At 43.7% G+C, this 87,530-nt stretch carries 69 protein-coding genes, 2 tRNA genes and 1 pseudogene; 25 read left to right on the forward strand and 47 right to left on the reverse strand.

Annotated elements, in window-relative coordinates; genetic code table 11:
• Positions 1-72 precede the first annotated feature (72 nt).
• Both ACY0JR_RS18075 and ACY0JR_RS18080 read right to left on the reverse strand, forming a co-directional pair.
• The gene (locus ACY0JR_RS18075; RefSeq protein ID WP_462635566.1) at positions 73-360 is read right to left on the reverse strand and encodes a hypothetical protein; all 288 of its coding nucleotides are present in this window, start codon (positions 358-360) and stop codon (positions 73-75) included.
• Between the two features lie 192 nt (positions 361-552).
• A complete protein-coding gene (locus ACY0JR_RS18080) occupies positions 553-849 on the reverse strand; it encodes a hypothetical protein (RefSeq protein WP_462635567.1) in 297 nt (98 codons plus the stop codon).
• 207 nt (positions 850-1,056) lie between these two features.
• Between ACY0JR_RS18080 and ACY0JR_RS18085 the strand changes: the two genes are divergently transcribed.
• Positions 1,057-1,653: an LURP-one-related/scramblase family protein gene (locus tag ACY0JR_RS18085; RefSeq protein ID WP_462635568.1), complete on the forward strand. Its 597-nt coding sequence runs from the start codon at positions 1,057-1,059 to the stop codon at positions 1,651-1,653.
• Between the two features lie 183 nt (positions 1,654-1,836).
• On the opposite strand, the gene ACY0JR_RS18090 is transcribed toward ACY0JR_RS18085, so the two are convergent.
• The 10 genes from ACY0JR_RS18090 to ACY0JR_RS18135 form a co-directional block, all read right to left on the reverse strand.
• A tRNA-Ala gene (locus ACY0JR_RS18090) sits at positions 1,837-1,910 on the reverse strand.
• Between the two features lie 192 nt (positions 1,911-2,102).
• On the reverse strand, positions 2,103-5,258 hold the full coding sequence (locus tag ACY0JR_RS18095) for a TonB-dependent receptor (protein ID WP_462635569.1): 3,156 nt from the start codon (positions 5,256-5,258) through the stop codon (positions 2,103-2,105).
• Between the two features lie 377 nt (positions 5,259-5,635).
• A complete protein-coding gene (locus ACY0JR_RS18100; RefSeq protein ID WP_462635570.1) occupies positions 5,636-6,319 on the reverse strand; it encodes a C40 family peptidase in 684 nt (227 codons plus the stop codon).
• Positions 6,320-6,624: 305 nt separating this feature from the next.
• Positions 6,625-7,587, reverse strand: a complete 963-nt coding sequence (locus ACY0JR_RS18105) for a YheT family hydrolase (RefSeq protein ID WP_462635571.1) — start codon at positions 7,585-7,587, stop codon at positions 6,625-6,627.
• 1,195 nt (positions 7,588-8,782) lie between these two features.
• Positions 8,783-9,466, reverse strand: coding sequence for a phosphate signaling complex protein PhoU (gene phoU / locus ACY0JR_RS18110; RefSeq protein WP_462635572.1), 684 nt, complete (start codon positions 9,464-9,466; stop codon positions 8,783-8,785).
• Between the two features lie 141 nt (positions 9,467-9,607).
• Positions 9,608-10,360, reverse strand: a complete 753-nt coding sequence (pstB, locus tag ACY0JR_RS18115; RefSeq protein WP_462635573.1) for a phosphate ABC transporter ATP-binding protein PstB — start codon at positions 10,358-10,360, stop codon at positions 9,608-9,610.
• Positions 10,361-10,439: 79 nt separating this feature from the next.
• Positions 10,440-11,324, reverse strand: coding sequence for a phosphate ABC transporter permease PstA (pstA, locus tag ACY0JR_RS18120; protein WP_462635574.1), 885 nt, complete (start codon positions 11,322-11,324; stop codon positions 10,440-10,442).
• A gap of 3 nt (positions 11,325-11,327) precedes the next feature.
• The gene (pstC, locus tag ACY0JR_RS18125) at positions 11,328-12,533 is read right to left on the reverse strand and encodes a phosphate ABC transporter permease subunit PstC (protein ID WP_462635575.1); all 1,206 of its coding nucleotides are present in this window, start codon (positions 12,531-12,533) and stop codon (positions 11,328-11,330) included.
• Positions 12,534-12,648: 115 nt separating this feature from the next.
• The gene (locus tag ACY0JR_RS18130) at positions 12,649-13,548 is read right to left on the reverse strand and encodes a phosphate ABC transporter substrate-binding protein (RefSeq protein ID WP_462635576.1); all 900 of its coding nucleotides are present in this window, start codon (positions 13,546-13,548) and stop codon (positions 12,649-12,651) included.
• Positions 13,549-13,570: 22 nt separating this feature from the next.
• The gene (locus ACY0JR_RS18135) at positions 13,571-14,854 is read right to left on the reverse strand and encodes a porin (protein WP_462635577.1); all 1,284 of its coding nucleotides are present in this window, start codon (positions 14,852-14,854) and stop codon (positions 13,571-13,573) included.
• Between the two features lie 1,317 nt (positions 14,855-16,171).
• Between ACY0JR_RS18135 and ACY0JR_RS18140 the strand changes: the two genes are divergently transcribed.
• Positions 16,172-16,606: a hypothetical protein gene (locus ACY0JR_RS18140; RefSeq protein WP_462635578.1), complete on the forward strand. Its 435-nt coding sequence runs from the start codon at positions 16,172-16,174 to the stop codon at positions 16,604-16,606.
• 617 nt (positions 16,607-17,223) lie between these two features.
• Here the strand turns inward: ACY0JR_RS18140 and ACY0JR_RS18145 are convergent.
• A complete protein-coding gene (locus ACY0JR_RS18145; RefSeq protein WP_462635579.1) occupies positions 17,224-18,606 on the reverse strand; it encodes an undecaprenyl-phosphate glucose phosphotransferase in 1,383 nt (460 codons plus the stop codon).
• Between the two features lie 648 nt (positions 18,607-19,254).
• Between ACY0JR_RS18145 and gmd the strand changes: the two genes are divergently transcribed.
• The 3 genes and pseudogenes from gmd (at position 19,255) to ACY0JR_RS18160 (ending at position 22,247) form a co-directional block, all read left to right on the forward strand.
• Positions 19,255-20,367, forward strand: a complete 1,113-nt coding sequence (gene gmd / locus ACY0JR_RS18150) for a GDP-mannose 4,6-dehydratase (protein ID WP_462635580.1) — start codon at positions 19,255-19,257, stop codon at positions 20,365-20,367.
• Positions 20,368-21,302 (forward strand): annotated as a pseudogene (gene fcl / locus ACY0JR_RS18155) (GDP-L-fucose synthase).
• Positions 21,303-21,530: 228 nt separating this feature from the next.
• Complete coding sequence (locus tag ACY0JR_RS18160; RefSeq protein WP_462635581.1) at positions 21,531-22,247, forward strand: IS1 family transposase; 717 nt, start codon at positions 21,531-21,533, stop codon at positions 22,245-22,247.
• A gap of 23 nt (positions 22,248-22,270) precedes the next feature.
• Here ACY0JR_RS18160 and ACY0JR_RS18165 read toward each other — a convergent pair whose 3' ends face one another.
• The 23 genes from ACY0JR_RS18165 to ACY0JR_RS18275 form a co-directional block, all read right to left on the reverse strand.
• Positions 22,271-23,008 (reverse strand): porin family protein, encoded by a 738-nt coding sequence (locus ACY0JR_RS18165; RefSeq protein ID WP_462635582.1) that lies wholly within the window; start codon positions 23,006-23,008, stop codon positions 22,271-22,273.
• A gap of 17 nt (positions 23,009-23,025) precedes the next feature.
• Complete coding sequence (locus ACY0JR_RS18170) at positions 23,026-24,276, reverse strand: WcaI family glycosyltransferase (protein WP_462635583.1); 1,251 nt, start codon at positions 24,274-24,276, stop codon at positions 23,026-23,028.
• Positions 24,277-24,399: 123 nt separating this feature from the next.
• The gene (locus ACY0JR_RS18175; RefSeq protein ID WP_462635584.1) at positions 24,400-25,368 is read right to left on the reverse strand and encodes an NAD-dependent epimerase/dehydratase family protein; all 969 of its coding nucleotides are present in this window, start codon (positions 25,366-25,368) and stop codon (positions 24,400-24,402) included.
• 86 nt (positions 25,369-25,454) lie between these two features.
• Positions 25,455-26,042 carry a WcaF family extracellular polysaccharide biosynthesis acetyltransferase gene (locus tag ACY0JR_RS18180; RefSeq protein ID WP_462635585.1) on the reverse strand — a complete coding sequence of 196 codons (588 nt, stop codon included), beginning with the start codon at positions 26,040-26,042 and terminating at the stop codon, positions 25,455-25,457.
• Entirely contained in the window at positions 26,039-27,262 is a 1,224-nt protein-coding gene (locus ACY0JR_RS18185; RefSeq protein WP_462635586.1) for a glycosyltransferase, read from the reverse strand. The genes ACY0JR_RS18180 and ACY0JR_RS18185 overlap by 4 nt, the downstream gene beginning before the upstream one ends.
• Before the next feature lie 7 nt (positions 27,263-27,269).
• Positions 27,270-28,298, reverse strand: a complete 1,029-nt coding sequence (locus ACY0JR_RS18190) for an acyltransferase family protein (protein WP_462635587.1) — start codon at positions 28,296-28,298, stop codon at positions 27,270-27,272.
• Positions 28,299-28,743: 445 nt separating this feature from the next.
• Complete coding sequence (locus ACY0JR_RS18195; RefSeq protein WP_462635588.1) at positions 28,744-29,754, reverse strand: acyltransferase family protein; 1,011 nt, start codon at positions 29,752-29,754, stop codon at positions 28,744-28,746.
• Between the two features lie 24 nt (positions 29,755-29,778).
• On the reverse strand, positions 29,779-30,951 hold the full coding sequence (locus ACY0JR_RS18200) for a glycosyltransferase (protein ID WP_462635589.1): 1,173 nt from the start codon (positions 30,949-30,951) through the stop codon (positions 29,779-29,781).
• A gap of 472 nt (positions 30,952-31,423) precedes the next feature.
• Positions 31,424-32,290, reverse strand: coding sequence for an FkbM family methyltransferase (locus tag ACY0JR_RS18205; protein ID WP_462635590.1), 867 nt, complete (start codon positions 32,288-32,290; stop codon positions 31,424-31,426).
• 109 nt (positions 32,291-32,399) lie between these two features.
• On the reverse strand, positions 32,400-33,761 hold the full coding sequence (locus ACY0JR_RS18210) for a hypothetical protein (RefSeq protein WP_462635591.1): 1,362 nt from the start codon (positions 33,759-33,761) through the stop codon (positions 32,400-32,402).
• Positions 33,762-33,799: 38 nt separating this feature from the next.
• Entirely contained in the window at positions 33,800-35,056 is a 1,257-nt protein-coding gene (locus ACY0JR_RS18215) for a glycosyltransferase family 4 protein (RefSeq protein ID WP_462635592.1), read from the reverse strand.
• A gap of 40 nt (positions 35,057-35,096) precedes the next feature.
• Positions 35,097-36,206 (reverse strand): acyltransferase family protein, encoded by a 1,110-nt coding sequence (locus tag ACY0JR_RS18220; protein ID WP_462635593.1) that lies wholly within the window; start codon positions 36,204-36,206, stop codon positions 35,097-35,099.
• A 137-nt stretch (positions 36,207-36,343) separates the two neighbouring features.
• A complete protein-coding gene (locus ACY0JR_RS18225) occupies positions 36,344-37,390 on the reverse strand; it encodes a glycosyltransferase (RefSeq protein ID WP_462635594.1) in 1,047 nt (348 codons plus the stop codon).
• A 12-nt stretch (positions 37,391-37,402) separates the two neighbouring features.
• Positions 37,403-38,548 (reverse strand): glycosyltransferase family protein, encoded by a 1,146-nt coding sequence (locus ACY0JR_RS18230; protein ID WP_462635595.1) that lies wholly within the window; start codon positions 38,546-38,548, stop codon positions 37,403-37,405.
• A gap of 156 nt (positions 38,549-38,704) precedes the next feature.
• Positions 38,705-39,616, reverse strand: coding sequence for a glycosyltransferase family 2 protein (locus ACY0JR_RS18235; RefSeq protein WP_462635596.1), 912 nt, complete (start codon positions 39,614-39,616; stop codon positions 38,705-38,707).
• A gap of 10 nt (positions 39,617-39,626) precedes the next feature.
• Entirely contained in the window at positions 39,627-40,505 is an 879-nt protein-coding gene (locus tag ACY0JR_RS18240) for a glycosyltransferase family 8 protein (protein ID WP_462635597.1), read from the reverse strand.
• A 367-nt stretch (positions 40,506-40,872) separates the two neighbouring features.
• Entirely contained in the window at positions 40,873-42,051 is a 1,179-nt protein-coding gene (locus ACY0JR_RS18245; RefSeq protein WP_462635598.1) for a glycosyltransferase family 4 protein, read from the reverse strand.
• A gap of 238 nt (positions 42,052-42,289) precedes the next feature.
• A complete protein-coding gene (locus tag ACY0JR_RS18250) occupies positions 42,290-43,384 on the reverse strand; it encodes a glycosyltransferase family 4 protein (protein WP_462635599.1) in 1,095 nt (364 codons plus the stop codon).
• Between the two features lie 46 nt (positions 43,385-43,430).
• Entirely contained in the window at positions 43,431-44,723 is a 1,293-nt protein-coding gene (locus ACY0JR_RS18255) for an MATE family efflux transporter (RefSeq protein WP_462635600.1), read from the reverse strand.
• Between the two features lie 44 nt (positions 44,724-44,767).
• Positions 44,768-47,083 (reverse strand): GumC family protein, encoded by a 2,316-nt coding sequence (locus ACY0JR_RS18260; RefSeq protein ID WP_462635601.1) that lies wholly within the window; start codon positions 47,081-47,083, stop codon positions 44,768-44,770.
• A gap of 49 nt (positions 47,084-47,132) precedes the next feature.
• A complete protein-coding gene (locus ACY0JR_RS18265; protein WP_462635602.1) occupies positions 47,133-47,909 on the reverse strand; it encodes a polysaccharide biosynthesis/export family protein in 777 nt (258 codons plus the stop codon).
• Positions 47,910-48,456: 547 nt separating this feature from the next.
• A tRNA-Arg gene (locus ACY0JR_RS18270) sits at positions 48,457-48,530 on the reverse strand.
• 77 nt (positions 48,531-48,607) lie between these two features.
• Complete coding sequence (locus tag ACY0JR_RS18275) at positions 48,608-49,303, reverse strand: TVP38/TMEM64 family protein (protein ID WP_462635603.1); 696 nt, start codon at positions 49,301-49,303, stop codon at positions 48,608-48,610.
• Positions 49,304-49,628: 325 nt separating this feature from the next.
• Here ACY0JR_RS18275 and ACY0JR_RS18280 point away from each other — a divergent pair, with 325 nt between their 5' ends.
• On the forward strand, positions 49,629-50,768 hold the full coding sequence (locus tag ACY0JR_RS18280) for a cystathionine gamma-synthase (RefSeq protein ID WP_462635604.1): 1,140 nt from the start codon (positions 49,629-49,631) through the stop codon (positions 50,766-50,768).
• A 436-nt stretch (positions 50,769-51,204) separates the two neighbouring features.
• Positions 51,205-51,891: a hypothetical protein gene (locus ACY0JR_RS18285; RefSeq protein ID WP_462635605.1), complete on the forward strand. Its 687-nt coding sequence runs from the start codon at positions 51,205-51,207 to the stop codon at positions 51,889-51,891.
• A 7-nt stretch (positions 51,892-51,898) separates the two neighbouring features.
• Here ACY0JR_RS18285 and ACY0JR_RS18290 read toward each other — a convergent pair whose 3' ends face one another.
• On the reverse strand, positions 51,899-52,645 hold the full coding sequence (locus tag ACY0JR_RS18290) for an SIMPL domain-containing protein (protein WP_462635606.1): 747 nt from the start codon (positions 52,643-52,645) through the stop codon (positions 51,899-51,901).
• A 363-nt stretch (positions 52,646-53,008) separates the two neighbouring features.
• Between ACY0JR_RS18290 and ACY0JR_RS18295 the strand changes: the two genes are divergently transcribed.
• Positions 53,009-53,440, forward strand: coding sequence for a nuclear transport factor 2 family protein (locus ACY0JR_RS18295; RefSeq protein ID WP_462635607.1), 432 nt, complete (start codon positions 53,009-53,011; stop codon positions 53,438-53,440).
• 469 nt (positions 53,441-53,909) lie between these two features.
• Here ACY0JR_RS18295 and bglX read toward each other — a convergent pair whose 3' ends face one another.
• Complete coding sequence (gene bglX, locus ACY0JR_RS18300; protein WP_462635608.1) at positions 53,910-56,171, reverse strand: beta-glucosidase BglX; 2,262 nt, start codon at positions 56,169-56,171, stop codon at positions 53,910-53,912.
• A 573-nt stretch (positions 56,172-56,744) separates the two neighbouring features.
• Here bglX and ACY0JR_RS18305 point away from each other — a divergent pair.
• The gene (locus ACY0JR_RS18305) at positions 56,745-59,642 is read left to right on the forward strand and encodes a triple tyrosine motif-containing protein (RefSeq protein ID WP_462635609.1); all 2,898 of its coding nucleotides are present in this window, start codon (positions 56,745-56,747) and stop codon (positions 59,640-59,642) included.
• 419 nt (positions 59,643-60,061) lie between these two features.
• On the opposite strand, the gene namA is transcribed toward ACY0JR_RS18305, so the two are convergent.
• From namA to ACY0JR_RS18325, 4 genes are all read right to left on the reverse strand, one after another.
• Complete coding sequence (gene namA, locus ACY0JR_RS18310; RefSeq protein ID WP_462635610.1) at positions 60,062-61,129, reverse strand: NADPH dehydrogenase NamA; 1,068 nt, start codon at positions 61,127-61,129, stop codon at positions 60,062-60,064.
• A 434-nt stretch (positions 61,130-61,563) separates the two neighbouring features.
• Entirely contained in the window at positions 61,564-62,028 is a 465-nt protein-coding gene (locus ACY0JR_RS18315; protein WP_462635611.1) for a MaoC family dehydratase, read from the reverse strand.
• 398 nt (positions 62,029-62,426) lie between these two features.
• On the reverse strand, positions 62,427-63,422 hold the full coding sequence (locus tag ACY0JR_RS18320; RefSeq protein WP_462635612.1) for an OmpA family protein: 996 nt from the start codon (positions 63,420-63,422) through the stop codon (positions 62,427-62,429).
• A gap of 283 nt (positions 63,423-63,705) precedes the next feature.
• Complete coding sequence (locus ACY0JR_RS18325; RefSeq protein ID WP_462635613.1) at positions 63,706-64,416, reverse strand: OmpA/MotB family protein; 711 nt, start codon at positions 64,414-64,416, stop codon at positions 63,706-63,708.
• Positions 64,417-65,232: 816 nt separating this feature from the next.
• Between ACY0JR_RS18325 and accD the strand changes: the two genes are divergently transcribed.
• The 3 genes from accD to ACY0JR_RS18340 all read left to right on the forward strand — a co-directional run bounded on the left by accD (position 65,233) and on the right by ACY0JR_RS18340 (position 68,026).
• Complete coding sequence (accD, locus tag ACY0JR_RS18330; RefSeq protein ID WP_462635614.1) at positions 65,233-66,129, forward strand: acetyl-CoA carboxylase, carboxyltransferase subunit beta; 897 nt, start codon at positions 65,233-65,235, stop codon at positions 66,127-66,129.
• Between the two features lie 193 nt (positions 66,130-66,322).
• Complete coding sequence (locus tag ACY0JR_RS18335) at positions 66,323-67,036, forward strand: OmpA family protein (protein ID WP_462635615.1); 714 nt, start codon at positions 66,323-66,325, stop codon at positions 67,034-67,036.
• Positions 67,037-67,408: 372 nt separating this feature from the next.
• A complete protein-coding gene (locus ACY0JR_RS18340) occupies positions 67,409-68,026 on the forward strand; it encodes a hypothetical protein (RefSeq protein ID WP_462635616.1) in 618 nt (205 codons plus the stop codon).
• A gap of 83 nt (positions 68,027-68,109) precedes the next feature.
• Here the strand turns inward: ACY0JR_RS18340 and ACY0JR_RS18345 are convergent, their stop codons facing one another.
• Together ACY0JR_RS18345 and ACY0JR_RS18350 are read right to left on the reverse strand one after the other, a co-directional pair.
• On the reverse strand, positions 68,110-68,748 hold the full coding sequence (locus tag ACY0JR_RS18345; protein WP_462635617.1) for a DUF2238 domain-containing protein: 639 nt from the start codon (positions 68,746-68,748) through the stop codon (positions 68,110-68,112).
• A 147-nt stretch (positions 68,749-68,895) separates the two neighbouring features.
• The gene (locus ACY0JR_RS18350) at positions 68,896-69,615 is read right to left on the reverse strand and encodes an MBL fold metallo-hydrolase (protein WP_462635618.1); all 720 of its coding nucleotides are present in this window, start codon (positions 69,613-69,615) and stop codon (positions 68,896-68,898) included.
• Between the two features lie 210 nt (positions 69,616-69,825).
• Between ACY0JR_RS18350 and ACY0JR_RS18355 the strand changes: the two genes are divergently transcribed.
• From ACY0JR_RS18355 to ACY0JR_RS18385, 7 genes are all read left to right on the forward strand, one after another.
• A complete protein-coding gene (locus ACY0JR_RS18355; protein WP_462635619.1) occupies positions 69,826-70,425 on the forward strand; it encodes an endonuclease III domain-containing protein in 600 nt (199 codons plus the stop codon).
• 128 nt (positions 70,426-70,553) lie between these two features.
• Positions 70,554-71,534: a radical SAM protein gene (locus tag ACY0JR_RS18360; protein ID WP_462635620.1), complete on the forward strand. Its 981-nt coding sequence runs from the start codon at positions 70,554-70,556 to the stop codon at positions 71,532-71,534.
• 134 nt (positions 71,535-71,668) lie between these two features.
• Positions 71,669-74,371 (forward strand): TonB-dependent receptor, encoded by a 2,703-nt coding sequence (locus ACY0JR_RS18365; RefSeq protein ID WP_462635621.1) that lies wholly within the window; start codon positions 71,669-71,671, stop codon positions 74,369-74,371.
• Positions 74,372-74,411: 40 nt separating this feature from the next.
• On the forward strand, positions 74,412-75,446 hold the full coding sequence (locus ACY0JR_RS18370; protein ID WP_462635622.1) for a DUF4249 domain-containing protein: 1,035 nt from the start codon (positions 74,412-74,414) through the stop codon (positions 75,444-75,446).
• Positions 75,447-75,450: 4 nt separating this feature from the next.
• A complete protein-coding gene (locus ACY0JR_RS18375; RefSeq protein WP_462635623.1) occupies positions 75,451-77,871 on the forward strand; it encodes a hypothetical protein in 2,421 nt (806 codons plus the stop codon).
• A gap of 102 nt (positions 77,872-77,973) precedes the next feature.
• The gene (locus tag ACY0JR_RS18380) at positions 77,974-78,504 is read left to right on the forward strand and encodes a gamma carbonic anhydrase family protein (RefSeq protein ID WP_462635624.1); all 531 of its coding nucleotides are present in this window, start codon (positions 77,974-77,976) and stop codon (positions 78,502-78,504) included.
• 267 nt (positions 78,505-78,771) lie between these two features.
• Positions 78,772-79,209: a VOC family protein gene (locus ACY0JR_RS18385; RefSeq protein ID WP_462635625.1), complete on the forward strand. Its 438-nt coding sequence runs from the start codon at positions 78,772-78,774 to the stop codon at positions 79,207-79,209.
• Positions 79,210-79,278: 69 nt separating this feature from the next.
• Here ACY0JR_RS18385 and ACY0JR_RS18390 read toward each other — a convergent pair whose 3' ends face one another.
• The gene (locus ACY0JR_RS18390) at positions 79,279-79,422 is read right to left on the reverse strand and encodes a hypothetical protein (RefSeq protein ID WP_462635626.1); all 144 of its coding nucleotides are present in this window, start codon (positions 79,420-79,422) and stop codon (positions 79,279-79,281) included.
• Between the two features lie 194 nt (positions 79,423-79,616).
• Between ACY0JR_RS18390 and ACY0JR_RS18395 the strand changes: the two genes are divergently transcribed.
• From ACY0JR_RS18395 to ACY0JR_RS18410, 4 genes are all read left to right on the forward strand, one after another.
• Positions 79,617-80,216 carry a hypothetical protein gene (locus ACY0JR_RS18395; protein WP_462635627.1) on the forward strand — a complete coding sequence of 200 codons (600 nt, stop codon included), beginning with the start codon at positions 79,617-79,619 and terminating at the stop codon, positions 80,214-80,216.
• Between the two features lie 93 nt (positions 80,217-80,309).
• Entirely contained in the window at positions 80,310-81,107 is a 798-nt protein-coding gene (locus ACY0JR_RS18400; RefSeq protein WP_462635628.1) for an alpha/beta hydrolase, read from the forward strand.
• A 232-nt stretch (positions 81,108-81,339) separates the two neighbouring features.
• On the forward strand, positions 81,340-82,224 hold the full coding sequence (locus tag ACY0JR_RS18405) for a hypothetical protein (protein WP_462635629.1): 885 nt from the start codon (positions 81,340-81,342) through the stop codon (positions 82,222-82,224).
• 277 nt (positions 82,225-82,501) lie between these two features.
• Positions 82,502-83,446: a glycosyltransferase family 9 protein gene (locus tag ACY0JR_RS18410; protein WP_462635630.1), complete on the forward strand. Its 945-nt coding sequence runs from the start codon at positions 82,502-82,504 to the stop codon at positions 83,444-83,446.
• Positions 83,447-83,740: 294 nt separating this feature from the next.
• Here ACY0JR_RS18410 and ACY0JR_RS18415 read toward each other — a convergent pair whose 3' ends face one another.
• Both ACY0JR_RS18415 and ACY0JR_RS18420 read right to left on the reverse strand, forming a co-directional pair.
• On the reverse strand, positions 83,741-85,126 hold the full coding sequence (locus ACY0JR_RS18415) for a Coenzyme F420 hydrogenase/dehydrogenase, beta subunit C-terminal domain (protein WP_462635631.1): 1,386 nt from the start codon (positions 85,124-85,126) through the stop codon (positions 83,741-83,743).
• Positions 85,123-86,235, reverse strand: coding sequence for a polysaccharide pyruvyl transferase family protein (locus ACY0JR_RS18420; RefSeq protein WP_462635632.1), 1,113 nt, complete (start codon positions 86,233-86,235; stop codon positions 85,123-85,125). The genes ACY0JR_RS18415 and ACY0JR_RS18420 overlap by 4 nt, the downstream gene beginning before the upstream one ends.
• 330 nt (positions 86,236-86,565) lie before the next feature.
• On the opposite strand from ACY0JR_RS18420, the gene ACY0JR_RS18425 reads away from it, so the two are divergent.
• Both ACY0JR_RS18425 and ACY0JR_RS18430 read left to right on the forward strand, forming a co-directional pair.
• The gene (locus ACY0JR_RS18425; RefSeq protein ID WP_462635633.1) at positions 86,566-87,168 is read left to right on the forward strand and encodes a histidine phosphatase family protein; all 603 of its coding nucleotides are present in this window, start codon (positions 86,566-86,568) and stop codon (positions 87,166-87,168) included.
• An 82-nt stretch (positions 87,169-87,250) separates the two neighbouring features.
• Positions 87,251-87,530: hypothetical protein (locus ACY0JR_RS18430; protein ID WP_462635634.1), on the forward strand; the 280-nt coding region annotated here is incomplete at its 3' end.

Consider the following 87,530-nt stretch of genomic DNA (forward strand, 5'->3'; position numbering starts at 1 on the left):
AGACCAGAAAAGATTTCTTTGTAACGAAATCAGCGTGTAACAGAAACTGCACGCTGCCGTTCTCTGCGAGTTTTATTGAGCGTTAGAAGCGTTATTGCTAGAAGATGCCTTGGATTTATCACCTCCAAAGGAACTGCCCAATCCTTTCACTGAGCTGGTAACGGTATCTGTCAGAGAGCGGCGTCTATCTTTGCCTATGGCCGCTATGGCTATTCCAGCACCCGCTGCGCCCAGAAGCGAATACAACACCTTCTTATTTCCGGTTAGGGATTTTACTTTGTTAAGGAGAGATACACCAGTGCTGTTGTTCGCCCCTTGGTTCCCTTTGTTCTTCTTGCCTTTGTTTTTATTCTTTGCCATTGCTTTGTTTTTTTAAGGTCGTGAAATCTAGTTGTTTCGGTTAATACGAGGGTGCCATGTGGTTTACCTCTTCCTGAAAACGTACGCCGCTCCTGTCTTTAAGTTGGCTTTGCAGGCAAGTTTTGTCTAAAAAGAAGATTAGCGCGCTGCCATTGCGGTATTTGTATAGGCATCTTCGGGCCCAAAAAACGGCTATGTATTTTCTATTGCCACTGGTTTGGCGGGCTTTTCTTCCTTCGGGGCTTTGTGCTTGGGCGAAGGCTTCGGCTTTTCTTCCGCGTCCTCATGGTGATGGGCCAGATGTTTAACTGCCGCTGTAATTCCATCCACTAAGTTCCCGGCTTTGTCTGGCCCTATGGCTTTGGCCAGCGCAATCCCCGCTCCGAAAGCGCCAAGTAGACCCAGCAATACGCGGTTGTCTTTGATGAACGGTTTCACCACTTTGTAAAAGGATTGGTGCTTCTTCCCTTTTTTCTTTTTCTTAGCCATTGCCTTTTTCTGATAAGAGAGGACCTGTAAAGTAGCTTCGCAGTTCTCTACGTGTACATGCTGCCTTGGTTATTTCCATCTCCTAAAGGGATCCCGAACATTTCTTCGGCAGATTCCTTAAATCCTGCAATCAATAGGAAAGAAGGTTGTACTTTAGCTTAATCCCAAAGCACCGTTCGTTCTAAAAACCCCTTTTGAGATAACCACATGCAAGACATTGTATTTCCGCTAGACTTTGAATTTAAGATTACCACCTTCTCCAATGATTTTATAGTGACGGATGCCAACGGCGAAACCATTAGCTATGTAAAACAGAAGCTGTTTAAGTTTGTGGAGGAAGTCAGTGTTTTCCAAGACCAGTCTCAAACTGAACTGCTGTACACCATCAAGGCCAATAAATGGATTGACTTCTCAGCGGCTTATGTCTTTACAGACAGCACCGGGCGGGAAATTGGGCGGGTAGCCCGTAAAGGTTGGGCCTCTCTCTGGAAAGCACACTACGAGGTGTATGACCAAAACCAGCAGCAGGACTTCACCATTAGAGAAGCAAATGCCTGGATCAAAGTTGGCGATGCCTTGCTGAGCGAAATACCATTAGTAGGAATTCTTAGCGGCTATTTCTTCAATCCATCTTACAACGTCCTTCGGCCCGACGGCACCCACATAGCCACCCTTCAAAAGCAAAGATCCTTCTTCGGACGGCGTTTTACCGTAACCCAGGAAAGCGCCTTTGAAAGGGGAGAAGGCGAGCGTATTATCCTTAGCTTGATGATGATGATCTTACTGGAAAGACGCCGGGGGTAAGCAACTAGATTCCAAACCGGTAACACAAAAGAGGCTCAGCAATCAATTGCTGGGGCTCTTTTGTTTCTTGCAGCTTAATACAAAAGCGATGATGAAATGGAAGTTCAATTTTCTATTTGCAATGGTTGTGACCCAAAACAAAAAGGCCTTTACAAGTAACTTGTAAAGGCTTTTTTGTTATTGTGGAGAATATCGGAGTCGAACCGATGACCTCTTGCATGCCATGCAAGCGCTCTAGCCAGCTGAGCTAATCCCCCGTTTTGATGTTACAAAAGTAAGGCGCATTTCAGAAACTACCAAATCTGCTGCAAAGAAATTCTGTTGTTAATTCTCTCTTTTAAAAGTAACGTGAGAGAAAGACAGTGAATGAGAGAGTTGAAAATGGAAAAGAGGAAATAAAAAAGGCGAACCAATGGTTCGCCTTTTTCTATAAGAGGGTAAGTTCTAGCTTATTGGAAGATGTAACGCAGACCAACTTGTCCTTGCCATCTAGACCCAAAGGAAGTAGACCAAACGTCTGTAGTTGGTTTGTTGAAAGTGAAAGTAGGCACGTTGTTCGCATCACGGGATACAAATCTTACCAACTCTACTGCAGCGTTGTTTACAAAGTAGCTACGGCCCCAATCTTTGTTGATGGCATTACCTACGTTGAATACATCCAGGGTCAATTGCAACGTGTGTTTCTTAGCACCTAAGTTAGCGAAAATATCCTGGGCGATACGCAGATCCAGACGGTGCGTCCAAGGAGTGCGGGCGCCGTTACGCTCTGTGTATTGACCTCTGCGTGAACGTAAGTAATCATCGTTCTCAATGAAAGCGTTCAGGTCAGTCCACTGTTGTGCCGGAGTGATCGTCACGGCATTCGCGCCGCTACCAACTACTAGGTTTGTGAAACGGATCTCATCAGCGGTACGCGGTACGTAAAGAAGGTCATTACCAGTGTTACCGTCAGAGTTCAAGTCTTGTGAGTACAGGTACGTGAACGGAGTGCCTGATTGTCCTTCATAGAACAAAGAGATAGAAGTGCTAAAGTTGTTCAACCAGTTCACAGTATAACCACCAGAAGCAATCACGCGGTGACGGATGTCAAAGCGGGAGTAAGACAACTCAGGATTGTTAGGATCTGTTACAATCTGGTTAAACTGCCAGTTAGATCTGGCGGTGCTGCTAGCGCCACTGTTCACATCTTTAGACTCACCGTAGGTATAGGCTACCATGGTGTTGATGCCGTTGTTGAAGTTCTTCTGTAACTGACCAGTCAAGGTGTAAGTATAGCCTCTGCTAGTGTTGTCAAGTAAGATCACGTTGGTAAACGCGTTGTTTACTCTTCTGCTAGCCGAAGCTGGGTACACTGGTCTGTTATCAGGTCCACCAAGGGTGCCTACCGGCGCTTTCAGGTTGATGTCTTTGTAAACAACGTCATTGAGCGTTTTAGAGTAGATACCTTCAACGGTAGCAATGATTCCCAATGGCAACACATAGTCAGCGGCCAGGTTGGTACGGAACGTTTGTGGGATTTTGAAATCGTCGGTTACCAAGTTGATCTCAGAAGTTGTACCCGCTTCACCTAAATCACGAATTTGGTCAATATCAGTAACGAATCTTCCGGTTCTGGTTTGGTTTTGTAAAAGCAGAGAGCTGAATGTAACACCGTTGTTGGTGAACTGGTTTGACAGCCACACAAATGGAACACGGCCAGTGAAGATACCGGTACCACCGCGTACTTGCAGGGTTTTGTCACCAAATACATCCCAGTTGAAACCAGCTCTAGGAGCCCATAGTAACTGACCGCTAGGAGTAGCATCGGTACGAAGGTCTGTATATTCAGGGAATGTCTCAAACGCTTGCTCTACGCTCAGGTTACGAACTGGTTTGTCTGGCATTACAGGCATATCTACCCGTAAACCTAAGGTAACGCGCAGGTTGTCTGTTACAGAGATCTCATCCTGGGCGTACAAGCCTAACTGCATGGCGTTGAATTTAGCGGCAGGATTTGGGTTGTTTTTGTCGGCAGAGTAAGTCTGCTCAATCTGGAAAGGTCTCTCGGCTAAGAAATCTGCCAGGCTGTTGAATTGGTAGTAACCGTTACCGTTGTTGATGAACAAGTTCCGGAATTTGAAGAACTCATTGTGCGTTCCGAAAGTGAAGGTGTGGTTTCCTTTGAAGAAGGTCAGGTTGTCTGTGAATTCGAAGATGTCCTGATCTAACTCATTGTAAGCCGAGCTACGCTCTGTACCAGCAGTGATAGTGTTGCTACCGCTGTTGTTGAAACGGATAGTTACTTGTGGGAACAGATCGCCTGGAGTACCGCGGGTGTCTCTGATTCTGGAATAGCCTACAATTAAGCTGTTTGAAAGATTCTCAGAGAAACGGCTTCTAAGTTCAGCTACGGTACTGTTGGTAGTGTTGTCGAACTGATACGCGTTGTTAGCGAAACGGAAGGTGCTGTTGGTACGGGTGATGTTGTCATCAAAAGCGGTCACATAGTTGTGGCGCAAGGTCAATTGGTGACGATCTGTAATGTTCCAGTCTAAACGGGCGAAGAATTTATCGCTTTCAGTACGACGATCCAAAGGACCGAAGCTGCCTGGGTCATAACCGTATTTGTTAATCAGGGTTTGGGAGATAGTTCTTACATCGGCTTCTGGCACAATAGAACCGGCTTCGCCCAGGTTATTCAAAAGAGGCTCTGAACGACGGGTGATCTCCCCGTTCAGGAAGAAGAACAGTTTGTCTTTCAAGATAGGACCACCAATTCTGAAACCAGTCTGGTAGTCTGAGAAATCAGCTGTCTTGGCATCAGTAATAGGGTCTTTGCCTACGGTTTTCTCGTTACGGCCGAATGCGTACACAGAACCCTCAAAGTTGTTTGTTCCGGAACGGGTTACGGCGTTGATTCCACCACCGGTGAAGTTACCGAATTTCACGTCGTAAGGAGCCAATACCACCTGGATCTGGTCAATCGCGTCCAGAGAGATAGGCTGGGTACCGGCTTGTCCGCCGGGAGTACCGCTACCGGCCAAACCGAACACGTCATTGTTCACCGCACCGTCAATGGTGATGTTGTTATAACGGTTGTTGGCACCACCAAGGGAGTTACCAGAGGCCTGAGGCGTTAGGCGGGTGAAGTCCTGTAAAGAACGGTTAAGTGTAGGAAGGCGCTCAATCTGCTCGCGAGACACGTTGGTGGCTGCACCAGTACGGTCAGCGTTGATAACCGCGTTACGGTCTGCTACTACCTGTACTTCAGAAAGACCTACCGCACTTTGAGAAAGGTTGAAGTCTAATCTAAGCGTCTGGCCAAGAGCCAGGGTCACATTCTCTCTTCTTTGTTCCTGATAACCTACGTACGTGGCCGTAATGGTGTAAGGACCACCTACACGCATGTTCTGTAGATTGTAACGGCCGTTGGCGTCTGCACTGGCGGCATACTGGGTGTTGGAAGGTGTGTGTACTGCCACAATGGTAGCACCAGCCAGGCCAGCCCCACTTGCGTCAGAAAGGACACCAGTCATAGAGGCGGTTGTTGTGCCCTGGCCCCAACTTAGGTGCATAGGCAAACACATCACCACGATGAGCATCAATCGGGTAATTAGGTTTTTCATAAAGGGTTTTTTTTGTGCAAAAGTAAAAAGGGTGAAAAGAAAAGCAGGTAAGGCTATTGTTAAGTTAACATTAAGCTTGTTAACAGAACTGCTGAGGAAGGAAATTGCAGAATCCCTATAGGATGTGAGCATTTTACGTGTGGTCAGTGGATTGACAGCACAAAGATAGAGAGTATATTTTATTTGTTCGGCATGCCGATATCAAACTTAATTTCAACACTGTACTTAAGTTACGTCTGTTCTGCTAAGGTATTGCTAACAGTTTTTGGAACTTCTTAATCAGTACTTATAACAATGCCCATATCATTACCTGTTTAGTAATGATATGGGCACGTTATAGAAATTTTCTAAAAATTAACTAGGCCGAAAGGCCCGGTTTAAATGTAGGGACGAACCGCCTTTACGAATATTTTTTGGTAATAAGGCGAGTAGAGGTTGTCTTCCTTTACGCCCAAAGAGGTAGAGGCATGAATAAACCAGATCTCATTCTGGTTCTTTACTTCGGTGACCATGCCTACGTGCGTAATATTATAGGCGCTCTTGGAGGAGCTGAAGAAGACCAGATCACCGGCCTGTAATTCATTGGGGGAAACAGAAGCCCCAAACTGACTTTGCTCACCCGAGGTGCGCGGCAGTTGTACATCTATGGCTTGAAAAGAAGTACACAGCAGCCCAGAGCAGTCCATGCCTACCCGGGTGGTGCCCCCTAATTGGTACGGCGTACCGGTATAGGAGCGGGCTTCCTGAATTACCGTCTCAATGTCACGGCGCATGACGCCTTTTCTATTCCCGGAGATATGGATGGACTTGGTTGGTTTCTTCCCTCTGCTGGAGATATGGATTTCTTTGACCGGTGCTCTGTAAGAACCGGAACGGCGGCGTTCCATGCGCTCCTTTTTCTTCAGCTCGGCAATTTCCCGGGCAGAGCGGTATTTCTCGTTTGGTTTACTGAAGGTGGAGTGGGAAGACCTTCCGCAGGAGGCGATGAGCAAGGCAAGGCTCAAAAGCAGGAGAGAGGATGTTTTTGCTACGTTGTTCAAAGCGGTCTGGTGTCTGCGCATTTTCAATATGAATCAAAGATAAAGCATTCCACTTTTTTGTGAAATAAGTTTGGCTTCGGCTTTCGTTTTAACCTTGTTTTTCAAAAAGTATTCAGAAGACACTTCAGGCAGGAAGAACCCCTATGGTAACGGCTGTCATTATGATACAGTATCTGAAAAGTTAGAACCTTTGCCAGAGAGTAGCTTAATCTAGTGACCATCAATCACTTTACTTTAAGTGCTTTTGTGTTTCTGAATTTGGAAGGTTTCTGTGGGACAACCTCTGTTTTTAAGTTGATTTCTACAAAATAGCTTAAAAACGAAACTTAAACTTTTCCCTGCAAGAACGCCACGGCCCGCCGTTCTGAGTAGTAAAGACCTTTCAGGAAGTTCTCTGAGAAGCCCACGTGGCCGCCGTCTTTAGGCATCTCCAGGTAGAAATTAGGGTTTTGTTGCGCCTGTTCCACGGGGAAACATTCCGGGGAAAGGAAGGGATCGTTCAAGGCGTTCACCAGCAGGGTAGGGATTTTAATGCGATGCAAGTGAGAAACCGAACTGCATCGCTCATAATAATCGGCGGCACTTTTAAAGCCGTGCAAAGGGGCGGTGTACCGGTCATCAAATTCTTCAAACGTGGAAATCTTCTCGTAGTGGGTCAAGTCCAGGTCAAAGCGTTGGGCTTTTTCCTTCAGTTTTTCGTGGAGTGATCTCAGAAACCGCTTCATGTAAATGCGGTTCGCGGGCTTGGCCAATTGCAGGCAGGCGCTTTTCATGTGGCACGGCACTGAGAAAACCGCGGCCCTGGTTACTTGTTCTGGAACTTGCGCAGACCATTGTCCTAGGTAATTAAGGGTGAGATTGCCGCCCATGCTAAATCCCACTAAATAGACGGTTTGGTAGCTGCCGGTTTTCAAGGCGTGGCGCACTACCAGATCCAGGTCCTCTACCGCCCCCATGTGGTAAGAACGCAACAAATGATTGGGCTCGCCGCTACAGCTTCTGAAATTCCAGGCCAGGGCATCCCAGCCGGCGTTGTTCATGGCTTGCACCATCCCTTTCATGTACGGTCGGTTCGTATCACCCTCCAGCCCATGCGATAAAACCACCAACGTGCCCGAATTTACTGTAGACCAGTCCAGGTCCAGGAAGTCTTGATCTGGGGTAATGATCCTTTCCCGCCGGTACGTGACGGGCGGCAAGCGCCGAAGCGTGCTGGGCAGAATGGTCTGCAAATGTCCGTTGAACAGATAGCGGGGACTTTTAAGAAAGTTGGAGGGGAGCAGCGGCATACGGTTTACTAGCTATTCTACAGCGACGTACGCAAAAGTACAGCTTTTAAGGAGGGGTCGCAACTAAGTTGTTGGTAATTGTAATATATCTATTCGTCGAACTTTTGGCAATGTTCACCGAGAACGGGAGTAGATAGAACTAAATTATATGAATAGTGAAAAGATGACCCTTATATTTGAACTATTAATAGCAAATAAAGATTTTATACTGCTCTTCTATCTATAATATGTATAGCAATAACGTTAGAGAAAATATAACTAATTGTAGTAAGGCATCAGAAGAATCAATCAGTGAGTTTATGTCTCCGGACCAGTTAATTCAGTTAGCCTATGCTAAATTGGAGTACCTGAAGGCGCTGTACCGGAACCAGTTAGGTTATGAATATGTGTCCGTGGCTCCGGTTGCGGTACGTGCTTAACCGAGTGCATTTTCTGCCTTTCAGCGTTCTAGCGCTGTTTTAGGAAAACACCTCTGAAACGAAAGACTTTCTTTTGCTTGAGAGGTGTTTCCTAACTGGGTAGGTTCAGCTTCTGTTCTTAGTTGTGGCTGATGTTTTAAGGATAGGGGAATGCCCTACGCTGTTTCCTTGGCTTGGCCGCTTTTTGCGTGGGTGCAAATGCGGCTCTTTGCATAGTTGCCGGTAAGCGCTCACGGCCGCGAGGCCCCGTCTTCCCCTCGCGCACTGCCCTTTCGGCCTGAGGTGTCGTTTGTGCTTAGTTTTGCCATTCCAGGGCCAAAAGCGAGGCGCGCTCGGGAAAGACTGGAATTGGGAAAGTAGCAGAATGGACTTCTACCCTCTAAAACAGATACTCCCCCTTTGAAGGGAAGGGCCTTTAAGTTCTAAAAATTGATATGGTTCAAATTTCAACTTGGACCTAAAATGAGCTGAAGTTTGCAAATCAGTGAGGCGTTAGCCTCAAACTCTGCAAGAAAGGCAATGGACTTTACCGCAGTTTAAGCCTCCAATGTAGAACTTAACGGCCCTATCCTTTGAAGGGGGCGAAGGGGGGAGGTTTACATCTGCCGGTCACACGCATTGCTTTCTTCTGCAGAACGCATTACCATTAGTAAAAATGGTTCAAGTCTGTGACTTGGACCTACCATGTCCGGAAGTTTGCAAATCCGTGAGACAGAAAATGGCTTTCAATGTCTTTCCTGTTCTAGGGCTGCCTGCTCCTGGACTTGGCTTTTGACCTACTCCTGATCCTTGTTCCGCTTCTTTTTCTGTTTGTGTTTGACCACTTTGGCGTCTACGTAGAAGACGATTTCTTCGGCAATGTTGGTGGTGTGGTCGCCAATGCGTTCCAGTTTTCGGATGATGCCGGAGACTTTCAGGCTTTGGTAGATGTTGTCGGGGTGTGATTGGAAGTACTTCAGCAAGACCTTGTCGGTTTGGGTGTGTATCTTGTTGAGGCGCTTGTCTTGCTTGATGACCTGCCGTGCTAGTTCGGTGTTTTCTTCCAAAAAGGCTTGCCGCACGTTTTGGAGCATGGCTTCTGTGGCCTCGTACATTTCTACCAGGCGGCTCTCTGCCAGCAGCGTGGGTTCAATGGGGGGGGTGGCTTCCTTGAGCATGTGGGCAATGCTTTCGGCGTAATCACCAATGCGTTCCAGGTTGGAGTTGATCTTGAGAATGGCCAGCACCCAGCGCAAATCTACCGCCACCGGATTGAACAAGGCGAAGATGTTTTCGCACATGCGGTCAATCTTGATGTCATAGGCGTTCACTTTCTTCCCGCTCTTGATCACCTTTCTGGCCAGTTCTTCATTAGAGGTAAGGATGGCCTCTTTGCCAGAGGTGAGCTGGAAGTCTACCAAATCCCACATCGCCTCCACTTTGGTTTTGATCCGGAGGAGTTCTTTGTCTAACTGATTCATAGTTTACCTGGTTCTGCTAAAGGAAGTAAGGGGAAGGAGGGAGCTCTTCCGGGGCACTCGTCTCAAAATGATTTCCAACGGTCTTTTCTGTTTCAGGTGCCCTTTTTCAGAAAAGGCAATAAACCACAACGTAGGTCCTGATCAACCAAAACGGCCAGTGATGTAATTCTGAGTACGTTGGTCTTTAGGGTTCGTGAAAATAGTTTTGGTTTTGGCATATTCCACCAACTCACCCAGATAAAAGAAGGCGGTAGCGTCGCTCACCCGGCCGGCCTGCTGCATGTTGTGCGTCACAATCACAATGGTGTAGTTCTCTTTGAGCTGATGAATGAGCTCTTCGGTTTTGGCGGTAGAAAGCGGATCCAGGGCCGAAGTGGGTTCATCCATTAACAGTACTGAGGGCTCAATGGCCAAGGCGCGCGCAATGCAAAGGCGCTGCTGCTGCCCGCCAGATAATTCAAATGCACTTTTCTTGAGTTTGTCTTTGACTTCGTCCCACAGGGCGGCTTGTTGCAAAGAGCGTTCTACCCGTTCTTCAATGAATTTCTTGTCTTTGGTGCCGTTCACCCGCAGGCCATAAGCCACATTCTCAAAAATGGATTTCGGGAAGGGGTTGGGTTTCTGGAACACCATGCCCACGTGTTTGCGCAGATCGTCTACTTGTATGTTGGTTTTGTAGATGTCTACCCCGTCAATGAGAATATCGCCCTCAATCTTGACACCATCAATGAGATCATTCATGCGGTTAAAGCAGCGCAGGTACGTAGATTTGCCGCAGCCCGAGGGACCAATGAAAGCCGTTACCTGGTTCTTTTTCATGGACATGGTAATGCCTTTGAGGGCATGGAAATCGCCGTAGTAAAGGTGAACGTCTTTGGTTTCTACACTATTCATGGTATTCTAAAAAGGCAGCGCTATGCGGTATAACAGATGGTTTTCAGGTCTTTTTATGAAAATAGGGCCGAAAACAGGGTTAGTTCATTTTTACTTTTCTGCCGAAATATCGGCGCAGCCAGTTGGCTAAGAGGTTCACCAGCAGGACAATCATGATGAGCACAAACGCCGTCCCGTAGGCCATGGCGCGGGAAGCTTCAATGTTAGTGCCGCTGGTGGAGATCACATACAAGTGGTACGGCAAGGCCATGACCTGGTCAAAAATGCTGTTGGGTAACTTTGGCAGAAAGTACGCGGCCACCGTGAACAGAATGGGAGCGGTTTCGCCAGACACCCGGCCAATGGAAAGAATTAACCCGGTGATGATGTTTGGGAAGGCCATGGGCAATACCACGCGGCTGGTGGTTTGCCATTTGGTAGCTCCCAACGCCAGAGAACCAATCCGGAAAGAGTTGTCAATGGACTTCAAGGCCTCTTCGGTGGTTCTGATGACGACCGGTAGCGCCAGCAAACCTAAGGTAAGCGAACCCGCCAGAATGGAATCTCCGAACCCGAATTGGTTCACGAACAATGTCATCCCGAACAAGCCGAACACAATGGACGGCACCCCGGCCAGGTTGTTGGTCATCAGTTTCACAAACCGCTTAAACCAACTGTCTTTGGCGTACTCATTGATGTAAATACCAGAGAGAATGCCAATAGGGAAGGCGAACAGCATGCTGCCCGCTACCAGGTACAACGTGCCCACAATAGCCGGGAGAATTCCGCCTTGGGTCATTCCCTCGCGGGGCATCTGGGTGAGAAATTCCCAACTGATGACGGAAATTCCCCGAATCAGGATAAAGCCCAATATCACAACCAAGATGGCCACCACCGAGAAACTCAGCAGTTTAAAGACCAGGAAAGCAATGCTCTGTGAGAGATTCTTGCTTTTAGGCGCGGAAGAGGTAGTACCAAAAGCCATGTTCTATCTATTTTCTTTCTTTTTAGCCGAAACAAAATCTACCGTGAGGTTAATGACCAGCGTCATTAAAAACAGGATGCAGCCCAGCGCGAAGAGTGCCTGGTAATGGATACCGCCCTGCGGAGCCTCGCCCAGTTCAGCGGCAATGGTGGCCGGAATGGTGCGTACCGGTTCCAGAAAGGTATGCGGTATCACGGAGGCGTTTCCAGTTACCATCAAGACCGCCATGGTCTCGCCAATGGCCCGACCAATGCCCAGAATGGCAGCCGTAGAAATACCGGATACAGAGTACGGGATAATGACTTTGTAGATAGTCTGCCATTTGTTCGCGCCCAAGGCTAGACTCGCTTCTTTCATGGCGCGGGGCGTAGTGCGCATGGCATCTTCAGACACCGAGATAATGGTAGGCAAGGCCATAATACCCAGCACAATGCTCCCCGCCAGCGCGGTCTCGCCCACCGGCAACCCAAACACGTCCTGAATCAGTGGCACAATAACCACCAACCCGAAGAACCCATAGACCACTGACGGAATACCGGCCAGCAACTCAATTACGGGTTTCAGAAGATTCCGGACTTTGGGATCTGCAATTTCGGCCAGGTAAATGGCGGTGGCCAAACCCAGCGGTAAGGCAATGAGAATAGCTCCCAAACTAACCCACAGGGTGCCCAGAATCAGAGAAAGCACGCCCAGTTGCACCGCCGGCTGAATGGTAGGGTACCACTGCCGCCCCGCCAGGAAATCACCTACGGTTATGGTGGCGAGCTCAATCTTCTTGCCTTTGAAATCTGGGGCGAGGTATTCTGTGGGGAAAAAGGCCAGAATGTTGGGTTCTTTGGCCACCAGTTCGTTCAGGCGTTGGGGCAGGTATTCAAAGTTGGCTCCAATCTGTTCCTCGGTATAATAATCCGTGATATCCTCAATCTCGAACAGCTTGATGGGAGCATCCTGACCGCCCACCTCTTTCCAGTTGGTGATGTTCTGGTCAAAGATTTCCTTTACCTCACCTGATGATAATTGACTTACCTGATTCTGCTGGTGCACCGCAATCATAGAGCCTTCGGCCACCGGCGTCTGACTAAAAATGCCCAATCCTTCTTTGAAAAGGTAGAACACAATCAGGAGCACCGTGATACTAGTCACGGTGCCGCTGATGGTAATTATCCCTTCTATGAGTTTTTCGCCCAGGTTGTGGAAGTGCCGTTTCAAGGAATTGGAAGTAAGTAATGAAGGTGTTTTTGGAAAAGTAAGGCTAAACTAACTTAAAGTTCCCCGGAATATGAGAGAGTGAAAACATTACTGGAGAAGAAGTAAGCAGCGGGAATTACCCTAGCGGAATGTACCCAATCTCTTGCACCGTTTTCTGGCCTTCTTCAGAAAGCACGTAGTCAATGAACGGTTTTACCTTGCTTTCTGCGGTTGCGTCATAAAAGAAGAAAAGCGGGCGGGAAATAGGGTAGGTTTTGTCTTTGGCAGCTTCCAGGCTGGGGGCCACAAAGGTTTTGCCCTGGTCATAAGACACTTTCAAAGATTTCACTTCCTCGGTTTCATAGGCCAAACCAATGTAGCCAATTGCTCCCGGGGTTTGGCTCACCGATTGTACAATGGAACCAGTAGCGGGCATCATGAGAATGCCGTTGGCGTAGTTCTTTTTGTCCATTACGTGTTCTTTGAAGAACTCATACGTACCAGAGCTGGTCTCCCGCGAGTAGGCCACAATCTTTTCATCGGCCCCGCCCACTTCTTTCCAGTTGGTGATTTTGCCGGTGAAAATGCCTTCCAGTTGCTCACGGGTCAGTTGACTTACTTTGTTGCTGGGGTGCACAATCACAGAAAGGGCGTCATACGCAATCAATGCTTCTTTCACATCTTTCTTGGCGCTTTTCAATTTCAGTTTCTCCTCGGTTTTCAGTCCGCGCGAAGCCATGGCAATGTCAGTGGTGCCTTCCTGCATGGCTGCCAGACCAACGCCGGTTCCGCCGCCCACTACCGTAATGGAAGCACCGGCATTTTTACCCATGTACCGTTCGGCTTCCTGCTGGGCCAGTGGAAGAACGGTATCGCTGCCCTTAACGGTGATAGAAGTAGAAGCTGCTTCGTTTTGGGCGCTGGTACCAGTTTCCTGTTGCGTCTCGCCACCTTTGCTGCAGGCACCCAGTAATAGGCTGGCTAAAAGTAAGCCGCTCAGCTGGGTTTTGATGGAGGTGAAAGTCTTGGTTTTCATGGTGTCTGTCTTTATGTAAAATCTAAAAGTTGAATTGAGCCTGAAGCCGAAGAAGCTGGCCATGTTGGCGATTGTCCAGGGCTTTGCCGTCTCTGGTGGTGCGGTCAGAAATGGTGTATTGGGTGGCTAGTTCGAAGTTGGGAATGGGTTGCCACTCCAGGCCAATTTCCGTTTCATACACTTTGCTGAACCGCGCATCGGTTTCGGTTTTTTTGCCGCCTTCATAGAATTGGGCCTTCACGAAAGGGATGAAGTGCTGGTTGCCTAGTTTCACCAGGTACATGGCCTGCGCGTAGCCTCCGTGCAGTGATTTTGTTTTAATGGTGCTGGTGGCTGGGTCAAACTCAGGACCTTCCCCTACGTTGTATTCGGCCTGAAACCCGAAGGGCTGCGGATACACCACCAAGCTAGCCGCTACCCTACGATCCGTAAAATCCCCGCCTTTGATGCTGGTGCTGCTTAGTTGGTCGGCGGTCACCGTGTACAGCCCGGAATAGGCTTGCAGACCAGGTTCAATGATCTGGCCGTTCTTCAATGCGAAAGGGTAGGAGACCCGCGCTACCACATGCTGGTTGTTGTTAGCCTCTGGCCGATTGGCCGTCTGGCCGTTATAGATCCCTAAGCCGAACACGCCATAGTCGCCGGAGCCTTTCAGACGGCTGTTCGCCAGTTCACTAAAGCGTTTTCTGATATGGGCCGGAGCCCAGTAAAACATGACACCTAGATCGCGCTCATTGGGCAACGCGCTGTTCAACGCATCATTCCGATCCTGGGTAAGACGGTTCTGGCTGGATTGCATGTTCTCAAACCCGTACGGTATCTTGCTTTGGCCTACCCGCAACCGGAATTCTTTTTCCTTATCCAGAGCCAGGTCAAAATACGCATCTCGTAGCTGCACAAAATGAATGGTGGAACTGCCGGAAGGGGTGGAGGCAAAATCGGGCTGAAGGTAGATATAGACCCGGTCATGCACATTTCCGCTGAAAACCAGACGGGCTCTTCTGATCAGAAAACCACCTTTATCTCCCACTGATCTGTCATACTCTGTTCTTAGCGCCGGATTTGTTTCCAGCAGCCTGTTGTACCGGATCTGCACATAACCTCTCAACGAGATTTTGTCATACCAATGAGAAGTGGTAGGTGCTGGGGCAGGAGATGCGCCATTGGCAGAAGCGGTCACCACAGAGTCTTTGACTGGAGTAGTTTGAGCTTTGGCTTCCCTATGCGAAAGTGTCAAGGCAGTAAAAAGAATAAAACCTAACGCATACAGGTGCTCAGGTATTCTTTTGTTTATGGGTGAGAACATAAGCAAAATGAATGGTTAATGTTTGCCAATTCGCTGGCAGGATAGTCTTTCTCCAAAACAGCGTTGGCGTGTAATAGTCCAGAATGGAGGAAATGAAGTCTAAACGTTTTTCAGGCTTCGGCTTACCGCTATTTCTAGACCTGTAGTCAGCAGGTATAGAACTTCCATGAACATGCCACAAAAGTAGAGGTGTAGTATTGCCTGAGTATTACTGGTATGTTATGTAATTGTTAAGAAGAGGAGGTGGAGGACAGGTTTGGTTCAATCGTCTAAAGCATGGTTCAAGTTTTCAATTTGGATTTGCCATGTCTGGAGGTTTGTAAATCAACGTGGTGAAAGACTGAAAGCGACTTTTGATGATTTATTAGTTTTAAGTAACCATTTTGGAATGGAGTAGTCCTGTTGTAGGAGGTTTGGGTATCTATAAGATTGCGATATTATTAAGTGCATGCAGTTTGCTGTTCCCTTGGGTTTTCTGCTTTTCGCGTGGGTGCAAGTGCCGGGTTGTTTCATCTTTTCTGGTAAGCGCTCACGGCCGCGAGGCCCCGTCTTCCCCTCGCGCACTGCCCTTTCGGCCTGCACAGTCCTTTGCGCTTAGCTAAAGCCTTTCCAGGGCCAAAAGCGAGGCGCGCTCGGGGAAGACTGGAAAGGGGGAAAGTAGGTTTGGTATAAAATACAAAGTATCATGGTTCAAGTCTGTGACTTGGACCTACCATAACCGGAAGTTTGCAACTTCCGTGAGGGGAAGGCCTCTAAAGCAGATACTTCCCCTTTGAAGGGGCGAAGGGGGATGTTTACACCTGTCGGTCACACGCATTGTTATCTTCTTCAAAGGCTATTACCCAAAAACATGGTTCAAGTCTAGACTTGGATCTACCATGGCCGGAAGTTTGCAAATCCGTGCGGCGAAATCCTCAAAAACTATTTCCCCAAGCTTTCCCTGCTCGGCCTACTTAGTAGTGGCTGTTTTCCGATTTACCATTTTGGTCTGTTGATGGTAAGCCATGGGAGAGTGTTTAAGCATGAATTATCCCTCGGAGAAGTAGGGTTGGGTTTTGCTCTCTACCATCTCCTTCAAACGTGTAGGTAGAAGGACAGGTTTGGGTTAAGCGATCCTAGCTCAGGTAGGAATAGGAGAGAAGGATATGTTTTAGGTTTGTTTTTAGAAAGAGAGGCCTAAAACGATTACTCGAAAAAAGGCTAACTAAAATTAGTTTACAAGATGCTGAAACTGGTAAATACGTTTTGAGGTATGCTTTTAATTCACTTATATTTAATAAGATAAAAGAAGAAGCGCCACGTAAGTCATTTGCAGCTATGGGTAAGACAGTATTGATCATCGAGCCGTATGTTACCATCAGTGTAGATCCTGAAACGAAGATTCTATACGTTGACTGGTGGGGAGACATCACAAAGCAGAATGTGTTAGATGGATGCGAGCTTCTCTTAGGCATGTTGGAAAGGGAGAATTGTAACATGATCCTCAACAATAACGCCAACGTAACTACCCACTGGAAAGCCACCGCTATCTGGGCAGCCACCATCGGCTTCCTGCAACTAGACAAAACTACCTGTACGTACTTCGCGTGGGTAAAGCCTCCTAAAAGCAATCTTTCCTCAGATTACGTCTTACGCCTGGATGTACGGCATGTACAAGTTCAAATTTTTGACAGCCAACTAGCCGCTGAACGTTGGCTCCTTCTAGTGCAAGAAAAAATAGCTCTTAAAAAGCAGCCTGTGGAGATGGAGTAAGTAGCAGACCGCCAAGAACTTTTGTTAGCCTTTGAGACTACATTGTGGGGTATCCCGTAGCGGCGTTACACTGTAACGCCGCTACCCATTCCTCCTCAACCGGACCGGCTATGGTGATCACACCAATAAAATCGAATATTTAAGAGGTAACCGTGTGGACAAAGTAATGTACCCCTCTGGTTTTAACTACTGAGTTCATGTCACTTAGCCTTTGCAAACAGAGCTATGACTTTGCAACGGGTTTGGGCGTAACGGAGGAGTACAATCTTTTCTTCGTTTTTAAGGAGAGATTTGTAACTATTCTGCTGCATATAAGTATCTCTACTTGAGAGATACTTATATGCAGCAGTTGTAGTATGGAGGTAGCGTTATTGTGTTTGTACGGAGTGATAGGCGCTGCTTTGGGTATATCTATAGCTGTGCTAGTAAGGAGAACCGTTATCGCTCTTCTAGGTAAAAGCGCTATCAGTATAGGAATAAGTTATAGCATCTTCCTATTAGGAACCATCTTGCTGTTGAGTGCTAACCACCGCAAGGTCGAAAGTTTGGTGTCCTCCATCTTGCTAGAGAAGCAGGTATCTCCCTCTGACGCCCAGCAGGACGTCTAGCAAGTTACACTAGAAAGCGTTCTGATCTCCTCTAATAGCCTTCCAAACTGTTAAGAAAACAATCTTAATATCCAGGAATAAAGACCAGTTCTCCAGATACCAGATATCAGCGGTCACCCTTTTCTGCATGCTTTCTGTATCCTTTGTCTCGCCTCTAAAGCCGTTTACCTGGGCCCAGCCTGAAATACCCGGCGTCAAATAATGACGCACCATGTACTCATCTATTAAAGCAGAATAATCCTGGGTGTGCTTGATCATGTGCGGACGTGGCCCGATCACCGACATATCGCCCAGGAATACATTTACAAACTGCGGTAACTCATCAATACTGGTCTTCCGGATAAATGCGCCTACTCTAGTGATTCTGGCATCTCCTTTAGAGGCTTGTTTCTGATCAGAATCATGGTTGACCGTCATGCTCCTGAACTTATAGCAATAGAAAGGCTTATTGTAAGTACCCGAACGTATTTGCCTAAAGAAGACCGGCCCTCTGGACTCCAGTTTAATGATAATCGCCATCAAAGGAATCAGCCAGCTCAAGATGAATACCATTACAAACAGGGAAACCGTAATATCAAACGCCCGCTTCACCAATCTATTCGCCCGGTTTTCCAGAGGCTCTTGTCTATGCGTGATGATAGGAATATGGCCGTAGACATCTACAAGCACATTTTTGTCAAAGAAATACTTCACATCTGGTACTAACCTGAACCGGATCATGTGCTTATCTGACTCATGCAATAGCATCTTCACCTTCTCTGCCTGAGAATCTGGAAGGGCACAGAAGATCTCAGAAATGCCATGGGTTTGGGCATAGGCAAAGCAATCCTCAATGGAACCTAAAACGTCTGTTCCAAGTGGCGCATCATCAAAAAAGCCTTCCACCTTATAACCCAGGTGAGGAGTTCTGTCTATATGGGTCCGCAGTTGCCTGCCCGCCTCTCCGCTCCCAATGATCACAATTTTCTTGTAATCAATGAGAAGATGGCGTTTCAGCTTCCGGAAGACCAAAAAGCTGAATTTAGTAACTAGAATAACAGAGACGAATAAGAAGGAGCTTATCCAGATAAAATCAAAGGAGAAGGTTAAATGGGGAAGAGCGGCTTTTAAGATAAAGGTGCCTATGAAATAAAGGGCAGAGGCTATTCCGGCAGCTTTCAGCGTAGGTATGGCTTCTCTGCTGATGACGTTCTCATACAACTCCAACAGGCTAGCGCAAAAGAACCAGAGAAGATTGCATAACAAGAAGTTTAATTTGAACTGGTCTGGTAGCCCTGCCTCCAAATGGTGAGGGTTCGTTATAGCTAGTCCAGCAAGTAAACAAAAATTAAGTAGAAGGTAATCAATGGATAAGCTTATCCATTTAAAGAAGGTCCCGTACTTATATGACATAATGAAATATTGAATATATAAAATATGATGTTCTTCTTTTAATAGCCGGGGGAGCTTCTTAGAGATGCGAATATGCAAAGTTAAAAATTGAAATGAAAGTATATTTTGTTGATTTTAATTAATATTTCAAAAGCCAAAGATTCGTGATAATGAAAAATATAGGATTTTGTAAATAAAAATTAGAGGTGGCTATGTTCCATGTATGGAGAGTGAATAATGAGAAAAGTTAGGATTACTTTGTGAAACATTGTATCATAATAGTCTTGCTACAGGATGATTATAGGTTTATTTAAACGAAACAATTATAAATAATATTAATTTTATTATATGTCTAAGAAGCGTGACTTTTTTGAGGAAGCGTTAATAATTAAGATGGAAGCATATCCTTAAATCCTGGAAGTAGCTTGAAGAACTTAAAAATCCTGCTGCCTAGCTAATTTGTCCTTTTTTTTATAGATATTTACCACCCAAAATAATATGATGATAATAAAGCCTTAATGTACTTCCCCTCACTAGTATACGGCACTCAGCATTGAATTTATACATAAAGTGAACCCATCTTCTAAAGGAAGTCTAACTGTTTAGTTCTTTAAATGCGTAGCAGATAGATTAAATCATAAAATACTTCAATAAAACATACAATAATAAATGAAGAAAGCACTAGTAACAGGAATCACAGGACAAGACGGAGCCTACTTAGCAGAACTGTTGTTGAGCAAAGGCTATGAAGTGCATGGCATCAAAAGAAGAAGTTCTCTTTTTAACACAGATAGAATAGACCATCTGTACCAAGACCCACACGAAGAGAACGTGAATTTCAAACTGCACTACGGTGATCTAAGTGACTCTACCAATATCATCCGCATCATCCAACAGGTGCAGCCAGACGAAATCTACAATCTGGGCGCTATGAGCCACGTGCAGGTAAGCTTTGAGACGCCGGAATACACGGCCAATGCCGATGGAATTGGAACACTTCGTATTTTAGAGGCAGTAAGACTACTAGGCTTAACAGAGAAGACCCGTATCTACCAGGCTTCTACGTCAGAACTGTACGGCTTGGTGCAGGCGGTGCCCCAGTCTGAAACTACTCCTTTTTATCCCCGTTCCCCGTATGCGGTAGCCAAACTGTATGGGTATTGGATCACGGTAAATTACAGAGAGGCGTACAACATGTATGCCTGCAATGGTATTCTGTTTAACCATGAAAGCCCCTTAAGAGGCGAAACGTTTGTAACCCGTAAAATCACCCGCGGGGCCGCAAAGATAGCTTTGGGCTTACAGAGCAAACTGTACCTAGGTAACCTGGATGCCCGCCGCGACTGGGGTCACGCTAAAGATTACGTAGAAGCCATGTACCTCATCCTGCAGCAGGATAACCCACAGGATTACGTGATTGCTACTGGTGTTACTACTACAGTCCGTGATTTTGTGAAGATGGCCTTCGCTGAAGCAGGTATTGAACTGGAATTCGTAGGCGAAGGAGTAGAAGAGAAAGGAATTGTGGTTTCTTGCTCAAATCCTGATTATTTGGTAGAAATTGGCACCGAAGTAGTAGCCGTAGATCCCCGGTATTTCCGTCCAACAGAAGTAGAGCTATTGATTGGCGATCCCACGAAAGCGAAAACATTACTAGGATGGGAGCCTAAATATGATTTACCGGCCTTGGTGAAGGAAATGATGGAGTCAGATATAGAAAATTTTCTGAGAGAGAAAACCTTGCAGGAGGCGGGCTATAAAGTAAAAAACCAATACGAATAGATGCAGCCTCAGGATAAAATCTATGTAGCTGGCCATAGAGGGATGGTGGGTTCAGCTATCATCAAGAGATTAGAAAAAGACGGCCTTACGAACATTGTGGTGCGTACCTCCAAAGAGTTGGATTTGCGTGACCAACATCAGGTAAATGAGTTTTTTCGGTAGAAAAACCAGACTATGTTTTTCTGGCAGCAGCAAAAGTGGGGGGAATAGTGGCCAATAATACCTATCGGGCAGAGTTCCTGTATGATAACCTCATGATCCAGAGCAACACCATTCATGCTTCTTATTTAAATGGCGTGAAAAAGCTGATGTTTCTGGGTTCATCCTGTATCTATCCTAAATTAGCGCCTCAACCCCTTAAAGAAAAATACTTATTAACGGGGGAGTTGGAACATACCAATGAGCCCTATGCCATAGCCAAAATAGCAGGAATTAAACTTTGTGACGCTTACCGGAGACAATATGGTTGTAATTTCATTTCGGTGATGCCTACCAATTTGTATGGGCCTAATGATAATTATGATCTGCAGAACTCCCATGTGTTACCAGCCTTGATGCGGAAGTTTATCACAGCAAGAGATATTAATTTGGATGAGGTAGAAATTTGGGGAAGTGGTTCCCCAAGAAGAGAGTTTCTGCATGTAGATGATTTGGCAGATGCCTGTTTTTACCTCATGCAAAACTATCATGAACCCGGTTTGGTAAATGTAGGCATAGGAAAAGATATCTCCATCTTAGAACTTGCCCGGTTGATTAAAGAAGTAGTTGGGTTTGAGGGGCAAATCAGAACAGATCTCAGCAAACCTGATGGCACTCCTAGAAAACTCATGGATGTTTCTAAACTTAAGTCCCTTGGCTGGGAAGCAAAAATTTCTTTAGAAGAAGGTATTCGGAAGGTATTTTCTGAGTTAACAGCCAAAGATATGTTTCAATGAAAAAGGAGGGTGCTTTGGAAATAAACTTGTAAAATTTTGTTGATGCTATTAATGGATAAAAGTTGAGTTTCGTTTAAAAGCAGCAACAGCTCCTTAGGTACCTAAGGAGCTGTTGCTGCTTTTAAACGATTCAAATTTATATAAGCAGTATGTTTAGATTTAATTTTGGTAGTGGTCTACAAAGTATGATGGGATAAAAGCTGTCAGCGGAGTGTTTAGGATGATGGAATGTTCGAAGTCCTCATCAAGGTAAGCTGTCCCCACTGCCAGAGCATTCAGGTAGTAAAAAACGGAAAGAAAAAGCACGGCGCGCAGAACCTGCTGTGCCGATCCTGTAAAAAGCAGTTCCAGGCTTCTTACAGCTACAAAGGTGCTAACCCTGCCACAAAGCAGATGATATTGCGGCTTTTGGAGCGCAACAACGGCATACGCGACATCGAGGCGCTTCTCGGGGTAAGTAGGAAATGTATCCTGGACAACTTATCCAGACAGGCGGGCAGGCTCGGAATCAGCCCTAGGCTCAAGGTTTACAGATCGGTGCAGATCGATGAGCTATGGAGCTTCGTGGGCAGACGCAAGAAGGGCAAATATTGGCTGCTGTATGCCTATTGCCCTGAGACGGATGAGGTATTGGCCTACAGTTGCGGTAGCAGGGGCGCCAAAACGATAAGGGAACTGCTGAAAAAGCTGGTGGGAGTGCAAATCGGGGAGTACTGCACTGACCATTGGAAAGCTTTTGCCCAAGTGATACCGCAAGAAAAGCACAGGTTTGGCAAAGCTTACACAAAGAATATAGAAGGCGTGAATACCTGCTTAAGGGCAAGGAACAGAAGGCTAGTGAGGAAAACTACCTGCTTTTCTAAAAAGAAAGAAAACCACCTGGCCAGTATAGATATAATGTTCAACTACCGAAACAACAAGAAAGTTAAGCATCATACTTTGTAAACCACAGCTGCAATTTCATGCAATTATTTACCAGAAGAGATTATAATATAATCCATAGAAATTTGCACTACCTCATACTTAAATTCTTTCAAACTAGACTGCTGCCTAACTCCGATATGATTAATTCCATGCATAAAACGAGAATTGAGTTTTAAATTTTTTTTTATTTGAAACTCTAGACCAGCAGTAAGTCCTAAACTCCGTTCTTCTGTGTCATGAGTTGTGATAGTAAAAGTTTGATTGTTTGATTGCTTAGCCTCAATCAATAACTCAACTTGAGGACCTGCTACAAGTGATAGGTATGGTAATACTTTATACTTTAAGAGAAGGGGTAATGAAAGATATGATTGTTTGTAATTGATTCCTGTGCTTTTTACTTCTCCTGTAATTAATGTGTACACGTACTCCTGTTGTAAAGATAGTCTTTTAACAAAGGGTACTGCTAAGAAGAATCCAGCCAAGAACCCAGGTTTCCAAGCTGATTCAATCGGGATGGAGGGTTTAGGAAACCCTTTATTAAAATTCATGTGAGCATAGGTAATTCCCGCTTTGATTCCAAAGCCAATACTCTTAGTAGAGCTTGTTATAATATTATTAGAACAAGGAAGTTGATTGATGTCTTGTTTCTCTGAAGAGTTTAATGCCCCAATTTTAGATTGTGGCATAATACTTTGTGCATTGGCTGCAAATAGGTCAAAAAATAAAAGAAAGCCCAAGAGTCTCTTTTTGGCAATAGCTTTAAAAACAGAATCTAGAAACATAGAAAGCAATTATTGAATTATCTACTTAGGAGAGTTTTTTGTTCAAAAGAACTCATTATACTATCAATGGAAAGATGAGCCTCTGCATAAGAACGTGCATTGAAAGATATAATGTCTTTATCAATTTCGAATAGAGCTTTTCGAATACCTTCATTCAGTGCTTCTTGGTTTTCAGCCTCTACAAGTATCCCCATGTTGTAGTGAGAAACTAAAGAGTGCAATCCAGATTCATTGGTTGCAGTTATTAGGGCCATACCACCAATAGCTAAAATAGTATTCAATTTAGAAGGCATCACTAAATCACTTGCATTAGCTTTTTGGATTACTAAATGCACATCTGCTAAGTTTAAGAATCTATTGAATTTTTCAACAGGTTGTAAAGGATAGAAGATGACATTATTTAAATTCAATGAAAAGGCTAGGCTCTCTAACCTATCTTTATATGGGCCTGAGCCGCAAATCAAGAATTTTATCTCTTTGTATTGCTGGAACTGCTGGGCAGCATATAAGATTGATTCAATGCCTTGCTTTTCTCCTATAGCCCCAGAGTACAATAATATTTTGTCACTTGTATCAAACCCAAACTCTACCTTTATCTCTTCTCTGTTTTCTATTGGGTAGAATTGTGTCAGGTCAGTTGAATTCAAGAATAGTGTTACTTTTTTATTCGCTTTCTCCTCTATTTTTGTAACCATGCCTGCTCCAACACTGGTGATTACATCACTTTTATCAAAAATATATTTTTCTAGCATGAACATTGAGTCAATGACACTCTTTGATTTAATCATGTTTAAATCTCGAGCGGCCTCGATTTGCATATCATGGATATGATAGATTAGCTTTGCTTTTCTAGCTTTTTTATAGAAAATGCCAATTAATCCGATTAAAAAGGAAGGTACAACAGTAATAACGGAATCAAATCTCTTACCAGGGAGTAGTTGTACTAACTTCATGCCAGCAGATAATAAGAATGAAAGGTCAAGTAAAATTCGTTTTATACCCGTGGGCTTAGCCGGAACATAGATGGGGCAACGGTATACTTTTACTTTTCCACCTGATTCAAAAGTAGCGCTTTCTGTCTTATACCAATACTTATCGCTTTCATAAGGAGGTTGTACTTTCCAAAAAGGGTAATATGGATAAGTAGTAATAACGGTGCAATCATACCCTCTCTTGGCTAACCAGTTAATCATTTCTCCACTATATTTACCTATTCCAGTAGGTTCTGGGGAGAAGTTATAACCAATTAACAGTAAACGTTTTTTCATTGATGGGTAATTCAAGATTGAATTTATTGATAAGGAGCAAGAATAAATTTTATACTGTGCCTAATTGAGGTATTACAAAGTATACTGTCTTGACAAGCACTAGAAATTACTCTAAAAATCTAGTTATAATTTATATTCCTTATATTCTATCAGCCATTTGATTGTGATTCTAACTCCATTTAATCTACTTAAAGGAGTAGGGCCTGTTACTTTGTGAAGCTCCTCTAAAGGTAGAACATTATTTGTTGTCATGTTTTTTAGCCTAAAACTAGTAATAGGAAATTTAATATTGAACTTAGATAAAGTGTCTCCAAGAAATGCAGCTGTTTTCATAACAAAAAAAGGAATCTTTTTGATCTTTCCTTTTCCCATTTCAATAGAAATCTCATTCGCCCATTCAGAAATTTGAATCGGAGGATAATCGCCTAAATAGAATGTCTTAGCATGTACATCATCTGCTGCCATAAGCTTTTGAATTTGATAAACTGCATTTTCTACGTAACCGTAAGTTTTGGTGCAGGTATGGCCAAAATCAAAATACTTTCCTTGGTAAACTACGTTGAAAAAGTCAATGTAAGGTATGTTAAACCACGGCCCCCATATTGAAGTAGGTCTTACAATAGTCCAGCTGTAATTTGGATTTTTAATTTCCTTAACTAATTTCTCACCTACCATCTTACTTTCTCCATAAAGAGTATGTGGTTTGTATTCTTCATAATCTTTTGGGATATATCCTGGCTGGCAAACATACATTGAAGAAGTGAAAATGATTTTTTTCAAAGAATGAACCTTGTTTGCTATGTCAATGATATTTTTAGTGCCAGTCGTATTAGTTCTATAGTATTCCAAAGTCTTGCCGTTAAGATCTGTAACAGCGGCTAGGTGAATTATAATTTCTGGTGCAAATTTTATTACTTCTGCTTTAAGACTGTTCAAATCAAGTATATCTATTTGCCTCCAAAACCTTAGATGTTTCTCCTTTAACGGCTGCGCTTTGTCTATATTTAGAACTTCAAATTCTGATTTGATTAGTGCATCAATTAAGTTAGTTCCAATAAAGCCTGAGCCTCCGGTCACAAGTAATCTGGTCATTGTAATTGTTATAATACTTTAGAGAAGATAATAGTTGGGGTTAATAATAAAACTGAATAAAAAAAGCCATATACACCTTTTTTATTTCACTGTTTTAGAACAACACGGTCTTTAATAGGTTTAGCTGGAGTGCCTATGCAAACCTTGCCTGGTGGTAAATTTTTTAAAACAGTACTCCTAGCGCTTACAATAGTTCCTTTTCCAATAGTGACTCCAGGAGCAACATATACATCATTCGTTATCCAACATTCGTCCTCGATAATTAAGGGTTTGCTAAAAATATCAAATGTGATTTTGTCGTATACATGGCCACCTGTATTGAAGTAAACTTTATGAGCTATTGCTACATGATTACCAATACTGACATTGCCTAAATTATATATAACACAATCATCGCCGATCCAGCAATAATCTCCAATTTTCAAGTTCCATGGGTAGGTTACTGTAACAGAAGACCTAATTTTGACATTAGTACCTATTTCAGCTCCGAATAATCTGAGCAAGAAAGCTCTCCACCCATAAAGAAATTGTGGTGACCAGGTAAAAATAGTAGACTGAACAATCCACCAGACTTGTACTAAAAATTTTGACTTTCCTCTAAAGGAATCAGGAACAACAAACAAACTAAGATCCTGATATTCATTAATCAATTTTGATTTATATATTGAATTCATTGCTTACTACTTAATTGTAAGGCTTGCGACAATTTCTTTGCTGCAGAGCTTACAGCAAAATCTTTTTCATAGGAACAACGAGCAAGTCTTCCTATAGTTAATTTTTGCTCTTTAGAAAGTTTCTCCCAATTTGTTAAAATTTTGTAAAAGCCCAGTAAGGTATCTTCTGCAACTTCTCCACCCCCAGAATCCTTAATTTCTCGCCATATATTTACTTGATTTGATATCAGTACAGGTTTACTGCAAGCCATTGCCTCTACAACAGCAATTCCAAAATTTTCTTGGTGACTTGGTAATATAAAAGCTTCACAACCATAGAATGCCCCCCACTTAGCATCTCCGAAAAGCATACCTGGAAAAAAAACATTATCACTAAGATCTTTAGATGCAGATACTAACTGTTCCATCTTTTGTCCATAAGAAGTCTCTATTCCGGGGCCAGCAATAACAAGTTTTGGTAGCTCATTTTGCTTGGCTGCTGCTGTATTTGTTCTAGCTAATAGAAGCTTAGCATAAGCCTTTATTAATATATCCACTCCTTTTTTTTCATGAATCCTACTTAAGAAAAGAATATAAGAGCTTCCCCTAAGTTCAGGACATTTTAAATAAAATGCTTCATTCATAATTTGGGTATAAACAGGAGGTTCTTCCACTCCTAAGCCTACTACCATTTCACTTTTAGGATGATATTTGTAAAACGGTTCTCTTGCTAACCTGCGCTCCTCCTTACAAGTAAAAAGAATACCATCAGCATCATTAACAACTTCTTTCTCTAATAGATGCCAATAGATAGTGTTTCTTAACGCTTTAAATTTTCTACCAGCCGCTCTTTGAAAATAAGGATCAAGCATGCCATGGGGCATGATGAAGATCTTGGGATTGATTCGGTTAAGATTTTTTTTCTTCAAAGAATGGTACGCCTTATTTATTGCATATCCATGATATAGCCAAAGCCCATGAACAATGATAATGTCAAAATTAGATATATGACTATTTAGCCAAGAGCTCAATTTAGAACTATAAGACCATGGACCCTTTCCCGGACCTAAAGCATGGATTGTAAATGAGTCTAATTTCATATAAGCAGCTTTTTCCGAATCTAGACTAACTACTTCATTATGAGTTTCCATACCTACCAATCCCATGATCATTGTTCGTATTGCCTGGCAAACACCACCTGTGCTGGGGTCCATTGTATTAGTAACATGAAGTATGTTCATCACAGAGTTATTTTTCTCCCAATAGCACTCTCCGTCCTATATGAAATTTTCTAATTATAAAAGTAAAGATTACAGAGCTACAAAATATTAGAATTACAACCAATAGCTTATTGATTAAATTATAATAAATTCCATTTGGCCAAATTTTAGCTGTGAAGAATTCGAAGGCTTCTAAAAATAAAACGTGACTAAGGAATACTCCATAAGAAGTACTAGCTATATCAAGAATCCATTTAGGTTGTTTTTTTCTAGGAATTCCATAAGTTACGAATAGCATACCCACCCCTCCAAGAGGATACAAAACAGGATAATCTAATATTTTAATAGGTGTTAGTAGATAATCGGGAAGTTTAGCTACTATAATAAGGCACACGCCTACTACGATATTATAAGTATTTGGATCAGACCTAATCAATTTCTTGGACAAAATAAAAGCAAACGCTACGAAAATTATTATTCCAATTATCTGTCCAGTTGGAATTAACTTACTATATACACCCCATAAAATATATGTAGACGCGAGAAGTGTACCAATTGTACCGAATACAATCTTTTGTTTTTTCTTTTGAATAATTAGGAAAATGGAAAGAGCTAACAACTGTAAGTTCAATAACATAGGTATAAAGTAGAGTTGTACAGCACTTTTGCCATATAGTAAAGATTTCCAAATATCTACATCGTTTTTATTTGAATTAAGATATCCTCGAAGGATCAACAATGCTGTGTAGATTGTGGTCCAAGCAATATAAGGTATAACAAGTCTTTGAAAAGTCTTATTGGAAACTTTACTAGTAGGATATTTATACAAATTGGAAGTGAAAAATGTTAATGATAGTATCAAATAGAAAGAAACGCGAGGCATATATAAAAAATTATTCAATGCTTCTGCTTCAGGTGTATTAAAAGGTACGTGGTTTGCAATAACACCAATTGAAGCAATAATTTTTATTATATCTATATTTTCGTTGTGCTCTTTAGCCTTTAATTCAGGATTTGTTAATACTGAACTATCTTTTCTTGAAATTTGAGTAAGCAAGGTAAAAATTGAATTAAATTATAAATTTTTTAACCTTCTTAATGGATTGTAAGTAATTCCAGTGCAGAGTTTCGGTTTTATTTATAATCAGGTAAAATGATTCGTTTAACTTTATTTACTTAAAGGAAGCAATTAACTAAAAAATTTTGAAACTTAAAATGCTTCTATTGTTTTCTCGTTACCATTATCATTTTATAGCACTTGTAAATAAATTTGCTTCATCAATTAGAATCATGAGTGGTGCTTATAAAATTATTGGTGTTTGATCTACTTGCCCCATGTTTTACAGAAGGTTCATCCTTTATGGAGGATTGGCTTCTTTGAAATAGAATTTATTTACTTCTGTTCAACCCTTTAAATTAGATTATTTTTTCATAAAGTAAAGGGGAATTTGACATATACCCTATAAGAATAATCATTTTTCTATTGTAATTTATTATAATTTTCATTTTTCACCTAGTAAAAATTTCTTACTAATTGTTGAGTTTCTTATTGCAAGTGTAAATATAACTGACGCAGCGAAAATTAAGAACACCACTAATAATTTAGTTTTAATATCATAAAATATATTTCCAGTGATTGTCTTCTCTATTGTAAATTCAAATGCCTCTAAAAATAACACATGGCTAAGATATATTCCATAAGAGGTGCTAGATATTGTTGATATCCAACTTGGTAAGTTTAGTCCCTTAATTCCAAAAGCTAGTAAAAGTATCCCAAAGCCACCTAAGGGGAATAATAGTGGATATTCTAAAAATATAATTGGAGTTCCTAGCCAGCTTGGGAAAGCTGCAATTGCAATTAAGGCAGTGCCTATTATAAAAAAACTTTTTCGTGTAGGTGAGTTTAAAACTTTTATATAAAAAAAATATGATAATAAAATAAAAATGCAGGTGCCTATAAGTTGCCCTGCTGGAAGATAATCTAACTTGATGCCAAGTATAAGGTGGCAACTTCCTGCTATTAAAAATATTGTTCCAATTAGCCTTTTATTTGATTTTTTATTAAATATTAGGAATAAGGAAAATATGATTACCTGCATGGATAATAAAGTAGGTATAAAGTATAAGTGTAAGGCGCTATCGCCGTATAATATTATTTTCCAAATATTAAATGAACGTTGTCCTTGACTTAGTATATCTTTGATTGCTAATAAACTTGAATATATAACTGTCCATAATAAATATGGAAGTAAGATCCTTAGCCACGTATTTCTTAAAAATTCATGAACGGAAACTTTGTTTAAATTTGAGGTAAAATATGTAAGTGATACTGCATAAAAAAAAGGGACACATAGAGGCCAAAAGAAAGTATTTAGGCTTTTAGCTGCGGGTGTGTCAAAAGCAACATGAATGACAATAACACCAAAAGAAGCAATTAGTTTGATTAAGTCAACTAAGGTGTTACGTGAATTGATTTTTTTTACTTCTTTTTTTAAGAAAATTGCTTCTGTCATATTTTCTAATCTGTGTGAAAATGGTTAATATTTATTTTCAATGATATTTAAATAAATTTCTTCTATCTGATTTAATGCATTTTCAGGCAAAAATCTTCGAGCGTTTACTATTCCTGTTTCTTTAACTTCAATCAGTTTTGAAGTAGGGAAACTTAATATATTCTGAATAACCTTAGCTCCTGCATTTGCCCATTTTAAAACTTCAATATTGTTATTGGGTCTCCGAGGAATAAGAAACCCTGCCTTACCAGCAACTTCCGTCATTGGTGCTTCGGACGTTGTAATAACTGGGCAGCCGGAAGCCATTGCTTCTGCTATAGGCCAGCCAAATCCTTCAGCTAGGGAAGGAAAAAGAAAAACAGAAGCGCCTGAATAGGCTAAGCGTACATCTCCATCAGAAACATTACTAAGGAAATGTATATCAGCTTTGAAATTTGAATTGGATTGAGCGTCGAGTAATAGCGTGGTTGGTTTCTCGCCAATCATTAAAAGAGGCAATTTCAGATTACTCAAATTACGCCAAGCATCATAAAGCTCAATCACTCCTATACGATTTTTGTAAAAGTGATTACCTCCTACATGCAACAAGTATCCGGATTCCAAATTTAGGTTTATTCTTTTTCCAAGTAATTTCCTGGGCTTAATAGAGTCTAAACTTGGAATGAACGCTTGATTCATGCCGTTGTAAACAACTTTAGAGCTTAAAGGAGGGGAGAACAAAAAGCGGTGTAAATCTTCTCTTGTTTTCTCTGAAACAGATATAAAATGTTTACCTCTTGAATAACCCCGATGTATTAAGTTTTGATATTGACGACCCAGCCACTTTACTGGATTTTCAGATATTTCACCTAAAGCTGAACGTTGGGCTAAAAAGTCATGGCAGTGAATTACATGTGGCTTATTTTCTACCATAGGTACCCAAGGGCCTAAAGCTTGGTCAGTAAAAACGAAGAGTGTATCTGGAGTACAATTTTTTATTTTTTTACGAACACTTGATGGAAATATAATGTATTGGTCTATATAGCCCATCCATTTTTTAAAGTTCATAGGGAATGGTAATTTGGATAATTGAGGCTGTGGAAGCCATATTTCCACTTTGTGTCCACGCTTACTCATTCCATCAGCTAGCAGTTGTACAAAACGAGGCATGCTTTGATGTGGTAGAAACAAAGGATGTGAAAAGAAAATGATATTCATCTAAAAAATAAATGCTTCTTATTGTTTGATATTGTTTCACTATGCCAGACAAATACTTCCATTTTCTGGTGCTTAGTTTGAATGTATAAAGTTATAGCTAGGCTTAATACTGATTTAAATATAATTAACTGAATTTTCTTTAAATTAACACAATAGTTGGAGTTTGTTTAATTTAAATACTTATAGAGTCTTCAAATCTTTTTAACCTCATTTAAATGTAAAATAGTTTAATCTTCATCGTCTGAGGGTTCAAGTATCTTTATTAGTTAATATTTTTTAACTACTTTTAAAGCTTCACTTTATTAGATATAAATAATATATGGTAGAATTACATTTGTATTTGTTCTGAAATAAATAAGTTAGATTGCAGAATGAAGCTTTTTTAAACTTCAATTTAACTTATTTGTACTATTATAGTTTGTATATATTGAGTCGAGTAACAATAGTGTAAGATTCTTTCAGTCTTTCAAATTCATAAAGAAAGACACCTATAAAAAACTCCATCCATTTTTTTGCTTACAAAATCTTTGTCAAGCGTTGCTAAATAATTGTTGGGCTCCCAAAAGCAAATCTTGGAAATTGAATTAGGTTTTTTTAATTTTATATTTAACCAACCCTTTTCTATTCTAAAGATTGTATATCCTTGTTTCAATAAGAAGCTTGCTACCTTTGATGGATATTCATTATGATCCTCAAAAATTATATTTGTAATTAAGCCTTTATTGATAGTGTTTTTTGCTCCATTTAGTACTTCTAGCTCATGGCCTTCAACATCTATTTTCATTACATTTATATTTTTACCTTCAGGTAAAATATCGTCTAACCGCTTAAGGTTTACTTTTATTGTTTTTTCACTTTCTTCTGATCCTATAAAAGCAACCCCTTGATTATCTCCATAATCTCCTGGTAACACTAAGAATCCTTCTTTATCTGTATCAGATAAAGCTATCGGGAATAAGGTGACATTTTGTTGATGGTTAAAACTAATATTTTTTAAGACTCTTGATTGTAATAAAGGGTTAGGTTCAAATATCCATACTTCACCTTCTTCGCCTGCTTTATAAGAGCATATTTGAGCAGTGTAACCTATATTAGCACCAATATCTAAAACAAAGTTTCCTGGATCTACTAAACGCCATAAAGTTTCACTAACTGCTAAATCGTAAATACCAGTATTGAATATTGCTTTTCCAATTGTCTCTTTAGGATCTACTTCAATTTTACTTTTCCATGGGGTTTTACGTATAACTACTTCTTTTTTATTGCCTATGAGCCTGTTTATGGTAGAGAAAGGTCTGAAATAAAATTCAGGTTTTTTTAGATAATCATATAAGGCCATAATATTGAGTATTTAAAAATTAAAAATATTATTATATAATTAAATTAATAACAAAAATTTTTTTATATGAAAATATTATAGCTACTAAATATTAGATGTAATTAAAATGCTACATCTTATATTTATTTTTTGGAGTTGTTGATCTCAAAGATGCTAAGATGAAACCTGCAATAAGGATACTGAATCCTAAAGCTGTTGGTTGTGCCCATTGCCCTTGTATCACATTAATCAATCCAAAACTAACCAACAACCAAGGCAGCAAATCGCCAGATGCTAACTTACGATACGATGCTAATGTTATTATAAACATGAAATTAATACGAAGAAATATTTGTGGTATACCCAAAAGTGGACCTAGTTCACCTACCACCCGTCCCCATTCACCTTCATTGATTAAAAAAGCTTTTTCTCCAGTTAGCAACATACTACCCACATTTGTTCCCATTCCCAATCCATAACCCCAAATTGGTAAATCGCTTGATCCTATTATTGATTCTAACATGGAACCAAGAAAACGATCGATTAAAGTTCCTTCCAAGCCTCCCTCAAATTCACTGGCGTTATCGAATCTTGTGGTAAATGCCTCAGTTGCTGTTTGGAAAAAGCTAGCCTGGCTTAGTGCTGCCAAAGCAATAACAGCTAAAATTGTTGCCAAAATCAATTTACCTGCATACTCAGGTTTTCTTGAAACAGCAAATGCCGTAAAACCCAATGACAGTATAACTTGAAATAATAGACTACGGCTTATTGAAAGTGGGATAGAAATAAATAGTGCTGTTGTTGCGCCTAGTAATACCAGTTTATTAATCTTCTTTAAATCTAACCAGAAATAAAACACGAAGCAAGAGAGAAAGCTAAAAAATAAAGCATTTCCATTAGTAAATGAAAAAGTGCCAGGTGGCCTAAAAAAGCCAAGAGCTCCGCCATTAAACCCAGCTCCTTCCATATCACCTCCTACACCCCTATTTACCCATGCTGATTGAGGGCTGTAAAATTGTAGTGCAGTTAAAATGGCCATTGGAATAGCAATGTACAGCGTCACTTTACCAATTTTCTGTACATCCTCTGACGTGAAAATATTTCCTATAGCAAAAATCATTGGAAAATGTATCAACAGAATTCGTGCGCCATAAATAGTTACTGGAAGGTTTCCATGGCCTAATAAAAGGGCAGTAAAAGTTCCGATGATTCCAATTATTATCATTCCTGCCAAGTAGACATTAGCGGGTAACAGACCTTGCTGCCACGCCCTTACCACTACCCATAGGGCTACAGGGTCTCGTACAATAAGCAATGGGGTAGCCAGCCCCGGTAAGAACCATTTTCTTAAAGCTCCTTCAAAAATTAATAAAATAAAATATAGCCAGATGCCATATTTTAAAAGATCATCCTTGTTTAAATGACTTATTAGGTCAGAGTTTGGTTTCTGATTTTTTAATCCTTCTATAGACTTGTTTTCAATATCAATCATATCCTCAAATGCCTGCTGATATATAAATCAAGGCTATATTATATATTGAATGTTGTATTATGATTTATTACAGCATTTGCTAACTCTATGCCATATACCTCCCAAGGTCTTTGACGAGCGGTTTCTGTTGCTGCTCTTCCTGCTTGCGTTATTGTTGTAGGTTTTAGTAGAAGCTTTTCTAAGGTCTCCTGAATGGCACTTGTTGAACCTGCCTGCACTAACCATCCATTTTCTCCATTATTAATAATATCAGGTCCAGCAGTTCGGTCTGTTGTTATTACAGGAGTTCCTTGAGACATTGCTTCAGTGATCACTAATCCAAAGCCTTCAAATAGGGAAGGGAATACAAGAACATCATGCACTCGCATGAGTTTCAGAATATCATTATGTGACAAGCTAGGGATATAACAATGTTTTGCTAATTCTTTTTCTAAAGCAATACAATTTGTACTAGCTCTTAATCCAACCACTGTCAATTCTATATGACTTTTGATTGCTTCTACTGCAGCGAAAAGATTTGCGATCCCTTTCCGTTGAGAAAGGCCTCCAACAAATAGAACTTTTAGTTTTCTCCCATTCTTTAGGGATGAATAAGTACGATGCTCAATAGCAGGTGGAAACCCATAGGGAATTACTTCAACTGGAGCTAATTTACCTGGATATGATTGCAATGTTTTGGCTGTAAACTTGCTTGCTACAAATATACGGTCTGCTAAGAGTAATTCTTTATCTTTACGATTTAGTTTGACATCAGAATCAATTAAGCCCGTCAGAGTAGGGGCCCAATCAGGCCAACGATCTAATTCTATTTGTAGTAACCTCTTTGCTTCCCGCCAGTAACCAATAGGAAGATCATACAAACATTGAATTCCAAATCTTTTTGCTTCTTCAAAGGAGAGTGCAGCTCCATCCTCATAGGCATAAACATTTCTAACTCCTTTATCAAAAGCATGTTTCATATAAGATGCAATCCTTTTATCCTGATTTTTATAAACTGCATCAATACAAAATAACCCTTTCTCATGACGGATAAGATTATGAAAGCCTGTCTTTGAAGCTAATAACCTTCCCATTTCAAGCCAAGGCCAAGTATGGGTAACTGACTTAAGTTGTGGATCGAATTTCCTTCGATTTAACTCTGATAATGGCTTGTATTTACTTAGGTTATGAAATATATCATTGGGAAATGTTGCTATGGAAGTATGAAAAGCAGCTAAGTTGCCACTCCTTTGGAGACCAGCTATGACAGCTCTTACATTAGCATTCCCAGTTGGATGATAAACAAGTGTATTCATGTATAATTGAAAGAACAAATTCTAGTATGAATGAAATAGCTTAATTTAACTTCAAACGTGGCGACGTTTTAATCAATAATTTTTTTATGAAGATTAAAAGCCGATTGAATAAGATAAACCATCTAGATCTTTGTCTTTCTAATAATAAACCAATCCCTCCAGAAATAAATAGAACAGTGGTGATTGCTAGCCACATCTGTGTGGTATTATTCAAATTAAAGCCAAATGTTGCTCTCCATAAAATCAATAATGGGTGATGTAATACATAAATAGGGAAAGTTAAGTCAGCTATACTTCTAAATGTAGCAACCCACTTTAATTTATATGATAAAGGTGAATCTGTGGGTAAAATCCAGAGAACAGCTGCAAATAAAACACCAATAATCCAGTCTGTTATAAACTGATTAGCATAAAAAAAGGGTGGTACTCCCAATGCAAAAGGAAAAGGGGGAAGTAGAGCTACTGCTAGGCCAGCTATAGCTATCATAGCAAAAACGAATATCCACGATATTTTAGCAGATATTACAGGTCTTGGTAGCCAATATGCGATACAGCCTAATAGCCATATTGGCATCATTAATAATATTTTTGGCCCAGCAATAAGGCAAGATATAACAATCAAGAGTATTGATTTCCAACCCTTCTCTCTAAAGAACCAAAAACCAAAAATAGTATAATACCAGAATTCGTAACTTAATGACCATAGTGGGCGGTTTATTGGTGGAGCTGCAGAAATAAAGCCTACTTCGTTAAGAAACAAACTTGACAGCAAATATCGAGGCCATGATAAACCTCTAGTGTATTCTTGAATTAAAAGGGGATTAAGATAGCCTACCAGAATCTCAATTATAGCTGTTATTAATAAGGCGGGTACTACTACAGAGCAAAGGCGGGTTAAACGTGAATGAGCATATTGCAATTTTCCGCGGTTGTTATTAGTTGTAGTATGAGCAATCACAAAGCCTGAAAGTACAAAAAAAATTATAACTGCTGCGTGTGCAATATCTCCACCGCCGCGAGTAGGTGTATGTGCTTCATCAGGAAACCACTGATCATTGGCATGAACATATAAAACAATTAAAGCAGCCAACAAACGAAGAGAATCAAGAAATACGCTATTATAACCGCTAATTTTACGGGCTTTATACATATTTAAATTTGTTAATTAAATTTTCTTAAATTCTTTATTGTATTATATTATTTAGCTTAAAAGATCAGAATTTCATGACTTTATAAAAATTTACCTATCAAGCAACATATTTGAGGTATTCCTTATGTCTTTATGAATTAAGAACTAATGTAAGCTTGTCTGTAGAATTCTATTGGCCTTAAAAACTCAGATAAAGTGCTCTGAGCTAATACACCTCTCATAGCATATTCTTTTTCAGTCATTTTGTAAGCTTCTTTCATACATCTAACTAGATCTTCCACGCTTCCAGGTTCTGCCACTAATGCTGCCTTACCACCTGCTTCAGGCAATCCACCATCATTAGTAACAATTGAAGGAACCCCTACACTACGAGCTTCAATAGGAGTTAAGCCTAAGTCTTCTTTAGTTTTCGCTGGAGCTAATAACCACTTCGTCGATGCTAAATAAGATTCTTTGCTTTTAGCATCAACAAACCCTGGCATATTGACGTGCGTTAGTTTAAGCTCTTTTACTAGTTGAAGAATGGTTGGTTTAAGTGGCCCATCTCCTAAAATAGTAAGAGGCCATTCATTGGGATTAAATTTACATACTGCATATGCTTTAAGTATTTCTTCAATCCCTTTGTTCTCTATCCATCTGCCTATGAATAAGAAACCTTTTCTTGTTTCAGGCGCGTTCCACGTTTTTGGTAATTTAGAAACGGTTGGGAATGAATCACTTCTAATCGATTTCTTTTTAGGCTCCCAAGTGTTCCATACAAAATTAGAATTGAACCATCTGCGATGAGCAAGCTTTACAGAAACACGCCAAAGTAATGTATGAGCTGATAAAGTAGATCTTCTCCAGTTATGTACTGTTAGAAATACTTTCTTAGATAAAAGACGAGCTGTAAATACTACATCGGGTGGAGTGTTTTGTACGTGTAAAATATCAGACCAAGCAACAAGCTTAGCCAACTGAATTGAATTGCTTTGAACAAAATGAACTTGGGAGCATACCTTTTCAGCTGATCTTACCAAAGCTTCTTCTTGCTTACAACCCTTTACTAATTTAAAACACAATTTTATTTCGAATTCAGGCCAATGAGAAGCAGCTTCAGCTAGAGTTATCATGTAAGCTTCCATACCTCCGTAGCATCCTAATGTTGATCCAATAATAAGAAGCTTATGAATTTTTTCTTTCATTATAATAATTTCTTATAAATTACTTAGAGTAGAATATGCATGAACAACTTTAGTTATTCTACTTCCAATTATTAATCTATCTTTAGACGAATAGCTATTTTGAACATCTGAAGCATTTCTTATTTGAAAGACACCTTCAGGTTCCATATCATCTTTTATATAAGTTTCATCTGCAGCAGAAATGAGAAGTGGTATGCCTCGCTCCAGGAATGCCAGTCCTGTACCGCTTTTGTATAAACGATTAGCAGGACTTGTAAGCACACCAAAGTGGGCTAAACTCAATACTCTGTTGATCATCCCAACTGAAAGCGGACCCGTGTTCCAAAAAGTTATATTTGGTATATTCTGTGCTAAATCTTCAATCTTCTCTAGTCTGTTGTGCCCAATGGATATGATTCCTATTTTTTTGTTAGATTTACAAGCAAACTCACTTACACACAGAAGAAGTTCTGCTAACCCTGGGCAAGGATAAATAGTTCCAAAAAAACATATAGTTAGCCAATCGTCTGAACCATTGAGCAATATTGATAAATCTTTGTCTTTAAGCAAGTTAAGCCATTCTTTTTTATTTCCATAATTATCAAGATTAATATTACCAAAAATTGGAACCACATGTGCATTAATTCCAATTTGTTGTAAGCAAATGAAATAATAATTAATGCTTGTGAAAACTTGAGTTGGTTTAGAAATCCTATATAATGTTTTTAGAAAAAGCTTTTGAGCAGTTCCTAGCATTTTTTCTTTTTTGCTTGAAAAAGGATTCATGCCGCACCAAAGTTCATGTAGCATAAAATGAACTTTGGTTTGCCTTACTATTTTTCGTATGAAAAATAGTAAGGCTATGGGAAGGCCATACTTTTGGAATGCAAATCCAACAAATTGCAAACTCACCAAATCAGGTTTAAAACTATCTATCCATGTGTATGCTAATTTGTATCGTTCTTTTGAATTCAAATTAGTAGGTAATCTTAGTACATGGTACGTTAAGCTATCTTGAATTGTGCTTACATCTTCTTTTTCATGTATATAATAGTCATTTAATGCAACTATTCCTATTTTGTTACCTGCTCTAATTAAATCTTTAGTTAATTCACGTACATAATCTCCTACACCATCTCTACCAGGCTCAAAGGCGCCGCATATAAAAACCATTCTCATGTTTTATTTTCTTTCATAAATTATAGGTGAATGGAAAGTTTAATTCAATTCAGAGGATTTATGTATTAAGAATTAGTGATATATACAATTTATATAATTTGTTTGTTTATACATTGATTACGATGAATTAAGAAGAATATATATTTTGATGTGCTATTATGAAGTAATAATGGTGAAGAAGCGTTTAACTCCTCTTGCAGTGAAAATTTTGTTTCTATGCCATTTGCTAAAAAAAATTTCAAATGCTTTCTTTTTATTTTTTAACCTAGCGGCTTGAACAAGTGCAATTGGAGCCTTATCTTTCAACCATCTAGACTTGTATTCTTCAGATTTAGAAGGTACTTCAAGTTTTTCGATTAATTGGAATGAAACCAAACCTGAATCATATTCAGGATTTTGAGTCACAGCTTCATTAGAAATACGATACTTTGCAGTGTATTCATTTATGAAGTAAGATTTGTAATTGCCCATCCCAACTTGTAGCCCAAAATAAAAATCACAAGCATCTCCTGCAGCCTGGTCATATTTAATCTTTTTTGCTATTTCAGATTTAATAAGATAACAGTCATTAGGAAATTGTTGTAAAAAGCCAGATTCTAGAGAAGATAATTTAGTGCCAGCATAACTTGAAGTTCTATAGAAAGAGTGGTTTAGCTTTTCAGAAGCACTAATGTCGGTCTTTCCATCATCTGATATAATGTATTGTTTCCCAAATACAATGTCTATATCTGGATTGTTTACAAAACAGTTTTTAAGAGTTTCCAGAGCATTAGGTAGAAGAAGATCATCATCGTGTAATAAGAGTATTAAATCTCCTTGGGCCATATCAAACAATCTATTGACATTTTTGGCCTGCTTCAATGCAGGTCTATTGTGACTATACCTGATTTTTACTGGGGAGTTTTGGGCTAAACTTTCTACAAGTTCTTCAGTTTCATTATTAGATGAGTCATCACCTATTATAATTTCAAACGGCAGATAAGACTGAATTAAACATGACTGTAAAGCTTCTTTTAAAAAGTTTGATCTGTTATAAGTAGGTATACAAATAGATATATTAGAATACATATATGCCTTGCTATGCTAATTGAGAAGAAATTTTCTTAGTAAGTGAATTTAAAATTCTTTGATGTTTTAGATTGTTCTTTTTATAAAATTTCTTGTGTTCCAAGCTTGATTTATAATATTCTACCACTTGGGTTAGATCTTCAACTTTGCTTTTGTTGCCTTTAAACTTGTGATAAATCAAGTTTAATGAATGCCATGATTTTAAAGTAGGCATTAAATACTCTCTAATATTTCCTTTTAAAACAGATTTTTTAAATTTTTTTGAATTAATGTCAATGCTCAGGGTTTTCGCAAATGTATAATACATTGAATATTCTATACTTTTTGAAAATACATTCCAAGGCTTTGGGCCATTGCTAAAATGAATATTTAACTCTAGATTATTTATAAGATGATAATCTTCAATTGGTCGTAGGTTGTCATAATGGTTCTGCATATTCCAACTATGATCTAAAAGTATGCAGTCATTATGTAAGATTGCATTTAATGCACTTTGGTCATGCCTTAAACAAGCCTGAGGATAACTTTTTAAATATTCAATGACTTTGTTAGAGATATTTTCTCTTCTAAATTTATTTAAGTTCAAAACTAATAATCCAGAATTGCAATATACTGCTTCAGGATTGAAGCCTAAAGTTTCCCATATAGGACAGTCTTCTTTAAGAAAACTATCAAACCTTCTGTTGGGTACTGCAGCTATCGCTTTATCTTTTAAATCTATATTCCATAAATGTGTAATGTTCTTCAAAAATAATATATCAATATCTACATAAATAAGTTTTTCTACTTCAAGCGGAATAAGTTGAGCTAAAAGTAATCTTGCATACGTAACAAGGCTATTATTCGTGAATGAAGGAGCAGATTCAAAAGTTGATAAATTTGGGGTCAATTAGATTAATTCGAAGCTTCGATTTATTGTTTTACATTTATTTAGCAAAATCTGCTTGTAACCTTCCGAAATACCACCATCAATAATATAAATATAATAGTTGTAATTAGTCGAGCTGCTTACTAATAAGCTGCAAATGAGTGTTAATAAGCCAGTAAAATAATTTTCATCGCTTGCACAGGCTATATGGATATTATTGTTTTTCATACAATGAAATATTTCCTTTAATATTTATAATCGTTTTATTACAACTAATTTTCTTTTATTTAGTATATGCTTTTGTTTGTTTAAACATAACCTTAAATTTTATCTAAGTATTAGTTTATAATTGCTGGTGATTTTTTATATAAGATAACATAATAGATAACTAAATATGTTTTTGTCCTTTTGACAATTTTAAAGACTTTAATTTTGTGTGTTCACAATATAGTTCAACTGTTTTTTGAGCAATCAACTTCCATTGATATTTTTGTGAATCAATGATTACTTGCATTATAGCAGCTTTTCTTGCTTTGTTATCTTTTAATAAACTTATAGTTTTTATTGCTAAAGCTAACCAATCACCTGGATCTACTAAATAATTTTCTTTTAATAAACTTGAAGCGCCAGGTGATCTATATGCAATAACTGGGATTCCAGCAGCCATGTTCTCAATTGTAGAAAATCCAAAGCCTTCTAAATATGATGGGAAAATAGCTATTTTAATGTTTTCTAGTAATTTGGGTAGTTCATGCTCTTTGTATTCAGGTACTATGGTTATACTTGAATGTAGCTCTTTAGGGAAAAAATTTAAAATTTCTTTATTGCTTTGAAATAGCCCTTTTACACCTATTAATATCAATTTTGCATCAATAACTTGTTCTTTGATAGTTGAAAAAATTTTGGGTATATCAAGGCATCCTTTTCTGTAGTCAAAGGTTCCAATAAATCCAATATTATTCTGTTTTTTATCTAATTTGGATAATTTACTGAGGCTTTCTTTCTTTATTTCAGTTAATCCAAAAGGAAGATTTATGATTTTGTTTATTGAGTAACCGTTTTGAATTAAAAAGTTTACATCTTCATGATTGCTTACATTTATTAAATCAGCTTTGGTTAAAGATAGTAGAAATCTTTTTATCTTATAATCTATAATATTTCCGAACCGCAGCTTTGATACAATTTTTTTAGCTCTTGCTATTACACTGTTATTCTCAGGCCATTTAATTTGTTTTAGGTGCGGTATAAATAAGACAGATCGAACAACTATTAATGGTGACAAACTAAATGTACTCTTTACTTGATGAAGTTGGTTTGCATCGATGTCAATTACATCGTAATGATGAGCATTATATTCTAAATATGAGCAAACATTATGCGGGTAATTCTTATGGACTTCAATAGAATTCTTTAGTAAATATTCTTTAATTTCTTCAGGGCCAACTACAGTAGCAGAATGCCCAATTTGGTTAATAGCTTCTGCAAGTTCAATAACTACTTTTGGTCCACCCAGCTCTTTCTTTAGAGTTGCTTGTGAAATAAGTAGTATTTTCAATTTGTTACTCATGAATTATATATGATTGTTTATATAATATTTCTACTATGTACAAGTCTTATTTATGCCTATTTTATATTTCTTATTGTATGTATTCTGATATTTGTTTTTATCTACTAATTACTTTCTGTTAATAGGGACTAAGGTTGAATGTTATTGGTTCTGTAATTTTGCATTTTCAACTAAATTTAGTATTTATTTTTATAATATAAAATTAGAGGTATAACAATTAATCATTTTGCAGCTTTCCTTACTTTATACTTTTATAATTTTGCAATGTTTGTAAAGTCACAGCATTCCAATTAAATTGTTGTACCCATTCTAAGCAACAATTTTGCATATTTGTATATTCAGATTGATCTTTTATTAAAATATTTCTTATTGCTTTTTCTAAATCTTCAGAGGAATTCTGTCCCACCACGAGTCCAGTTTCACCATCCTTAACAAATTCATTCATTGCTCCTGCATTTGTGCAAATTACTGGTGTTCCACAAGCTTGGGCTTCTAATAAAGTTAATCCCATTAGTTCAGGTATTGCAGTATATGTTTTATACATATCAGTATGCACCGAAGCTAAAATATTTAATTTTGCACTACGGTAATGATTTATTAATTCATCATCATTGGAGTTGTGAATAAATTTGATTGATGATCCGCTTGATATTTGTCTTAAATATTCATAATACTCTTTATGATATATCTTTCCAATTATTATCAACTCAAAGTTTGGAAGATTTAATTTTTTGAAAGCCTCAATCACATAGTTAATTCCTTTGTGAGGGAGAATGCGACCAACACATAAAACCTTGTTTTCTTTTGGTGTATTTGGTGTTCCTGGATTAAATTTATCTAAGCTTACACCTCCTTTTACTGCTGTAGCTTTACTCTTTAATAAACTGGGCAAGGGTATTATAGCGAAATTTGATTGTGCAAAAACTTTGTTGTAACTTTTAAATATTGGAAGTTTGTTACTTAGTACTATTTCGCCTCCGCCACCATGATCGGTAACAAATATCTTTTTGCCTAATAGTTTCCCTGCTATGCAGGATAGATCTGATACAAACGTATATATTTGGTGAACATGTATAATGTCAGCTTTGATCAATTCTTTTATAAATGTAAATGCTAATGGATTGACTTTGTTTCCATTTAAAAGCTTTATTATTGGAAATATTTCTATAGTTAAGTTATCTTTTTTATAACTTTCTCTCTTTTTCGAAAAGCTAATCAATGTGGTGTCTACATGTGTTGACATGTTGTAGGCAAGTTCAAAAGGGTATCTTTCTCCACCACCAACAATAGAATTATTGTCAAAATACGTTGGACTAATGTGAATAACTTTCATTTATGTTATTGATTTAATGTATAAACTAATATATTTAAATATACAATTAGCGGTGCTTAGTAATTTTATAAATTCCATATACAAAGTTCATTAGCACTTGAACAGTAGATGTGAAGACGTTGAAGATTAGAGCTCCTTGTATATTAGATACATCTATAATGGACACTCCTACTGCAATTAACAAGATGTTTGTTGAAATACTAATTACTGGGTTTAAGATCCAGCCTCTACTGGATTCTAAATTCAATATTACCCCATTTACTAATATTATACCCGCACCAATGATGTATAAAATCAATTCAGTTCTCAATTCACTGTATTCACCTCCTAAAATCCAAAGTATCTGTTTAGAGAATATATATGTAAAACCTATCATGCCTACGCATATAGCTGTCAATATTAATAATGATATTATAAAACGTTTTAATAAGACACTGCGTAGCTGTGGTAATATTGCAAATCTTGGTATGATAAGAGTGCTAAATACACTTGTGAATAATCCCAATGCTATTCCTAAACGTCCTAAAGCTCCTAATTGAGCTACACCATTAGTTGATCCAAAAAATGTGATTATCCATAATGTAATTTGCCCAGAAAACGAATAATAAATAGCGCCAGGTAATGTGCGTTTAACAATAGATAGTATTTTGGTTTTTATAGTGTCGTTAGGTTTTTGATTTAAGTTTATATCATGTATTAATAACTGTTTCAATTTTCTATTTCCCCATAATTGGGGCAGTCCTGCAGCTAACACTCCAATAAAGGCAAATGGAAATATTGTTACGGTTAATGCTGTGCTTAATAACTTAATTGTATTTACTCCAATTTGTATTTTTTGTAAATTGACTATATCCTGTTTTAATTTTATTACGGTCTCTAGTAAACTGCTAGAAATTGAAATATAAAATGAGGGTATAATTGAAAGTATGATTAGTATAGTTAATAGCCAGCTAGCATTATGATGCGTTAGTACATATATAGAGATTGGTATCCCGAAAGTTAAGGTAACTATAGCAAATTTTTTTCTTAAATATAATCCTGTAGAAAGTACTTCTCCTAATTTGTTTTTGTCTTGCCAAACTTGTCCTCCTTGTGACATTACACCAGTAGAGATGCCGCCACCATCAGCAAGTAAGTTCATTGTTCCTAATAAAGTATTTGCCAAAGTATATAATGCATACTCATGTGTTGGTAATAACCTTATTATGAGAATTCCACTTATAAAACCAATTGCTTGTACTATTATTTGAGCTGTACTTGTTATTGATATTAGTCTTCCCCATTCGAAAAACTTTAAATATTTTGGATTTGTGTAGATGCTTTGGGCAAGTACTTTCATGAATATACTATTGTTTATCTTGTATCAAGATTGCTCTCTTTATTTTATCTTTTATTGAAAATATTAAATCTAAATTTTTCTTTTTCTGCATAATTGTATGCATACCCATAACTGTTTTCTTGTTTAGTTCCGTTTAAAACTATCATTAATTGTTTTAACTTATGAGTTGTATAAATATCTGTTGCAATTTTAATTTGATCTGTAGTAGTGTAGTTGTATCTGACTACATATATTGATGAATCTATATGAGGAGCTAAAGTGAAAGCATCTGCTACCTGGCCTACTGGCGCTGTATCCACAATAATAAAATCAAAGTTGGCTCTTAATACAGAGAATAAGTTTTCAACTTTTGATTTTCCCATTGTTTCATAAGGGTCCGTTGGTATAGCGCCTGAATCTATTACGAATAAGTTTTCAACTGAAGGCGATGCTTGTATAATATCGTCAACTAATAACTCTTCTGACGTTAGATAATCTGTTATACCTTGTGACTTGATTAAATGTAAATTTGTAACCAGGCCAGGTTTTCTTAAGTCGAAATTTAAAATTACTACCTTCTTGCCAGTGGAAGCTAACGTTGCTCCTAGGTTTATGCTGAAAAATGTTTTTCCTTCTCCACTAACGCTTGATGTTACCAAGATTACTTTATTTTCCTTATTTAGAATTGTATATCTTAAGTTTGTTATCAATAAACGAAACATTTCGTTCATAGGTGTTCTACTTTTTTCTTTCACAGCCAATCCACCTGTTTTACTGTAACCTATTTCCCCCAGCGTTGGTGTGTTAGTTAGATTTTTGATCTCATCCAAACTCTGTATCTTATTGTTTATTGTTCTTTTTAGGTATATAAATGCCATAGGTAAAAATAATCCTAATAATATATTGTATAGGTATATATTCGAACTATTAGGAGATACTTGCCCAAAATTTGATGCTGGGTCTACAGTTCTACTGTTTGAAACTGTCGCTGCTAATGATAGTGCTGATTCTTCTCTCTTTTGTAATAAGTAAGTATATATTTGTTGTTTTATTTCTTGTTCTCTTGTTATTTCTATTAATTCTCTTTCTACTACTGGTACTTGGTTTATTTTTGAACCGAACACTCCTGAGTTTAGTTCTAAATTTTGTTTAGAAATTTTTAATGACTTTTTTATATTATTCAAATTCTCTAAAATATTTGATCTAATATTGTTTAATTGATCATTAATGTTGTGTATTAAAGGATTATCTAAATTGTTTATTCCTAATAATTGCTCTCGTTCTAATTGTAGTTGATTGAAACGGTTAATTAAAACTATTAAGGTTGGATCAGATATGCTTAGTGAGCTTGGGACTACGCTATATCTGTTACCTTTTTTCTTTAAATAGTTTTCAATTGATTCTAGTATGTCCTGTTGAATAGCTAGTTCAGCTAATTTCTTATTGTAGTCACTTGCTTCTGATACGTACTGTTTTGCTTGTGTACTTACATCTGTTAATTTATTTTGCCGTTTGTATGTTTCCACATTTTTTTCAACCGTATTTAGTTCAGTTGTTAAGTACACTAAACGATCATCAATAAATTGTAAGGTTTTTTTAGCTATTTGATTTTTGTCATTTACAGCCTCTTTATTATAAACTTCAATTAATTTATTTATTATATCTATTCCTTTTTGTGGTACAGCATCTGTCAAACTTAATACTAAAGCGCTAGTTTTTGCATTATATGGTGTAACGTTTAGCTTTCCAGAGTAGTAGCCAGCTGTTGAAGGGATGTCCTTTATTTGAGCTATTATAGGTTGGCCTTCCGAGGTTGGGGAAATTGATGAAGTTGTTATTATTGTAAAATCTCCATAAGGTCTTTTTATTAGTTGACCAAATTTGTGAGCTGTTTTTTTGTTGCCGTCTTCGTCTTCAGCTAAATCATAGGTGTTATTATCTCTTATATAGATATAAAGAGACTTATTATATCCGGTTTTCTTTATATTGTTTGAAATTATCTTAATGGGTACTTGGCTTGCATAAATTTCCTGATCGTGCACCTTTCCTTTTATGTAGTAATTAGTTTTTAAATCTAACTCACTAAGTGCTTGTTGCATCAAACTGTTAGATTTTAATATTAATATTTCATTGTCAATACTTTTTGAAGAGTTCAATAGGTCTATGTCACTAAATGCAGCTGATTCCGTTAGGCCTGTTCCACCATTCGCGTTTTTTATTAATAGTGTCGTACTAATAAGGTATTGTGGTGTAGTGTACCTTAAATACATGTGCGCAATTGAAATTCCTGCTATTGTTCCTATAATATATAAGTACCAGAACTTTAGATAGCTCCGTACTATTTTCATTATGTCTTTGGGGGCTGTTTGTTCTTGATACATAGATTCTTTTTTTTTAATATAATTCTTTTAAGCTATTTAGTTATTACAACTACAGGTTTGCAATAATTAAGGCTAATATCGATATAATAGATGTTCCAATTGATACGCCAAACTGTATGTTGCTTCTTGATGTGCTTGTTTGTGCAGCTTTAGACTTCTCAGGTTCTACATACACAATATCATTTTGTTGTAAGTAGTAGAATGGGGAATTGAGTACCTCTTTATTAGTTAAGTCTATTCTTATTACTTGTCTTTCCCCTTTGTTTTCCCTTATTAGAGCTATGCTTTCTCTTCTTCCATAAGGTGTTAAGTCTCCAGCTAATGCGATTGCTTGTAGTATATTTAGGTTTTCTGTAGGTATAGTGTAAGTTGAAGGTGAGTTTACCTCGCCTAAAATCGTTACCTTAAAATTTGTAAACCGGATGTTTACTATTGGTTTTTTTACATACTTGTTTATCTCTGTCGTCAACTTTTCTGTTGCTTCTTCTCTTGTTAATCCCAACAGCTGTACTTTTCCTACAATAGGAAAATTTATGTTTCCATTTTCATCTACTAAGTATCCTCCTTTGTTTGTGTCTCCAATTCCACTTTCGCCCCCAGAGGATTTTAAAGTTCCGCCATTAAAAAGTGTATTAGATTCTAAACTCAGTGTGCTCACTGTTATGTCTAGTAAGTCATCTACCTGAATTTTAGGTTTAATTTTGTTCTGTATTTCAATTTTGTAATCTGCTTCTTTAATTTCACTTAAATAAGTGAGGTTTCTTTTTGAGCAAGATGCTAAAATAATTAAAGTTGTTATGAATAATATGTTTAACAGTGGCTTCATTTTAATTTATTTTATACTTTTATGGTATTTGCTCTTGTGAGCTATGTTTGTTTTATTCTTATTATAATAATTATTTTTGGTTGTTATTATTTATCAATAGTACTTTTTTTACAAGTGATAATATTAATTTTTCTATATACTTCATAGTTTTTCCTTTTGCAAGATACTTCCTTTTTTTTGTAATATATAAATTACTTCAAAGTTTGTGCCAATTATATATAACATTTATTTAGTTTATACGTATAGTGCGGCTGAGAATTGAGGGTAGATATTCCCAAATTTGGAAACATTTCCAAGTTTGGATCGTTTTTCAAAAACTTATTTACTTTTGTAAAATTTTATAATTTTTTAATTAAAAATTATAAGTTGATATCTTCTCCTTAATAGATTTATATTTTTAGAATTAATTTAATCTATGTCCAGTCATTGTTTTTTTTAGCTTTGATTGCAAATATTTGTTATTTTAATTTATTGTATTCTAGATTTTAACTTTTCATTTTTTATATAAATGAAGAAGCCCTTTAGAATTTTCTAAAGGGCTTTCAAGTGGTCGCGTAGGGAGTCGAACCCCAAACCTTCTGATTCGTAGTCAGATGCTCTATCCAGTTGAGCTACGTGACCAGTTATTTAGTGATGCAAATGTAGAAGCTTTTTGGGTTATGCGCAAGTACTAGCGTGAAATTTTCTGTAAAAAGTTTCTAACTGCTTCTCTGTAATGCTTTTTTGATGGCGCGGTTCAGTAAAAAATATATTCCTCCTAAAGAAATCACCACCAAAGCGCCTAAGAGTAGCTTCCCCGAGGTGCCGGCATTGGGGTCTTGTAAGAGGGCGAGCAGGTCTTGGGCTTGGGTGCCTACCCAGAAGAAGAAGAGCGTGCGGGGCAACATGCCCAGCATACTGGCCAATAAGAATCTGCCTCGGGGTACCTGTACCAGGGATAAGACGAAGGTCATAAACGCAAAGGGTAGCACAGGGGAGATACGGGTCAGGATGATCAGGCTCCAGCTGTGTTCCCGTAATTCGACCATCACCCCTTCGGCTTTGGGGAATTGGTGCAGAAAGGCCGTCATCTTTCCATGGTCAATGAGCCGGGCCACGGCGTAACCAACCAGGGCCGCGATACCATACGAAATCACGACTCCTATAAAAGCGCTCCAGCCAAACAGAAAGCCCGTTGCCAGGGCCACGAAGGTAGTAGGGGTAATGGCGAAGGCCATGGTAAGGGAGACTGCCAGAAAATAGAGGACTTGCTGCAAGGGAGAAAGAGATGCGAGTAAGTCTTGGTTATGGTAGAGCCAAAGGGCCAGGGCTGAGCTCGCTAGCACGGGAACCACCACCAGCAAGAGAGAGTAAAGCAGCGTACCGGTATTTTGTTTCAGGAGTTTCTTCCACATAAGCGCGTCTCAATATCGGGTATTGATGGTCTTAAAAAGTAATGATAATCATAATTTAACACTCGCTCGCCTCTGGCGAGTGTGGGCTACTTTCGGCGTCCCGCCGCTTTGTATACGAGATCAAATATACTAAGAAGCGGCGGGACGCCGCAGGTACCTCACACTCGCCAGAGGCGAGCGAGTAAATGCATTACTTTGTATGATTACTCTGTGTTTTCTGGAAAGTACGGGGAAAACGCATAAACCGCACAAACCGCTGATGGGAGACAGGGTAGAAAATGCCTTCCTTTTTCTAACTTGCACCCAGACCACCGTATAAGACGCTATGAAATTCGGAACCAAGACCATACACGCAGGCGTATCGCCGGACCCTACCACCGGAGCCATTATGACCCCCATTTACCAGACTTCCACCTACGTGCAGCGCTCGCCCGGCGACCACAACGGCTATGAGTATTCCCGGACCCATAACCCCACCCGGAGTGCGCTGCAAAGTGCCCTAGCTGCCCTGGAGAATGGGAAACATGGCTTGTGCTTTGCCTCGGGCATGGCCGCTACCGACTGTATCATTAAAATGCTGAAGCCCGGCGATGAGGTGATTGCCACCAATGACTTGTACGGCGGTACGTACCGGATTTTCACGAAGGTGTTTCAGGAGTATGGCATCAAGTTCCAGTTTGTGTCCATGGCCGATATCAGCACCATAGATCAGTATGTGACTGAAAGAACCAAGATGGTCTGGGTAGAAACGCCTACCAATCCGTTGTTGAATATCATTGATATAAAAGGTGCCGCCGAAATCTGCCGCAGACGTAACCTGCTGTTGGTGGTGGACAATACTTTCTCCACGCCATACTTGCAAACTCCGCTGGACCTGGGGGCTGATATTGTCATGCATTCCCTGACCAAATACATGGCCGGTCACTCAGACGTAGTGATGGGGGCTTTAGTGGTGCAGGACGATGAATTAGCCGAGCGGCTAGCTTTCCTGCAGAATGCCTGCGGCGGCACGCCTGGTCCGCAAGACTGCTTTCTGGTGCTGCGCGGCCTGAAGACCCTGCACGTGCGCATGCAACGCCACTGTGAGAACGGAAAGGTCATTGCAGAATACCTACGTCAGCACCCTAAAGTAGGAAAAGTCTACTGGCCCGGATTTGAGAATCACCCTAACCACCAGATTGCCCGGGAGCAGATGCGCGATTTTGGCGGCATGATTTCCTTTGAGCTGAAAGGCGACCGGATGGAAGATGCCATTCAGGTACTGGAGAAACTGCATTACTTCGCCCTCGCCGAGTCGCTGGGCGGCGTAGAGTCGCTCTGCGGACACCCTGCCACCATGACGCACGCCAGCATTCCGCAGGTGGAACGTCTTAAAGGCGGCCTTTCTGATACGCTCATCCGCTTGAGCGTGGGCATTGAAGACGTAGAAGATTTGATTGCCGATTTGGAGCAGGCCATTGGGTAAATTCTTATGGTCTTAGTGGAAAGCCCCGTTGGTGATAATCCCTCGGGGCTTTCTGTTTTAGGGCCGTTTTTAGAAAATAAACCAGAAATGATGAATTCTGTGTCTAGTAATCATTTCAGAGGTAGGGGCAATCCCTAGTGGCTGCTCTCTTGCGTTTGCTGATGAATGTTATCTGCTATCGTGGGACAGGTCGCGACCTGTCCGTACAGGCTTCGGGGATTAGCTTGGGGATGGGAAAGGGCAATGCTCCCGTATGTGCTTTCTGTATTTCAGGGCTGTTTTGCGGAAAAGGAGTATAAAGCAGTCCTGCTGCTGCGCTGGGGTAATAACCTTCTAAAATACTGTTCCGTTTTTATGATTGGAGAAGATGACAGCCTCTGTGCTTCTCATCATTCAATCTGGTTTTGTAGGTACCTATAGGAAAGGAGCGTGAACGATGGTATTAGCCAATTGCCGAGCCCAATTCACCGCCAATGATTTTGATTTCGTGGCTAGCGTATTATCCAGGCATAGTAAGCAGCGCGTGAGCGTGGTGGAGTTGCTGAGTGATCCTGAGTGCCGGGACGAGATGCTGGACCATGAAGCGCTGCCCAAAGCCTTGCTGTTCAGAGAAGGGCAGGTGGCGGTGTCGCAGCAACTGTATTTCTATGTGCTGGCCCGTACCGTGCTGCGGCGAAAAGGCATGGATGACCGGGAACTAGCGGATTACATTGGGGCGCTGCTCTGGCAATTTTCTACGGTACAGGGCATGCATTCGCCCCATGAGAAACTGCCGCACAAGTTCCAGTACATTGTAGAGATGCTGGAGGCCTTGTCTACCGCATCGGCCGCCGAGGCCTTTCTGATCAGAGTGCACATAGGCAATTACGCGCTTTTCCTTTCGGGCATGTTCCACGCCTGGATTGAGAAACGACAACAACGCGGGGCACCAGATCCGTCCTTTTATGAATCGGTGGGGCGGTCTAGTTTCCGGACGGCAGCCAGCCACAAGTTGGCGTATCAATTAGAATTAGCCCAGGTGTACGGCCTCCTAGCCGAAGGATTCAGAGATACCCGGTTGGCCCTGAATGAACTGGCCCAAACCATCTGGAAAACCGAAGACAAACCGCCTTTAACCTGGTAACAATCCTTTAGTCAAGGGCAAAAGCCACGTGGCAGGTGCTTTTGAATTTCAGTAACTCGGGGGTGAGTTTGAACCCATTTCCGCCAAACCCTTTGCCATAGAGTCCCACATCAATGTCTTGGTTGGTAGAATATGAATTATCTTCGGAGTCTAAGGTCCGGTAGTTTGCCATGTCTTGTACCGATCCTCTGGTCACTTTCATTACTTGGCAAAGATTATCAGCGGCTTTTACCGCATCTGCCAAGGCCAGGGAGTTGGCGGCTCTTCTAAGGCTATCGGCTTTGGTGTGGGAATAACTCACATTCTGGATGCGGTTGATTCTTGTTTTCAGTAGCTCTTCCATAAAGGACTCCAACCTTTTCAAGTCGGTGATTTTGATGGTCACTGACTGAGACGAGTTGTAACCGGTAAATTGCTGCTTTCCGTTTAGGTACGCGTAGTCCTTATTGGCGGAGATACTGCTGATTCTGATATCCTGCGCCGCCGAAGTGTATCTTTTTGCCAGCGTGAGTACATCATTGGTCACCGTCTGCACTTCCTGTACCGCATCTTTCATTCTATCCTTGGTAAAAGAAGCCTCTACGGAGATTTCTGCAACGTCTGGGTAGGTGGTTACGCTTCCGTAACCCAGCACCTTCACCTGTTTTTTCTCGGTGGCGGTTTGAGGTCCGCAAGAACCCAAAAGGCTTATGACCAGAAGTGAGCAGTAGAAAAAGGATTTTAGTGCGGAGAATGGATAGGAGAGAGGATGCATAGCAGAAGGAGTTTGGCGGTTGAGTTTAAAGGTATGTATTTCTAATATAGGTAATTGAATATGTTTTTAAGGAATTGATAGGCTGAATAAATGAATAGGAATTAAATTCAGGAGTCACGTTGGGCAACAACTCTTCGCACTAGGATAATGACCTTTACCGAAGATGCCATTTTAGGCTATTTTCCATAAAAGAAGGCTAAAATCAAAAGCTTAGCTAAGCATTTATGACCTGTTTTAGGAAAAATTCAGGTAATAGGCTCCTTGGCTTTTATGGGGGAATGACTGATGAGTATGCAAATTTGGGTTCTGAAAAGAGTGGGAATGCGTACATTTAGCCATCTTCTAGACTTTTAATCCCCAACCATGAAAAAGCTGTTTTCTCTCTTGCTCCTCGTTCTGCTATCTTCTTTGCTTACTGTCAATGCCCAATCTAAGGAGGAGAAGCAGGTAGCTGCGGCGGTGGGGCAACTGAAACAAGCCATGCTGTCTGGTGAGCGGCAAGCCTTGGAGGCGATTGTGACCAATAGCTTGAGCTACGGCCATTCCAGCGGGAAAGTAGAAGACAAGGCCACCTTTGTAGAGACGCTGGTAAGTGGTAAATCTGACTTCGTTACGATGGAGCTAACCAACCAGACCATTCAGGTTACGGGAAACACGGCCATTGTCCGGCACCAGCTTTCCGGCAAAACCAATGACAGCGGCAAACCCGGCGAGGTGAAGTTAGGCGTGATGCTGGTGTGGCAAAAGCAAAGCGGCCACTGGAAGCTGTTGGCTAGGCAGGCGTTTAAAATGTAAGCTGTTCCTGTTAAAACATTTGCCCGCTTGTATTGTTACTCTTCAGAAAGCTTCTCCCCTTGAGGGAGATAAAGAGGGGTGTTTACACAGGAGAGCCCACTATGGCTCGGAAGTTACTTCCGTGACTTTTTAAGCAGTATCCGCAAGTCACGGAAGTAACTTCCGCGCCATAGAAAAGGTTTTATGTTTTTCTCAACAAGATGAATTACAAGTGGGATGACCTAGATATCGTGCTCTCCTATGTAAACACCCCTCTACGCTCCCCTCAAGGGGAGAATCTTAAATAAGCGCAGTTGGTGTTACGGAAAGTCTGTGTTTCACAGGAATATTATAGGCTATAAAGCTTTTGCAATTTCTGTGTCCACGTTATTACTAGAACTCAATCAAGCAAAAAACGCCAGCTCTTTAAGCTGGCGTTTTTTGCTTGATTGTAGAAAAGAAGCCTCAAAACAGATGCTATTTCTGCTACTTACAAAGAAGTAAGGGTGAACGGCAGTTCCTGTACGTCTCGGGAGTTGGGGCCTACCATTACTTTGAAGTCTCCGGGCTCTGCACCGTAGGTCATGTCCTGGCGCCAGAAGGAAAGGTCGGCGGTGGTTAACGTGAAGATGATGGTTTTCTTTTCGCCGGGGGCGAAGGAAAGCTTCTGGAACTTCTTCAGTTCTTTCACGGGGCGGGCGGTACTGCCCACTAAGTCACGGATGTAAAGCTGTACCACTTCCTCGCCGACTATTTTGCCGGTATTAGTTACGTCTACGGTGACGGTGAGGGCTTCATTGCCGGAAATACTGTTTTTGCTGAGCATCGGCTTGCCGTAGTTAAAGGTAGTGTAGCTTAACCCATAACCGAACGGGTAGAGCGGGGTGTTGGGCACATCACGGTAGCGGGATTTGTACACGCGCTCACTGCCGGGCTCAGCGTGGGTGCCGTCATACGGACGGCCGGTGTTTTTCTGGTTGTAGTACAAAGGCAACTGCCCAACGGCTCTGGGAAACGAAACCGGTAGTTTACCCGCAGGGTTATACTCCCCGAACAATACGCTGGCGGTCGCATTTCCGGCTTCGGAACCCAGCGACCAAGTGGCCAGAATAGCCGGAATGTTCTGGTCTAGCCAGTTCAACTCCAACGGGCGGCCGCTGCTCACCAGCGCCACGATGGGTTTGCCGGTTTTATGGATTTCTTTTACCAGGTCCAGTTGGTTGCCGGGTAACCCGATGTCTGCGCGGGAAGCGCCTTCGCCGTTCATCACCGCACTTTCACCAATGGCCATAATCACCACATCGGCTTTCTGGGCAGCAGCTACGGCCTCGGCAAACATAGCTGTGGTGTTCGTGTACAAATCACAGCCTTGGGCGTATGTTACTTCGGCCCCCTTGGCGTATTTCTTAATGCCTTCCAGGAAAGTCACCGCGTGCTGTTCCTCGCCGAAGAAAGACCAAGTGCCGTTCATGTCTGCTTTGTTGTTGCCCAGTGGTCCAATCACCGCAATGCGCTTCACATTAGCGGTAAGGGGCAGCACATTGCCTTGGTTTTTCAGGAGCACGATGGATTTGCGAGCCATGTCAAACGCGGCCGCAAGGTTCTCTTTGGAGCGGATTTCCTTTTTCTCGCGCTTGGCGTCTGAATACAGGTACGGTTTGTCGAAAAGGCCCAGCTTGAACTTGAGCCACAATACCCGGCGCACTGATTCGTCCAGGATTTTGGGATCTAGTTTGCCGCTTCTTACCATTTCAGGGACAAAACGGAGGTAGGCTTCGCCCATCATGTCTACATCGGTACCGGCTCTTAGGGCCTGCTCGGCGGCTTGGGCGTGGTCTTTGGCGTAGCCGTGGTTCGCCATTTCAGTAATATTTTGCCAGTCTGAGATAACGGCTCCTTTAAAGCCCCATTCCTTCCGGAGAATTTGCTGCATGGTGAACATGTTGCCTGTGGCCGGAACTCCGTTCAGCTCGTTGAACGCCGACATTAAGGTAGCAGAACCAGCATCCAGCGCCGCTTTGAACGGCGGCAGGTACACATCGCGCAACAGGTATTCAGACATGTCAGTGGTGTTATAGTCGCGGCCTCCTTCCGCAGCTCCGTAGGCCACAAAGTGCTTCACGCAGGCGGCCATGGTGCGTGGGTCGGCCAGGTCTTTGCCTTGGAACCCTCTCACGCGGGCGGCGGCAATCAAAGAACCCAGATAGGTGTCTTCACCCGCTCCCTCGGCGGTACGTCCCCAACGGCCGTCTCGGGTCACGTCTACCATGGGTGCGAAGGTGAGGTTGATGCCACCCGCCGTAGATTCCAGCGCCGCCACCCGGGCACCGTTTTCAATGGCTGCTAAATCCCAACTGGCAGATTCGCCCAAGGGGATAGGGAAGATGGTTTTAAACCCGTGGATAATGTCGGCGCCAATCAGCAGAGGAATGCCCAAGCGGGACTCTTTGACGGCGATGCGCTGGAGCTTGCCAATGTACTCGGCGCCATGCGTATTGAATAAGCCTGTGATTTGGCCTTTCTTAATAGACTCGTTGATTCTGTTTAATTGCGTGGCATTGGCGGTAGGGCCGGTGTTGAACATTTCACCTACCACAAAATTAAGCTGACCCACTTTTTCCTCCAGCGTCATTTTGGCCAGCAGGTCTTCTATGCGCTTATCTGTGGGTTCTTTGCTTTGGGCGTTGGTAAATGAGGTAAAGGTGAATAAAGTAAAACTGAGTAGTAAAAGAGGGGTGGTAAACCTTTTCATGGGTTCGGTTTTAGGTGGTAAAAAGACTGTTTTTGTCTTGCTTATTCAGCGAAAACAAGGATGAATTTAGAGCTTGTTTAAATTTGAGGTTTGCAGGCGAAAATAGCCAGAGAAAGGTTCTGCGGAATCTTTTTTTGAGCAGCGTAGCAGCGCTACGGTGTGAGAAAAAGGCGAACGCAGGTTCTTTTTATGGCTATTTGCAGCGCAAAGATGAAATTTAAACATGCTCTTAGAAGGAGGTTAAAGCGGAAGGGCTTGAATAAGGATGCGTTTGGTAAAGGATGAAATTGATTTCAGTCTAGTTGGGTAAAGCCAAAGAGCAATTCAGTAGGCTTTTGGTTTAGCTTAACGCCGGGATAAATGTAGGTCAGATAGGAATATCTCTCCTAAGTAGGAAATACATCAATACTACATCAATGAGAGAAGTACTGATACATCAGGAATACATCAAAATAGGCAAAGTGGTATATATTGGCTGTTTATACTGCTTCCTTAATAAAAATAAGCTTATAATTAATTTATTGCAATTACATCAGTACATTTAAAGTAGAATATACTAAAGTCATAGTAAGTATGCAGTGTACACGGGGTAAAGTAGGTCTGCTTCTAATCTGGTTGCTGGTGGTCTTCACCTCAACAGTGCAGGCGCAGCAGTACTTCTTTGGTAATCCCATTATTCGTAATTACAAGCCCGAGGAGTTCAAAGGAGGCATCCAGAGTTGGGGCATTGTGCAGGACGATCGCGAGTTGCTTTACATCGCTAATAACTTCGGGTTGTTGGAGTTTGACGGGGCTACCTGGAACTTGTACTCTCCCAAAAACGGGAGCAAAGTACGGTCTGTGTATGTGGGGGCTGATGATAAAGTCTACGTAGGCGGTCAAGCCGATTTTGGGTATTTCAAGCCTGACAAACAGGGCATTCTAAAGTACATTTCGCTAGCAGACAGCCTGCCCCATAAATACCGCAATTTTGACGAGGTCTGGCGCATCTACGAGCAGGATGGGCGTATCTACTTCTTCACCTTCAAGAACATCTACTCGTATAGGCCCGGGCAGAAACTGCAGGTGATTGTGCCAGACAGTCCGTTGGAATTTTCCTTTCAGGTAAACAAAGAGATCTATTCCCTGGTCTGGGGCAAAGGACTTGCTTTGCTGGAGAACAATAAATTGCGCCTGCTGCCTGGCGGCGAGTTTTTCAAGGATAAACTGATTGCCTCGGTTTTGCCTTATGATAAAAACCGGCTAATTGTGTTCACTATCAAGGAAGGCGCCTTTCTCTATGACGGGCATGGAGTGACACCGTTCCAGATGTCGCCAGACGTAACAAACAACGGCCTGATTGTGAATCAGGTGCTGTTGCTCAAAGACGGTAATTTTGCTTTGGCAACACAGAACAAAGGCTTGGTGCTCATGAACAACCAAGGGCAGATGCTGCTGAACACTACCCTTCGGGAGGGCCTTATGGATAACACCGTTCATTCCATCTACCAAGACACCCAGGATAATCTCTGGTTGGGCATGAATAACGGGATTACCATGGTGGAACTGAGTTCGCCGTTTAGCCGGTTAGACGGAACCATGGGTTTATCAGGCACGGGATATGCGGCGCTTCAGAAGGACAGTGTGCTGTATTTGGGTACCAATAGTGGACTGTTTGTCTCTAAAGTGTTTTCCCCTAAGAAGAGCTTCTCTTTAGTGAACAACAGCACGGGACAGGTATATCACCTGAACCAATTAGGAAGCCACGTGCTCATGGGCCATCATAACGGACCTTACCTGGTGAAGGAAAATCAAGCCGCACTTCTTACCCCCGGGGCCGGGGCCTGGGAGTTTGTGCCAGTGCCCAAGCAGCCCGAGAAAGTGTTAATGGGCTCTTATAAAGGGATCAGCTTGCTTTCGGCCACGCAGGAAGGCGTTACTTTCCTGAAGGATTTTCCCGGTCTGGAAGAATCTTCCAGGGTGTTGGAGTTTGACAAGGATGGCGAACTCTGGATGGCCCACGGCTACAAAGGCATCTTCCGGATTGCGCTAGACTCCAAGCAGGAGAAAATCACTTCTGTGCGTTTCTACAACTCTAAACATGGCTTACCTTCAGACCAACTGGTTAACATGGAGAAAATCAGGAATGAGCTGATTTTTCCGGCCCTGTACGGCATCTATAAGTTTGATAAAGTTAAAGACCGGTTTGTGGTGCACCAGCAGTACTCCAAATTGTTCGCACCCACTGAGCACGTGATTGAAATGGAACAGGACGTGCAAGGCAACATTTACTTCATCTCCAACCAGCGCGTAGGCAAAATCACCTTTGATCCCTTCGGGAAGCCCACCATGGAAGACCGCCTGTTCAATAACCTGCGCGAACAATTGAATGATGATCTCAGCTTTATTCAGGTGTTGGACATCAATAATGTGCTTTTTGGCGCCAAGGAAGGGTTCATCCACTACAACGCGGCCAAGAACAAACGAATGGTGCCGTTTCAAACCCGTTTGGCCAGGTTCTATACCATTTCCAACGAAGCAGATTCACTGTTGCTTTCGGGCCGTTTACTGGATAACGCCTCAGATACAGAACTGCCTTATGCCTTGAATTCGCTTCGTTTTGTGTATGCGGCCTCTTTTTACGAGAAGCCTGAAAAAACGCAGTTCCAGTATTTGCTGAAGAACTTTGACACGGCCTGGTCTGAATGGACTACCAAAACCGAGAAAGAGTACACCAACCTGCCCGAAGGCACCTATGTTTTTCAGGTTAGGGCGCGCAATATCTACGGAACCATCAGTGAGGCCAAAAGCTTTGAGTTTGTGGTGAATCCGCCTTTTTACCGCAGCACCTGGGCATACATGGTGTACACCATCTTTGGGTTCATGTTGTTAGGCGCCGCTTTCTACCAGGTAGACAAGCGCTTCAAAAACGAAAAGCGCCGCATTCTGCTGGATAAAGAACGAAAACTGGGTCAGAAAGAGATTGAGATCAGACATATCACCAACCAGAGTGAGCAGGAGATTGACCGCCTGCGCAACGAGAAGTTCCAGGCCGAACTAGACCACAAAAACCGGGAACTGACGTACTCCACCATCCACCTCATTAATAAGAATGAGTTGCTGAGCAACGTAAAGCTGGAATTGCAGGAAATTCTGAAAAACGGCGGACATACGGCTTCACCCGAAGAACTGAAGAAGATCATCCGCAGCATTGACCACAACATCACCAGCGAGGTAGACTGGAAACAGTTTGAAATGCATTTCAACCACGTACACGGCGATTTCATTCATCGGCTACAGGACCAATTCCCGAACCTTACTCCGCAGGAGATCAAGCTCAGTACTTACCTGCGTCTGAACCTGACTACCAAAGATATTGCCCAATTACTGAACATCTCAGTGCGTGGAGTGGAAATCAGCCGATACCGCTTACGAAAACGCCTGTGCCTGGATCGCAGCGAAAACCTGACGGATTTTATGCTGAAGTTTTAAGCAAAGTTCGGGTAAAAGTGTTTCGGGCGCATTTTCGAGAAAGTATCCCTAAAACACCTTTTCGTGAAACTGGTTTTCTGAGACTGGATTTCAAGCGTTGTGATTGGTCATTGGCAGAGACACTCGTAGGTCTTTCAGACACTACGAGGGCTTTTGAGCCAGCGGCATCTCTTCTATGGTTCAAGTTTTTAACTTGGACGTAAAATGACCTGAAGTTTGTAAATCAGGGAGGCGTTAGCCTCTAATTAACTGATTGAATTGAAACAAAAATATCTTCTTCTCTCTTTGTCATCCTGAAAAGATCTCGGTGGCGAACGGTAATGGTGTTTATTTAAAACTTTTCAAGTTCGCCCACAAGATCCTTTCAGGATGACAAAAGAGATAGTTTCCTTTGTCCTGCTACTTAGAACAACCAGTTGTTAATTCTTTGCCCGTTGGTACTGGAAAGGCCATTCCAGGTCTACGCCGAGCTCTTTGGCAGCGTGAAGCGGAAAATACGGGTCTCTTAATAACTCTCGGGCCAATAATACCACATCGGCTTGGCCGCTGGCAATAATGTCTTCGGCTTGTTGGGCGGTTGTGATCATGCCTACTGCCCCGGTCATGATTTCGGCCTCTTTTCTGATTTTCTCGGCAAAAGAAACCTGGTAGCCGGGGCCAACCGGAATGCGTACGCGGGGCACGTTGCCACCGGTAGAGGTATCTATCAGGTCCACGCCTTTGGCTTTTAGGTGGCGGGCCAGGGCCACGGAGTCTTCTTCGTTCCAGCCGTCTGGGGTCCAGTCGGTGGCCGAAATGCGCACCAGTAAGGGGTAGTCAGTGGGCCAGACTTCTTTGACGCTGTCCACCACTTCCAGAAGCAACCTGATTCTATTCTCAAAGGAGCCGCCGTATTCATCTGTTCTGTGGTTGCTCAACGGCGAGAAGAACTGGTGCAGCAGGTAGCCGTGGGCGCCGTGAATTTCCACTACTTTAAATCCTGCTTCCAAGGACCGGGCTGCGGCGGCTTTGAAATCTGCCAGTACTTTCTGGATGCCGGCCTGGTCTAGTTCAAGGGGCGTAATGCCCCCTTCCTGAAAAGGAATGGCACTTGGGGCTACGGTGGTCCAGGCTCCTTCCTCGCCGGGGTGCAGGGCCGTGCCGCCTTTCCAGGGGGAACGGTGGCTGGCTTTACGCCCAGCGTGCCCTAACTGAATACCCGCCACGGAGCCGTGCGCCTCCAGAAAAGCGACAATCCGTTTCAGTTGGGGCAAGTGTTCGTCTTTCCAGATGCCCAGGTCGTCTGGCGTGATGCGTGCTTCCGGCGAAACAGCGGTGGCTTCCAGAATGACCAATCCGGCACCGCCCACGGCCCGGCTGCCCAAATGCACCAGGTGCCAGTCAGTGGCGAAACCGTCCTGGCTGGAGTACTGGCACATGGGAGAGACCACAATTCGGTTTTTCAGTTGGATGCTTTTGATCTGTAATGGACTGAAGAGAGCGCTCATAGAAATGTCTTTTGGCAAAGTTCTACATACTTCATCTGGTACGGAAAGTTTGCCAACTGCGGTATAGCAGAAGGAACTTGGCTTTTTAAGGGAGAAGCTTAAGGCTCTGTTTTAAGGGTGTTTCTTTGAAACAGGTTCAAAATAGATAATACTACAAGTAGTAGTTCTGGAAAAACTAAAATGTTCCCCTCGCTCGCCTCTGGCGAGTGAGGGCTAACTTCGGCCTCTGGCCGTTCTCTGCTCATTTTGAATAAATGCGTGCAAAGCGGCGGGACGCCGAAGGTAGCTCACACTTGCCAGAGGCGAGCGAGGGGAACATTAACTTAGCGAATGCGGCTTTGGCTGAAAATAGTAAAGCCACTCAGCTTTACTAAGTGGCTTTGGTGTAAGCATTAAGTTGTATTCAGTCTTTAAAGGACCAACGGAATAGGAGTTTAGATAAAATGATACAAGAACGTGATGACACCGGTAAAAGCCGGTTTCTTGCTGTTTTCAATTTCCATGGTTACCTCTAAACGGGCTTTGATCACGCCGCGCAGGTTTACGGCCGAAAGTAGTTTCACCCGCAGGCGCAGGGCGCTGTTTACCAGCACCGCCTGGTTGAACCGCAGACTTTCAATCTCATAGTTCACCTGCATTTTTAGGTTTTCAATGGAGATAATCTGTCCCCAGAGGTAAGGCAGCAGTGATACGGTTAAGTAGCCGTGCGCGATGGTGCTTTTGAATGGCGATTCGGTTTGGGCGCGTTCCGCATCCAGGTGAATCCATTGGTGGTCTAACGTGGCATCGGCAAAGAGATTGATCTGCTCCTGGGTAATGGTGTGGTACTCAGACACACCCATTTCAGCTCCTTCGTACTTCTGTAAGTCTTCGAAACTGCGGATGATTATCTTGCTCATGAAATAGTCTGTTGTCTTTAAATAATGTGCGGATTTGTAGTGCTAAGGTAACTCTTTTACTTGTTTGTGAAAGTAAGTTACAGCAAGAGTCTGTTTTAAATTACTGCCGGAAAGCGGAGGATAGGATGGGGTAGGGGTAAAAGCACAAACGCCGGTTACAGGAACCGGCGTTTGTTTTGGTAGTCTTTTCTGAAAAACAGTGCTTACATGGAAAGCACGGGTACTCGTGGTCCCCGGCGAGTCTGGAGACTTGCTTCATTCTGAGGCACGAGACTGGAGTCTCGCGCCAGTGAGGTCTTCAAGACCTCACTGGTTTTTGGTGCGTTTTCTGAAAATGGCCGCCAAAGGCAGCTTGTTAAAAAGGCTTCCTTCGGAAGGTTTAGGAATAAGCCTGCTGCTTAGTTTGCCTCCAGAATCTGGAAGAGCTCATCTAGCTTAGGCGTGAGGATAATCTCGGTACGGCGGTTTCTCTGGCGGGCTTCAGGCGTTTTGGCGGCTACCAAGGGAACGTTTTCGGCGCGGCCGGAAGGGGTGATTTTGGTGCCTGCCAAGCCAGAGGTGGTAAGGATACGGGTAATTTCGGTGGCGCGCAACACGCTCAGGTCCCAGTTGTCTTGCATACCAGCGGTACCGCGGGCTACAGGTACGTCATCGGTGTGGCCTTCTACCACTACGTTCACGTCTTCCTGGTCTTTGAGGGCGGCGGCTAGTTTCCGGAGGGCGTCCTGGCCTTTGGCGTCTACTTTGGTGCTGCCAGATTTAAACAATAATTGCTCCGAAAGGGACACGTACACTTTCCCGTTGCGCACTTCTACCGAGAGGTCTTTGCTGTTAAAGCCCAGCAAAGCGTTGCTTACCTTGGCTTTGAGGGCGTTCACGGCTTTGTCTTTCTCGGCTAGAATACGCTCCAATTCGTTCAGGCGCTCTTCCCTTGATTTCAAGTCTTTGCTCAGTTGGTCTAGCTGGGAACGGTTCTTGGTCAGGGTTTCGCTTAGTTTTTTCAGCTCATCGTCACGGCGGGCCAGGTCTTTGGAAAGGGTAGAGGACTCCAGCGCACTGTTGGCCATGAGGCGGTCATGGTTTTTGATCAGTTTGTCATAGGTGGTGCTCAGGTCTGCGTACAAAGATTGCGTTTTCCGGAGGGTATTGCCTAGCAGCGTCGTGTCGGCGGCTAGTTGGGAACGGTACTCGGTTAGGTCAGCTACCTGCTTGGCAAGGTCGGCGCTTTCTTTTCTGGCTTTGGAGAGGGCACTCTGGCTATCGGCTTTGTCGCGCTCTAGCCGTACTTTCTGGGCTAACAGGGCATTGTACTTTTTGGTAGTGGTGCAGGAGCTTAAGAGAAAAGTGCTCAGGAGCGCTACGCCGGCGTACCGGAGTAAGGAGGAATGAAACATGACAGGACTTTGTAAAGTTAAAAATGCAAATTCAAGGGTTGTAGTGGTTTTGTACCAGAGGACTGGTTTTTTGGCATGGATGTTATGCCCGCCTAAAAGCCCGGGCATAGCCAAAGATAAGCAGGAAGCAACTTGTCGCAAACACTTTAGCTCTTTTTTGCGCTATTTTCCTAAATAAGGCTTAAAACGAAAGAAGCCGGACTGCAAGTCCGGCTTCTTTGATTAGTACTGTTTGTTTATTCTTTGCCGTAGAAAAATGTAAGGCAGAAAAATAAGAATATGCCTAATTGTTTTGAATGAGCTTCAGGATTTTCTCAAAGTTAGGCGCCAGAATGATTTCAGTACGGCGGTTGCTTTGGCGGGCCTCCGGAGTACGGGTCATGGCTACCGGGGTGTACTGTCCGCGGCCTGCAGGAACTACCATTTGGGGCGGCACGCCGTTGTTAATGAGCAGGCGGGTGATTTCAGTGGCGCGCAGCACGCTCAGGTCCCAGTTGTCTTTGTAGGTGAGGTTAGCCGAGGCCACGGCCACGTCATCGGTGTGGCCTTCAATCACAATCTCGGTATCACGCTGTGAACGGATGGCGGCGGCCAGTTTCCCCAGCGCAGATTGTCCGTTAGGATTTACTTTGGTGCTGCCCGAGGCGAAAAGCAGTTTCTCTGGCATGGTCACGTACACACGGCCGTCCCTGATGGAAACGGTCAATCCCTGCTCCTGGAAACCGGCTAAGGCTTCGTTCACAGAGGTTCTCAGTTCGTTCAGGATGCGTTCTTTCTGGGCAATCTGTTGTTGGTACTGGGCCAGTTTGGCATCACGGTCGCGCAGATCAGCGTTGGCTTGTTCCAGGCTGCGCTGAGCAGTAGCTTTCTCTTGTTCCAGCGCATTTCTGCTTGCTTCCAGTTCTTTGTACTTCTTAGATGAGACACAAGAACCCAGGGCAGCAACTCCAAAGATTAAGGCAGCGGCGGATGTGGCGAAACGTGTTTTCTTCATAGGTGGCAAATTAAAAAGGGTTTGGTGATAAGATGAAATGGTCAGTCAAATAGACTTGACCTTGGCTCTGAAACGGACGCAAATAAATAATAATTGCCCTTAAATGTCTAATTTACTTTCTTTTGCCAATAAATTAGAGGGCAATTGTAGCTTAGGATGCAGGAAAGGAAGCTTGAGTAACGGCTTGACTTATAGTGCTTATGTGCTGCTAAATTTATGGTATGGAAATCATGAACTGCCAATAACAGTTGATTTCTGTGCTTTAGACTGGGTTGTGTGGGAAGTTAATGGGTGCGCCTTACGCTGTTTCCTTGGCTTTTCTGCTTTCTGAGTGGGTGCAGGTGCTGGGTTGTTTCATCGTTGACGGTAAGCGCTCACGGCCGTGAGGGCCCGTCTTCCCCTCGCGCACTGCCCTTTCGGCCTGTGGTGTCTTTTCCGCTTAGTTTCGCCAATCCAAGGCCAAAAGCGAGGCGCGCTCGGGGAAGACTGGAAAGGGGAAAGTAGCGGAAGAGATGATAGTAGAACATCTGTAGAGACCAGGCACTGCCTTGTCTCTGACACGCATTGCTATCTTTTCTCGCTATGGCTCGGATTTACTTCTGTGACTTTCAATAAAGCTTCATAAGGCACCTCTCTGGCCCACCAGAAAACAAATGCCTATGAAAACGGGTACAACACTTTTGCGGGGAGAAATTCTGGTTTTGAAAGGTAAACTAGGGAGCTATCTTTTCTTTTTTATCTTTGCACGCGTATTTGTAACTGCTTGCGGTTTCCCACTGGAGGCTTCATTGTTGATAAAAACCTTTAGAGCATCATATGGCTTGGTTTAAAAGAGTAGAAAAAGGGATCGTCACCCCAACGGAGCAGAAAAAAGAAACCCCAGACGGTCTGTGGCACAAGTGCCCCGAGTGTAAGACCGTTATTAGTACTGCCGAACACCGGCAACAACTGTATACCTGCGCCAAATGCGATTTTCATGACCGCATCAACTCGCATGAGTATTTTGAGATATTGTTTGACGAGAATCAGTTCACGGAACTGGATGGGAATCTGAGTTCTTCAGATCCCTTGAATTTCGTGGACACTAAAGCGTACCCAGACCGTATCAAAGCCACCCAGCGCAAAACTAACCTGAAAGATGCTGTGCGCACCGCCCATGGTACCATTAATGGCCTGGATCTGGTGGTAGCCTGTATGGACTTCAACTTCATTGGCGGCTCTATGGGCTCAGTGGTAGGTGAGAAAATCTCCCGCGCCATAGACTACAGCCGGGCCCACAAGATTCCGTTCCTGATGATCTCCAAATCGGGTGGGGCCCGCATGATGGAGGCGGGTTACTCGCTTATGCAAATGGCCAAAACATCAGCGAAGCTGGCCTTGCTGGCCGAAGAGAAAGTACCTTATATCTCGTTGCTCACAGACCCTACCACGGGCGGCGTTACTGCTTCCTTTGCCATGTTGGGCGACTTCAATATCTCTGAACCAGGTGCCCTCATCGGGTTTGCCGGGCCACGGGTTATCAAAGAAACCATAGGGAAGGATTTGCCGAAAGGTTTCCAAAGTGCCGAGTTCGTGCTGGAGCACGGCTTCCTGGATTTCATTGTGCACCGCAAAGAACTGAAAGACCGCATCGCTAATCTGATTCGCCTTCTTCGGCCCGCTGAAGTCCCTACACCCGAAGTGGCAGACACCAAAACAGAGTCCGTCAAATAAGCATACCACAGACGAAGTGTCTTGAAAACGACCTGCCTTTGACAAAGGTAGGTCGTTTAATTTTGTTCTGGCACGATTATTAGTGTACTCAATATAGAACAGGGGCTATGTCTGAACATTTTATAGGCAAATCAGTATGTAATCCCGATACTAACCAAATTAAGCTTACGTTTACAATCAAAAACCAAAAACTATGAAACTCTTCTTAAAAGGATCATTCACTGCCATGTTAGTAGGAAGCTTGCTTTTCTCTTCCTGCAAATCAAGTCAGACCGCCGGCACTTCTACCACTCAAAATAAAGGCATGAACAAAACTACCAAAGGCGGACTTTTAGGCGCAGGTGGTGGTGCTGTTCTGGGTGGTATCATTGGGAAAGCTACTGGCAACACTGCCCGTGGAGCCATCATTGGAGCCGCCGTAGGTGGTGCTACTGGAGCCGTAATTGGTCGCCGGATGGACAAGCAAGCCGCAGAGTTAGAGCGTGAAATGAAAAATGCCGAGGTGGAGCGCGTAGGTGAGGGTATCAAAGTGACTTTTGACGCCGGTCTATTGTTCGCTACCAACTCTGCCGAGTTACAAAGTTCTTCCAGAGCAGACATACAGAAACTAGCTGAGACCCTGAAGAAATACCCAGGGACCAACGTCCTGATTGAAGGCCACGCCGACAACACCGGTACAGATGCCATTAACCAGCCTTTGTCTGAGCGCAGAGCCCAGGCCGTAGCCGACTACGCTGCCTCTTTAGGCGTAGAGCGTAACCGTTTACAAACCCGTGGCTATGGCTCAACCCAACCAGTAGCTGATAACTCTACTGCTGCCGGCCGTCAGCAAAACCGCCGTGTAGAAGTAGCCATCTTCGCCAGCGAAGAACTGAAGAAAGCCGCTGAGCGTGGTGAGATTAAATAACGATATTAAACTTATAAATAAGAAAGGCTAACCAAAAGGTTAGCCTTTCTTATTTATACCCCTTTGCTAAAACAAAATGCCCTCGCTCGCCTCTGGCGAGTGTGAGCTACCTTCGGCCTCTGGCCGAGTCTGGAGGGTAAAGGGATGATTTATGTAGCGGCGGGACGCCGCAGGTAGCCCACACTCGCCAGAGGCGAGCGAGTGAAGATTCCACATTTCTTTTAATGCTGTTTCACAGAAAGTAGACCAAAAGCAGACCAGAAGAAAAACTATCAAAATCCTGACACCAGCAAGAAAACCCTGTGTAAAGTTGCTTTAGCTAACCTCAATTCCTTTTTAGCGTTTAGGGATGAAAACAAAAGAATGATGAGAATGGGAAAAGTAATAAATGCCTTCTGTCTGCTGCTTGTACTTTCTATTTTAGGCGCTTGCGAGCGAACAAAAGAGCAGGAAACCGTGGCCGAGCAGCCACAAACCACAGCAGCGGAAGATACCTTGGTTTTAGTGCCAGACACCCTGGAGATTGAAGGAGATGTAGACGAGCCTGCCGCCCCAACCGTAAATGTGTACAGCGATGCCAACACCCAGAACCTGACCAGTAACGGTACCTCAAAGCAAGTCAATACGGTAGCCGCTTCTTCGCCGGTATCCAGAGGGGAATCTTCTTCAGCTGCGGGTTCTTCTTCGGCAGGGGCAGGTGCCGGTGAATCCGGGGGCGCGAGTACGGCCAGGAAAAAGTACGTGAAGCCTACCAAAGCCCAGTTGCAAAGGGCGCTGGCCTTAGATGCCCGCAAATCAAACCAAATGGATTTGCCCGAACTGAAGAACTACTGGATGCGGCGGCAAGATTACTACCGCAAGGCTTCCAAAAACGTGAAATACGTGTCCGGCGATACCAAAATCAAGATATCCAGAGAAGAAACCAAGATTGAAACACCGCGCGGGAAGGTGAAAATTGAAGGGAATGACGTGAAGATCAAATATGATTAACCCCGTTCTGGGCTGATACTAAAATTGCGCCGCGTCCCTGAGGTGTTTTTCGCTGGTTTTATGGAAAACTAGCTGGAAATACTTCAGGGACGCTTCTTTTTTCTGGTAATGCCCACGGCCGTCATGGTAAGGAGCGCGCCCAGTAAGGCCACGGCTATGTCTTTTTGGGCATCCCAGACATCGCCTTGCGTGCCCAAGTACGCCATGCCCTGCTTAGGAAAGAAGATATCTGCCACAGACCACTCCATCAACTCGTAGAAAGCCCCCAGGCTCACGGTTAAGTCAACGGGCAAGGCATAGCTGAACATGGCGCGCATGTTGGTTAATCGCCAGAAAACCTCGTTCATGGGGTAGGCCAGAAAGAACCCAAACCCGAAGTGCACCAGCCGGTCATAGTGATTGCGCTCCAGATGCAACTGGTCCTTCACCCAATAGCCGAACGGATTTTCGGCATACGTGTGCTGGCTGCCATACACATGCAGCATCAGGAACAGGAAAATGCAGGTATAACTGAAGTCCGAAAACTGGAAATGCTTGTAGAACGCCACCAGCAAAATAACCGCCGATAAGGTGAGTGTGTTTTCCAGCCACCAGTTCTTAGAGTCTGTAGTATGAATACCGGTATAGGCCCAGAACAAGCCGAAAAGGACCACATAGGCAATGAGAAGCAGGTTTCTACGGAAATGGGTACGTTCCTGGTCAGTTGTAAAGGTAAAGGCCATGCAGAAGGAGTAGGTCTTAAATAGAATACAAGAAGCATACGCAATTGGAATGCTTTGTTGGCAGCTTAGCGCTTGTTTACGGGTCTTTTTTGAAAATAAGCTCTAAACGCGCGCTAAAGTGTATAAAGAAAGAACGGGCAGAATTGTTTACGAACCGGCTTCCTGTAACGGGGAAGACAGCATGAATTTCGGCTGATGATACACCAACCGGAGCGGATTGTCTTTCGGGTTTTGGGTGGGGTCACAGTGATACCCGAAGATCTGGTAATCCTTTGCCAGCGGAATCAGCTTTTTGTAATACGTGTGGGCACTGTTCTCTTTAGAGAAGGTGATGTCATGGAAAACCGTGGTGGCTTTGGGGGGCATTCCGCGCAGGTAGGCGAAAAGCGCATCGGGGTGGCCTAAATCACCGGAATACACCGTTCTTTCTCCGCCATCCTCAAAGATAAAAGCGTACGTCTGCAGCCGCTCGGCGTGTTGCCCGTACGTGTCCAGGGCCGTAATGCCGGGTAGTTCTGAAAGCGGAATAAAGTCTGCATACTTCTCTGGTTTTTGAATCTGGAGCCGTAGAAACTCATAGAGTTCATCTCTGAAATCATCATCTGGGTACAGTATGGTAGGGCGGCAATCGGTATTGAAGTAGTGGCAATGCAGCAAGACGTTGGCCAGGCTGCCGGTATGGTCATTGTGTAGGTGCGTGAGCAGGATGTATTGCACCCTGCGGGTAAGTTGGTGCTGCCTGAGCAAAGGATAGACGGTAAAGCCACAGTCCAGCAAGATGGAATGCCCTTTGAATTCTACAAGAGCGGCAGAGTTTCCATACGCCACATCAAAAGCTCCGCCCGTCCCTAAGAAGGTGAATTTCATAGTTATAGCTTGTGTCTAAGGTCGTAATCGCGCTTTCAGTTAAGAGTTGCGGCACGCAAACTTTACCATCGGGGGCTCGTTTAGAAGAAGAAAATACTAGCTATGGCTGAAGCTAATCAGCAACTTTCTCCTTCAGAAAAGATCTGGCAAGTTCATATACGATTGAATGAAGTTTTCGGTCATCTCTCGGGGCACCCGCGCCGGGATCCCATGCGTGAACTCATTTCCACCATGCTCTCGCACCGTACCACGCATGCTAATGAGGAGAAAGCTTACTTTCAGATGCGGGAGAAGTTCCCCACCTGGGAAGCCGTCATGGCTGCGCCGACAGAAGAACTAGCCGATGCCCTAGCTCCGTCTGAGTTCCCCGGCGCCAAAGCCGTGAACATCCAGAAGGCTTTAAAAATCATTCAGGCCGAACACCTCGATTTCAACCTTGATTTCCTGAATGAGCTGGATGTGCCCCAGGCCATGGACTGGCTGATGGCGCTACCCGGCGTAGGTTTGAAAACCGCTACGCTGGTGTTGCTCTTCAACTTCCACAAGCCGGTTTTTCCGGTAGACACGCACGTGCACCGCATCAGTCAGCGCGTAGGGCTTATTGGCGCTAAAGTCACCCATGACAAAGCCCACCAGATCTTGCTGGACATGCTGCCCAAAGACGCGTTAGTGCTCTACAACCTGCACCGCCACATGCTCAAACACGGCCAGAAAATCTGCACCTGGCGCGCGCCCAAATGCGAAGTATGCGTGTTGAAAGACCTGTGCAACTACTACGCCGAGGTACGCAGCAAAGGAATTGACCAGTAATGGCGTTTTAGAGCCTATTTCTAAAAAATCGGTTTAAAACCTGATTTGACCGGTCTTGTGCGCCATCATTCTAAATCCGTATGCAATGCGTATCTTGCAAGGGCCAAGGCATTCGTTAAAGAACCAGCATGCGCTTAATCCATCATCCAGTACTGGCTAATTATTACGTGACGTACCGTTGCAACGCCAAATGCTCGTTCTGCGACATTTGGGAGAAGCCATCGCCGTATATTCAGTTGGAAGATGTGCGTCAGAACCTCAGAGATTTGCGTAAACTGGGCGTAAATGTGGTGGATTTTACCGGTGGCGAGCCCTTGCTGCACCGGCAGATAGACCAATTTCTGGAACTAGCCCAAGAACTGGGTTTTATTACCACGCTTACCACCAACGGTCTCCTGTACCCCAAATGGGCCGAGCGGCTCAAAGGGAAAGTAGACATGCTGCACTTTTCCCTGGACTCCGCAGATAAAACTGAACATGACACGGGCCGGGGTGTGGCTTGCTTTGATTTCGTGCTGGAATCCATAAAAGTGGCCAAAAACCTGGGTGAACGCCCTGATATTCTGTTTACCGTGTTCAAGCATAACCTGGACCAGATAGAGCGGGTGTACCAGGAGATTTGCCTGCCCAATAACCTCATGTTGCTCCTCAACCCGGCTTTTGAATACAACCAGTTAGAAACCGGCGAGCAACTGTCTGAAGACGAACTGGACTATTTGGTGAAGTTCAGTAAGCAGAAATGGGTGTACCTGAATGAGGCGTTTGTGCAGTTGCGCAAAGACGGCGGGAACCACATAGACAAACCGGTCTGCAAAGCTGCCAGCACCACGTTGGTCATTTCGCCCGAAAATGAATTGGTGTTGCCGTGTTACCATTTAGGTGCCCAGAAGTTTCCCATTGAAGGCAGGCTGTACGACCTGTACAAATCAAAAGAGGTGAAAAAGCTGATTGCGCTGGAAGGCCGGCTGCCCGCCTGCGAAGGCTGCACCATCAACTGCTACATGCAACCCAGCTTTGCGGTGGAAATGAACAGTTACTGGTGGAAAGCCCTGCCCAGCACGCTCAAATACAACCTGCGCAAAGGTACCTGGAAACGGATGCTCGGCTAAGCGGCGTCTGAAAATCTGATTCCCCGTCTGTGAATGCTTCAAAATTACCATATGATTAAAAATCAGAGCATAGATGTAAGGGTATATAGTTAAATTTTGCTTCTTTAGGATTCATTGCAAGATTTCCTACAGATATGCCTTGTCATCACCGTTACTGTTGGTTGGTTGTTCTCCTTTTCTTAATTCCGTTGGTGGGCTTTGCACAAGGCCCGGAGGAAATCCTCTTTTCTGGCAGTTACAAGCAAACTCCTCTGCCACAGGTTTTACAGGAAATCCAGAGTAAAACGCCCATCCGGTTTTATTTTAAGCCGGACTGGGTAAAAGACATACGGATAGACAAAGAATTTCAGCGCCAGAAGGTGACGGAGGTGGTTCAAAGCCTGCTGGAAAACACTGATTTAGAAGCCGCTTGGTACCATGACTATGCGGTCATCCTTTTCCCTTCGGGCACGAACCATCCGGCGGTTGTTTACAAAGACGCTAAAGGAAACCCCCTGAACAGGTTGCTCTTCGGCTTGCCCAAGAATGCTCAGCCAGATAAAAAAGTAGTCCTACGGGGCAGGGTTGCGAATGCCAAAACCAATGAACCGCTGGTGGCAGCGACAGTTTCTGTGCCCGCTCTGGCCATAGGAGACCAAACTGATGCCAATGGCGAATACCGGCTTTCACTGCCCATGGGCGAACATCTGGTATCTTTTAAATCCATTGGGTTGCTGCCGGAAGAGAGGCAAGTGGGGCTGTATGCGGCCGGAACGTTGAATATGCAGCTACACCAGTCAGTGGTGGCGTTGAGCGAAGTGGAGGTGCGGGCCAATGGCCTCAATGACAACAACGTGAATAACGTGCAGATGGGCATGAACAAGCTGGACATAGGCGTGATCAGGAAGATGCCTACGTTTATGGGCGAGGTAGACGTGGTGAAAAGCGTCATGCTCTTGCCAGGGGTAAGCTCCGTGGGAGAGGGCTCCGCCGGATTCAACGTGCGCGGAGGTGGCGCTGACCAGAACCTGTTGCTCATGGGCCAGATTCCCATTTATAATTCCTCGCACTTGTTTGGGTTTTTCTCGGTTTTCAACCCAGATGTAGTCAAGGACCTGACTTTTTACCGGGGAGGGATTCCGCCCAAGTACGGCGGGCGGTTGTCTTCGGTGCTGGAAGTGCAACAGAAAGAAGGGCAGAACACGAAGCTAACGGGGAGAGGAGGCATTGGGCCCATTACCAGCAGATTGGCTCTGGAAGGTCCTTTGTTTTCTGAAAAGACAACTTTTCTGGTGGCGGGCCGGGCTTCTTACCCTAACTGGGTTTTGCATAGCCTCAAAGACCGACGGCTGAACCAGACCCATGCGGCTTTTTATGACGGCAATGCCAATGTCACACATACCTTCAGCACCAAAGACAAACTGAGTTTCAACGCCTATGTGAGCCATGATGCCTTCGGCTTTAGCCAAGATAGTATTTACTCCTGGCAAAACATAGGAGGCTCTTTAAAGCACACACATTCCTTCGGTGAGCGGTTGATGGGGTCTCTCAGCGGCGTGTTCAGTAAATACCAGTTCGCCATTGAGGACGAAGATTCTACCAACGCTTCTAAGTTCAGCAACGGCATCTGGTCTGGTACTGTAAAGGCTGAAGCAAATTATGATGCCAGAAAACACCAGCTTGCTTTTGGCGCCGAAGGAACCTTCTACAAATTTCAGCCCGGCAAGTTGGAGCCAGCTTCTGCGGGTTCTGGCGTCAATGCCATCGCGCTGGCGCAAAACCAGGCACTGGAAGGCGGTATTTACGCCAGCGATGAATTTACCATTACCCCGCAATGGACCTTGATGGTAGGGTTGCGGTATTCCCTTTACCAGAACCTGGGGGCTGGGCAAGAATACGTGTATGCCCCCGGCCAGCCGAAGCAGGAGCGAACCATTATTGATACCATCTCATACAGCGCGGGCGAGGGTATTGCTTTCTACCACGGTTTAGAACCCAGGCTTTCCTTGAAATACAGCATTACCGAAGCCAACTCTGTCAAAGCGGGTTACCAGCGCATGCGCCAGAACATACACCTTATTTCTGGGGCCATGACGGTAGCACCTATTGATTTCTGGCAGACCAGTAACTCGCATCTAAAACCCCAAGTGGCCGACCAATGGTCCATTGGCTACTTCCATAATTTTGCAGGAAACACCATTGAGTTCTCGCTGGAGCCTTATTACAAGCGCATCCAGAACCAACTGGATTACAAAGAAGGAGCCGAGCTTTGGCTAAACCCCACCATTGAAGCTGATTTATTGCCAGGCAGGGGAAGGGCATATGGGGTAGAGATGCAACTCTCCAAGAAACAGGGCAATCTCACCGGATGGGCCAGTTACACGTATTCCAAGTCTGAGATACAGGTCAACGGCGCTTTCCCAGAAGAGCAAGTGAACAAGGGAGCCTATTACCCCACCAATTATGATAAGCCGCACAATGTGTCCATAGTGGCGGCCTATCAATTAACCAAAAGGCTGGTGTTTACCTCTAACTTCACTTACAGCAGCGGCAGGCCCACCACGGCTCCCATTGGGCTATACAATATGAACGGCGTGATAGTACCGGTTTTTGGCGACAGAAACCAGGTGCGTATTCCAGATTACCACAGGCTAGACCTTTCCATGACCTTAGAAACCAACCACAAAAAAGATAAGAAGTGGGAAGGGAGATGGAGCCTGTCGGTGTATAACGTGTACGGGCGGGAGAATGCGTATTCTGTCTTCTTCAGAAAAGATACCGGTGCGCCGCCGCAAGGTTATAAGCTCTCTGTAGTTGGAGTGCCCATGCCGTCCATTACCTATGATTTCAAATTCTAGTCCCATGTTCAGGAATATAGTTGCATTTAAAAATAGCTACTTGTGGCTCTTAAGCTTGCTGCTTTGCGCCTGTGTAGAGCCGGTGGACTTGAAATTGCCGCCAGAAGTACGGCATCTGGCGGTGCAAGGCTTGATTACAGATGAGCCGGGGCCTTATACCGTTAAGTTAATGATGACTTCACCTTACGGAAGGCCCACCGGCCTGGAGGATGTGGAGTTAGAGGGAGCCCAGGTGGTGATTTCAGATGACCAGGGTAGGCGGGAAGTCCTGAGAGAAGAAGCCTTGGGTCTTTTTAGAACCTCGCCAACGGGTGTGAGAGGGCAGGTTGGCAGAGTCTATACCTTAAGTGTACAGTTAAAAGATGGTCGTGCTTACACCTCCAGAGCAGAACGGTTAAGTTCCAGCCCCCAGATTGAGGACATCAACCTGACGTTCCAGAAAGCGCCCGTGTATGAAGGGGAGGGCGAACCCATTGCCAATCTGAGGTATGAGGTAGCCATTGACGTGGCAGACCCTGCTCAGGAAAAAAATTACTACCGCTGGGAATGGACTGGCATCTACGAGGTTTCTACCCAACCCTGGGACTACGAGTATTGGCCACCGCTGGGCAGCGGCCCCATTCCTATGCCCAAAGCTTGCTGTGTTACGTGTTGGGTATATGATACCACCAATGTGACCGAAGTGGGCGAAGACCGCCTGTTCAATGGGAACAGGTTTAGGAAGATTGTCGGGTTTCTTCCCTTAAATGCCGAGACCATTAATGTGCGGTACAAGCTGGAGGTAGTCCAGTATGCTTTGTCACCGGAGGCGTATGATTTTTGGCGGGTTTTTGTAAACCAGACCAGAAACACCGGCTCGGTGTTAGATTCGCCCCCGGCAAATCCGAAAGGAAACCTTCTTAGCATTACGGACCCCAATGAACCAGTGTACGGCTATTTTGGAGCTTCTGCGGTGAGTAGGAAAGTGCTTTTCATCAACCGTTCAGAAGTGCCCGAAGTCCCGCCCTTGTTGAAATACCCCGACGATTGCCAGACCATGAAGTTCAGTACTGCCATTCGTCCCACTAACTGGTAAAAGTATGAAGACCGGAACCGTATTTATGAAAGGTAGGAAGAACCAGTACCCGTTTTTCCTTCTCCTGCTACTTCCCCTCCTGGCCTTTACTTCTCTCCAGAAAGAGGAGTGGTCCGCTACCCTCAAACAGCTTTTGCCAACGCCGGAGCAATCCATAAAGGAGAAAGTACACGTACGTTTTTCCCAGCCCTACTATGCCAGCGGCGATACGGTGCGGTTCAAAGCCTACGTGGTGAATGCTGCTACGCTGAAGCCTTCGTTTCAGAGCCATATTCTGGAAATTGAGTTCAAAACGCCTTCTGTGGCCTCTACCCAGCATCTTCGGTTTTTCCTGGAGCAAGGAATGACGGTAGGAAGCTTTGTTCTGCCAGATTCCTTAGCCCGCGGGCAATATGAGGTGATGGCCTATACGCCTACTATGCTCTCTGAAGAAAAGAGAAATGCCTATGAGGGGAGAATACGCGTGCTAGGCCCGGCTTCTGCCAACATAAAGGCCGATGCCCCTCTATCCAAAACAGCGGTTACGTTACAGGCCTTTCCCGAGGGCGGTACCTTGGTGGCCCACCTGGAAAACAGAATCGCCATCAAAGCCACAGACCAGTCCGGAAACGGAATTGCCTTGAAGGGACAAATTGTGAGCGGGTCTGGAGCAAGTACTCCATTTATGACCAACCGGAATGGGGAAGGGCTAGTGCTTTTCACGCCCCAGGAAGGGCAGTCTTACCAAATGGTGCTGGAGAATAAAACGGGTTCTTTAGAGGTAAAGGGAAGTACGTTCCCAGCAGTAACAGCCCAGGGAATAGGGCTGCGGGTGCAAAGTAGCCCAGACAGTTTACTACGCATCAGGTTAGCCCCAAATGAAGCTTGGCTCCGGAAAAGTGACGATAAACGAGTGCAGGTTGCCTTAGTATCTGGGACCAAAACGGTTTTTTCTACCGAAGAAAAGCTAAGCAAACCGGAAGGAGCCGAAATTCTGGTGCCGAAACAAAAGTTCCCCGACGGTTTATTTAAAGTGTTAGTTACCGGTGCCGAAGGGCAGATAACAGCCCAGCGTTGGATGCTTTTGCAACACCCCCAACAATTGCGCTTGAAACTCAAAACAGATAGGGTACGCTATGGCCGCCGGGAACCGGTGCGTGTCGTTGCCACAGTAACTGATACCAACGGGAACCCCGTGGAAGCCTCGCTAAACGTGGTGGTGCGAAACCGTGCCCAATCTGAAGAGATGCAGGCTTCTACCCTGGAGAGAAGCTTTCTGGGACGTGGTACCGCCACGCACTTCATGAATCCGCAGCCCCTTGATTCAACGCTGGAGTGGTCGCTTCTAACCCAAACAGGTCTACAGGAATCGGTTTACAGCCCCATTTTGGAAAAAGGCACTGAAACGGAGGTGAAAGCCTTTGCCGGTCTGGAGATTAAGGGAAGAGTTTTAGACGCCAACGGTACTCCTCTTGAAACGTCTACCTTGTTGTTGTATGGCAAAGAAACCCCTAAACCTCTGTTATTTATTCCCGCACCAGATGGCCGTTTCACCTTTCAATCGCTTGATTTCACCAAGCCCGACCAGTTGACGGTAGAGGTGCTGCGGTCGGGGCTTCGGCTGAGAGACGCAAAACTGGAGTGGACCAATTTGCCTTCTTTTGTGCCCTCTACGCCCTTGCCCTTGCTGTTAACCGAGCCGGAAGCCCATTATCTGAGACAAACCGCCATCCGGAGGCAAGCGGCCGCTTTGTTCAACCTCCAAAAAGAAAACAGTTCTCCTGAGCGGAGAGACAGCGTGTCTGCGATGTTGACGGCTTTGGGTGCCCCGGACCAGTCCATTGACTTGTCGCAGTATGTTCCTTTCAGAAACCTGGAAGAAATAGTGAAGGAAACTATTCCGCTGGCCAGTGTGGTAGAAACGGATGACGGCAAACAAATCAGGGTTTTTTCGCCGGAACGGGTGGGTGCAAAATTCAAAGAACACCCGCTGTATTTTCTGGATGGAATGCCTACCCTGAACAATGATTGGTTACTAAAGCTACCGGGCACTTCTATTAAAAAGATAGACCTATTTTATGCCCAAAGCAAGCTCAGGAACCTGGGTCTGATAGGAAGGCACGGCGTGATTTCCATCTTTACCCATGCGCCTCACCCCAGCCCCACTGAGTTACAGAACAGCCAAACCCTAGCCTGGTCCGGTATGGCTCCCGTTCACAGATTTACGACTCCCACGTATGAATACACCGTGCCCAAACCTGCCCCAGATTTCAGGGGGCTGCTTGCCTGGGCACCCAATGTTCTGACAGATGCCAAAGGAACAGGTTCTTTTGTTTTCTATACCTCAGATGACGTGGGCGAATTTGAGATTGAAGTGGAAGCGTATAGCAAGAATGGTTTGGTGGGGTCCCACTTTTATCGTTTTTCCATCACGCCCAATCTTTGATGAAACAAGTGAATGCCGCGTATACCTCTGCCTTTGGAACCTACAGCAGTGTAGTAACTTACGGGTAGAAACAGAATCAATTTCCATAATAAAAGAAAAGCCATGTCCTACCTATTACCAGTGAAAGGAGTTCACCCCATTCTGGGGAAAGATTGTTTTATTGCGCCCAACGCTACCATTGCCGGCGATGTAGTACTGGGTGACCAGTGCACCGTCTGGTTTAATGCCGTGGTTCGCGGCGATGTGAACCTTATCCGCATCGGGAACAAAACCAATATTCAGGACGGCGCTGTCATTCACTGCACCTACCTGAAAACGGCTACCATCATTGGCAATAATGTGAGTATTGGGCACAACGCCATTGTGCACGGGTGCACCATTGAAGACAACGTGCTCATTGGCATGGGGGCCATTGTGATGGATAACGCGGTGGTACAGGAGCATTGCATTGTAGCCGCCGGAGCCGTGGTACTGGAGAAAACCATCTGCGAAAGCGGTTTCATCTACGCCGGGGTGCCCGCCAAAAAAGTGAAAGCCCTCACCCCAGAACAAATCTCAGGCATGGCCCAAACCGCCGATAATTATGTGCTCTATGCCAGTTGGTTTCAGGAAGGCGTACAAGCAGATTCTTAGGCGATTTTTAAGAACTAGGGTGAAATATGTGATTTCGGTCATCAAGATACGGGTACAGCACTTATAAGCGTAGGTGGTGTTAAGCACAAGCTAAATATGAAACAGCTCAAAGCTCTTTGAACAAATAAAGCCAGTGCCTAGCGTACAGTACAGCAACAGACTGCAAACGGACAATTCATTGAAAAGCCACAACTACTGAAAACTTTTGGTTACCAGTGCGAAGAGTGAGATTAATTAAAAAATAAAATTTATAGATAATTTAAAATTATGGCAAGTATCAATCCACACATCAATTTCAACGGAAATGCAGAAGAAGCATTCAACTTTTACAAATCAGTATTTGGCGGAGAGTTCTCAAAAATAATGCGCTTCAAAGATCTAGAAAGTGCTGAATTTTCAGTAGCAGAACATGAGGCAAATAAAATAATGCACATTGCTTTGCCTATTGGTAGAGATGTTTTAATGGCTAATGATGTGCCTGAAATATTGGGACGAACAAACGAAAATGAGAACAGAAGCAAAATCGTAATTAGTGCAGAAAACAAGGAAGAAGCAGATAGATTATTCAATGAACTTTCGGCAGGTGGACAAATTGAAATGCCTATTTCTGACAGCCCTTGGGGTTCATACTTTGGTATGTTTAGAGACAAATATGGGATTGAATGGATGGTAGATTTTGACTCGAAATATAAAGGGCAAATATAGCCGGAGAAAACGACAAACCTCAAGGCCATGAAGATGAGGAGCGTGCTCCACAGTGGCCTTGCTCAAGCCTTACACTTTCTGCCCGTAGCGGCTCTTTAGCCGGACGATCTCACCCGCGCGTACTCCCCCGTAGGTGGCCGTCAACCCGAAGGGAAAGCGAAGGTCCAGCCGCTCTTTGAGCCATGGATAGAGGTTGTGCGCTGGTACGTACATGCGCCAAAAGGGGGGCGCAGCTCTTTTTCATCGGCGAAGTGCTTCCTGTCTTGCATTGCCTCTAGGAGTTTGGTGCTACCTCTTTATGCGCTTATCTTCCAATAGTTGTGCAACATGCACATGGCATATAGGAACGCCTTGCTCCGGGGCTTTCTATGTACTAACTGTTGGCCATACTACCACCCGAAAACAAAATGAAACAATTCTTCCTGGCAATACTCTTGTTCGTTCAATGCGGCGATTTTGCACAGTTGCACGTAAAAACCGATAATTTCAGCCATACGCTAGCCAAAGTGACAGGCGACCTGAACAAAGACGGTTTGCCAGATCAGGTAATTGTAAGCCAAGACACGCTACATGAAAATGCACCTTATAGACTTCAAATATTTTTTAAAGAAACAAACGGGCAATTCAAACTAGTAGTAACTTCCACCAAGATCATCAGACCACAATACCCAGATGGAAGGAATGGATACATGTCTGGAGACAGGTTCTCAGATGTATCTATAAAGAATGGCGTAGTAAGCGTAAATTATGAATTATTGCGCGGACATTATGAGCATAAATTCAGATTTCAAAACGGCAATTTTGAATTAATAGGTTTCTCAAAATCATCTTCTGACGGACAGGGAATAATGGAAACCGTTGACTTTAATCTTTCAACCGGAATTAGAATTGAAAAATCTGAACGGTATGATACCGATAGAGTAATTAGTAATAAGAGCAGGAAAATACTTATAAGACCATTGCCAAAATTGCAAGATGTTGTGCCAATGAAAAGCGGGCTATACTAAAACCAACACCACCTGCATTGTATAAAGAAACACGCGTTGGCCTACTCCCAAAGCAAACCACTGCTTTTATTTGGCAAGCAAACAATGAGAGCCATGTTTATTTCCCTTGTTAAAATAGTGCTCTTGTTGTATGCGGCCGTCTGCGTACTGGTCTATTTTGTGCAGGAGAAACTGATCTTCTTTCCAGAGAAACTCAGCCCAGAGCTCAGGTTCAGGTTTCAGGTGCCTTTTGAGGAAATCAGCATCAAAACGAAGGACGAGGTGCTGCTCAATGCGATTTTATTCAATTCACCCCAACCCAAAGGAGTCATCTTTTACCTACACGGAAACGCCGGCTCTCTGAACTCCTGGGGAGACGTGGCACCCGTTTACACCGCCCTTAACTATGACGTTTTCATGCTGGATTACCGAGGCTACGGCAAAAGCGAAGGGAAAATCAGCAGCCAGAAACAAATGTACCAGGATGTGCAGACAGCGTACGACCACCTCAAAACACGCTATGCAGAACGAGACATCATCGTGCTGGGCTACTCCATAGGCACGGGGCCAGCCACCAAAGTAGCCGCTGAAAACCAGCCTCGGCTGTTGATTCTGCAAGCCCCGTATTACAGTCTGAAAGACCTCATGAAGCGCTACTTTCCGGTGCTGCCCACGTTTCTCCTGAAGTACAAATTTGAAACGTATAAGTTCCTTCCCAAATGTAACATGCCCGTGGTACTCTTTCATGGCCAGGAAGATGAAATCATTTACTACGGATCTTCCCTCAAATTGAGAAAACACCTGAAACCCACCGACACCCTCATCACCCTCCCTGGGCTGGGCCACAACGGCATGACTTCCAGCTCCCAGTATCAGGCCGAACTGCAGAAAATACTTCTGAAATACCAATAGAATAAACCAATCTTCTCTTGCCGCTGATTAATAATATTGTGTTTTTTTAATGTTTTGTAACGGTGCCGGACTACCTGCGTAGTAGGCAGTAACTCAGACAAGCAATGTTGATGCTGGAGCCGTGTCTCTGGGTATTTCATGAGTGGGAAGCCAACATTTACTGGCCCCTGTATTTTCCCTACGCCAAGGTGCGTGCCGTCATCCGGCTAAACGTGATGCTAAGTAATAACCTATGATAGAAGCAGTTAAATTCTGGAACGAACCAAACAACAAATCACACTGGGCGTACGAGATTGACCCCGAATGGAAAATTTTCGCGGAGATGGTGAAACTGGCCGCCCAAGCCTGTAAGGCCGAAAAGCCAGAAATCACACGTGTTTTAGGGGGCATCTCGCCCATAGACCCGCATTTCATCAAAACCCTGGAACGCCACGGCACCCTGGAAGACCTCAACGCCGTAGCCGTACACGGTTTTCCGCTGGACTGGAACCTCTGGAGCATCAACGAGTGGCCTGATAAGATTGCCGAGATTGAAGCCGTCACCAACCTTCCCGTGTGGGTGACCGAAGTAGGTATTTCGTCTTTCGGGGCCGAGGAAGTGCAGGAATTCGGGTTGCGCCGTACCGCCGAATTATTGATGGGCCGCGTGGACCGTGCGTTCTGGTACAGCCTCTATGATTTGCCACAAGCTTGGGAAGCCACCACGCGCCACCGCGAAGCCGAAGGCTCTTCCTACTACCGCCACTTCCACATGGGCTTGCTCAAAGAAGACGGCACCCCCAAAATGGCCCACAAACACTTCTCAGACTACACCCCAGAATTCGGCATTTGCCAGTGGTTCCACTTTGAAGACCATCGGTTAGATGACGCTATCAAACACCTTCGGGCACTGGGGGTGAAGAAACTGCGCACCGGCCTCAGTTGGGCCGATTGGCTGCGTCCCGACGCCGAAAAGTGGTTTGACCACGTCATGAGTAAACTGGATGAGTTTGACGTAACCGCCACCTTCTGCTTCACTCCCGAAGCCAAAGGCATTCAGCCGCACCACACCAGCCCGCCCCAACACATTGAAGAATTTGCTGATTTCTGTGCGCTAATGATGCGGAGATACGCGTAAATTTCTTGTCCATTCAGGTGCAATAAGTAATTCCGTTTAGGGCACGTTTTACAGAAAACGTGCCCTAAACGTTCCCGCTATGGCGCGGAAGTTACTTCCGTGACTTTCAACTGATTGAGATAAGTCACGGAAGTAACTTCCGCGCCATAGTAGGTAAATCCGCAGTATAAAAATTATAACAAACCTCGTCTTTGGACGAAGCTCTTTCGAGGCTGTTTTCTAGAAAACAGCCTCGAAATAAAAAAATCTGCTTACCAAAAGTACATCCCCACCTTATATGAGCCAGAACACCCAGGAAGAAACGCCAGATGTTTGGATGCAGAACATGCGCAGAGGCGACTTTGAAGCCGCCTGGAAGCACAGCGATGCCGTCCTGAAAGAACGCGCCGGAAAACCTTGTTGGCATTGGCCCCGCCACTTTCAATACGTTTGGGACGGCTCCTCCCTGCAGGGCAAACGGGTGTTGGTACGCTGCTACCACGGGCTGGGCGACACCATCCAGTTCATCCGGTTCGCGCCGCTCATCAAAGCCATTGCCAAAGAAGTGATTGTGTGGGGCCAGGCTCCGCTTATTCCGCTGCTGGAAACCATCCCCACCATAGACCGGCTCTTGCCCTTGCATGACGGCACGCCCGAAGTAGAATATGATGTAGACGTGGAAGTAATGGAACTGCCCCATATCTTCAGAACCACCGTCAACACTATTCCGTCCCAGATTCCTTACCTGCAGGTAGAACCCTTGCCGCTTCCCGGCGAAAAGAAGAAGCTGAAAGTAGGCCTGGTCTGGAAACCCGGAGACTGGAATCCTCAAAGGTCTATACCGTTTCACTTTCTTGCCCCATTGGCCGAGGTAAAAGGCATCAACCTCTATATTCTGCAAGAAAATGCCTCTAACGCTGGCTGGCAAGAAGGCTTCGGGATTCACCCCGGTGAGTTCAGTTTGTATGACTACGCCCGCGTCATCAAAGGATTAGACTTGTTGATTTCCGTGGATTCCATGCCCGTACACCTTGCCGGTGCTCTCAACGTACCTGTCTGGACGCTGTTGCACTACCACGCCGACTGGCGGTGGATGGATGACCGGGAAGACAGTCCTTGGTATCCCACCGCCCGTCTGTTTCGGCAAGAAGTAGCAGATGACTGGGCAGGTGTGATTAAGCGAGTGGTGGTTGAATTGGAGAAGCTTACGCACAAGGCACAATCCACACCTTTGTCATCCTGAAAGGATCTTGTGGGCGAACTCGAATAACGTAACACAAACACTACTGCCGTTCGCTCACAAGATCTTTCCAAGATGACAAGAAATTAGATTGCCCACTCGCTCGCCTCTGGCGAGTGTGAGCTACCTGCGGCCTCTGGGCGCTTAAAGAATATTCTTAGCTTATACAGGAAACTTAACCTATCTATTGAAGCGCGGCGGGACGCCGCAGGTAACCCACACTCGCCAGAGGCGAGCGAGTGAAGAACAGAACTAATTCACAATAAAAAAGCGAAGGGTTTTCCCTCCGCTTTTTTATTATCCTTTCAACTGCTTATACCGATTCTTTATTTCTCCAAAGTTACCTTGATGGTAGGCGAAGCCGTGGTAAGCGGCGAGCGCCATTTGGGCCCAGTTGACGTATAGTTTGGGCGCATTTAATTGGTGCGCTAGTTTCGCCATTTTGTGGCTGCCCGCCGAAATATGATACCGCATCCGGTAAATCAGTTTGCGTTGCTTAGTGGGTGTTTTGGAATCTGGCGTGACGCGTTTGCAGGGCGTGATGCCGCGGCGGCTCCAGGTCAGGCGGTAGGCCAAACCTTCGCGGCGTTGGCGGAAACCGGCGGCCTGGGTTTGCTCTACAAACTTGGCGTCTACGGCCTCTAATTGCAATCTCCCTTCCTGAATGGCATTAGCTACCAGTTGGTCCACCAATGGCGACCGGACCACCACCACGTTGGTGCCACGCCCGTCAGAGGAATAGGGTTCCACCCAGGCATCGCCGAAGGAGATATTTGAGGTTTCAGCCACTACATCATCGCAGTAGTTACAGGCCGAGTTCATGAAGAAACCGGCTCCCCAATCCCCGTCGGCGAGGTGCCACCAGTCGCGGTTTACGGTATCTCCGTTGGGCAACGTAAGTTTGGCGTTGTACCAGTTGGCCGGGCGGTTCGGGTCTTTCTGGCGGTATTCCACGCGTTCCACCTGGTTCACAGGCACGTTCATCTGCCAGGCGAAGCTCTCCACAAAACGGGCGCTTTTCATGTGGCCGCAGAAAAGCCCGAGGGTGTATTGGATGCGTTCCCGAATAACAGGATCTTCCTGGCGCAGCAACTGCACCGCTTTGATAAAGCACGGAATCCCCACCACGGCATACCGGCCCGGCACCTCTTTCACCAGAGAAAGCACTTCTGACAACTCAATAGGATAGTACCTTGACTTAGCACCCTCCCGAATTTCGGCCTCGGTACGGGCGATGCGGTACCTAAAGTAGCGGCCGTCTTCCTGCGGGTCTTGGGTGGCGATTACGTGCGCTACGCCGTCTATCAAACCTTGCCGCATCAGTTCGGTGGCTACCCAGGTAACCATGCCACCGGAGCTGCCCTGCATCCTGAAATCTTCTTCGGCCACGTGGCCTACGTACGCGGATTGAAATCTTCCTAGCGCGGCATCAATTACCGGCGCGGTAGGGTAGAGATTGGCGGCTAAGTAGTCTTCGTTATTGGCTTTGGGCGAGAACGGGCAGGTTCTGGTAAAGCTTTCAGATTTGGTGTTGTACCACTGCGGGTCTCCGTACGGCTTCAACTGTTTGTACCCGTCAAAATCCATGCGCGTGTCGGGCCGGTTGGCCTGGGCCACACAGCTGCCGCAGCCAATGCACAAACCCGAACGCACAATGTCACGGGGGCTTACCAGTTCCTTCATACGGTTTGCTCTTGGTTTACCACCAGCGCCCGGTCTAGGTAGGCCGCAGAAGTTTGGCGCAACAAATCTATCTTCTGCAGAATCTCAGGGTTCAACGGCTCGCTTAGCAGGGTATTGAAAATTACGTGCGGCGTGCCTTCAGCAAGTAAGTGTTTCTCACCGCCAATTTTAGCCATGAGCCCCTGTAGTTTATGTCGCCGGTACGGCGACGATTCACACACAAACGGCTTGGCGTTGCGCAGCGCGAACACGCAGCCGTGAAAGAAGTTGGTGGCTACGGCTTCGGCCTTGGCCATGAAGTGCGCAAAATCGTGCGGGTCGGTGGTAATCCATTGTTCGTCGGCCCAGTCGTTGCGGTACCCGAAGCTGATAAGCGGCAGGTTTTTGCTATCAGCAAACTGACGTATCTCGCGGGCGAAGGACTCAGTGAAGTTGTGCCCGTACACGGCTACGTACCGTCTGTTCAGAATTTCATGGTCCCGTGCATCTGGGGTGATGGGAAACTGTAGGCAAGGGTCCAGCACCATTTCGGGCTCAAACCCGAGGGCGTTCTGGATGATAGTCTGCGAGTTGGCATCGCGCACCGAGATAGCGTCAAAGTTGTTCCGCAATTTATCAGCCCATTCCTGTTCTAAGCCCCACGAAGCATCATAATTCCCGAAACTGGCGGCGTAGGAAATCAGGTGCTGCGCCTTCACGCCATCGCCGTAAAAGATGGGGCAACGGCCGTACCACGGGTGAGACATGTTCCAGACCTCGTCACTACCCACCACCACTACATCGTACTCTTCCATCTCCTCGGGATTGTCCAGTTGAAAGCGGGGCGAAAGCGGCAAGGTGTCAAATACATCAAAAAACTTACGGATTTTCTCGCGGTACAACGGACGGTCTGAGGCGGGAACCGGCGTAGGCAATACCGGCTGGAAAGCGCATTTCCACTCCACCAGGTTCACCCGGCGGGAGTCATGGTCCAGAATCACGGCCTCGTGGCCACGCGCCTGCAAGCCCTCAGCCAGGCAACGTGCCTGCCAGTAACTTCCGTAGTTGATGCAACGGTGAAAAGTAAGCACTCCAATCTTTAAAGCGGGTTTGTTTGTCGTATTCTCCAAGGTATTCTGAATATGTTTTGATATGCTGCCCCGGCATACATGCGGAAAAAGGCAGCTCTGAGATATGGCGGTGGCATGGTTCTGCCGCTGTTTCATGCGAACGGGATAAATTTGGTTTAGGTTATATAGTGGAAGCTATAAATTGCCTTTCTCTTCCGTTTTCAGCTCATTTTCCGTTAAAAAGGAGAAAAGGAACCAAGAAACCATCAACACTAAAGATAACGGTTTCAGCCGATGCCCGTTTAAAGGCACGGCTCCGTTTCCAGCGTTGTTTCTAAGGTAAGAGCTAAAAACGTAGGAAAACAAAACGAGCCTAAGAAAGACCGAAGAATGACCAAACTTTTACTGATTCGCCATGCCACCACAGATTCGGTGGGCAAACGTTTATCTGGCCGCACGCCGGGCGTTTTCCTGAACGAAGAGGGAAAAACCCAAGCCCAGCAACTGGCCCAGCGCCTCATGAACTTGCCACTTGCCGCCCTCTACACCAGCCCGCTGGAACGCACCGTCCAAACCGCCGAGTTTATCGCCCAGGCGCAGCAACTCCAACCCATTGTAGACGAGTCTTTCCTGGAACTGAACTTCGGGGAGTGGACGAATAAAGCCTTTGAAGAGTTGGGCAGCAATGCAGACTTCCAGCGGTTCAATACCTTCCGAAGCGTTACCCGCATTCCGGGTGGCGAGATGATGTTGGAAGCGCAGGCACGTTTCATGGCCGGTTTACAGAAACTTTGCTTAAAACATCCGAATGAAACGGTAGCAGTAGTCAGTCATTCAGACCTCATCAAAGCCGCCGTAGCCTTCTACGCCGGTGTTCCCTTAGATATGTTCCAGCGCTTTGAGATTAGCCCGGCCTCCGTGAGTGTGATTGAGGTGTACCCAGAAACCGCCCGCATCATGGTAGTGAATGATACCGGTTCTTTGACCGCTTAGGTATTTCAAACGACTGGAACAGATTCTGTTTTAAGGCTGATTTTGCCGAAAAGCTTCGTAAACGGCTTCCTACCTTTTGCTTATGAATTTCGCCGATTTCCAGAAGAGCCTTTCCTCGCCAACTCCTCCAGCCCAGGTCTCCGTGTATCTACAGGCCTTGTGGTATGATGCTCACGGAGATTGGGAAAAAGGCCATAAGTTGATACAAGACCTCCCAGACAAGAATGCCGCTTGGATTCACGCCTACTTCCACCGCAAAGAAGGCGACCTCTGGAACGCAGATTACTGGTACCGGTGCGCCGGAGAAAAAAGGCCATTCATTTCTTTGCAGGAAGAATGGGAAGATTTGGTACAAGCGTTTT

The sequence above is a fragment of the Rufibacter sp. JT3400010 genome, assembly GCF_054956755.1.

Excerpts from the sequence above, each read along its gene's own strand:
- ACY0JR_RS18075 (WP_462635566.1), bottom strand. The coding sequence starts at position 360 with ATGGCAAAGAATAAAAACAAAGGCAAGAAGAACAAAGGGAACCAAGGG.
- ACY0JR_RS18080 (WP_462635567.1), bottom strand. The coding sequence starts at position 849 with ATGGCTAAGAAAAAGAAAAAAGGGAAGAAGCACCAATCCTTTTACAAA.
- ACY0JR_RS18085 (WP_462635568.1), top strand. The coding sequence starts at position 1,057 with ATGCAAGACATTGTATTTCCGCTAGACTTTGAATTTAAGATTACCACC.
- ACY0JR_RS18095 (WP_462635569.1), bottom strand. The coding sequence starts at position 5,258 with ATGAAAAACCTAATTACCCGATTGATGCTCATCGTGGTGATGTGTTTG.
- ACY0JR_RS18100 (WP_462635570.1), bottom strand. The coding sequence starts at position 6,319 with ATGCGCAGACACCAGACCGCTTTGAACAACGTAGCAAAAACATCCTCT.
- ACY0JR_RS18105 (WP_462635571.1), bottom strand. The coding sequence starts at position 7,587 with ATGCCGCTGCTCCCCTCCAACTTTCTTAAAAGTCCCCGCTATCTGTTC.
- phoU (WP_462635572.1), bottom strand. The coding sequence starts at position 9,466 with ATGAATCAGTTAGACAAAGAACTCCTCCGGATCAAAACCAAAGTGGAG.
- pstB (WP_462635573.1), bottom strand. The coding sequence starts at position 10,360 with ATGAATAGTGTAGAAACCAAAGACGTTCACCTTTACTACGGCGATTTC.
- pstA (WP_462635574.1), bottom strand. The coding sequence starts at position 11,324 with ATGGCTTTTGGTACTACCTCTTCCGCGCCTAAAAGCAAGAATCTCTCA.
- ACY0JR_RS18130 (WP_462635576.1), bottom strand. The coding sequence starts at position 13,548 with ATGAAAACCAAGACTTTCACCTCCATCAAAACCCAGCTGAGCGGCTTA.
- ACY0JR_RS18135 (WP_462635577.1), bottom strand. The coding sequence starts at position 14,854 with ATGTTCTCACCCATAAACAAAAGAATACCTGAGCACCTGTATGCGTTA.
- ACY0JR_RS18140 (WP_462635578.1), top strand. The coding sequence starts at position 16,172 with ATGGGTAAGACAGTATTGATCATCGAGCCGTATGTTACCATCAGTGTA.
- ACY0JR_RS18145 (WP_462635579.1), bottom strand. The coding sequence starts at position 18,606 with ATGTCATATAAGTACGGGACCTTCTTTAAATGGATAAGCTTATCCATT.
- gmd (WP_462635580.1), top strand. The coding sequence starts at position 19,255 with ATGAAGAAAGCACTAGTAACAGGAATCACAGGACAAGACGGAGCCTAC.
- ACY0JR_RS18160 (WP_462635581.1), top strand. The coding sequence starts at position 21,531 with ATGTTCGAAGTCCTCATCAAGGTAAGCTGTCCCCACTGCCAGAGCATT.
- ACY0JR_RS18165 (WP_462635582.1), bottom strand. The coding sequence starts at position 23,008 with ATGTTTCTAGATTCTGTTTTTAAAGCTATTGCCAAAAAGAGACTCTTG.
- ACY0JR_RS18170 (WP_462635583.1), bottom strand. The coding sequence starts at position 24,276 with ATGAAAAAACGTTTACTGTTAATTGGTTATAACTTCTCCCCAGAACCT.
- ACY0JR_RS18175 (WP_462635584.1), bottom strand. The coding sequence starts at position 25,368 with ATGACCAGATTACTTGTGACCGGAGGCTCAGGCTTTATTGGAACTAAC.
- ACY0JR_RS18180 (WP_462635585.1), bottom strand. The coding sequence starts at position 26,042 with ATGAATTCAATATATAAATCAAAATTGATTAATGAATATCAGGATCTT.
- ACY0JR_RS18185 (WP_462635586.1), bottom strand. The coding sequence starts at position 27,262 with ATGAACATACTTCATGTTACTAATACAATGGACCCCAGCACAGGTGGT.
- ACY0JR_RS18195 (WP_462635588.1), bottom strand. The coding sequence starts at position 29,754 with ATGACAGAAGCAATTTTCTTAAAAAAAGAAGTAAAAAAAATCAATTCA.
- ACY0JR_RS18200 (WP_462635589.1), bottom strand. The coding sequence starts at position 30,951 with ATGAATATCATTTTCTTTTCACATCCTTTGTTTCTACCACATCAAAGC.
- ACY0JR_RS18205 (WP_462635590.1), bottom strand. The coding sequence starts at position 32,290 with ATGGCCTTATATGATTATCTAAAAAAACCTGAATTTTATTTCAGACCT.
- ACY0JR_RS18210 (WP_462635591.1), bottom strand. The coding sequence starts at position 33,761 with ATGATTGATATTGAAAACAAGTCTATAGAAGGATTAAAAAATCAGAAA.
- ACY0JR_RS18215 (WP_462635592.1), bottom strand. The coding sequence starts at position 35,056 with ATGAATACACTTGTTTATCATCCAACTGGGAATGCTAATGTAAGAGCT.
- ACY0JR_RS18220 (WP_462635593.1), bottom strand. The coding sequence starts at position 36,206 with ATGTATAAAGCCCGTAAAATTAGCGGTTATAATAGCGTATTTCTTGAT.
- ACY0JR_RS18225 (WP_462635594.1), bottom strand. The coding sequence starts at position 37,390 with ATGAAAGAAAAAATTCATAAGCTTCTTATTATTGGATCAACATTAGGA.
- ACY0JR_RS18230 (WP_462635595.1), bottom strand. The coding sequence starts at position 38,548 with ATGAGAATGGTTTTTATATGCGGCGCCTTTGAGCCTGGTAGAGATGGT.
- ACY0JR_RS18235 (WP_462635596.1), bottom strand. The coding sequence starts at position 39,616 with ATGTATTCTAATATATCTATTTGTATACCTACTTATAACAGATCAAAC.
- ACY0JR_RS18245 (WP_462635598.1), bottom strand. The coding sequence starts at position 42,051 with ATGAGTAACAAATTGAAAATACTACTTATTTCACAAGCAACTCTAAAG.
- ACY0JR_RS18250 (WP_462635599.1), bottom strand. The coding sequence starts at position 43,384 with ATGAAAGTTATTCACATTAGTCCAACGTATTTTGACAATAATTCTATT.
- ACY0JR_RS18255 (WP_462635600.1), bottom strand. The coding sequence starts at position 44,723 with ATGAAAGTACTTGCCCAAAGCATCTACACAAATCCAAAATATTTAAAG.
- ACY0JR_RS18260 (WP_462635601.1), bottom strand. The coding sequence starts at position 47,083 with ATGTATCAAGAACAAACAGCCCCCAAAGACATAATGAAAATAGTACGG.
- ACY0JR_RS18265 (WP_462635602.1), bottom strand. The coding sequence starts at position 47,909 with ATGAAGCCACTGTTAAACATATTATTCATAACAACTTTAATTATTTTA.
- ACY0JR_RS18275 (WP_462635603.1), bottom strand. The coding sequence starts at position 49,303 with ATGTGGAAGAAACTCCTGAAACAAAATACCGGTACGCTGCTTTACTCT.
- ACY0JR_RS18280 (WP_462635604.1), top strand. The coding sequence starts at position 49,629 with ATGAAATTCGGAACCAAGACCATACACGCAGGCGTATCGCCGGACCCT.
- ACY0JR_RS18285 (WP_462635605.1), top strand. The coding sequence starts at position 51,205 with ATGGTATTAGCCAATTGCCGAGCCCAATTCACCGCCAATGATTTTGAT.
- ACY0JR_RS18290 (WP_462635606.1), bottom strand. The coding sequence starts at position 52,645 with ATGCATCCTCTCTCCTATCCATTCTCCGCACTAAAATCCTTTTTCTAC.
- ACY0JR_RS18295 (WP_462635607.1), top strand. The coding sequence starts at position 53,009 with ATGAAAAAGCTGTTTTCTCTCTTGCTCCTCGTTCTGCTATCTTCTTTG.
- bglX (WP_462635608.1), bottom strand. The coding sequence starts at position 56,171 with ATGAAAAGGTTTACCACCCCTCTTTTACTACTCAGTTTTACTTTATTC.
- ACY0JR_RS18305 (WP_462635609.1), top strand. The coding sequence starts at position 56,745 with ATGCAGTGTACACGGGGTAAAGTAGGTCTGCTTCTAATCTGGTTGCTG.
- namA (WP_462635610.1), bottom strand. The coding sequence starts at position 61,129 with ATGAGCGCTCTCTTCAGTCCATTACAGATCAAAAGCATCCAACTGAAA.
- ACY0JR_RS18315 (WP_462635611.1), bottom strand. The coding sequence starts at position 62,028 with ATGAGCAAGATAATCATCCGCAGTTTCGAAGACTTACAGAAGTACGAA.
- ACY0JR_RS18320 (WP_462635612.1), bottom strand. The coding sequence starts at position 63,422 with ATGTTTCATTCCTCCTTACTCCGGTACGCCGGCGTAGCGCTCCTGAGC.
- ACY0JR_RS18325 (WP_462635613.1), bottom strand. The coding sequence starts at position 64,416 with ATGAAGAAAACACGTTTCGCCACATCCGCCGCTGCCTTAATCTTTGGA.
- accD (WP_462635614.1), top strand. The coding sequence starts at position 65,233 with ATGGCTTGGTTTAAAAGAGTAGAAAAAGGGATCGTCACCCCAACGGAG.
- ACY0JR_RS18335 (WP_462635615.1), top strand. The coding sequence starts at position 66,323 with ATGAAACTCTTCTTAAAAGGATCATTCACTGCCATGTTAGTAGGAAGC.
- ACY0JR_RS18340 (WP_462635616.1), top strand. The coding sequence starts at position 67,409 with ATGGGAAAAGTAATAAATGCCTTCTGTCTGCTGCTTGTACTTTCTATT.
- ACY0JR_RS18345 (WP_462635617.1), bottom strand. The coding sequence starts at position 68,748 with ATGGCCTTTACCTTTACAACTGACCAGGAACGTACCCATTTCCGTAGA.
- ACY0JR_RS18350 (WP_462635618.1), bottom strand. The coding sequence starts at position 69,615 with ATGAAATTCACCTTCTTAGGGACGGGCGGAGCTTTTGATGTGGCGTAT.
- ACY0JR_RS18355 (WP_462635619.1), top strand. The coding sequence starts at position 69,826 with ATGCGTGAACTCATTTCCACCATGCTCTCGCACCGTACCACGCATGCT.
- ACY0JR_RS18360 (WP_462635620.1), top strand. The coding sequence starts at position 70,554 with ATGCGCTTAATCCATCATCCAGTACTGGCTAATTATTACGTGACGTAC.
- ACY0JR_RS18365 (WP_462635621.1), top strand. The coding sequence starts at position 71,669 with ATGCCTTGTCATCACCGTTACTGTTGGTTGGTTGTTCTCCTTTTCTTA.
- ACY0JR_RS18375 (WP_462635623.1), top strand. The coding sequence starts at position 75,451 with ATGAAGACCGGAACCGTATTTATGAAAGGTAGGAAGAACCAGTACCCG.
- ACY0JR_RS18380 (WP_462635624.1), top strand. The coding sequence starts at position 77,974 with ATGTCCTACCTATTACCAGTGAAAGGAGTTCACCCCATTCTGGGGAAA.
- ACY0JR_RS18385 (WP_462635625.1), top strand. The coding sequence starts at position 78,772 with ATGGCAAGTATCAATCCACACATCAATTTCAACGGAAATGCAGAAGAA.
- ACY0JR_RS18390 (WP_462635626.1), bottom strand. The coding sequence starts at position 79,422 with ATGTACGTACCAGCGCACAACCTCTATCCATGGCTCAAAGAGCGGCTG.
- ACY0JR_RS18395 (WP_462635627.1), top strand. The coding sequence starts at position 79,617 with ATGAAACAATTCTTCCTGGCAATACTCTTGTTCGTTCAATGCGGCGAT.
- ACY0JR_RS18400 (WP_462635628.1), top strand. The coding sequence starts at position 80,310 with ATGTTTATTTCCCTTGTTAAAATAGTGCTCTTGTTGTATGCGGCCGTC.
- ACY0JR_RS18405 (WP_462635629.1), top strand. The coding sequence starts at position 81,340 with ATGATAGAAGCAGTTAAATTCTGGAACGAACCAAACAACAAATCACAC.
- ACY0JR_RS18410 (WP_462635630.1), top strand. The coding sequence starts at position 82,502 with ATGAGCCAGAACACCCAGGAAGAAACGCCAGATGTTTGGATGCAGAAC.
- ACY0JR_RS18415 (WP_462635631.1), bottom strand. The coding sequence starts at position 85,126 with ATGAAGGAACTGGTAAGCCCCCGTGACATTGTGCGTTCGGGTTTGTGC.
- ACY0JR_RS18425 (WP_462635633.1), top strand. The coding sequence starts at position 86,566 with ATGACCAAACTTTTACTGATTCGCCATGCCACCACAGATTCGGTGGGC.